Origin of the sequence: Cellulophaga geojensis KL-A, from assembly GCF_000568425.1 — a bacterium.
Classification (GTDB): domain Bacteria; phylum Bacteroidota; class Bacteroidia; order Flavobacteriales; family Flavobacteriaceae; genus Cellulophaga; species Cellulophaga lytica.
Window position 1 is genome coordinate 1 of the sequence record NZ_ARZX01000010.1, and the last position, 115,343, is coordinate 115,343.

The window sequence follows — 115,343 nt, forward strand, 5'->3', positions numbered from 1 at the left end:
AATCTGTATCGATTATTTAGGACTAGTCATAGTACTGGTTTATTCTTCAACCAGTACCCATTCACCTCTTGCTAATAAAGGCTCTGCTTGTTTAAACTTAACAACTTTAGATTCGCCATTCATTACATTTTTAATTGTAACTCTGTCATTTCTACCAATTTTTGGTCTTTCTCTAGTAATTGTTTCTGTTACTTGTGGTCTATTACCTTGTGTTTGACTTGCAGCTCTGTTTTGTGCAGCTAACTCATCACTGTTAGGTATTTCTTCTTTTGTAGTTTGTAAGTTTGCTTGTGGCCTTCTTACGGTTCTTGCTTCCTGTATGTCTGATGTGTCACCAGTTGGTAACTCTGCTTTAAACAAGAATGATACTACATCTTTATTTACTGTATCTACCATAGACTTAAAAAGTTCAAAAGCTTCAAACTTGTAAATTAATAGCGGATCTTTTTGTTCATGAACAGCTAATTGTACAGATTGTTTTAGCTCATCCATTTTACGTAAATGGGTTTTCCAAGCATCATCTACAATGGCAAGTGTAATGTTCTTTTCAAAATCGTTAACCAATTGTTTACCGTTACTTTCGTAAGCCTCTTTAAGGTTGGTAACTATTTTAAGTGCTTTAATACCGTCTGTAAAAGGAACCTCTATACGTTCAAAATTATTAGCAGCATCTTCATATACGTTCTTAATTACCGGAAATGCAGTAGCGGCGTTACGCTCCATTTTATTTTGGTAATGCTCGTATACTACTTTATAAGTTTTGCTAGCAATATCTTGAGTAGACATTTTTGCAAACTCATCTTCAGTAATAGGAGCTGTAACAGAGAAATACTTAATTAATTCAAACTCAAAGTTTTTATAATCGCTAGCAGCTTTATTACCTTCTGCAATAGACTCGCAGGTATCATAAATCATATTAGCAATATCTAATTTTAAACGCTCTCCTTGTAATGCATGACGTCTTCTTTTGTAAATTACCTCTCTTTGGGCATTCATAACATCATCATACTCTAATAAACGTTTACGTACTCCAAAGTTGTTTTCTTCAACTTTTTTCTGTGCACGTTCTATAGATTTTGTCATCATTGAGTGCTGAATAACTTCGCCTTCTTCTAAGCCCATTTTATCCATCATTTTAGCAACTCTATCCGAACCAAATAAACGCATAAGGTTATCTTCTAAAGAAACATAAAATTGAGAACTTCCTGGATCTCCTTGACGACCAGCTCTACCACGTAACTGCCTATCTACACGTCTAGAATCGTGACGCTCTGTACCAATAATTGCCAAACCACCAGCATTTTTAACGTCTGTAGATAATTTAATATCGGTACCACGACCTGCCATATTGGTTGCAATAGTTACAATACCAGCATTACCTGCTTGTGCAACTACATCTGCTTCTTTCTTATGTAACTTAGCGTTAAGTACATTGTGTGGTACTTTACGTATGGTTAACATTCTAGATAACAATTCTGATATTTCTACAGAAGTTGTACCAATAAGTACCGGTCTGCCAGAGTTAGATAGTTGTGTAACTTCCTCTATAATGGCATTGTATTTTTCTCTTTTTGTTTTATAAATTAAATCGTTTCTATCGTCACGAGCAATTGGTCTGTTAGTTGGTATTTCCATAACATCTAACTTGTAAATTTCCCAAAATTCACCAGCTTCTGTAATGGCTGTACCAGTCATACCAGCAAGCTTGTTGTACATTCTAAAGTAGTTTTGTAATGTAACTGTAGCAAATGTTTGCGTCATTGCTTCAATTTTTACATTCTCTTTAGCTTCTATAGATTGGTGTAGACCATCTGAGTAACGACGACCGTCCATAATACGACCAGTTTGCTCATCTACAATCATTACTTTATTATCCATTACTACATACTCTACATCTTTTTCAAAAAGAGTGTAAGCTTTAAGTAATTGGTTCATTGTATGTATACGCTCACTTTTAATAGAGAAGTCTTTAAATAACTCTTCTTTAAGTTCAGCTTCTTTTTCTATATCTAGATTTTGGTTTTCTATCTGTGCAATTTCATAACCAATATCTGGCATTACAAAGAAATTACTGTCTACATCTCCAGAGATGTGTTTAATTCCTTTGTCTGTTAGCTCTATCTGATTGTTTTTTTCATCAATTACAAATAACAACTCTTCATCTACCGTAGGCATTTCACGGTTGTTGTCTTGCATGTAAAAGTTTTCAGTTTTTTGTAATAATTGCTTAATACCTTCTTCACTTAAAAACTTAATAAGAGCTTTGTTTTTAGGTAATCCACGGTATACACGCAGTAATAAAAAACCGCCTTCTTTTGTGTCACCTTCTTTTATTAATTTTTTAGCTTCTGCTAAAACACCAGTTAAGTATTGTTTTTGTAATTGTACAATGTCTGCAACTTTTGGTTTTAACTCGTTAAACTCGTGTCTGTCTCCTTCGGGTACAGGACCAGAAATAATTAATGGTGTACGTGCATCATCAACCAACACAGAATCTACTTCATCTACAATAGCAAAATTATGCGGACGCTGTACTAGGTCTGTTGGTTTATGAGCCATATTATCACGCAAATAATCAAAACCAAATTCATTATTTGTACCATAGGTTATGTCTGCGTTGTATGCAGTTCTACGGGCATCAGAATTAGGTTGGTGATAATCTATACAATCTATAGTAAATCCGTGAAACTGAAATATTGGTGCCATCCACGCGCTATCTCTTTTTGCCAGATAATCGTTAACGGTTACAAGGTGTACACCATTACCAGTAAGTGCATTTAGGTATACTGGTAATGTAGCAACTAAGGTTTTACCCTCACCAGTTTGCATTTCTGCAATTTTACCTTGGTGTAGTGCAATACCACCAATTAGCTGTACATCATAATGTACCATATCCCAAGTTACTTGCTTACCTGCAGCATCCCAAGAATTTTGCCATACGGCTTTGTCACCTTCTAAGCTAACATAGTCTTTAATACCAGACAACTGCCTGTCATATTCTGTAGCAGTAACTGTAAGTGTAGTGTTATTTGTAAAACGTTTAGCAGTTTCTTTAACAACAGCAAAAGCTTCTGGTAAAAGATCTGAAAGTGATTTTTCTAACGTTTTATATACTTCTTCTTGTAAACGATCTATTTCTGAGTAAAGATCTTCGTTCTTATCTATATCTGTAGAAGACTCTACTTCAATTTTAAGAGCTTCTATTTGTTCATTTAACTCTTTTGTGTCTGCCTTTAATTTTTCTTTAAACTCTACTGTTTTTGCCCTTAGCTCATCTAGACTAATAGCTTCTAAACTTTGTTCAAAGGCTTTAATTTTATCAACTATTGGCTGTAATTGCTTAACGTCTTTTTTGGCTTTATCACCAACAAAGGCCTTTAGCACGGAATTAATGAAACTCATATGTATTATAATTTATAAAGTCTGTGGTTTACAAAGTAAACACATTCAACTATTTAGATTAATGTTCCGTAAAAAATGCGGAATGTAATTTGTTACGCAAAAGGTATTCCAGTTTTAAAAAAGCATAAAATAGCCAACTGCGTCTGCCAAAATTACATAAAAAAAAAGCCTCCAAGGAGACTTTTTTGTGTAATTCTTTATTTAATATTCATCCTCATTCCAGAGGTAATCTTCTTCTGTAGGATAGTCAGGCCATATCTCCTCAATAGACTCGTAGATTTCTCCACCTTCTTCTTCCATAGATTGTAAATTTTCTACAACTTCTAATGGTGCACCAGTTCTTATGGCGTAATCTATTAATTCATCTTTGGTCGCTGGCCAAGGCGCATCACTTAAATAAGATGCTAGTTCTAATGTCCAATACATGGTAATAGTTAATTTTAATTTTTTGCAAAAATAAATTTTTAAACAAGAAAAGCAAGTTTTTTTGTAGTTTTTTAATTTATTTTTTTAAAATTGTTGATATTCAATATGTTGATAACGTTAAAATAATGTAAATATTAGTCTTTCTTCTCAGGAATCCACTTTATTTCGTTTGCATCTAGGTCTTTGCTTAGTTTTCTAGAGAGTACAAATAAGTAGTCGGACAATCTATTGATAAATGACAAAACATTTGCTTCAAAAGGTTCGTTCTCGTTTAAATGAGATGCTAAACGTTCTGCTCTACGGCAAACAGTACGTGCAATATGACAGTATGACACGGTTGTGTGTCCGCCAGGTAAAATAAAATGTGTCATCTGTGGTAAAGATTCATTCATTTTATCCATTTCTTGCTCTAATAGTTCAATATCTGCGTTGCTAATTTTTTCAATATTTAGCCTTTCTTTTCCGTTTTTAAGTACCATTTTTTCTGGATCTGTAGCCAAAACAGCACCAACGGTAAATAATTTATCTTGTATTGTAGCTATAATATCTTTGTAGTGGTTATTAATTTTTTGGTCTCTTATAAGTCCCATCCAAGAGTTTAGTTCATCTACAGTACCGTAAGATTCTATACGTAAATGATGTTTGGGAACTCTAGTGCCGCCAAATAGGGCAGTAGTTCCTTTATCTCCTGTTTTTGTATATATTTTCATATGTTATTCTTCTTTGAATTTTGAGTCTATAGCTTTTTCTACTTTTAACACTAAAGTAATAATACTTGTAAGCAATAGCGCTATACTAATAACAACTGCAATTTCTTTTTTAGGTTGATATAGAATACTAAATAGAGATGATAATGCAAGTAAAAAACCAATTTTTATTAATTGTATTGATGAATATTTTTGCGCAAAATTCCACCTGTCTTGGTTTAACATAGCTTTGCTAGTTCTGTAACCATATAGGTTATTTATTTTTTTAGGAGGAAATTTAAACTGAAAAAGTCCAACGATTATAAATAAGCTGCCAGAGCCAAGAGGAATGTGAAATAATGGGTTGCTAAAATCCAAATTGCTTACTCTTTACGTTTGTAATTACTCATAAATTTACGAGATTTTCTTTCCTTGCTTTTCTTTTTATTTCTAAAATTAACCACAAGAAAAATAATTAATACAATTCCGCAAACAATAAAAGTAGTGTAGTCCATTTTCAATTTTTATAAATTTAAAAATACAGAATTATAATCTTATTTTAAAATGCTCTTTAGCTTGTTCTTTTCTAAAAAATACAGCAGCACCATAAAAAACATCTACTGTAACAGTTACTTTGTTTAGTAATTTTATTTGCTCCCAAACTTGCTCTGTTTGTTTGTTTTTATAAATATTATGTATAAAAACCATAGTATTATTATGGTAGTTAATGCTATTAAAAACAGCTAAATCTGGAGTGTTTAAATACCCAAAGTCTACATTAGTATTGGTATAATTTATGTTGTTTTTTACATGTTTTTTTAATTCTTTATTTGTTGTAAAAGCAGTTTTTACATTAAAATAAGAAATACTTTTTAGTATAACGTTAAAACCTTTATTACGGTGTAGCTTCTCTTTTTTATACAAACACTTAGTAACGTAATTGTATATAAAAGGTGAGTGTACACCGTGTTGGTTAGTTGCTTTTAATAAAAAGCGTAGATGCGCAAGTGTTTGAAACATAGTTAAGCAAAATTAACCTTCAACAATTGCAGAAAGCTCAAACCAGCGTTCTGTTTTTTTATCAATTTCATCTATAACAAGTTGTAGTTCTTTAGATAGCTTATCTATCTCATCACCACTAAGGCTAGCATCAGAAAATTTATTCTGTAGTGTAACCTTTTTTTCTTCTAACTTTTTTATTTTATTTTCTATGTTATTGTATTCTTTTTGCTCTTGAAAAGATAATTTATTTGTTTTGCCTTCTGTTTTCCAAGATTTTTTTTCTGTTTTAGCTTCTTTCTCTTTATTTTCTCTGCTTTCTAATACAGCACTGTCTTCATAAGACCTAAAATCTGAATAGTTTCCTGGGAAATCTTCAATAACAGCATTGCCTCTAAATACAAATAGGTGATCTACAATCTTATCCATAAAATACCTATCATGAGATACTACTAATAAACATCCTGGAAAATCCATTAAAAAACTTTCTAAAACATTTAAAGTAACAATGTCTAAGTCATTTGTAGGTTCATCTAGTATTAAAAAGTTAGGATTTTGTATTAATACAGTACATAAATATAACCTTTTGCGTTCACCACCACTTAGTTTTTCAACAAAGTCGTATTGTTTTTTTCTATCAAATAAAAAGCGTTCTAATAATTGCTGAGCAGATATTTGACGTCCTTTTTTAAGCGGAATATAATCTCCAAATTCTCTTATAACATCTATAACTTTTTGGCCTTCTTTTATTTTTATACCCTTTTGAGTATAATAACCAAATTTAATAGTTTCACCAACAATTACTTTTCCACTATCTGGTTGGTCTGTGCCTGTAATTATATTTAAAAAAGTAGATTTACCAGTACCATTTTTACCAATAATACCAATACGCTCACCTTTTAAAAAGTTATACTCAAACTTATCTAAAATAGGTTTGTTTGGGTAGGCTTTAGAGATTTTTACAAGCTCCATAACCTTACTACCCATACGCTCCATATTAATCTCTAGCTCTATTGTATGTTCTTTTCTACGTTGGTGAGCCTTAGCTTTAATGTCGTTAAAATCATCTATTCTAGATTTAGATTTGGTAGTACGTGCCTTAGGTTGTTTGCGCATCCAACCTAGTTCTTTTTTGTATAATAATTTAGATTTATGGTGTTCTACTGCTTCCTGTGTTAAACGGGCTTCTTTTTTTTCTAAATAGTAAGAGTAATTGCCTTTGTATGGGTATAGCGTATTGTTATCTAACTCAATAATTTCATTACATACACGCTCTAAAAAATACCTATCATGTGTAACCATAAATAAGGTAATATTTTCCTTAGCAAAATATTCCTCTAACCACTCAATCATTTCTAGATCTAAATGGTTGGTTGGTTCATCTAAAATTAATAAGTCTGGCCTGTTTATAAGCGCATCAGCCATTGCTAAACGCTTTTTTTGTCCGCCAGAAAGTAAACCAACTTTTAAAGAAACATCATCTAATTTAAGTTTAGATAATATTTGTTTGTATTGAGTTTCAAAATCCCAAGCTTCAAACCTATCCATAGCATCAAAAGCAAGCTGATATTTTTCTGCATCTTCTGGGTTTGCAAGTGCTTTTTCATAATTTGCTATAACTTTTAAAACTTCATTGTCTGATGCAAAAATGGTTTCTTCAATAGTTAGATCTGGATCCATATTAGGCTCTTGCTCTAAAAATGAAACACGAGTTCCTTTTCTGTAATTTACTTGTCCACTATCCGGAGAATCTAGTCCAGATAATATATTTAAAATAGAGGTTTTTCCGCTTCCGTTTTTAGCTATTAAAGCAATTTTTTGATATTTATTTACACCAAAAGAAATGTTTGAAAAGAGAGCGTGTTCTCCGTAAGATTTTGATATGTTTTCAACCGTAAGTAGGTTCATTTGTTTGTTTTAGTTATTTTGTTTTTTGCCATATAAATGCATATCTAATGGCAAGTGATAATAGTATTGGAATAAATGCTGGGTGAAATTTTTGAACACCTGTTAATTGTACAACTGGTACAACTAGTAATAATATAAGTGAAATTATGCTGTATATATGCAGTTTTGCTTTTTTATTTTGCTTGTTAAATAGCAAAAGTAACGCAACTAAATTTACAGGCATAGCCCAAAGCAAGTTAAAGTTGTTTGCGGTTGCAGTATGGTCTGTAGCAAACCACAATAAGGTTAAAATTAAACCTATTAAGCCAGTTACAAAAAATAAAAACGCATCTATCCATTTAGACCATAATTGATTTTTGTAATCTGTGTAAGTAATAAAAGCTACAAACGCTAAAAGTAAAAACGACCAGAACATAGGAGTTCCTAAAAAATTAATACTATTTACTTTTTTATGTTCTTTTAAAATGGTTCTGTTAGACAGTACTAACGGAGCGTTTTTTATAGTACTGTTGTTTAATTGAGACCATACATAGTCCGGTAAAAATGTATGTTGTAAAATAGTGGCTTGTTTATCTATTTTAGAGCCTAAAGCTAAATCTATACCAAAACTAGACCAAGTGTTTGTCTTTAATTTTTGATCTAATAACTCTCTAAATGTAAAGTTTTTTTCTAAATGATCTTCGTTAAAAGTAATGTCTTTGCCAATAGAAATGTTTAAAACTTCAATAATTTTAGTAGCGCAATTGTTGTATAAATAATCATACAAGTAATCTCTGTTTTCGGGCTTTACATTTTTTTCTAGGTAATTAAAAAGCTGTTGTTTTTGTTCGGTATTAAGGTTTAAAACTTGCTCTTTTACCCATCTTTTTTCATATTGATACTCATACAAAAATCTAGAAAAATCTTGCTTATTTACTTTAAAAAGCAATTTTCCTTTCACAAAATTTAAATAAAAGTTGGGAGCGTTAAAATCAAAAATACCGTAATTGTACACCTTATCAGTTCTTGTAACTGGGTCCCAAACCCTAATAGCGCTATGGCCAAAGGTAGAGTACAATTCATCTCCAGAGCCACATGTAAGTACACTAATTTGAGCATTGTTAGATATAGAACTGTTTTGTGAGTAAGCCAAGGATGCATTAGCTAATAACAGTATAAAAACGATAGCTTTAATGTAATTTTTCAAGTTCATTATTTTTTAGGAGTAACAAATATCGAACAAATTAGAAGAACTGCCGTATGCTTTTTAAAAAAGCAGCTTTTTAAATTGTTTTTTTTAAAGAAATGCTATTTTTACCAAAGCAACTAATATTACTGTATTTTTGAAGAATATAGCAATACACTAAACTTACTAAAAAAAATGAAAAAACAGATACCTAACTTAATTACGCTTTTAAATTTATTTTGTGGTTGTTTAGCGGTGCTTTTTGCTGTACACGGACTTTTTGAAATGGTTGCTTTATTTGTTTTCTTAGGTATATTTTTCGATTTTTTTGATGGTTTTGCTGCTCGTATGCTTAAAGTACAGAGCGAGCTTGGTTTACAGTTAGACTCATTAGCAGATATGGTAACAAGCGGAGTAGTGCCAGGTATAGTAATGTATAAATTATTATTAATGTCTACTACAGGCGGATGGAGCTCTGCAATGTTTGCAGGGGTAGAAAATAATTTTTATACCTCTGGGTTTCAAATTTCGTCTATAATTCCTTTTATAGGTTTTGTAATAACCTTAGCTTCTGGTTACAGGTTGGCTAAATTTAATATAGATGAAAACCAAACAGAATCTTTTATAGGATTACCAACACCAGCAAATGCTCTTTTAATAATTTCATTACCGTTAATATTAGCCTACCAAAATTTCCCTTTGTTAAGTGATGTAATATTAAACCAATGGTTTTTACTAGCAGTTACGGCTTTAAGCGCATATTTATTAAATGCTAATTTACCTTTGTTTGCTTTAAAATTTAAAACCTGGAATTTTAAGGATAATGCTATTCGCTACATTTTTTTAATACTATGCGTAGTATTACTAATAACGCTAAAATATTTAGCGGTACCAATTATAATAGTAACTTATATACTATTGTCTGTAGTAAGTAAATTAGGAACTAAATAAACTTAGTTTTAAAAATCTATTTTAGTTTTACGTAGCTCAAAGTTTTGGCCAAGGTAAACTTGCCTTACCATTTCATCGGCAGCTAGTTCTTCTGGTTCACCAGATTTTAAAATACCACCTTCAAACATTAAGTAAGACCTTTCTGTAATGGCAAGAGTTTCTTGTACGTTGTGGTCTGTAATTAAAATACCAATATTTTTGTTTTTTAATTGAGCTACAATACGCTGTATGTCTTCTACTGCAACCGGATCTACCCCAGCAAAAGGCTCATCTAATAATATAAATTTTGGATCTGTGGCTAAAGCGCGTGCAATTTCTGTACGCCTACGTTCACCACCAGAAAGTAAATCTCCTCTGTTTTTACGTATGTGTCCTAAACTAAACTCTTCAATAAGAGACTCCATTTTCATATGTTGCTCTTTTTTACTCAGTTTTGTAAGTTGTAGTACACTTAAAATATTTTTTTCAATGCTAAGCTTTCTAAAAACTGAAGCTTCTTGTGCCAAATAGCCAATTCCGTTTTGTGCTCTTTTGTACATAGGAAATTGTGTAATATTCATATCATTTAAATAAATATTACCACCATTAGGTTTTACGAGTCCAACAATCATATAAAAAGAAGTTGTTTTACCGGCACCATTTGGGCCCAACAAACCAACAATTTCTCCTTGGTTTACTTCCAAAGATATTCCCTTTACTACTTGTCGTCCTTTATAGGACTTCATTATATTGTCTGCTCTAAGCTTCATTTTTTCCATAGAATATCCAAATCTAAGTTATTCTTTTTGTAAACAGAGAAGATTTACCTTTTTTTTAACCTTCGTGGTTAGCTTCTATAGCCTCCCAATACTCGTGTGCACGCCTTAAATGCGGAATAACAATACTACCACCAACAAGGGTAGCAATACTAAGTGTTTCCATAATCTCATCTTTATTAGCACCTTCTCTGTGCGAACTTTCTAAATGGTATTTTACGCAATCATCGCAACGTAAAACCGCAGAAGCAACTAGTCCTAGTAGTTCTTTAGTTTTTACATCTAAGGCTCCTTTGCTGTATGCATTAGTATCAAGGTTAAAAATTCTATTAATAACCTTGTTTTTATCTGCTAATATTTTTTCGTTCATTTTAGAACGGTACTCGTTAAATTCTTTAACTGGATTTTGTGACATTCTTACCTAGTTTTTTAGCTTCATTTTTTAACACTCTTTTAGAAATATAAATACTAATTTGATATAGTATTAAAACGGGTATTGTTACTACAATTTGACTTGCAACATCTGGAGGAGTTATAACAGCAGCTACTATTAATACTACAACCAATGCTATTTTTCTATGCTTTTTAAGCACTTCTGGAGTAACTAAGCCTACTTTTGTTAAAAAGTATATTATTATAGGAAGCTCAAACATTATACCGCAAGCAATTACAGATGCTTTTACGGTAGATATAAAGGAGCTTAAATCAAATTCATTTAATACCTCTTTACTAACTTGGTATGTGCCTAAAAAGTTAATAGAGAAAGGAGTTACAATATAGTAACCAAAAAGCACACCAGAGAAAAATAAAAATGATGCGGCAAAAATAAAACCTTTAGAATTTTTACGTTCTTTTTCATACAAGCCTGGACTAATAAAACGCCACATTTCATATAAAATATAAGGAAAGCCAAGTATAAAACCAGCCCAAATAGAGGTCCATATATGAGCAGAAAACTGCCCTGCCATAGTTCTACTTTGTATGGTAAAAGGTAGGGTATCTGCACAAAAACTAGATTCCATTCCAAAATACGTAGCTATAGAACAAAAGAATTTATAGGTAGGGAAATCCATTTTTTTAGGTCCCAATAATACGGTATCAAAAATAAATTCTTTCATTGCAAATGCAACAATACCAATAATTACAACTGCTAGTGTAGATCTAATTAAGTGCCATCTAAGTTCTTCTAAATGGTCTAAAAAGGACATTTCGTCCGGGTTTTTTTTACTTTTTGCCATTATAAAATGCCTTCGTTTACTAAGTTATGTAAATGTAATAAACCAACGTATTTGGAATCTTTTACAGCAACCAATTGAGATATTTCTTGTTGTTGCATTAGTTCTAATGCATCAACTGCTAAAACATCTGTATTTACTGTCTTAGGATTTTTAGACATGATGTCTTTAGCGGTTAAGTTTCCAATATTATCATACGTATTAAGCATACGTCTAATATCTCCATCAGTAATAATACCAATAACTTTATCATTTTCTAAAACTGCTGTTGCGCCAAGCATTTTTTCAGAAATTTCTACAATAACCTCTTTAACAGGTGTATTTGTTTTAACTTCTGGTTTTTGGTTGTTATTTACAATGTCATTTACACGCAAGTACAGTTTTTTACCCAATGCACCACCTGGGTGGTACTTGGCAAAATCTTTACTTGTAAATCTTTTAAGTTCTAATAAAGAAACGGCAATTGCATCACCAATAACCAATTGTGCGGTTGTACTTGTGGTAGGTGCTAAATTATTAGGGCAAGCTTCTTTTTCTACATATGTATTTAATACATAGTTAGACTGTTGTGCTAAAAAAGAGTCTGTATTTCCTGTCATTCCTATTAATACGTTTCCACCTCTTTTAATTAATGGTACCAAAACTTTAATTTCTGGTGTGTTACCACTTTTAGAAATACAAATAACTACATCATCTTTTAAAACAGTACCAAGGTCGCCGTGTATGGCATCTGCAGCATGCATAAATATAGATGGTGTACCAGTAGAGTTTAAAGTAGCCACAATTTTTTGCGCTATAATGGCACTTTTACCTATACCAGATATTATTAATCTTCCTTTAGAGTTGTAAATAGTATTTACAGCATCTGTAAAATTGGTATCTAGTAGGTTAGATAAGTTTTTAATAGCATCAGCTTCATTAGAAATTGTACGCTTAGCAATATCTATAATTGTTTTGGAGTTGCTCAATGTAATCTTAAATTATGTGTTCTTTTAAAAAAGATGTATTATCTTTAAGAATACAAAATTACGTAAACTTATTTTTATGTGATACAGTAATTTGATTGAAATTAAATTTGCCTTAAATTTTGTACGGATTCCTAAAATTTGAGTATCTTGAATTTTATTTTATTTAAAACAGTAAACACAACCACTATACAATACTATGAGTAACTCTAACATTGATTTGCACGCTTCCTTAAAAAAACATTTTGGATTCACAAAATTTAAAGGATTACAAGAGAGTGTCATCAATAACTTGCTTAAGGGTAATAATACGTTTGTTATAATGCCAACTGGCGGAGGCAAATCGCTTTGCTATCAGTTACCAGCGTTAATGCAAGAAGGTACAGCTATTGTTGTTTCACCTCTAATAGCTTTGATGAAAAATCAGGTAGATGCCATACGTGGTATCTCTTCTGAACACGGAATTGCACACGTTTTAAATTCTTCTTTAACTAAAACTCAAGTAAAAGAGGTGAAAGAAGATATTGTAAACGGTGTAACTAAATTATTGTATGTAGCTCCTGAGTCTCTTATAAAAGAAGAGTATGTGGAGTTTTTAAGATCTGTAAAAATATCTTTTGTAGCGGTAGATGAAGCCCATTGTATATCTGAGTGGGGACATGATTTTAGACCAGAATATAGAAATTTAAAAACCATTGTTGGTAAGCTAGGAGACAATATACCTATGATAGGTTTAACGGCAACAGCTACACCAAAGGTGCAAGAAGATATTGTAAAAAATTTAGGGATTGCAGATGCTAAACTATTTAAAGCATCATTTAACAGGCCTAATTTATTTTATGAAGTACGACCAAAAACTCAGAATATAGAAGCAGATATAATACGTTTTGTAAAGCAAAACGTAGGTAAATCTGGAATTGTATACTGCTTAAGTCGTAAAAAAGTTGAGGAATTAGCACAGGTATTACAAGTTAATGGTATTAGTGCTGTGCCTTACCACGCTGGTTTTGATGCAAAAACAAGGTCTCGTTATCAAGATATGTTTTTAATGGAAGAGGTAGATGTTGTGGTTGCAACAATTGCCTTTGGTATGGGTATAGATAAGCCAGATGTGCGTTTTGTAATACATCATGATATACCTAAAAGTTTAGAAAGCTATTACCAAGAAACTGGTAGGGCAGGTAGAGATGGAGGAGAAGGACATTGTTTGGCTTTTTATTCTTATAAAGACATAGAAAAGCTAGAGAAATTTATGTCTGGGAAACCCGTTGCAGAACAAGAAATTGGAAATGCATTGCTGCAAGAAGTTGTTGCTTTTGCAGAAACATCTATGTCTCGTAGAAAATTTATTCTTCATTATTTTGGAGAGGAATTTGACGAGGTTAATGGAGAAGGAGCAGATATGGATGATAACACCCGTACTCCTAAAGAAAAAGTAGAAGCCAAAGAAAATGTAGTTAAGCTTATTAGTGTGGTACAAGGCACTAAAGAAAAATTTAAATCTAAGGAAATAGTAAATACCTTAATTGGTAAAAAAAATGCACTAATAACTTCGCATAAAACCAATGAAAAACCATTTTTTGGTATTGGTAAAGATAAAGATGCCGGTTATTGGATGGCTTTAATTCGCCAAACTTTAGTTGCTGGTTATTTACGTAAAGAAATAGAACAGTACGGAATTTTACGTGTTACACCAATGGGTGTTGATTATGCCAAGGAGCCAAAATCATTTTTAATGACAAAAGATCATGTGTATAGCCAAGCAAATGATGATGCTATTGTGAGTGCAGCAAAAAGTTCTGGTGGTGTAGCAGATAAAGAGCTTGCACAGTTGTTAAGGCAACTTAGAAAGTCTGAAGCTAAAAAGCACGGTGTACCTCCTTTTGTAGTTTTTCAAGATCCGTCTATAGATGACATGGCGCTTAAGTACCCAACCAGTATGGAAGATATGCTTAACATACATGGAGTAGGAGAAGGTAAAGCTAAAAAATACGGAAAACCATTTTTAGCACTTATAGCTAAGTATGTAGAGGATAATGATATTGTTAGACCAGATGATTTGGTGGTTAAAAGTACAGGAGCTAATTCTGCTTTAAAACTGTACATAATACAAAACGTAGATCGTAAATTACCATTAACAGATATTGCAGATGCTAAAGGTTTAGAGTTAGCAGAGTTGATAAAAGAAATGGAACAAATAGTATATAGTGGTACAAAGCTAAATATTACTTATTGGGTAGATGAAACTTTAGATGAAGACCAACAAGAAGAAATACACGATTACTTTTTAGAGGCAGAATCTGATAATATTGATGCTGCTGTAGAAGAGTTTGATGGTGACTATGAAGATGAAGAGCTACGTTTATATAGAATAAAATTTATTAGTGAAGTAGCAAACTAGTTTACAAATAAACTTAAAATAAAAAATCCCAATACATATGTATTGGGATTTTTTTGCTATCAATATATCTATTGTAGTTTAATATTGCATACCATCCATACTTCCTGTTGTAATGGCAGCTATTATAACTCCAAAGTATAGTATTATAAATACAAGATATAGGGCCGCTATAACTAATCCTATGATAGATAAAATCTTCGCGGTTTTTACATTTTCAATTCCTGTGTATTGGCCTGGATTTTGCTCATAAAGTAATCTTGCTTTTTTACCTTTAGATAAACTAATAAAACAAAAAATAGCTCCAAGAGGTCCGCAACATGCAACAGTTGCAATTAAGCCAATTATTCCCATTGTCATAGCGCTACTAGCACCAGGTAATTCTTCTTTCATAATTTATTGGTTATTGTCCAGCTTCCATTTGGTCCATAACGTCTTGCCATTGATTCATACCTTCTTCGAGGCCACCAGTTGCAATAACATAAACCCATCTAACTATCATTAATACGTTTAAAATAACAGCTATTAATGCTACAATTTTACCTGTTTTAATTTGGCTTGCATTGTCATATCCGTCAGGGTTTTCAGCATAAATTTTTTCGGCTTTAGTTGCCATAAAGTAAGCAATAGCAGAAGGTATAATACCTAGACCAGCTAAACAACAACAAAGGTAGCCTAGTACGCCTAATACTATAATCATTGTGCCATTTGGTAATTTTTCTTGTTCCATAATTTTAAAAGTAATTGGTTAAATAAATTTGTATATATAATTAGTCATTATTAATGCTACATTAATAATTGCTAAAGCGGTTATAATTTTACCAGCGTTTTTTATTTTGTAAAAATAGTTTACTGCTACAAACGCAAATAAAAATAGTAGTGAATAAATTGCTGGGTACATTTGAAAAGCACCACTAAAGTCTCCTTGTAATATTAATGCTATAGATCTTTGTATACCACAACCAGGACAGTCTACACCTAAAAGCTTCTTGTTCATACAAGGGAGCATATAGTCATTAATGTTAAATTCTAGTCTAGGTAATGGCATTTAGGTTTGTAATCTATTTTTGAACTGGAAAAATACTACTATTTTTGTGGAAAGAAAATAAACGTCTTATTATTTTTTAAAATTAAGAGGTAAAAGATGTAAGAATTAGGTATGAAGAATTTTAGCATTGGTGATAAAGTAGAGGTTTTAGATGATACTATTTCAGGTACTGTTACTGCCGTAGTTGGTGATAATATTACCATTGAAACTGATTTGGGTTTTGAAATATCTTATTTAGCTAAAGAGCTAATTAAAATTGCAAATGCAGATACAATAAGAGTATCTAATTATGAAGTGGCTAAAATTAAACAAGAAAAAGAGCAGCCAAAACGTAAAAATAAACCAGCAATAAAACCAAAAGAGCGAAATATTCCTAAAATGGAAGTAGATTTACACATTAATCAGCTTGTAAAGTCTAGCAAAGGAATGGGTAATTTTGATATGCTTAATTTACAGTTAGAAACAGCTAAACGTCAATTAAACTTTGCTATTCAAAAAAGAATACAAAAAGTTGTTTTTATACACGGAGTGGGTGAGGGAGTGCTTAAGGAAGAGTTGCAATACCTATTTAATAAATATGATAATTTAAAGTTTTATGACGCAGATTATCAAAAATACGGACTAGGAGCTACTGAAGTTTATATTTTTCAGAATTAAAATTATTGAGGAACTGTTGTTGTTATTACAGCAAAATCTTCAATATTTAAATCTGTTATACGTGTATCATCACTATTGTTTAGTGTAATATCTTTAAGTTTAATGGTATGTATAAAGGTGCCTTCTGTTTCTCCAGCAACTGTGTTTATAGTAATAGTTCCTTTTTCTGCGTTAATTTCTTCTAAAACTGTAGGTGTTGCAGGTGGTGGAGAATCACAAAAATAACTACTAGATACGGTGCCAGAAAATGTACGGTATGTTAGTTGAGAAGATTCTGGTATTGCACTTGTTATTTCAGCTTCAGAAACTTCATTTTTTAATAAACCAGAGGCTAATGTTAAAATCAAAGTTTCGTTATCATTTATCTTAAAAAATAATTCAGTATCAACACTAAGTGTACCACAGTTTTGAGCTGTTACAGTGCTAAAATCTAAAGTTTCTATCTGCAAGTCTCCATCACTACATGAAAGTAATGCAAAAAGAGCACTAAAAAGGAAATATTTCTTCATACTCCAAATGTAAAAGTTTTTCTTTTGATTAGATGTAGATTTTAACGTTTTTTAGAATTATTTAATTTTAAATCCCCTATTTTTGGGGGATTATAATTTTTGATAAATTCTGATGCAAAAAGTTTATTTAGATAGCGCAGCTACAACACAGGTAAGAGAAGAAGTTATTGCAAAAATGCAAGACGCTTTAGGAGAATGTTACGGGAACCCATCTTCTACACATAGTTTTGGTAGAACAGCTAAAACTGCAATAGAAAAAACACGCAAAACAATTGCGAAATACTTAAACGCACACCCAGCAGAAATTATTTTTACATCTGGTGGTACAGAGGCAGATAATATGATTTTGCGTGGAGCAGTAAGAGATTTAGATGTGCGTACTATTATTACTTCTAAAATAGAGCACCATGCTGTTTTACATACAGTAGAGGAATTAGAAAAAGAATACGGTATTGCATTGCATTACGTAAATTTAGATGCTAGCGGTAATCCAGATTTAATACATTTAAAAGAGTTATTGGCAAAAGATGATACTAAAAAAATAGTGAGTCTTATGCACGTTAATAATGAAATAGGCAACAAGTTAGATATTGATGCAGTTTGTACATTGTGTAAAGAGTATAATGCTTTATTTCATTCAGACACTGTACAGTCTGTTGGTCATTATGCTTGGGATGTACAACAAACTCCAGTAGATTTTTTAACTGCTGCTGCTCATAAATTTCACGGTCCAAAAGGTATTGGTTTTGCTTATATAAAAAAGGATAAAGGTATTAAGCCACTAATATTTGGAGGCTCTCAGGAACGTGGTTTTAGAGCGGGTACAGAACCATACCATAATATAGTTGGTTTGGAAGAGGCCTTTGTAATGTCTTATAATAATTTAGATGAAGAAAAGGCTTATGTTACAGAGCTTAAACAATACTTTATTGATAAAATAAAAACAGAAATTCCTGAGGTTAAATTTAACGGGTTGTCTGGTGATATAGATAAAAGTACATACACTTTGGTAAACGTAAATTTACCTGTAGACGAGAAAAAAGGTTTAATGCTTTTATTTCATTTAGATTTAAAAGGTATTGGGTGTTCTAAAGGTAGTGCTTGCCAATCTGGAAGCAGCTTAGGGTCTCACGTATTAACAGAGGTGTTGTCTAATGAAGATTTACAAAAACCGTCGGTACGCTTTTCTTTCTCTAAATACAATACCAAGCAAGAGTTAGATTATACTATACAAGTATTAAAAGAGTTTGTAGAGAGTTAATTTTTCTTATTCTTTTTAACTCTTTCTTTATCATAAGGAAATTTACGAGTAGCTTTCTTCATCATACCATCTATAAGGTCTATGGTGTTTTTGCCAGTCTTCTTGTTAATTTCCTTTTCGTATTTCCATAATAGTTTGCCAGAGTCTCCATCACTAACTTTTATGCCAATACGCCCATAATTTGCATTTCCATCAAAATAATCAAAGAAATTAAAAGATGTAGATACTCCGTTAGATAAAAGTACATTTAAATCTATATTGCCACTAATAATACCATCTACATTTAGTAGCTTGGCTAGTTCTTTAGTGGTGTGTATGTCTATATTTTTAAATGTAATATTGTTTTTAGCTAGTAAGGCATTAGTGTTTTTTATATTCTGAAATTCTACAGCGTACTTCTTCTTTTTTTTACCTCTTAAAAAATAAGTCTCTAGTGCATTTTGTACAGCGTAGCCTTCTTTTTCTTCTAACTCTTTTAGTTTTTCTTTTGTAATGTTATCTTTTAGCTCCAAATTGGCTAAAAACGGAATAATTGCCAGTACTTTATGGTCTTTGCTAATGGCATCAAAATGTTTGTTCTCGTATATATTTTTTTGCGCTTGTACTCCACAAAAAGATAGTAATATTATAAAAAGTAATGTTTTTTTCATTTTTTGTATTCTCTGTAATTACACTGCCGTATTAAAGTTTATGACACTTTATTTTTGCAAAAGTATATGAAATTACTAAACTTATAAGCTTTTAATCTTTTAAACTATTGTTATTTTAGGTGTGTATTTTATTAAATTAATTGTTTTAAGTTAACCTTTTACTTTTGCAGTGTTATTTTCTATAAAAAGTAGTTTCATATGTAGTACTGTTGCCTACATTATCTGTAACAATAACTTTTAAATTGCATTCTTTTTTATTAAGAATTTTATCATCAAAATTATAAGTTATTGTATTTGTTTTGTATTCATAACTCATTAAAACCCACTCTCCGTTTATATAGGCATTATAAGTGTCAATACCACTTAAATCATCAACAATTTTAAGGCTTAAATATTTGTAATTGTTTAGCCATTGTTTTGCTTTAAAGTTTTTAGGCGTAATAACAGGTGCAATAGTATCTTTAGCAAGGGTGTATGTGCCTAAATTTTTTGTTCTTGTAGTAAAGGTATTTCCTCTTTTATATGTAGTTGCGTGTATAGGTAAGTTTTTGCTATTCAGTCTAGCAATAAATAATTGTTTTTTCTCAGTATCAGAGTATTTACTAACATCAAAGGTTATTGTAAAATTGCGGTGTGCAGGTACTTCGTTATTATGAATTTTTACGGTATCCTTCCCTTTTTTTAAATCGATATAGAAATCGTTATAAAAAGTATTAGCAGGAAAATATACTTTTGCCCCTTCTAAATTGTAATTGTTTGGTTTTTTTGCTATTAAGTAATTATCTGTAGTAGCAACTTTTTTGGGTGATTTTAGCTCTTGTACTTTGCCTTCAATAGGAATAATTATTTTTGTAGTGTTGTTTTCCCAGTCTTTTAATAGCAACTCTACATTGTAGGTAAGTCCATTGTTTACAACAATTTTTCCATCGTTATGTAAATCAGAATAAATACTAAGTTTATTACTAGGGTCTTTAAAACACTTTACAATGCGCTGGCTATATTTACCGTAGTGTTGGTAGTCTATTAATGTGTTAATATATCTTGTTTCTGCAAACGAAAAAGAATCAAACTTAAATTTAGAGTATGTTTTACCATTTACCAACTGTTCTATAGCGTAAATACCATTTTTGTTTGCAGCCATATCTTGCCTGTCATAACCATTAAAGCCAATTCCTATAGTACCAGAGGCATAAACTTTATCTGCCAAATAAGATCCGTCTGCTTGCCTCTTAAATTTAATTTGAGTTTTATTTGCGCTACGGTTAATTTGTGCATCATTACTTAGTGGATAAGCGTATAAGTTTAAAATTGTTGGGTCTGTTGCGTCTCTAATATCGTAACCATATAAAAGCGGATTTGTAGGTTTGCTGGTAGTATTGCTTCTAATTTCAAAATGTAAATGCGGACCAGAAGAACCACCTGTATTGCCAGAGTAAGCTATAACTTCTCCCTTTTTAACTTTAAGCTCTCCAAAATCAGGAAAAGTCTCTACTTGATATGATTGCTTCTTATATTGTATTTTTTTGATGTACTCTTCAATTTTAGGAGAAAATTTTTGCAAATGCGCATACACAGAGGTGTAACCGCTAGGGTGAGTTATGTAAAGAGCTTTACCATATCCCCAGTGCGATATTTTAATACGCGTAACAGAAGCATCATCAATAGCATAAACAGCTAATCCTTCCCTTTGTTGGGTTTTTATATCTATACCAGAATGAAAATGGTTAGAGCGTAACTCGCCAAAATTACCAGCCAAAATTAAAGGGATATCTAATGGTGACTGAAATTTATTTTGAGGATATTTCTCTTGTCCGTATACAGAAGTAAGTAAAAATAATGCAGCTATAAATGCGTAAATTCTCATAAGTATTTTTAAAGTTGATACGAAAATAACCAATCCCGTTTAATTGAAAAAAACTAATATGCTTTAAAAATTCCAAAACACCTTATTACAGAGGGTTAAGTGCTAATATTTAATTCTTTACAAGAATAATTGAAAAAAGTATTGCGAACTAGTTTAATCTATGTTAACTTTGTGATAAATGCATCGATTTTTGTAAATGAGCGAATTAGTTGAAATTGTTGATTCTTTAGAAAACAAAGTTAGCAAGCTACTTCATAAGATGGAGTTGTTAAAGCAAGCAAATACTAGGTTGTATGAAGAGTTACTTTCGCTTAAAAAAGAGCAAGCAGCAACTTCTAATTTGGTTTTAGAATGGGAAGAAAAGTATAATGCTCTTAAACTTGCAAATTCTATGCTAGGCAGTAATAAAAATAAAACAGAAGCAAAGCTAAAAATAAATACATTAATTAGAGAGTTAGACCATTGTATTGCTCAACTAGCTGAATAATGTAATATTAATACTTATGGCAGAAAAGCTAAAAATTAAACTTTCTATTGCAGACAGGGTTTACCCGTTAACTATAGATCCTAGTCAGGAAGAAGGTTTACGTAAAGCTGCAAAAAATATAGAGCAGCTTGCAAAAAAGTTTGAGCAAAATTATGCCGTTAGAGATAAACAAGATGTATTGGCAATGTGTGCCTTACAATTTGCCTCTAAAATAGAGCAAAAAAGTATTGATAAACAAGAAGACACAACAGAAGTTACTAAGCGTTTAAAAGCATTAGAACACATTGTAGAATCTAAGCTGAGCTCTATATAATATAGAATACGTTCATTACATAACATTAAATTACTGCCCACATTGGTATTTTTTTGACAAACTCAACATTAATTTGTTTTTAAAGGGTGAGTTTAGTTTGTAAAAGCAGGCCTTACTAGTATAAGGATCCTTGATCATGCTGTTAGCCCTAATCCTGTTTTATAGGAGTTTGTACAAAACACCCCCAATGTGGGTTTTTTAATATATATAAACAACCATGGAGAATATTACATTTATAATTATAGGAACTATAGTAGGTTTGGCAATTGGTTTTATAATAGCCAAGTTTTTAGAGAAAGGCAAAGCCTCTAAAACAATTGCTAGTGCTAAGTTAGAAGCGGAATCAATACTAAGAAATGCTAAAACCGAAGGTGAAGGCATTAAAAAAGATAAAATACTACAGGCAAAAGAAAAGTTTTTAGAACTTAAAGCAGAACATGAAAAAGTTATTATTGCTAAGGATAAAAAAATGTCTGAAGCAGAAAAACGAACTAGAGATAAAGAATCTCAGGTTAGTAATGAGCTTGCAAAAAGTAAAAAGTTAAATGACCAACTACAGTCTAAGCTACAGTCTGTAGATCATAAGAACGAATATTTAGAGAAAAAACGATCTGAGTTAGATAAGTTGCATAAAAACCAGGTACAGCAGTTAGAGGTGATTTCTGGCTTGTCTGCTGATGAGGCTAAAGAGCAATTGGTAAATTCTTTAAAAGAAACAGCTAAGTCAGATGCTATGGCGTTTATGCAAACAGCTATGGAAGAGGCTAAACTTACTGCAGAACAAGATGCCAAGAAAATTATAATTAATACTATACAGCGTATAGGAACAGAGGAAGCAGTAGAAAACTGTGTATCTGTTTTTAACCTAGAGTCAGATGATGTTAAAGGGCGTATTATTGGTAGAGAAGGAAGAAACATTAGAGCTTTAGAGGCTGCAACTGGGGTAGAGATTATTGTAGATGATACTCCTGAAGCTATTATACTTTCTTGTTTTGATTCTGTACGTAGAGAGGTAGCACGTTTGTCTTTACATAAATTGGTGACAGATGGCCGTATACACCCTGCACGTATTGAAGAAGTGGTACGTAAAACAGAAAAACAAATTGAGCAAGAAATTGTAGAAGTTGGTAAGCGTACAATTATAGACTTGGGTATTCACGGTTTACACCCAGAGTTAATTAGAGCAATTGGGCGTATGAAATACCGTTCTTCTTATGGGCAAAACTTATTGCAACACTCAAGAGAAGTTGCTAAACTATGTGGTGTAATGGCAGCAGAGTTAGGTTTAAACCCAAAAACAGCTAAAAGGGCAGGTCTACTACATGATATTGGTAAAGTGCCAAACACAGAAGTAGAGGTAGAAACACCACACGCTATTTTAGGTATGCAATGGGCAGAAAAGTACGGAGAAAAGGCAGATGTTTGTAATGCTATTGGTGCCCACCATGATGAAATTGAAATGAAAACTCTAATAGCGCCAATTGTACAAGTTTGTGATGCTATTAGTGGTGCAAGACCAGGGGCAAGAAGACAAGTTTTAGATTCTTATATACAACGATTAAAAGATTTAGAAGAAGTTGCTTTTGGATTTGTAGGAGTACAAAAAGCATATGCAATACAAGCTGGTAGAGAGTTGCGTGTTATTGTAGAGAGCGAAAAAGTAAATGATGACAAGGCGGCAGAATTGTCATTTGAAATTTCTCAAAAAATACAAACTGATATGACGTATCCAGGTCAAGTTAAAGTTACTGTAATACGTGAAACAAGAGCAGTTAACGTAGCTAAATAGTAATTTATAGTTTTAGATATTAAAAAAAAGCCTCCAATTGGAGGCTTTTTTTAATATCTAAATGTAACAAGTAAGTTACTTTTTTCTCTTTCCAAAAATTGCTGTCATCATTAAGCGTAAACTGTAATAGAAAAGCCCTAAAGCAGCTAAAGACAAAATAAAACCAAGTATAAGTACAGGTAAATATAAAGGATGATTTTCGTTTTTAAAGGCCTCGTATATAGCTCCAGGGCCAGAAAACATAAGTAATACTGTTAGTCCAAAAAACTTAATGCTTTTGTAAAAAGAGTCAGACTGTGTTGTGGGCATATTTTAAAGTATTTTTTAATTTATAGTAATTTTGTACTCGTATGTTTCAGATAAATTAAAATATCCTAAAGCATAGTCATCTTCATTTGTGGTGTTAATTATGTTGCCTCTAATAGTAGCAGGTGTTGTTTGAAAAGGTCCTCCAGAGCTTTCTCCACTTTGTGCTAAAATTAAATCCATATAATTATAAAATTGTTCATCTACACCATTTAACTTTATAACAACTTCCTTGCCAGAAGATAAATCGTCATAAAAATAAGAGAACTTAAATGTTTCTCCTTGAAAAAACTCATCTGATGTGGTTAAAAATTCACCAAAATCTAAATCAAACAGATAAAAATCATCTCTATTGGCATTATCTGTAAAGGAAACAATTAGTTCTGTATCATCTTCATCAAAAAGTGTAGCATCTCCTTGTTCTACATTATCAATTGCTACACTAGGTATTAAAGTAGTTTCTGCAATGTATGTATTGTTGTTATACACTACATTTAATTGGTATGTTTTATTAAACTCTGGTGTAAAATTATTTGATGAAGCTTGGTAGTAGCCAGCATTTCCATTAGATGAGAATGGATAAACCGTTCCGGAGCTTAAATCTACAATAAAAACATCTGCTGTGGTTACTGGGTTATCTTCAGTATCAAAATAGTTTGTTGTTAAAGATAATTTTACAAAACCATCTGTTCTTACAGGAGACTCTGTTGTATATACATTAAAACTAGCATCTATAACTAATTTTGGTTCGGTACTAGGAACGTCTATATCTACAACATCTTCGCACCCAAAAAATAATAGTAGTGGTATAATGTATACTAACTTTTTCATTATTATTAAAATTTAAAATTATAAGTTACAGATGGTACTATACCAAAAATAGAGGTACGTAGTGCTTCATTGTTTCCGGTATCTTCATTTCTAGAAAAATTAATAGAAGCTGCATTTTTACGATTGTAAACGTTGTATATGCCAAAAACCCATTGAGCTTGCAATTTTCTGTTTTTATTTTTTTTAGGAGTTAATGTGGCAGATATATCTAACCTATTGTAGCTTGGTAAGCGTTGGTTGTTACGGTCTCCATAAATAGGAATGCTTAGGTCTTTGTACTCAAATTGACCAATTGGGTAGTTTGTTGGTTGCCCAGATTGGTATATTAAATTACTATTAAAGCTCCATTTGTCATTTAAGTTATAGCTAGCATTAATAGATAAATCGTGAGTCTTATCAAAAGACGTGGTGTACCATTTACCATTGTTAATTCCTGTTTCGTTAGTGCTTCTTGGAGGAGTTTGTTGTTCGGACTTAGATAAAGTGTAAGATAGCCAACCATTTAATTTTCCGTTGTTTTTCTTAAGCATAAGTTCTAAACCGTAAGATCTCATTTTACCATTTAAAATTACCTGTTCTATTGCATCATTAGCAATTAGGTTAGCACCATCTATATAGTCTATTCTGTTTTTAACATCTTTGTAATAAGCTTCTGTCTCTAAGGAGTAACTGTCATTATTAAAGTTTTTAAAATAGCCTATTGCATATTGATCTAATATTTGTGGTTTAATATATTTTCCGCTGGGAGACCAAACATCTAAAGGAGTAGGGGAGCTAGTGTTAGATAATAAATGCAGGTACTGAGCCATATGGTTGTAACTAGCTTTTATAGAGTTGTTATTGTTTAGTGCGTAAGACAATGCTACTCTTGGCTCTAAGTTGTTAAATGTGGTTATTTGTGCAGATCTTTTAAAGCGTTCTATTCCTATAGGTTCTGCACTTTCGTATATCTGAAAATCGGTATTAAAATTAACTGCTTGGTTGTTTTCATATATAAAAAGCTCATCTTGTCCTAGCCTGGTGAAATGGCTCCAGCGTACTCCGTACTGTAATGTAAGGTTGCTGCTAACTTTGTGTTCGGCATCTATATAGGCAGCAAATTCGTTAGCGTATTTGTCAGTTAATTTGTTTGGTAAAATACCAGAATCGCTTCGGTTTGGCTTTATTTCTCCAGGATTAAATCTGTAATATGTGTTGTTTAGTCCGTAATTTAATTTAAGGTTGTTGGAGATGTAATTTTTAAAATCGTACTTAAGATTAAAGTTTTGTATTCCAGAGTTCCATTTAAAACCAACAAAATCTAATTCTAATCCGTAAAAATAGTCAGAGTAAATTAATGATAAATTGCTAAACAGTTTATCAGAAAATAAGTGATTCCACCTTAAATTAATAACGGAGTTACCATATGTGTTTTCAAAACTATTGGCAATGCTAAAAACATCTCTACCAAAATAGCCAGATAAGTATAGGTTATTGTTTTTATTTATTTTGTAATTAAGTTTAGTATTTAAATCATAAAAATATGCCTTATTGTCATTATCTAATAAGGGTAAAAACAGATGAGCATAAGAGCTACGACCACCAATTAAAAAAGCGCCTTTGTCTTTTTTTAAAGGCCCTTCAAGCAATAATCTACTAGAAACAATGCCAATACCACCATTAGCTTTAAATTCTTTACTGTTTCCTTCTTTTTGGTAAATATCTAGTACAGATGAAATTCTACCTCCGTATTTTGCAGGTATGCCACCTTTGTATAGTTTTAAATCTTTTATGGCATCAGGATTAAAAACTGAAAAGAAACCAAATAAATGTGAAGAGTTGTAAATGGTAGCTTCATCTAGTAAAATTAAATTTTGATCTACAGAGCCACCACGCACATTAAATCCGGATGCACCTTCACCACCACTAGTAACTCCAGGAAGTAGTAAAATTGACTTTAGAACATCAGCCTCGCCTAATATTGCTGGTATTTTTTTTATACTGCTAGATGACAAAGAGTTTACACTCATTTGTGGTTTTCTGATGTTTACTTTTTCAATGTCTTCAGTAAGTATAACCTCATTTAACTCCTCAATAGCTTCATTAAGCTGAAGGTTTAGTGTGGTGTCTTTATTTAAATTTATTTCTTTTTTAATGTCATTAAAACCAATATAACTTACAATTATTTTGTAATTTCCTTTAGGCAGTGTTAATGAGTAAAACCCGTATTCATTGGTAATTACTCCTGTTTGTAGTTCTGGTACTGCTATAGAAACACCTATTAGTGTTTCGTTACTAGACGCTTCTGTGATGGTGCCAAATAATGTATATTTTTCCTGCGCCTTACTTGTTGTAAAAAAGAACAAAAGGATAAAAAGGCAGACAATTGGTCTGTGCATAGTTGGTATGGGTTTTTGTAAAAATAACCACTTTTAAAGCTAGATTATAATAGTTAACATTTATTTAAAATAAAAAAGCCTTTTCAAAAAATAATGAAAAGGCTTTAAGTATAAATGTTTAAGCATTAAATACTACTAATAATAGTATTTAAAGTGTTGCTAGGTCTCATAGCTTTAGCTAAAACCTCTTGGTTAGGTAAGTAGTAGCCCTCTATGTTTACACTAGAACCTTGAGCGTTAATTAACTCTTCGTTTATTTTGCTTTCATTATCTTTTAATGAAGCATAAACATCTTTAAATTTAGCTTGTAAAGCAGGACTCTTGGTTTGGTTAGCTAATGCTTCTGCCCAATATAATGTTAGGTAAAAGTGAGAACCTCTGTTGTCTATTTCGTTTACTTTTCTAGACGGAGATTTATCGTTTAATAAAAATTTCTCTGTAGCATCACCTAAAGCTTCAGCTAAAACAAGTGTATCAGTATTTCCAGATTTTTCTGCCTCGTGCTCTAAAGAGACTTCTAAGGCTAAAAATTCACCTAAAGAATCCCAACGTAAGTGTCCTTCTTCAGTAAATTGTTCAACGTGTTTAGGAGCAGATCCACCTGCACCAGTTTCAAACAAACCACCACCATTCATTAAAGGAACAATAGATAGCATTTTTGCGCTTGTACCAACTTCTAAAATTGGGAACAAATCTGTTAAGTAATCTCTAAGTACATTACCAGAAACAGAAATAGTGTCTTTGCCATCTTTAATTCTAGCAAGTGTGTATTCTGTAGCTTTCAAAGGCGATAGAATTAAAATTTCTAAACCAGACGTATCATGGTTAGGTAAATATGTGTTAACTTTTTTAATTAACTCTGCATCATGAGCTCTTTCTTCATTTAACCAAAAAACAGCAGGTGTGTTAGTAGCTCTTGCTCTAGAAACGGCTAACTTAACCCAGTCTTGTATAGGAGCATCTTTTACTTGGCACATTCTCCAGATATCACCAGCTTCTACGTTGTGCTCTATAAGTACAGTACCGGTAGCATCTATAACTTGTACTTTTCCGTTGTTTGCAATTTCAAAAGTTTTGTCGTGAGATCCGTATTCTTCAGCTTTTTGAGCCATTAAACCAACGTTAGGTACTGTACCCATTGTTGTAGGGTCAAAAGCACCGTGTTTTTTACAGAAATCTATAGTTGCAGAGTAAATTTCTGCATAACTACTATCTGGTATAACAGCCAAAGTATCTTGTGCTTTACCTTCTGCATTCCACATTTGTCCGGAGTTACGTATCATTGCTGGCATAGAAGCATCAATAATAACGTCACTAGGCACGTGTAAATTTGTTATTCCTTTGTCAGAATTAACCATTGCTAAATCTGGACCATTCTCTATAGTCTTTTCTATTTCAGCTTTAATTTCTGCGCCATTAGATATTTTATCTAATTTATTTAATAAGCTTTCTAAACCGTTGTTTGCGCTTATTCCGTTTTCTTCAAAAACTTTACCGTACTTTTTAAATACATCAGCAAAGAAAACTTCTACAGCGTGACCAAAAATAATTGGGTCGGAAACCTTCATCATAGTTGCTTTCATATGTAAAGAAAACAATATGCCAGCATCTTTAGCTTCTTTCATTTGCTTTTGTAAAAACGCTAAAAGAGCTTTGTTGCTCATTACAGTAGCATCTATAATTTCGCCATCTAGTAATGAAATTTTATCTTTTAAAACCTCTTTGGAGCCATCTTCTTTTACTAAAACAACACTAACATCTGTTGCTTTGTCTAAGGTGATAGACTTTTCGTTAGCTTTAAAATCTCCAGAAGACATAGTAGCTACTTGAGATTTAGAATCTGGGCTCCAAGCACCCATAGAGTGTGGATTTGCTTTTGCATAGTTTTTAACAGCTTTTGGAGCTCTACGGTCAGAGTTACCCTCGCGTAATACAGGGTTTACTGCACTACCTTTAATTTTATCATAACGTCTTTTAATTTCTTGCTCTTTTGCATCTTTAGGATCGTCTGGGTAGCTAGGTATAGCGTACCCTTTTTCTTGTAGTTCTGCAATGGCTTCTTTAAGTTGTGGTATAGAAGCACTAATATTAGGAAGTTTAATAATGTTAGCCTCAGGACTTTTTGCCAATTCTCCTAATTGTGCTAAAGCATCTTCAAACTGTTGCTCTTTTGATAGGTAATCTGGAAAAACAGCTAATATACGAGCTGCTAAAGAGATGTCTTTTGTTTCCATTTCTATACCTGTAGTTTTAGTAAAAGCTTGTACAATTGGTAAGAAAGATTGAGTTGCTAAAGCAGGAGCTTCATCAGTTTTTGTATATATTATTTTTGGCATATTATATTGATTTATTTTAAGCGAAACAAATATACAATTTTCAGTTATCTTATAGAATGAGATATTTTTAAAAAACTATTAAAAATTGTGATTATTATGCAATAAATCAATGAAAAACAAAAGCCATATCATTGTATTGTATACATTGATATGGCTTTTAGAAACAATTCTTAACTTTTGTTTGTTTTATACCTTCTATAAAACGGCAACCATTGATTGCAGTTAACTTTTGTTTCTACGTTTAAAACATAACAATACTTAATTTTAATTAAGTCAATCTATTATGTTTCTTCTTGTTGCTATTTTTAAGTTTAATTAAACATATAATTTAATAAATTAAAAATCTATAATCAAGTTTTATCAACCCATTATAGGTCTTCAATGTAAGGTTAATTTAAGATGTGCACTTAATTAACTTTATAAAGAGATCTTGCAACAATATAAAGAACGCAACTTTATAGTTATGTACTATACACTTACCTAATAATGATATTAATAGTAAATAACACTTAAATTTAATAAATATAAATTAATTAAGCAATAACTTTAACATATTATGGTTATTTTGCTTACTAAATAAAAATAACGTATATGCTTTAACAAAAAAAAGTCTACCGTTAGGTAGACTTTTTAGTATTGTATAAGAAGTGGTATTATTTACGAACTTCTTTAATTCTTGCTTTTTTACCAGTAAGACCTCTAAAGTAGAAGATACGAGCTCTACGTACTTTACCTTTCTTATTGATTTCAATTTTTTGTAATGCAGGTAAATTAACAGGGAAAATACGCTCAACACCAACAGTACCAGACATTTTACGGATTGTAAAAGTTTCTGTAGCACCGCTACCTCTTCTTTGGATAACTACACCTCTAAAGAACTGAGTACGAGTTTTTTCACCTTCCTTAATTTCGTAGTATACAGTAATTGTATCACCAGCAGAGAATTTTGGAAAATCTTTTTTTGGAACAAATTCGTCTTCAACAAATTTAATTAATGCTTCCATCTTGTTTCTTTTTTATATAAGTTTATTAAAATCAACAGTTCACGTTTTTCGCCAGAGGTTAATTTTAAATCGAGTGCAAAAATACATTATTAATTACATATAGCAAGTTTTGAACTGTATTTTTTGCTGTAAAATGGTTATTATGAATCTTTTTTTAATTTACTAACGGCTAAAATAAAGCCTGTCACAAAAATAATAGAGAAGAAACAACTTAAAATATTAACACTGTAGTTAGCTAACATTAGTTGTTCTGGTTCTAAATTAAGAGAGCTTGTTAATGCAGCTATTAATGGGTATGCTATTGAGCATAAAAAACTAACAACGCTGCCAATTATCATAAAAACACCTGCTATGCCTTTTTTTTTGGTAGTGTAAATTATGGCGCCAATTGTTGTGGCAATAGCTATTAAGGCGTAAATTATAGAGGTTATTCCGTATAATATTTCAAAATTATCAATCATTATCTAGTAAATCTGGTCTTAGTTGTTTGGTTCTTTCGTAGGCTTGGTCTTCTCTCCATTTTTCAATTTTAGGAAAGTTGCCATTCAGTAATATTTCAGGAACTTTTAATCCTTTGTATTCTGCAGGTCTAGTGTATACAGGCGGAGCTAACAAATTATCCTGAAAGGTGTCTGTTAAAGCAGATGTTTCGTTATTTAAAACACCCGGAATTAACCTTATAATAGTGTCACATAAAACAGCAGCACCAAGTTCTCCTCCAGATAAAACATAATCTCCAATAGATATTTCTTTTGTAATTAAGGTATCTCTTACTCTTTGGTCTACGCCTTTATAATGTCCGCAAAGAATAATTATATTTTTTGATAATGATAAGGTATTAGCCATTTTTTGGTTTAAAGTACTACCATCTGGTGTCATATATATAACATCATCATAAGTACGTTCTCCCTTTAGTTTGCTAATGCATTTGTCTATAGGTTCTATCATCATAACCATACCTGCGCCACCACCAAATTGATAATCATCTATTTGGTTGTAACTTTTATCTGTATAGTCTCTTAAGTTGTGAAAATGAACCTCTACTAGCCCTTTTTCTATAGATCTTTTTAGAATTGAAGCTTCAAAAGGACTCTTTAATAATTCTGGTAAAACCGTAATAATATCTATTCTCATACTAAAATATTGGTGGCAAATATACAATTTAGATTTTGCTATTTAGCAGTCCAAAAATAATGAAAAGACGCTGTATCTTTTTCCCAGTTTAGTTTTTCGTATAATTTTTGAGCTGGGTTGTTGGTTGCGGTTTCTAAAGCTAGCCCTTTGTGTTTATTATCTTTGCAAAATTGTTGAGCTTTTTTTAGTAATTCAGTTCCTATGTTGTTACCTCTGTATTGGGTATCTACGTATAGGTCATTTAAAATGAATAGTGGTTGTAATGCTACGGAAGAGTAGGAGGTGTACAATTGTGTAAAACCAACTGCTATGTTATTTTTAAAAGCAATAAATATGTGAGATTGATTTTTACTTAATCTTTCTATCAAAAAATTTTCAGCGGCTTTTAAGTTAGGCTCTTGCTTGTAAAAAATTCTGTAGTTGTTAAGTAAAGGAGCAACTATGCTACTATCTTCTTCTGTTGCTTTTTTTATTGTTACCATAGTTGTGAAAAATAAAAAAGCTCCTTAAAAAAGGAGCTTTGTGTTTTTATTTCTTGTGTTTGTTTAGCTCATCCATAAGCTGTCTGCTTATTTTCTGTTCTCGTTCTAAAGCTCTTCTTCTGTGGTCTTCAAACTCAGTTTCTAACTCTGCTAAGTTTGTTTTAGCTTCTTGCGTTAATACATTACTTTTTCTAAACTTGTAGATAAATAATAATAACAACGTAAGTAAACCACCAATAATAGACCACAATATAAGGTTGTATGTTACTTTAGATACCTGCATCCCTAAAAAAAACATACTATCTTTTTCCTGTGTAATTGCAGTAAGGTTTTTAGTAGTGGCGTCTAGTTTTTGGTTTAAGTTTTCAATTGTTCCTTCTTGCTCATTAATAGTACTTTTTAATGATGCTTTTGTTTTTCCATAAATAGTTAAAGAATCAAGTACATTTTCTCTAAGCTTAGTTAAATGAGTAATTTTAATTATTTCATATTTTACTCCTGCAGCTCCCCAATTACCACCTTTTTTAAATACATATTCAAATTGGTTATCAATTGTTCCGCCATCTAATGATAATTTATTCTCTTCATCTTCTGATTCGTTATCATCTTGAGCAAACTGTACGTTCCATACTAGTAAAGCAATAAATATTGGTAATAGCTTTAACCCTTTCATATAATGTAGTGTTTAAAAATTTTATGAGACGGCTAAAGTAATTTAATATTTTTAGATAAGAAAAAAACTCCGCTGAAACTTGGAAAATAAAATAGAAAAATGTCTATAAAATGCTCCAATTTATGAGTTACAACGAAGTTTTCCAACACATAATCGATTAATAGTAGGTAAATCTCCTTACTTTAGAGATGTACTTAGCTAATCTTATTACTTGATGAGAGTATCCATATTCATTATCATACCAGATGTATAAAATAATGTTTTTACCATCTTTAGAAACTATGGTAGCGGGGCTATCATAAATTGATGGGGCAGAGGTGCCAACTATATCAGATGATACTAACTCATTATTTAAAGAGTATTTAATTTGCTCTACAAGGTCACCTTCTAAAGCGTATTTTTTAAGAATAGTATTGATACCTTCTTTAGATGTTTTATTATTAACATCTAAGTTTAATATAGCTAAAGAACCGTTTGGTACAGGTACTCTAATTGCATTAGAACTTAATTTGCCTTCTAAACTAGGTAGTGCTAAACATACGGCTTTACCAGCGCCAGTTTCTGTAATTACCATATTTAGTGCTGCTGCTCTACCACGACGGTATTTGCTGTGCATATTATCTACTAAATTCTGGTCGTTAGTATAAGCGTGTATAGTTTCTAAATGCCCTTTTTTAACGCCTAAAGAATCTTCAATAATTTTTAAAATAGGAGTAATTGCATTTGTTGTGCAAGATGCAGCAGAAAATATTTTAGTAGTATCTGGGTTGTGCTCTAAATGGTTTACACCGTGCACAATGTTAGGGATACCTTTACCTGGTGCCGTTAATAATACTCTAGATGCACCTTTAGATTGCAAATGTCTGCTTAAAGCTTCTTTATCTCTAAAAGCACCCGTATTGTCTATAATTAAAGCGCTAATTATACCGTATTTAGTATAATCTATATCTTCTGGTTTTTGGGCAGAAATAATATGTACTGTAGTGCCATTAATAATTAAAGCACTGTTTTCTACATCTACATCAATAGTACCTGTAAAATGTCCGTGAACAGAATCGGTACGTAAAAGGCTAGCTCTTTTTTCTAAAACCTCTTGGTTAATTTTACCTCTGGTAACAATAGCTCTAAGTCTTAATTGGTTTCCTTTACCAGTTTTAGCCATAAGCTCTCTGGCAACTAACCTACCAATTCTACCAAAACCATAAAGAACAACATCTTTAGGTTTTATTGTTTTTGCGCCATTAGCATCTTTTAGTTTGTCTAAAACAAATGCTTTTACATTGCTGTAATTATTATCATCTGCGTGGTATTCATAAGTTAATTTACCTATATCTAATTTTGCAGGTGGTAATTTAATGTCGTTAATTGCTCTTAAGATTTCAACAGAATCAAAAATTGAAATTGGTTTTTGTACAAATTCACCTGCATACTCGTGTAGGTTAATAATGTCGCTAACATTTTTATCAATAATCTGATTTTTGAAAAGAACTACCTCAATAGACTTGTCATACCACAGGTTGCTCACAATTTTTATGAACTCTGTAGTTGCTTTTCTACGGTCTGCTTGAAAAGCTAATTCTTTCTCGTACGATTTACTGGCACTCATTAAATATGATTTAAAATAAATTTAATTTTGGGCAAAAGTACTATATTTCAAACGTTTTCGTAAAGTGTTTTTGTAAAAAAAAATGCAGACTTCGTTAAGTCTGCATTTTTAACCGTTAAAAAGGATTGTGTTTATTGGCTATTGAAAGATAAGACGTTCTCTTTCTCCTTTTTCATTAACCATAGTTATGCTTGTGTAGCCGTATCTGCCAATAGAGCTAAAAAGGTTTTTAGCATCATATACATTTTTAATTTCTTTTTTTCCTACAGCAATTAATACTTTGCCTTCTAAATTATACATTCTGTACAACTCAGGAACTCCTATAATTTTAACTCCGTTTTTGGTTTTAAATTTTTTGCGGTCTTTATCATTAAGATTTTTAACTTCTAAACCAAGACCTTCTATAATTATGGTTTGTCTTTCTTTTAAAATTACAGGTTTTATAATTTCTTCATCGTCTCTATTAATAGCTATTTGTATAGTATCTCCTGGTCTTTTAGAAGATAGGTAACCATTTAAATCTGCTAATTTGTGTATTTCTACTTCGTCAGTTTTTTTAATAATGTCTCCGCTTTGTAAACCGGCTTCAAAAGCACCAGAATCTTCAGTTACGTCTTCAATGTACACACCATCAATTTCATTTAAACCATTTTCTACGGCATATCTAGAGTTTACTTTTGGTGTAGAAATGCCTAAAATTCCGTCTAAAACATTTCCGTATTCAATAATGTCATCAACAACTTTTTTAGCAATATTACTAGGTACTGCAAAAGAATACCCAACATAAGATCCTGTTCTAGAGGTAATAGCTGTGTTAACGCCAATTAAGTCTCCGTTAGTATTTACCAAAGCACCACCACTGTTTCCTGGGTTTACAGCAGCATCAGTCTGTATAAAAGATTGTGATTTATTGCTCATATCTAAATTACGAGCCTTAGCACTTATAATACCTGCTGTTACTGTAGATGTTAGGTTAAATGGGTTACCAACTGCTAAAACCCATTCGCCAACTTTAACACTGTTACTATCTCCAAATGCTAAATATGGCAATTTCTTTTTTGCATCAATTTTTAAAAGAGCAATATCTGTATTAGGGTCTGTACCAACCAACTCAGCAACATATGTTTTGTTGTTGTTTAGTGTAACTTGTAGTTGTGTAGCGTTGTCTATAACATGGTTGTTTGTAACTATATACCCATCTTCAGATATTATAACACCAGATCCGGTACCAACTTGTGGTTTTGCAGAAACACTTTGTCCGTAAAAAAACTGTAGTACACGATTTTGTTCTTGGTCTATAGATACATTTTTAACGTGTACAACTGCATTAACCGTATTTTCTGCTGCAGAGGTAAAATCTACTTCATTAATACCAGCACCTCTAAAAGAAACAGGTGTGTTACTTGTTGTAAAAGTAGATGCATTAGAGTCTTCTGTTATAATGTGATAATTTTTCTCCTCCAAAAATAATTTATATGCTCCTAAAGTTATTGTGCCTGCAAGCACAGAAACGGCTAGTAAACTTGTTATTTTTTTCATAATCATTCAATATATTAACATTTTCAACTGTAAAATTATCAATTTTATATTTCAAAAAGTCTAATTTAACGTCTTTTTAACTGCTAAAAAAACCTTAACAAATTATATATTTGTGACTATGCAAATTACATTTTATAAATATCAAGGAACAGGGAACGATTTTGTTATGATAGATAACAGATCTTTAAGTTTTCCAAAGCAAGATACCAAGTTAATTAATACGTTATGTGACCGTAAATTTGGAGTGGGAGCAGACGGTTTAATTTTACTAGAGAATGATGAGGATTTAGACTTTAAAATGGTGTATTATAATGCAGATGGTAATGAAAGTACTATGTGCGGTAATGGAGGAAGGTGTCTTGTTGCCTTTGCTAATTTTTTAGGCGTGATAAAAGAAAAAACCACATTTAATGCTGTAGATGGGTTGCACAATGCTACTATTAAAGGTGATATTGTAAGTCTGCAAATGATTGATGTTGCTGAAGTAAAAGAAAAAGAAAATTACTCTTTTTTAGATACAGGTTCTCCGCACCATGTACAATTGGTAGATAACGTAAATGGTTTTGATGTTTTTACAGAAGGCAAAAAAATTAGATACGGCCTATATGGTGAAGCTGGTAGTAATGTAAATTTTGTAACTAAAAATGCTAAGGGTTACACCGTGCGTACTTATGAAAGGGGTGTAGAGGATGAGACTTTATCTTGCGGAACAGGTGTAACAGCAGTGGCGTTAGCTATGCATAAATCTGGTAATACAAATTTAACAACAATACCTATTAAAGTAATGGGTGGTGATTTAGAAATTAGTTTTACTGCTAAAGATGGGAGTTATAAAAATGTATACCTAACGGGTGAAGCTAAACAAGTTTTTAAAGGGGAAATAATATGTTAAGCTTAAAAGGAGAGCGTATATATTTGCGTGCAATAGAGCCTAATGATCTTGATTTTCTGTATCAATTAGAAAATGACACAAGTATTTGGGAAATTAGCGGTACAACTGCTCCTTATGCTAAGCATATTTTAGAATTGTATTTGCAAAATGCTTATAAAGATATTTATGAAGCAAAACAATTGCGTCTTTGTATATGTGATTTTGATGATACTGTTTTAGGTTTGGTGGATTTGTTTGATTTTGATCCTGCTAATAAAAAGGTGGGTTTGGGTATTATAGTATCAGAAAAAAAGAAAAGAAATAAAGGAGTTGGAGCAGAAGCCTTAGAGTTAGCTTGTAATTATGTTTTTAAAACATTGCAGTTGCACCAAATTTATGCAAATGTCCTGGTAGATAATGAGCCAAGTAAACATTTATTTAAAAAAATGGGTTTTAATGCTGTTGGTGTAAAAAAAGATTGGATTTTTACCAACGGTAAGTTTAAAGATGAAATATTATATCAAAAGATAAATAATTAATGTATATAAAAAGAATTTTAGTAGCAGTTTTACTAATAGGTTTAGTAGGTTGTAGTGTTTTTGCTTATATGGTGTACGGTGTTTTTTTTGTAAATAACACAAATTTTAATAATGATGCAGCTTACGTTTTTGTAAAATCTACAGATAAATTTAACGATGTTAAGCAGCAAGTTGCACCATTACTTAAAGATGTAGAAGATTTTGAAGCTGCAGCTAAACGTAAAGGCTACATATCTAATGTAAAAGCAGGTAAGTTTGAGATTAAAAAGGGGATGAATAATAATGAAATTATTAATTCGCTTCGTGGTCGTAATATACCAGTTAAGGTTTCTTTTAATAATCAAGAAACCTTAGAAGATTTAGCAGGAAGAGTAGCTACGCAAATAGAGGCAGATAGCTTGTCTTTAATACAGGCCTTTAATGAACCTCAGTTTTTAAAAGAGAATAATTTTACTCATGCTAATAAATTAGCAATGTATATTCCTAATAGTTATGAGTTTTATTGGAATAGCTCTGCAGAAACATTTAGATCAAAAATGCTTACAGAATATAAGCGCTTTTGGAATGAAGACAGAAAAGCTAAGGCAAAATCTTTAGGGTTAACAGAAAATGAAGTTGTTGCACTAGCATCTATAGTGCATAAAGAAACCGCTAAAGTAGATGAAAGACCAAGAGTTGCTGGTGTTTATTTAAATAGATTACGTAAAGGGATGCTATTACAAGCAGACCCAACTGTTATATATGCGTTAAAATTACATCAAAATAATTTTAAGCAAATAATCAAAAGAGTACTTTATAAAGACTTAAAGTTAGATTCTCCATACAACACATATATGTATGCTGGTTTGCCTCCAGGGCCAATTGCAATGCCAGATATTTCTGCTGTAAATGCTGTTTTAAATTCGGAAAAACATGATTACTATTACTTTGTTGCTAACGTAGAAAACTTTGGTTATCACAAGTTTGCGAAAACATTATCGCAACATAACCGAAATAAAGAGCAATATATCCGATGGATAAACAAGCAAAACATTAACAGATAAACACTTAATCCGTTAATTGGTGCCGAATATCCTAAAAATCTCATCTTTTATGCTTTTTTAACATTTTAAGAACAATATGAGGAGTAAATTTGCACCCGAGAAATTTAAGCTGACTTAATATTAATTTAATATTAGACCGTAAGTCTTAAGAAATGAAACTATATGAGAAAGTGGATTAGTAAGTTAATCCCCCTAATCATGATTTTTATTTTAACGAGTTTTAGTTACAATATTATTGCACCCAAAATAGGTACAGTAGCATTGCCAAAAACACTTAAAATAAGTAAACCTACAGAGGTTTTGTATCCCAAATACAAAACAGCTATTGAAAATGATGATGAAATGTTGAGTGTAAATCCGCCTTTTTTAGGAGATTCATACAACGCATTTAAAGAAGCTCTTGCATTTAAGGAGTCTCAGGGAGATTATTTTGTGACAAACACATTAGGGTACGTAGGAAAGTATCAGTTTGGAGCAGAAACACTGCAGTTATTAGGAGTTACAAATGTAACTGCCTTTTTAAGCAATCCTATTTTACAAGAAAAGGTATTTTATACCAATTTAAGTAGAAATAAATGGATTTTGCGTAGAGATATTAAACGATTTGCAGGTCGTAAAATAGCCGGATTGGAAATAACAGAATCTGGAATCTTGGCAGCAGCACATTTAGCAGGACCAGGAAATGTAAAAAAGTTTTTACGTTCTAGAGGTACGCACACAGTGCAAGATGCATATGGATCTAGTATTGTTTATTACATGAAAATTTTTGCAGGTTATGATGTATCTGCAGTAAAGGCTGTAAGAAACCCAAGAATTTAAAAATACTACACTATGAAAATGGAAAAAGCCTCAGCGTAATTGCGAGGCTTTTTTTATGCTTGAAAAATAAATATAGTTGGTCTTTTGTTTAAATCTACATTTATTTTTTTCCATTCTGCTATGGTGTTGGTTGCTATTTGTTCTGTTGGTAATGTAATATCTGTAGCAATACAAAGTAATGTGTGGTTTGCTAAGGTTTTTAAAAATTCAGCTAACAACTTGTCATTTCTGTATGGCGTCTCTATAAATATTTGCGATTGATTATTGTCTTTAGAAATACGCTCCATTTTTTTTATAACAGCTTTTCTCTCGCTACTATCAATAGGCAAGTAGCCATTAAATGCAAAGCTTTGTCCGTTTAAACCGCTAGCCATTAATGCCAAAAATATTGAAGATGGGCCAACTAAAGGAACTACTTGTAAGTTTTTTTGATGAGCAATTTTTACTACCTCGGCGCCAGGATCTGCTATTCCAGGGCAACCAGCTTCAGATATAATTCCTATGCTTTTTCCTTCAAAACAAGGGTCTAAAAAACTTGGTATTATTTGTGGATCTGTAAACTTGTTAATCAGTTCTATGTGTAAACTTGGCTGAGATTTACCAGAGCTTATTTTTTTTATAAAGCGCCTTGCAGTTTTTTCATTTTCTACAATGTAGTAATCTATTTGCTCTATAGTTCGTTTTATAGAGATTGGCAACACTTCCAAAGGTTCATTGTCACCTAAAGTGGTAGGGATTAAATATATTTTTCCTGTTTTGGTAGTGTTTTCCATAGGTTATTGGTTTTTTAGTGTTTTGGCAATATTTGTACAGGCTTGGTCTATTAAGTTGTAAACATTTTCAAAACCTTGGTCACCTCTGTAATATGGGTCTGGAACTTCAGTAATTTTTGTATCTGCAAAATGTAACAAGAGTTTTACTTTTTTCTTGTGTTCTGGAGTCTTGGCTAGTGCAATAACATTATTGTAGTTGCTATTGTCCATAACATAAATTGTGGTAAACTCGTCAAAATCTTTTACAGTAAATTTTCTACATACTTGCTTACTTATGTCTATACCGTATTTTTTTGCAACAGCAACAGACCTTGGGTCAGGAGCACTTCCTATGTGATAGCCAGCAGTGCCTGCAGAATCTACAGAAATTATGGTTGGGTCTACTTTGTTTTTAAGTATGCCCTCGGCCAATGGCGACCTACAAATATTTCCTAGGCAAACCATTAGTATTTTTGTCATCACCCTAAAGTTTAAGAGAATTTTTTAGTAAGATCTTCTATATATTTGCGAAACTGCTTATCGGTTTCAGCTAAATTATCTACTGTTTTACAAGCGTGTAAAACGGTTGCATGATCTCTTTTTCCTATTTGTGAGCCAATACTTGCTAATGATGCTTTTGTAAATCTTTTAGCAAAAAACATAGCCAATTGTCTAGCTTGTACAATATGTCTTTTTCTGGTTTTAGATTGTAATGTAGAAACATCCATTTCAAAATAATCAGAAACTACTTTTTGTATGTAATCTATAGAAACTTCTCTTTTGGTGTTTTTTACAAATTTCTCTACAATTTGTTGAGCAAGTTCTATTGTTATTTCTTTTTTATTGAAAGAAGATTGTGCTATTAATGATATTACAGCGCCTTCTAGTTCTCTAATGTTAGATTTTATGTTTTTAGCAACGTAATCTATAATTTCTTCTGGCATTTCTACACCATCTCTGTAGAGCTTGTTTTTAAGAATAGAAACTCTAGTTTCGTAATCTGGTGTTTGTAACTCAGCAGATAATCCCCATTTAAATCTAGATAGTAGGCGTTGTTCTATGTCTTGCATATCTACAGGAGCCTTGTCTGATGTTAAGATAACCTGTTTTCCATTTTGGTGTAAATGGTTAAAAATATGAAAGAAAACATCTTGCGTACCAGATTTTCCAGATAAAAACTGAACATCATCAATAATTAAAATATCTATTAATTGGTAAAAATGAATAAAATCATTTCTAGTATTCTTTTTAACAGACTCTATATATTGTTGTGTGAATTTTTCAGCAGAAATGTATAAAACAGTCCTTTCTGGGTATTTATCTTTTATCTCTACACCAATTGCGTGTGCAAGGTGAGTTTTGCCTAAACCAACACCACCAAAAATTAATAATGGGTTAAAAGATGTTCCTCCAGGTTTGTTAGCTACTGCCATACCAGCAGATCTTGCAAGCCTATTAGAGTCACCTTCTAAAAAGTTATCAAAATTATAGTTAGGGTTTAGTTGAGATTCTATTTTAATATTTCTAATACCAGGAATTACAAAAGGGTTTCTTAACTCAGGATTTTTAGATTTAATAGGTACATCTAATTCTTGAGGAGAAACTGTGGTTCTGTTAGAGCTTGGTATTTTCTCGGTAAACGGTTCTCTGTTGCCGTAAGTGTTTTCCATTCTAATGATGTAAACTAGCTTTGCATTTTCTCCTAATTCCTTTGTAAGAGAAACTTTTAGTAGTTTAACATAGTGTTCTTCAAGCCACTCGTAAAAGAATTTACTCGGTACCTGAACACTTAAAGAGTTATCTGATAGTTTAATTGGCTTTATAGGTTCAAACCAGGTTTTGAATGCTTGGGGTTGTATGTTATCCTTGATGAAAGATAAACAATTATTCCATACTGATTCTGCAGTAACACTCATTATTAGATAATCTTTTTTTTGGTTAGTATTGTGTTCTCACTGAAAGAAAATACGGGGATCTTAACTTCCTTATCAGGGGAGGCAAATATGTGAACAAAATTTCTAAAAAAAAAATCAATTACTATTGAATTTGAAGTTTTTTTTTTGCATGTTGTAAGCATAGAATTTCCCATCCTTTAAATATATAATTTTTGTTGATATAATATGCGAAAAAATAAAATTTCTTTTACTGTAAGATACGGAGAAACAGATCAAATGGGTGTGGTATATCACGGGAATTACGCGCAATACTTGGAGTTAGGGAGGTTAAGCTGGCTTAAAGATTTAGACGTTTCCTACAAAAAAATGGAAGAAACTGGAGTTATACTGCCAGTAATTTCTTTACAAATAAATTTTAAGAAATCTGCGCTCTATGATGACACTATAACGGTGGTTACTAAACTTAAAAAAAAGCCTTCTGTTAAGATAGAATTTGACTATGAAATTTATAATGAAAATGATGAATTATTAGTTACAGCAAATACCGTTTTGGCTTTTTTAAATAAAGAAACTAAAAGACCTATAAAATGTCCGGATTATGTTTTAAAAAAGATTGATGATTATTACGATTTTTAATCTTTGATTTTTATATACTGCATGGTATTAAAAATAGTAAAAATTTCATTGGCTTTTGTTTTTCTAACAGATATTACATAGGTGCAATTGGCTTCTAGTTTTTGAGAAACAATGTCTAGTTTTTTTTGTTTAATAACTCTCATTACGCTATTCATATCTTTATAGTCAAATGTAAGGGTGTATAGTTTTGTTATTATTTTCTTTTTAATTTCCGCTTCATCTAAAGCTATTTGTGCAGCAGTTTTATATGCGCTTATTAATCCTCCAACGCCTAACTTTGTACCTCCAAATATTCTGGCAACAGCAACAAGTACATTTGTAAGGTCATAAGCTTGTATTTGTCCGTATATAGGAAGTCCGGCAGAGTTGTTAGGTTCGCCGTCATCATTAGCTCGGTACCGTATGGTATCTGTTCCTAATTGCCAAGCATAACACACGTGGTTTGCTGTGTGGTGTTGTTTTTTTAATTTTTCAATAATTGGTTTAACATCGTCTTCGGTAGTTATAGGAAATACGTAACCAAAAAATTTACTTTTGCGGTCTTTGTATAGTATTTCTGGACTTGGTTTGTCTATTGTTAAATAAGTATCTTTTTCTTTATTCATACTTTAATGCCATTAATAGTATACTGCAAACAGCTAAACCTATACCTAGCCAGTTTTTAGTACTTAATTTTTCTTTAAAAAAGAATATACCAATAAGTGTTGTAAATAAAACTATAGCAACATTATTAATTGTAAAAATAGATGCACTTGTAAAATTAGATTCTCTTAATGCCTTTATAAGGTAATATATAGAGAAAAAGTTAGGAATACCAAGACAAATACCACCAAGAATATTTTTGAAATTTAATTTTATAGGGTGTTCTTTTGTTCTTATTAAAATAAATAACACTCCAAATATACCTGCTGCTATAAATATAAAAGAAGAAAATAAAGGGATTTTGGCTTCTTCAACATAAGCTTCTTCTAAATATTTAATAGTAATATCTATGGTTCCTGATCCTAAAAACACTAAAAAGGGTAGTAGTAATGCTTTTTTATTAAAGGTGCTGTTGTTTTTGGTAGATGCAAGGTAGACTGCAGATAGTGCTAGTAATATACCTATTGTTTTAATACTGGTAAGTGTTTCGTTATATAAAAAAATACCACCAAGTACAGGGATAACTAATGACATTTTAGTAGCTACAGAGGCAACAGAAACGCCAAGGTCTTGAGATGTTTTAGCCATAATGTAAAAAACGAGTATAAATAGAATGCCTAAAAATAAAGCGCCACCAAACCAAGGCTCAAGAGGTATTTTTGCAGGTGTAATATTATTTTTGTAAAAAAATAAACCAACTAAACAAGCTACAAAGTAATTTGTAATTATAGCATATAATGTTTGTACTTTAAAAGTATGAAAAAGCTTAAATACAATAAAAATTAAACTAGAAAATAAAATACTTAATAATAAATTTATCATTCCTATAATTTACTCTTTAGGTTGATGATGTCTTCATTGCCAACTTGCAAATTCCAGCTTTTAATTCCTAATTTTTCTGCAGCAATTGTATTTTCTTCTGTGTCATCAATAAAAAAAGTTTCTTTAGCATTTAAGTTGTTTTCTTTTAATACAAACTCGTAAATATTAGCATTAGGTTTTCTAAAATTAATTAAATGGGACAAGTAAAATTGCTCAAAACAAGCTTTAAATCTATCATATCTTTCAGTTCCCATATTTTTAATAACCTGCTCTATATGTAATTCATTTGTATTGCTAAGCAAAAATAAACGGTAATTTTTCTCTTTAGCTAATGTTTCTATAAATAGTAAACGTTCTTCAGGGAAATCTAAAATAATTTTATTCCAAGCATTTTTAAGTTCTTGTGGTGTGGCAGTAGGAAAAATTTTGTTTGTTTTATATATAAAATCATCAGAAGAAATTAACCCCTTTTCATAATTCTTCATTAATACGTCTAACTCAGGGGTAATTTTGGTAAAGCCAAATTTACTTAATTCTAATGCGGTAGCTGTTTTGTTTAGGTTAATAAAAATATCGCCAAAATCAAAAATTATATTCTTAATCATTATAGTAGGTCTTTAAGGTATCGGTTTTAATAGTGTTTGTGCTTTTTAGCTTTCCTGTAAATTTTGGTGCTGCAATACCTTTATTAAAGTTTGTTGTGCCAGTAAAAACACGTGCTTCATCCCAAAGGTTTTCGTTAATAAAGGTCTGTAGTGTTTTAGAGCCACCTTCAATAATTACGCTAAGTATATTGTGCTTATGTAGAATATTGCAAATTTGCATAGCTAAAGGTTTTTTAAAGTTTACACTTTCATAAATAATACCTTGTAGTTGTTCATTTTTATTAGACTCTTTTGTTATTACAATAGTTTTTACAGACGTATTTAATATGTTTTTGCTTGCATCAATCTTTAAATTTTGATCTATAATAATTCTAGTAGGAGACTTTCCGTGCCAATTTCTAACATCCAGTTTAGGGTTGTCTTCTATAATTGTATTTGTGCCAACTAAAATACCTTGTTCTTCACTTCTCCATTGGTGTACAAGTTGTCTGGCTGCTTTTGTAGTTATCCAAAAAGGTTCTGGTGTAGCGCTTCTTTTTTCTTGCAGTGGCGCAATAAAACCATCATTAGTTTCTGCCCATTTTAGAATAATATATGGTCTTTTTTTCTCGTAAAAACATAAAAATCTATTATGGTGCTCTCGGCATTCTTCTTCTAAAACACCAATAGTTACATTGCAACCAGCAGCTCTAAGTTTTTTAATTCCATTGCCAGCTACTTTTTCATGAGGATCCTTAAGACCAATAACTATATTAGGTATTTTGTGTTTTATAATTAAATCTGCACAAGGAGGAGTTTTTCCGTAATGGGAGCAAGGTTCTAGAGTAACGTAAATGGTAGACTCCTTTAAAACAGACTTGTCTTTAATGCTATTTATAGCGTTAACCTCTGCGTGGGAGCCACCGTAAGGAGAGGTGAAACCTTCTCCTATTATAGCGTTATTGTGTACTATTAATGCACCAACCATTGGGTTTGGAAAAGTAGATCCTAAACCGTTTTTGGCTATTTGTATACAGCGTAAAATGTATTTTTCATGTATCTTCACTTCGCAAAAATAGAATAATATTAAGATATAGTTTTTGTTTTATGGAGAATGTGGTAATAAGGCCTATTTTACAGAAAGATAATGAGGCTGTGGCAGAGGTAATTAGGCAAGTTTTGGTAGATCTCGGTGTGCCAAAAGTTGGTACTGCTTATGCAGATAAAGCATTAGATTGTATGTATGAAAACTACAATGTGCCCAAAGCAACTTATTTTGTAGCAGAAGTAAATGGTAAAATTTTAGGTTGCGCAGGAGTTGCTCAATTAGAAAACTATAACGGTAATGTTTGTGAACTTCAAAAAATGTATTTTTTAGAAGAGGCTAGAGGCAAAGGTTTGGGAAGTAAAATGATGAATGCTTGCATTGCTAAAGCTAAATATTATCGCTTTAATAAATGTTATTTAGAAACAATGCCATATATGAAAGATGCTCAAAAACTGTATAAAAAAACTGGTTTTGAGTATATAAATGAGCGTATGGGAGATACAGGTCATTATTCTTGCCCTGTTTTTATGCTGTTAAATTTATAGTTATATAAGTTGTTAGAATTTTTTTATTATTAATAGTAAAAAAGCAATTAAAAAACTTGTTTTAAATATGTTGTTAAAAGAGATAAAGAAAATTTATCATATAGAATTGGATGCTGTTTATCCTGTAGAAGAGGTAGATAGTTTTTTTTATATGGCAATTGAGCATTATTTAAAACTAGAACGTTTTGTGCTTGCGTTAGAGCCTAATTATGTAGTTACCAAAGACGAAGAGTCTACTTTGTTTTTGGTGGTAGATAAACTTAAAAAGCATATACCAATACAGTATATTTTAGGAGCGGCACATTTTATGGGGTTGGATTTTAATGTAAATACTAATGTTTTAATCCCTAGACCAGAAACAGAGGAGCTGGTAAGTTGGATTTTAAACGAAGTAAATGTTAGCCAAGAAATTACCATTTTAGATATAGGTACTGGTAGTGGTTGTATAGCAATAACACTAGCTAAAAACTTACCAAAAGCTAAGGTGTTTGCTTTAGATATTTCTAAAGAAGCTATTTTGGTAGCTAAAAGTAATGCAGAGGCTAATAATGTAACTGTAACTTTTTTGGAGCAAAACATTTTAGAAGAGCCTAGTTTAAAGCAAAAATTTAATATTATTGTTTCTAATCCTCCTTATGTTAGAGATTTAGAGAAAAAAGAGATGAGTGCAAATGTGTTAGAGCATGAGCCTAATTTAGCACTTTTTGTGTCGGATAATAATCCGTTAGTATTTTACAAGGCTATAACAAACTTTTCTGTAAATCATTTAAGAGAAAATGGTAAGTTGTTTTTTGAAATTAATCAGTATTTAGGAGAACAAACTAAGGAGCTTTTAGTAGGGCTAAACTATATAAATATCAAATTAAAAAAAGATATGTATGGTAATGATAGAATGTTAAAAGGGGAAATAAGTCGTTAAAAAAACATAAGCAAATACTAATTAACAATAGTAGTAAGCTGAATAAAATAAAAGTTAAAAATGTCTGTAAAAGAGCAAATTGAAGCGTTACGTGAAGAGTTGCGTAAGCACAACCATAATTACTATGTTTTAGATACTCCAACAATATCAGATTATGATTTTGATATAAAGTTAAAAGAGCTACAAGCATTAGAGGCTAAGCACCCAGAGTTTTATGATGCTAATTCGCCTACACTACGTGTGGGTGGTGAAATCACTAAAAACTTTAATACAGTTGTGCATGAGCACAGAATGTATTCTTTAGATAACTCGTACTCTAAAGAAGATCTTTTAGATTGGGAAAAAAGAGTAGAGAAAATATTAGGAGATTCTAATATAGAATTTACGTGCGAGTTAAAGTATGACGGAGCTTCAATAAGCTTAACTTATGAGGAGGGTAAATTAGTGCGTGCTGTTACTCGTGGAGATGGTTTTCAGGGAGATGACGTAACCACCAACATAAAAACAATTAAATCTGTTCCGTTACAGTTAAAAGGAGATTACCCTGCTAAGTTTGATATTAGAGGGGAAATTGTGTTGCCGTTTGAGGGTTTTTATAAAATGAACGAAGAGAGGATAGCCAATGGCGAGGATCCTTATATGAACCCCAGAAATACTGCATCTGGTAGTTTAAAATTGCAAGATAGTTCTTTAGTGGCGCAACGCCCGTTAGAGTGTTTGCTGTATAGTGTTGTTGGTGCTAATTTAAATTTAGAAACACAGTTTGAAGCGTTAGAAAAAACACGTTCATGGGGATTTAAAGTGCCAACTGTAGCTAAACTTTGTAAGAGTGTAGACGAGGTTATGGCTTTTGTTGAGTATTGGGATGTGCATAGGCATGAGCTACCATATGAAACAGATGGTGTTGTGGTTAAAGTTAATACGCTGCGTTACCAGGAGGAGTTAGGTTACACCTCTAAATCGCCACGTTGGGCTATGGCTTATAAGTTTAAAGCAGAGCAAGTTTCTACAGTTTTAAATGAAATAAGTTACCAAGTTGGTCGTACAGGAGCAATTACTCCAGTTGCAAATTTAGCGCCTGTTTTGTTGGCAGGTACAACGGTTAAAAGAGCATCTTTACACAATGCAGATCAAATAGAAAAGTTAGATGTTAGGGTAGGAGATGCTGTTTTTGTAGAAAAAGGAGGAGAAATAATACCTAAAATTGTTGGTGTAAATTTAGATTTGAGACCACAAAATTCTGAACCTACAAAATATATAGACCATTGCCCTGAGTGTAATACAGAGTTAATTAGAACCGAAGGAGATGCCAAACACTATTGTCCAAACGAGTATGGTTGTCCGCCGCAAATAACAGGTAAAATTCAGCATTTTATATCTAGAAAAGCAATGGATATTGATGGTTTAGGGAGCGAAACTGTTGAGCTATTGTTTAAAGAGGGGTTAATACAAAACTATGCAGACCTGTATGCTTTAACTGTAGACCAGTTGTTGCCTTTAGAGCGTATGGCAAAAAAATCTGCAGAAAATTTGGTAAAAGGTGTAGCTGCTTCAGTAGAAATACCTTTTGAGCGTGTGTTGTTTGCTTTAGGTATACGTTTTGTTGGTGAGACTGTTGCTAAAAAGTTAGCTAAAGCTTATAAAAACATAGATGCTTTAATGTATGCATCTGCATTAGAACTTGCTACTGTAGATGAAATAGGAGAGCGTATAGCATCTAGTGTAGTAGCATTTTTTCAGAACGAAATTAATTTAGATATTATAAACAGGTTAAAAGGGTATGGACTTCAATTTCAGGTGTCAGCAGAAAAACTTTTAAATCAAACTGAAAAATTAAAAGGAGAGACTTATGTTGTTTCTGGTGTCTTTGAAATGAGTAGAAACGACCTAAAAAAATTAATAGAAGACAACGGAGGTAAAGTTGGATCTTCTATTTCTTCTAAAACAACTTTTTTAGTTGCCGGAGATAAAATGGGCCCTAGTAAACGAACTAAGGCAGAAAGTTTAAATGTGCCTATTATCTCAGAGCAAGAATTTTTGGCTAAATTAAGTTAATTTTAAAAACAATGTAAATATCTAGTAATAAATTACTTATGTTTTTGTTTTTTGTTGAAGTTATCAACTGTTATATTTATAACAAAATGTTTTATTTAAAAAACAAAGTAGCTTTGTATCTTTGCATTAAATTGTGCTAGATAATAATTACATTTGTGTAAATGTAAAATTGCATGTTAAAAGGCATAAAAAATAAATTTAAGCGCAAGGCTGCTGTAAAGTTTTTAAACGAAAACAAAAACAAACGTGTTGCTTGTTCTAGAGTTAAAAAAGGAATAAGTAAAATAGGATGTATTGTAGATTTAGATAACGTGCCAGATGGTACAATATTTAATCAGTTTATTAAAGAGTTTTCATTACAGCCAAATGCACTAAAAATTATAGGATATAAGGCAGAACATGATAAAAATTCGCCTTACTCTACACCTGTTTTTTCTGAGGAAGATTTAGGTTGGGGAGCAAAAATAGAGAATAGTTATGCATTAGAATTTCTAGATAACGAGTACGATTTGCTTATTAGTTATTATACAGAAGATAATTTACTATTGCAATTAATGACTATGCAATCTAAAGCCAGGTTAAAAGTTGGTTTTGGTGAAGTAGATGAAAATTTAAATGATTTAATCTTAAATATATCTATTAAAGATTTTAACATTTTTAAAAAAGAGCTGGGAAAATATCTCTCGGTTTTTAATGAAATATAATAAGAACGTACTACGTATAGCAGCACGTTCTTAAATTTTGATTATTAAATTTATACGTGTGAAAGAATTAGTTGGTACTGGTGTTGCGCTAGTTACACCTTTTAAAGAAGATTTGTCTGTAGATGTTACAGCGTTACAAAATATTGTAGAATACAATATAGCTAATGGCGTTAATTATTTAGTGGTTTTAGGGACCACAGGAGAACCAGCAACGCTTACAGCAGAAGAAAAACAATTGGTGATAAATACCGTTGTTAAAGTTAATGCAGGAAGATTGCCGTTGGTTTTAGGTATAGGAGGTAATAATACAATGGCTGTGGTTGCAGAGCTAAAAGAAAGAGATCTTAGTAACTTTTCTGCTATACTATCCGTGTCTCCATATTACAATAAGCCAACTCAAGAAGGAATATACCAACATTTTAAAGCAATTGCATTAGCATCACCAAAACCAATAATTGTATATAATGTGCCTGGTAGAACAGGAAGTAATATGCTGCCTTCTACAACTGTTAGGTTAGCAAAGGATTTTGACAATATTGTAGCTATAAAAGAAGCTTGCGGAGATATGGTTCAAATTTTATCTATTATAAAGAATAAGCCAAAAGATTTTATGGTAATTTCTGGAGACGATTTTACGGCACTTTCTACAGTTTTAGCAGGAGGATCTGGGGTTATTTCAGTAATAGGGCAAGGGATTCCGGCAGAGTTCTCTAAAGTAATATCTCTTGGTTTAGAAAATAATGCAGCAGATGCGCATGCCTTATACAATACACTGCATGATGGTATAGATTTTATTTTTAGAGAGGGTAACCCAGCAGGTATTAAAGCTATTTTTGAAAATTTAAACTTGGCAACAGCAAAAGTTAGGCTTCCTTTGTTAGAGGCAACTCCAGAATTAAAGGCAACTATACAAACATTTATGAATAGTTTTAATAAGCAATTGGTATAAATTTTAGTGTGCAAATTAAAATTTAAGTTAAAACTTAGCCAAAAACTAAGGTAAACAATATTCACATTCCTATTTTAGCAGTATAAAAAATGTTTTTTATATCCGTATATATTAACTAATTTTGCAAAATGTTTTTAAGAATGAAGAAATTATTACCACTTTTATTGTTGGTGTTAATCTTGGGCTCTTGTAGCGAATACCAAAAAGTATTAAAAAACCAAGATGTTAAAGCTAAATATGAAATGGCCGAGAAGTTTTATGACGAAGGCGATTTTAAAAGAGCTAACCGTTTGTTAGAGCAAATAGCTTCTAAATATATAGGTAAACCACAGGGAGAGCGTGTAATGTTTTTCTTTGCAAATAGTTACTATCAAATAGGGCAGTATAATGACGCAGGGTATCAGTTTGAGCGTTTTGTAAAAGCGTATCCTAGAAGCGAAAAAATGCAAGAAGCATCTTTTTTAGGAGCTAAAAGTTATTCTTATTTATCTCGTAAATATTCTTTAGATCAGACAGATACCGATAAAGCATTGTTAAAAATACAAAACTTTATTAATACTTATCCAGACTCTGAATATTTGCCAGAAGCTAACGAAATAGCAGCTTCTTTAACAAGAAAAAAGGAGAAAAAAGCGTTAGAGATAGCAAAGCAATTTACTAAATTAGGAGAGTTTTACGATTTAGAGTACTCAATATCAGCAATAAAGGCATTAGAAAACTTTATGTTAGATAATCCAGGAACTATATATAAAGAAGAAGCATTATATTACAAAACACTTGCTGCTTACAATTTAGCAATAAATAGTCACCCTAATAAAAAGGAAGAACGTTTAAAAAATGCTAATGAAGCTTACGGTAAGTTAATTAAAACTTTTCCAGAAACAGAATTTGCTAAAAAAGCAAACAATATGAAGGAGAAAATAGACAAAGAATTACAAAATTATTCAAAATAAATATTAGGCTATGAATATGAACGACTTGAAAAATTCAAAAGCAGCTGTATCTACAACTACAATTAATAAAAATGAGTTTGATGCTGGTACAGGAAACATATATGAAGCAATTTCTATAGTTTCTAAAAGAGCAATACAGATAAACTCTGATATTAAAAAAGAACTTTTAGAGAAGTTGGAAGAGTTTGCTACGTATAATGATAGTTTAGATGAAATTTTTGAAAACAAAGAGCAGATAGAGGTTTCTAAGTTTTATGAAAAATTACCAAAACCACACGCTTTAGCGGTTACAGAGTGGTTAGAAGATAGAATTTACCATAGAAATACAGCGAAAGACTCATAGAAATGTTAGGTGGTAAAAATATCCTTTTAGGAATAACCGGAGGTATTGCCGCATATAAAACTACATTTCTTGTTCGCTTACTTATAAAAGCTGGCGCTAACGTTAAAGTTATTTTAACGGATAGTGCCAGCTCTTTTGTTTCTCCGTTAACCTTAGCTACGCTTTCTAAAAATGCTGTATTAACATCTTTTGTTAGTGAGGACAAGGAAGAAGGAGCATCTTGGAACAACCACGTAGAAATGGGTTTATGGGCAGATTTAATGGTTATTGCTCCGGCAACGGCAAACACTTTGTCTAAAATGTCTAATGGTGTTTGTGACAATTTGTTATTAGCAACCTATTTATCAGCTAAATGTCCTGTTTTTTTTGCTCCTGCTATGGATTTGGATATGTATAAACATCCGTCTACTGTAGCTTCATTTAGTAAGTTAGCTTCATTTGGTAATATTATGATTCCTGCTGGGAGTGGTGAGTTAGCAAGTGGCTTACACGGTGAGGGCAGAATGGCAGAACCAGAAGACATAGTACTACATTTAAAACAATTTTTAAACACAGGTTTACCGCTAAGTGGTAAAAAAGTGGTTATTACTGCTGGCCCTACATATGAAGCTATAGATCCTGTGCGTTTTATAGGAAATCATTCATCAGGGAAAATGGGGTTTGAGTTGGCTTTAGCAGCAGCAAATAAAGGGGCTAAAGTTATTTTGGTTTCAGGTCCATCACACTTAACTATTTCTCATGATAATGTTACATTGGTGCGTGTAAAATCTGCAGATGAAATGTATAGTGAAGTTCATAAGCATTATGCAAATGTAGATATAGCTATTTGCGCAGCTGCAGTAGCAGATTATAAGCCTAAAACTATAGCAGATCAAAAAATAAAAAAGAATGATGCTGAAATGCAGATAACTCTTGTAAAAAACAAGGATATCTTATTTTCTTTAGGAGAGCAAAAAAAGCATCAATTTTTGGTTGGCTTTGCATTAGAGACACAAAATGAGGTAGAAAATGCTACTAAAAAGTTAAAAAAGAAGAATTTAGATATTATAGTGCTTAATTCTTTAAATGATAAAGGTGCTGGTTTTGGAAAATCAACCAATAAAATAGCTATCATAGATAAGAAATTAAATATAAAAACGTTTGAACTAAAGACAAAGGCAGATGTTGCCTTAGATATTGTAAATGAAATTATTATAAAGACTAATGTATAAACTTGTAATTGCTTTTTTTTGTTTTGCTATTTTTTCTTCTGCTACAGCACAAGAGTTAAATTGTACAGTTACTATAAACTCAGAACAAGTAGGGCAAACCAACCAACAAGTTTTTAAAACATTAGAGCGTGCACTTAATGATTTTATGAATAAAACTAAGTGGACAAACCGTATTTATAAAGAACAAGAGCGTGTAAACTCTAGAATGTTTATTACTATAACAGAGTACTCATCAAGTAGTTTTAAAGCAAACATTCAAATACAATCTTCTAGGCCTGTTTTTAATACTTCTTATGAAACGCCTATATTTAACTATAAAGACAATCAATTTAATTTTAATTATATAGAATTTCAGCCTTTAGTTTACAACCAAAATACTTTTGATTCTAATTTAGTAGGTGTAATGTCTTATTACGCATATATAATTCTTGGTTTAGATGCAGATAGTTTTGCTTTAGAAGGTGGAACAGAGTATTTTAAAAAAGCACAAGGTATTGTAACACAGGCACAAGGTAGTAGTGCAGCAGGCTGGAGCCAATCTTCTAGTGAAAGAACTCGTTTTGAGCTAGTAGATAATATTTTGTCTAATGCTTACAGGGAGTATAGAGTTGCAATGTATAATTACCATAGAAAAGGTATGGATGTACTTGCAGATAATAACAGCACAGGAAAACAAGTAATTTCTGGTACATTACGTTTGCTATCTACTATAGCAAAGCGTAGAACAAATGCTTTTGTATTGCAGACTTTTTTTGATGCAAAATCAGATGAAATTGTAAGTATTTTTTCTGATGGGCCTAAAATGGATGTTGTAAAGCTTAAGGAAGTTTTAAATACTGCAGCACCTTTTTATTCTAGTACGTGGAATAAAATAAAATATTAACCCTCACTTTTTATATTATAATTATATTTGGTGTAATTTTTAATTACACAAATTGTTAGTATCACTTTCTATAAAAAATTACGCTTTAATAGACCATTTAAATGTGTCTTTTACCAACGGTTTTACAGTAATAACTGGTGAAACTGGTGCAGGAAAATCTATATTATTAGGTGGCTTAGCTTTAGTGTTGGGTAAACGAGCAGATCTATCATCATTAAGAGATAAAGAAAAAAAATGTGTTATAGAGGCAGAGTTTTCTATTAGCAAATACAATCTTAAATCTTTTTTTAATGAAAATGACGTAGATTATGAGGAAAACACCATTATTAGAAGAGAAATATTACCAAGTGGTAAGTCTAGAGCTTTTATTAATGATTCTCCTGTGAGATTAGCAACATTAACTGCTTTAGGAGATAGTTTAATAGATGTTCACTCGCAAAACCAAACACTACAATTAGGAGATAATGCTTATCAATTTAAAGTTATAGACGGTTTAGCTTCTAATACAGATCTTTTGGCTACTTATGAGAAAAACTTGCGTTTATTTAAAAAAGAGACCAAAGCCTTAGAGTTGTTACAGCAAGAAAAGCAAGAAGGAATAAAAGAACATGATTACAATACTTTTTTATTAAGTGAATTGGAAAATGCACCTTTAAAAGAAGGAATTTTAGAGGAGTTAGAGGAGCAATATGAGCAGCTTAATAATGTAGAAAACATTATGGAGCATTTGTCTAAAGGGCATCAATTAATATCTGATGAGCAAGTTGGTATTTTAACGTTGTTGGCAGAATTAAAACAAGCATCTAGTAAGTTGGCAGGTTTTGGGGCTCAGTTTACAAGCTTAAATGATCGTGTGCAATCTGTATTTATAGAGGTTGATGATATTTTTGAAGAGTTTGAAAGTTTAGAAAATAACGTAGAAGCTAACCCTAAATTGCTTGAGGAAGTAAATGCTAAATTGCAATTGTTGTATGATTTGCAAAAGAAACATGGTGTTTTAGAGGTAAAAGAGCTTTTGCAAATAAAAGAAGACTTAGCGCAAAAAGTAGATGCAACAGAGAATATAGATGCAACTATACAGGCAAAAGAAGCAGAAATTGCAGCTCAAGAAAAAGCATTAAATACAATTTGTACAAAAATTAGCAAACAGCGTAAAGCAATTATACCAGAATTAAAACAGCAGTTAGAGTCTATTTTAGCTTCTTTAGGTATGCCTAGTGCAGAATTTAAAATTGAAATAAATGAAGCACCAAGCTTTATGTATAATGGTAAAGATGAGCTAGTTTTTCAGTTTTCTGCAAATAAAGGATCTAGTTTTGGAGAATTAAAAAAGGTAGCGTCTGGAGGAGAGCTTTCTCGTATAATGTTAGCAATTAAAGCAGTGTTGGCTAAATATGAAGATTTACCAACGCTAATGTTTGATGAAATAGATACAGGTGTTTCTGGAGAAATATCAAATAGAATGGGGGTAATTATGCAAGAAATGAGCAGTAGTATGCAAATTTTTTCTATAACACATTTACCTCAGGTGGCGTCAAAAGGTAACCATCATTATAAAGTATATAAAGAAGATAAAAATAACGTAACGCACACACAAATGAAGCAACTTACTACAGAAGAAAGAGTAGTGGAGTTAGCAGAAATGTTGGGTGGTAAAGATTTATCAGATTCTGCAATAGCGCATGCTAGGCAGTTATTAAATTAGAAGCATTGCATTCTACTTTTTTTGAATATCTTTACGCGCACATAAAATTACCAAAATAAATAGCAAATGGCATACAATTTATTAAAAGGAAAAAGAGGTATTATATTTGGAGCATTAGATGAGAATTCTATAGCTTGGAAAACTGCAGAAAGAGTACACGAAGAAGGTGGTACTTTTGTGTTAACTAACGCACCAATAGCAATGCGTATGGGGCAAATTAAAGAGTTAGCAGAAAAAACAGGATCAGAAATTATACCTGCAGATGCAACTAGCGAGGAAGACTTAAATAATCTGGTAGCTAAGGCTACAGAAATTTTAGGTGGTAAGTTAGACTTTGTTTTACATTCTATTGGTATGTCTGTAAACGTAAGAAAAGGTCGTGCTTATACAGATGAGAAGTATGATTTTACTGCAAAAGGATGGGATGTTTCTGCATTATCTTTTCATAAAGTAATGCAAAGTTTATATAAAGCAGATGCAATGAACCAATGGGGTAGTATTGTAGCCTTAACTTATATGGCGGCACAACGTACTTTTCCAGATTATAATGATATGGCAGATAATAAAGCATATTTAGAGTCTGTTGCACGTAGTTTTGGTTATTTCTTTGGTAAAGAAAAGCAAGTACGTGTAAATACAATTTCACAGTCTCCAACGCCAACAACTGCTGGTCAGGGTGTTAAAGGTTTTGGTGGTTTTATTGCTTATGCAGACAAAATGTCTCCGTTAGGTAATGCTACTGCTCAAGATTGTGCAGACTATACTGTTTCTTTGTTCTCAGATTTAACAAAGAAAGTAACTATGCAAAACCTATTTCATGATGGTGGTTTTTCTAATACAGGAGTTAGCCAAGAGGTAATAGAGCATTTTACAGAAGAATAAGAATATTATAATATAGTAAAAGCCATCCTTTTTCTGGGGTGGCTTTTATGTTTACAGTGGTACTACATGAATTTAATGTTTTCTTTTATAGTTCCGGTTTATAACAGACCTAATGAAATTAGAGAGCTGTTGCAAAGCTTAGAGCAACAAACCTATAATAAGCCTTATGAGATTGTTATTGTAGAAGATGGCTCTACAATAAGCTCAGAAAAAGAGGTTTCTCTTTTTCATAATTTACCAATATCATACTATAAAAAAGAAAATTCAGGTCCTGGAGATTCTAGAAACTACGGAATGCGTAAAGCAAAGGGTAATTACTTTATTGTATTAGATTCAGATTGTATTTTACCACCACATTATTTAGAAACAGCAGAAACATCGTTACAAAACAATTATGTAGATTGTTACGGTGGGCCAGATGCTGCTCATGAGTCTTTTTCTACGGTGCAAAAAGCAATTAACTATGCAATGACCTCGTTTTTTACAACAGGTGGTATACGCGGAGGTAAAAAAGCAGTAGATAAGTTTCAGCCACGTAGTTTTAATATGGGAATTTCTAAGGTAGCTTTTGAAAAAACTGGTGGCTACGGAAATATTCATCCGGGTGAAGATCCAGATTTAACCATTAGAATTTGGAACAACGGTTTTACAACAAAATTAATTCCAGAGGCATATGTGTATCATAAACGTAGGATAGACTGGAATAAGTTTTACATTCAGGTAAATAAGTTTGGTATGGTTCGTCCAATATTAAATAAATGGCATCCAGAAACGGCTAAAATTACGTATTGGTTTCCGGCCTTATTTTGCTTTGGATTTTTAATGTCATTATTAGCTTCCTTTTTAGGATTACCTTGGTTTTTATACTGTTATAGCTTATATTTTGCAGTATTGTTTGTAGATTCGTTATTAAAAAATAATAGTATAGTAATAGCATTTTTATCTTTAGTTGCAGTTGTAATACAGTTTGTGGGGTATGGCTATGGCTTTTTAAAGTCTACATTAACATTAAACTCAAGTAAAAAAAGTGCGCAAGAGTTGTTTCCTAAATTATTTTTTAAATTATAAAGGTGTTAAGTAAAGTAAAAAACAGTTTAAATAAACGAAAAGTGAAAATTTTTTCACTCTTTCTACTATGTGCTACATTGGCTTGGTTTGTTAGTAATTTATCTGATTCTTACACCGCTAATACATACTTTAATTTAGAATACGTGAACGTGCCAGATAGCTTGTTTTTTGCTCAAAAACACAAAACAGAAGTACAGGTAAAAGTGCATGCAGGAGGTTTTCAACTATTACGTTTAAATATTTTTAGAAAAAACATAAAAATTGATTTATCTAACGTAGAGGAAAAAGAAGATAAATATTTTTTAAGGCAGTCGGTTTTTAGAAAGCAAATAGAGCAGCAGTTACCCAATTCTTTGTCGCTAACAGAAGTTGGTTATAGTGACACTTTGTATGTAGACCTTTATAAACTACACTCTAAAAAAGTGCCGGTTTTAGCAAATATAAAGGTAGATATGGCACAAAATTATGTGTTAGAAAAAGGTATAAAAATAACTCCAGACTCTATAAAAGTATCTGGACCTAAATCTGAAATAGACACTATTGTAAAAGTAACAGCAGAGGACTATAATTTTAGTGATGTATCATCAGATATTAGTAAAACATTACAGTTAATACTGCCTAAGGATTTAGCTAATACTAAGTTTTCAGACAAAGAAGTTGTTGTTTCTGGAAGTGTATTTCGTTTTTCGGAAAAATTAATTACAGTGCCAGTTACAGTTTTAAATTTGCCAAATGAAATAAGTATCAGAACTTTTCCTAGCGAGGTATCTATCTTATGTAAAGCAAATGTAGAGGTATTAAAAAAAGTTACGGCAACGGATTTTAGTTTAACAGCAGATTTTAATGATTATGTAGATGAAAATTCGCCAATATTAAAATTAAGTCTTACTAAAAAACCAGAAGGTGTTTATAGTGCAAAGTTAAAAGAAGAGTCTGTAGAATTTATTTTAAACAGAAAATGAAAATTGTTGGTTTAACAGGTGGTATAGGTAGTGGTAAAAGTACTGCAGCTAAAATGTTTGCAGACTTGGGTGTGCCTGTATATAATTCTGATACAGAGGCAAAAAAATTAATGCATACCTCTGCTAATGTAAAAGAGCAAATTATACAATTACTTGGTGCAGAAGCATATAAAAATGGATTTTTAAATAGAGAGTATATAGCCCAAAAAGTTTTTTCTAAAGCTAATTTATTAGAACAATTAAACGCTATTGTACACCCAGCAGTAAGAATACATTTTTTAGAATGGACTGAAAAACAAAACGCACCTTATGTTATACAAGAAAGTGCAATTATTTTTGAGAATAACAACCAAGATTTTTATGACTACATAATTTTGGTAACAGCACCCTTAGAAGTCAGAATAGACAGAATATTAAAAAGGGATAATACTACACGCGAAAAAATTCTTTCTAGAATGGACAATCAGTGGACAGATGAAAGGAAAGAAAAAATGTCTGATTTTATGTTAATAAATGAAGATATTGTAAAGTTAAAGTTAAAAATCAGAGAAATTCATTGTATATTAAGGGAGTTGTCTTAAAAACCGTTAAAGTTTAACTGTTAGTGTTAAGGTTAGGTTAAACCGGACAGACTATATATGTTAAAATCTTAATTTTGCCCAAATGAACAAGAAGTTATTGGTTATACTTATTGTGTTGATGACCTTGTCTTTGCTTGGAATTATATTTGTACAGGCATATTGGATTAAAAAATCTATAGAAGACAAAGAGGAGCAGTTTTATCAAACCGTATCACAGGTTTTAGATAATGTAGCAGGTAAGATAGAGACTAGAGAAATTAATGAGTACGGAAATAAGTTAATAGCACTTAAAGATAGTGTTGGTAAACCATCTGAATTTCAAATTAGAGATATCTTTTTTAAAGAGATAGATGAAGACTCTAGAGAAGTAACCATTTATAATCACGGAATATTAAAAGAGAATTATAATATTCCACCTTCGTTCTTTGACAATGATCTTTTTAATGATAGTACAACAACTATTACCAGTTACACCAGTAAAACTGTAGAAACAGTTTTTAAGGAAAATTTTGGTATGGATGGTAAAGGATACAGCTTTACGCCAATTAAAACAATAACAAAATTTGGAGATATATCTAGGTTTGAGCGACTGCAGTTTGAAGAAATGTTTAGAGATGCAGCAAACAGAAAACCTATGTATAAGAGGGTTTCTAAGGAAGAAATTAGATCTTCTTTAGAAGAAGAGTTTAAAAACAGAAAAATAGATATTGATTTTGAATTTGGTATTTATAGCAAAGGGTTGCCAACATCTGTAAAATCTAGAAAATTTAAGTTTGACCCCGAAACTGTTAACAGAACACCAATATTTAGAGATAGTGAAGGAAAAACAGATTTTTCATTATTGGTTTCGTTTCCAGAAAAAAAGGAATACTTAGTAGGTTCTATTTTAGGTATGGCTATTATTACCTTTTTATTTACCACAATTATACTTATTACCTATATAGGCGCTATTTACCAGTTAATTAGGCAGAAAAAAATATCAGAAATTAAAACTGACTTTATAAATAATATGACCCACGAATTTAAAACCCCAATTGCTACAATAAATTTGGCAGTAGAGGCTATTAGAAACCCGGGAACTATTGGAGATAAAGAAAAAGTTGGACGCTACCTGCAAATGATAAGAGATGAGAATAAGCGAATGCATGCGCAGGTTGAAAATGTATTACGTATTTCTAAATTGGAGAAAAACCAATTAGATATTAGTAAGGAAAGAGTAGATGTGCACGACATAATTGAAGACGCTATAACGCATGTAGAGCTTATTGTAGATGATAGAGGTGGTTATATAAACACACACTTAAATGCAAAGCGTACAGATGTTTTAGCTAATGAAATGCACTTTACAAATGTGTTGGTAAATGTTATGGATAATGCTATAAAGTACTCTCCAGAAGCGCCAAAAATAGATGTGTACACAGAGAGTACAAAAAACAGTATTCTAATAAAAATAAAAGATCAAGGTTCAGGGATGAGCAAAGCTGTTCTTAAAAAAGTTTTTGAAAAATTTTATAGAGAACACACAGGAGATATACATAATGTAAAAGGGCACGGTTTAGGACTGGCCTACGTAAAAAAAATAATAGATGATCACCAAGGTGAAGTATATGCAGAAAGCGAAAAAGGAAAAGGAAGCACTTTCTACATTAAATTACCTATAATTTAATAGATATGGAAACAGTAAACAAGAAAATACTTTTGGTAGAGGATGATCCAAATTTTGGAATTGTTCTTAAAGATTATTTAGGAATGAATAATTTTGACGTTGTTTTAGCTAAGAACGGAATGGAAGGTTTTGAAAAATTCAAAAAAGACATTTATGATGTTTGTATTTTGGATGTGATGATGCCTTACAAGGATGGATACACGCTAGCAAGAGAAATTAGAGAAAAAAATGAGAACGTGCCAATTGTTTTTCTTACTGCAAAAACAATGAAAGAAGATGTGCTTAAAGGGTACAAAGCTGGTGCAGATGATTATTTAAACAAGCCTTTTGATTCTGAAGTTCTTTTAATGAAACTTAAAGCTATTTTGCAAAGAAAGTCTTCTAATACAATGGCAGACAGTAAAAAGTTTGAGTTTACAATTGGTGATTTTAAATTAAATTCTAAACTTAGATTTTTAAAATATAAAGAAGAAGAAGCAGTTAAATTATCTCCTAAAGAAAATGATCTTTTACGTTTATTAGCTTTACATGAAAACGATTTAATGCCTAGAGAATTAGCATTAACTAAGATTTGGAGAGATGATAACTATTTTACATCTAGAAGTATGGATGTTTATATAGCTAAACTTAGAAAATATCTTAAAAAAGATGAGAATGTAGAAATTTTAAACATTCATGGTGAAGGTTTCCGTTTGGTTATTAAAACTGAAGAAGAGTCTTAATTAATAGATATTTATATATAAAAAAACCATCCAGTTTTGGATGGTTTTTTTATGCTTGTAATTTATCTTCAATTGTAGAAATAATGTTTTTAGGATTGTCGTTAAAATTTACCCAAAGCGTTTCTTTATTTTTATTAAACCAAGTTAATTGTCTTTTAGCAAATCTTCTGGTATTTTTTTTAATTTCAGAAATGGCAAAATCTAGCGTCCAATTATGGTTAAAAAACTGAAATAGCTCCTTGTAGCCAACAGTTTGTAGAGCATTAAGGTTTTGATGCTTTGTTAATGCTTTAGCTTCATCTAACAAGCCATTTTGCACCATAATATCTACCCTTTTGTTAATTCTTTCGTATATAATTTCTCTATCTGCCTTAATGCCAACAGTAATTGTGTTAAACGATCTTTTAGGCTTTTCTTGATTTAAAAAAGTAGAGTAGGGCTTGCCAGAACCAATGCATACCTCTAAAGCTCTAATTAACCTGTGTGGATTATCTTTGTCTACTTTGGTGTAATATTCTGGATCTAAAGCTTGTAGTTTAGTTTGTAAAGCAATAATACCTTTTTCTTCAAATAAAGTGTTTAAATCTGCTCTAACACTAGCATCTATTTTAGGAAAACTATCTAAACCTTTGGTTACAGCATCTACATACAAACCACTACCACCAACCAATATTACAATATCATTTTCTTTAAAAAGTTGTTCTAGTTTATAAAGAGCTTCTTTTTCATAATCGCCTACAGAATAGGATTCTAAAATACTTTTATGTTGAATAAAGTGATGTGGTGCAGCGGCAAGTTCGTTAGTATCTGGTACAGCGGTACCAATAGCCATTTCTTTAAAAAACTGACGAGAATCTGCAGAAATTATATGTGTATTAAAGTGTTGAGCAAGTGTAATTGCCAATTTTGTTTTGCCAATTGCAGTAGGTCCTACCACAGCTATTAGAGTTTTAGTAATCACTATACTTTTAGGGTTTTAATCGTCATCATCTTCTGTTAACTTATAACCACATTTGCGGCAATAGTCTGCATCAGATCTTTTAATTTCACAACTACAATTAGGACAAGATCTACCCTCATCCATTGTTTTATTTGGGTTTAAGTTAGATGCATACTCTGCTGATACAATACCTGTAGGCACTGCAATAACTCCGTAACCAATAATCATAATTAAAGTGGCTAAAAATTGTCCCATTGGTGTTTCTGGAGAAATATCTCCATAACCCACTGTGGTTAGTGTTACAATGGTCCAATATACACTGTGTGGTATACTGTTAAAACCGTGTTCTGGTCCTTCAATTAAATACATTAAAGTACCTAGTAGTACAGATATTATCAATACAAAAAATACAAATACAGATATTTTTGTTCTACTAGCTCTTAAAGCATTAATTAGCTTGTTAGATTCGCCAACAAAGCGCACTAATTTTAATATTCTAAATACGCGTAATAAGCGTAGAGCTCTAAAAGCAGTTAAGTATTGTGACCCAACAAAAAAGAAAGCAAGGTACTTGGGTATTGTGGATAAAAAATCAATAATACCAAAAAAACTAAAAACGTATTTTTTAGGTTTATTAATGCAAATAACCCTTAATATATATTCTATAGAGAATAAAATGGTTACTACCCATTCTGATATATTTAAAAAACGGTGATGTTTAGTGTCAAAACGAGGTACACTTTCTAGCATTACAATTATAACGCTATACACAATTAATACAAGCAATAAAATATCAAATAATTTACCGGCAGGTGTGTGTGTGCCATAAATTATTTCGTGAATTTTAGCTTTCCAATTTTTAGATGGTTTTTCGTTTTTCAATGGTTAGTGTAGTTGTATTTGTTGTACTCTTTTATTTTTTCTAAGATAGGTTAAAATTAGGTGAATGGTGTTTTGGGTACTTTTCATATTGGTAATAATAGATTCTAAGATATGAATATTATTTATTTGATGATTTAAATTGTAATATCCATAGCCTTTAAATTCTCCATTTTTAATTAAAATAGCAGAATATTCACCTATTTCTCTGCCTTTGTCTTTTATTAATATATTTTTTCCGGCTAGGCTATATGTTTCAATTACCTGTTTTACCCTAGCGTTGTAAACTTCTGTGGCTTCTTTTTTTATACAGGCACCATTACATGTACCATCTTCATAATTTCCACAGTTAGTTTTTGCTTCAGAAATATAATTTACCTTGTTGCAAAGTGTAAACTCTTTGCTGGTTTTATGAACAAAATTTTTAGCAGCAATGTAACTACTAAAAGTACCTATTGTTTGGTCTGTAGTTGTAGTTTTATCAATAAATAAAGACAAGTAGCCATCTTTATTTTCTTTTATAAAAACACCATAATTAAATAGCTTTTTACGTATGCTACTATTATATTTTGGTTTAACTCTGCGTAATTCTTCGTTTTCTTTTAGAGTAGCAATTAGGTCGTTTCCTGTTTTTTCAAATGTAACCTTACGTGTTTGCTTTTGTAGTTTTTTAGCAACATTAGAAACGCCTGTAAAGTGTTTGTTTACTTTTTTCTTAATATCTGTAGATCTCCCCAAAAAAATTAAATCACCATCTTTATCATACATATAATAAACTCCAGTATCATTAGGTAATTGTTCTACAAGATTTATTTGTCTGTCTGAAAGTTCTCCCATAGAACCTTCTTTTATAACAGTTTTAATAATGCTTTTGTTAGAGTCTTTAGCAAGCAATAGTTTAAACAATTGTAATGTAGCAAGTGCATCTCCATTAGCTCTGTGTCTGTCACTAACAGGTATGCCTAGTGAGCGTACCAATTTACCTAAGCTATATGATTCTTTATCTGGTATAAGTTCTTTAGATAGGTTAACGGTACACAAGGTTTTGCGTTCAAAATTATAGCCTAAACGCCTAAACTCGGTTCTAAGAATTCTGTAGTCAAACTGTGCATTATGTGCTACAAGAACTGCGTCTTCTGTAATTTCTACAATCCGCTTAGCTATCTCATAAAACTTAGGAGCGGTACGTAGCATTTTGTCATTAATGCCAGTAAGTTTTACTACAAAAGGCTGTATTTCTTTTTCTGGATTAACTAAACTAATAAATTTATCTACAACTTTATGGCCATCAAATCTATGAATAGCAATCTCTGTTATTCCTTCTTCATTAAATTTACCACCTGTGGTTTCAATATCTAAGATTACGTACATTAAATTTGTTTAGCCTGTTGTTATATATAATTTCTGCTACCAAAAATACTACTTCCTATACGTACCATTGTACTTCCTTGGTCTATAGCAATTTTATAATCGCCACTCATACCCATAGATAGTATTTTTACATCTAAGTTAGTAGATTTTGTGCTTTGTAAAGAAGAGAAAACCTCTTTTAACGTACCAAACTCTTTTTTTACTTGGTTTTGGTTGTCTGTAAAAGTAGCCATACCCATTAGGCCAACCACTTTTATGTTTTCTAATGTTTTAAAAACATCAGAAGATACAAGGCTATTTAGTTCTTCTAAATCTAGACCAAACTTTGTGCTTTCTTCTGCAATATGCATTTGTAATAAGCAATTAATTACTCTGTTATGCTTTTTTGCTTGCTTATTAATTTCTTTTAATAGTTTTAAACTGTCTACACCGTGTATTAAAGACACATATTCTGCCATATACTTTACCTTATTGGTTTGTACGTGACCAATCATATGCCACTGTATGTCTTTTGGCATCACTTCCCATTTCTGGGTCATTTCCTGAATTTTATTTTCGCCAAATATACGCTGTCCAGCAGCATAGGCTTCTTCTAAATCTGAAACAGGTTTTGTTTTAGATACAGCTACAAGTGTAACCGTTTCTGGTAAGCTATTTTTAATTTCTAGTAAAGACTGTTTAATTGACATAATTTTAATTAAAACTAAAATTCATAAATGGTAACACCGCTTCTTAATTTTGGTTCTATAAAAGTGCTTTTTGGAGGCATTTTTAAACCGTCATCTGCAATGCTTTTTAATTCTTCAATATTGGCAGGTATCATACCAAAACCAACTCTAAATTTACCACTATCTATTTTATTAACTAAACTTACAATTTCTTTTTTACCACTTAAGTAGTCTATTCTATTATTTTTACGAACATCTGTAATGCCAAGAATAGGTTTTAAAATGGTATTGTAAAGTAATTGCGCATCTAATTTATCTAAAGAATTTTTAAACGTATAAATAGATTTACGTAGGTGTAATGAATAAAATTCACCATCTAAATACATACTAAAATGATGTTTTTTATTTGGTTTGTATGGTATAGCACCTCTGTTTTCTATACGGTAAATAGCATCTAACTGTATTAAAAACTCTTCTTTAGTTAAACCATTAAGATCTTTAACCAACCTATTAAATTCGTGTATTTTAAGCTCAGACTCAGGAATAAAGTAACTCATAAAAAAATTATAATTCTCTGTACCATTATGGGCTTTGTTTTGTTCTTTACAGTCTAAACATAGTAATTCTGATGATGAAGATCTGTGGTGACCATCTGCAATATATAGTGTTGGTATATTTTTAAAAGCATTAACAATGGCGCTTATAGCTTCTTTTTCTGTAATAAGCCAAAGGTAATGCGTGTCTCTATACGTTGTGGTAAACTCATATTCTGCACGCTCTTCTTGTTTCTTTTTTATGATAGAAGAAACCTCTGTATTGTCTGGATAAGTAATAAGTACAGGCTCTGCATTAAAACCAACAGTTTTTAAATAGTCTTTAAAAACAACCTCTTTGCTAGCAATAGTATCTTCATGCTTTTTAATGATGTTATTTTTATAATCTTCTACGCTTGCGGCACCAACAATGCCATTAAACACTTGGTTATCTCTGTCTACAACTTTATAAATGTAAAAATAAGGAGAAGCATCTTGTGTAAAAACACCATCTTCTTTAAATTCTGAATACCTGTTTTTTACCAATTGATAACGCGCTACACCAGATATTTCTTTATCATACTTATAACCAGGATTTACAATATGTAAAAAAGAATACGGGTTATGGTCTAGCCTGGCTTCACGCTCTGCCTGAGTGTAACTTTGGTAAGAACGTGAAGCAACCAAACTAACCTTATCTCTGGTTGGGCGTACAGCTTTAAACGGTTTTATATTTGCCAATGCGTATTATTTTGCAAATTGAGAAGCTACTTTTTCTGCTTTTCTAGATTCTGAATAATCGTAAAAACCTTCTCCAGATTTTATACCTAATTTTTTAGCCATTACCATATTTACTAATAGTGGGCAAGGTGCGTATTTAGGATTTTTAAATCCGTCGTACATTACATTTAAAATGCTTAAGCAAACATCTAAACCAATAAAATCTGCTAATTGTAATGGTCCCATTGGGTGTGCCATACCTAATTTCATAACGGTATCAATTTCTTCTACACCAGCTACACCGTTGTAAAGAGTTTCTATAGCCTCATTAATCATTGGCATTAAAATTCTGTTAGCAACAAAACCAGGATAATCATTAACCTCTGTAGGTGTTTTTCCTAATTTAGTAGACAACTCCATAATAGTAGCAGTAACCTCATTAGACGTGTTGTAACCTCTAATAATCTCTACCAATTTCATAATAGGTACAGGGTTCATAAAGTGCATACCAATTACTTGTTCTGGTCTGTTGGTAACCGCAGCAATTTGTGTAATAGAGATTGATGATGTATTTGTGGCCAAAATAGTTTTAGCGTCACAAATAGCATCTAAATCTTTAAAAATCTTTAGTTTTAAGTCTACATTTTCAGTTGCAGCTTCAACAACTAAATCTACACCGTTAACACCATCTGCAAGTACAGTATGTAGTGTAATATTAGCTAAAGTATTGTTTTTATCTGCTTCAGATATTTTTTCCTTAGCAACCATTCTGTCTAAATTTTTAGTAATGGTAGCTAAGCCTTTATCTAAAGATGCTTGTGCAATGTCTATTAAGTTTACCTTGTAATTATTTTGTGCAAAAACGTGGGCAATACCGTTACCCATTGTACCTGCACCTATAACTGCTATATTTTTCATTTTATGTATATTAAAAAGATTCTATAATTTGTAAAGCTACTCGTAATGCATTTGTTCCTTGTTCTAGTGTAACAATAGGAGTAGTGTTGTTGTTTATGGCGTCTGCAAAAGTTTCAAGCTCGTCTAAAATAGCGTTGTTACCTGCAACCTCAGGATTTTCAAAATAAATTTGTTTCTTTTCTCCTTCAGCGTTTTGTAAAACCATATCAAAATCACCCGCTTGTTCTGGTGCATCTTTCATTTTTACAACTTCAACCTTTTTCTCTAAAAAGTCTACAGAAATATAGGCATCTTGCTGAAAAAACCTTGATTTACGCATATTTTTTAATGAAATTCTACTAGCGGTTAGGTTTGCAACACAACCATTTTTAAACTCAATACGTGCATTAGCAATATCTGGAGATTTACTAATTACAGATACGCCACTTGCGTTAATACTTTTAACCTCAGAATTTACTACACTTAAAATAGCATCTATATCATGTATCATTAAATCTAAAACCACAGGAACATCTGTACCACGCGGATTAAATTCTGCTAACCTATGTGTTTCTATAAACATTGGGTTTACAATACTATTTTTTACCGCTGAAAAAGCAGGGTTAAAACGCTCTACGTGTCCTACCTGGCCTTTAACATTGTGCTTGTTTTTTAGTTCAATAAGTTCTTCGGCCTCTGCCAACGTATTGGTAATTGGTTTTTCAATAAAAATGTGCTTTCCTTTCTCTATGGCTTTTTTAGCACAATCAAAATGAGATAGTGTAGGTGTAACAATATCTAAAACATCTACAGCATCCATTAGTTTATTTATGTTATCAAAATAAGTATAACCAAATTCGGCTTCAACTTTTTTACCATTAATAACATCTGGATCATAAAACCCTACTAAAGAATATTTTTCTGATTCGTTAAGCAAACGCAAATGGATTTTCCCCAAATGACCTGCTCCCAAAACTCCAACTTTAAGCATAAAAATCAATTTTCAACAAAAATAGGGATAATGTTTGTTCTATGGTTTATGTGTTTAAAAGTTTATGTAGGTAGAATTAAAAAAATGATAGAAAAGTGGTTTAAACGTGTAACTAATTTTTGGTAATAGTTACAGATTAGTATAATAATTGTAAATTTAGCAATCAAATTAAATACTCAAAAAGAATGAAAATGAACACTTTTAAAGCTGCATTTTGTGCAGTATTATCTTTAGGTACAATTACAGCCGTATCTGCGCAAGATAAACTAAAGGAAATGCCTGGTTATGAGCAGTACATAGAAATAGCACCGCAGATTAGAAGGTCTATAGTTACTTCTCCATCCTATGTGAAATGGAATGATGAAGGAACTGCTTTTCAATACAAAAAAGACGGTGAAACCAAAGAGTTTACTATAGGTAAAGGTGAAACTACTGCTACAACTAAGTTAAAAGATGATAGGTATGCAAAGTGGGCTAACAGGCCAGCTCGTGGCAGACAATATGCCTCTGCTGAGTCTCCAAACGGAAAATACAAAGCATTTACTAAAAACAGAAATATGTTTTATAGTAATGCAGACGGTTCTGATGTTGTTGCAATAACTACCGAAGGTAATGAAGAAAACCAATTAAAGTTTGGTATTGCTACTTGGGTTTATGGAGAAGAATTAAGTCAAAACACCGCAATGTGGTGGTCTCCAGATAGTAAAAAGGTTGCTTTTTACAAGTTTGACGAAAAAGAGTCTAAAAAATACTATGTGTTATACAACCAAACACAAATACAAGATTCTGTAGAGATTGAAGCATACCCTAAAGTAGGCGCTAAAAATTTACCTGTAGATTTACTGGTGTATGATTTAGAAACTAAAAAAATTACTGAATTAGATCTTAGAGACGGTAAACCTTATAACGATGGTGATTTAGGTACTTATATTTATGACATTAGCTGGACACCAGATGGTAAAGAACTATTGTACCACAGTACAAACCGTAAGCAAAATATTATGGAACTTAGAGCTGCTAATCCAAATACAGGAGCGTCTAGAACTGTAATTAGAGAAGAGTGGTTGCCAAGTTATACAGAAAACAGTCCTGAAATGCACGTTTTGGATAATGGAAAGCAATTTATTTGGGCATCTGAGCGATCTGGCTTTAATAATTACTATTTATATGATTTTAGCGGAAAATTAGTAAAGCAATTAACAAAGCACAATTTTGAGGTAGATGGTATTGTTAGCATAGACGAAGCTAAAAAAGTGATGTATTATACTGCGCGTAGTGGAGAAAACCATATGAAAATACAGTTGCATAGTGTAAAATTAAATGGTTCTGGAGATAAAAGATTAACAGACCCTTCTTTTCATCATACTGTATATATGGCGCCAAACCATAAGTATTTTGTAGATGTTGCAGAAACACACAATACTGCACCTGTAACTAACTTAAGAAGTATAAAAGGAAAAAAATTAGCAGAAATTGGTACATCAGACCTATCAGAATTTAATAAGCTAGGTTTAAAAAAGGTAGAAGCTTTTACTTTTACATCTGCAGACGGTAAAACGGAGCTTCACGGATTATTACACTTTCCTTCTAATTTTGATCCAAATAAAAAATACCCACTTCTTTTAAGTAATTACGGAGGACCTGCAACTAATGAGTTTACAGAACGTTTTACACCACCTAACGCATTAACAGAGTTTGGCTTTTTAGTAGCAGAAGTAGACGGAAGAAACGTTAAAGGTAGAGGTAAAAGGTTATTAGATAATTTATACCAAAACTTAGGTTTTACAGAGATGGATGATTTTGCTGCAGGTATAAAATCTTTATATAACAGACCTTATTTTAATAAAAACAAAGTAGGTGTTTATGGTACGTCATATGGTGGAACTACATCTGCAACCTTACTATTACGTTATCCAGATGTTTTTCATGCAGCAGTTGCAAACTCTGCTGTAACAGATTGGCGCAATTATGACAATGTGTATACAGAGCGTTATATGGGCTTGTTAGATGAAAATAAAAAAGGATATGAGGCAAGTAGCTTAATTACTATGGCTAAAGATTTAGAAGGAGAATTAATGATTTTCTTTGGTACTAGTGATAACAATGTACACCCAGCAAACTCATTACAATTTATAAAAGCATTGCAAGATGCTGGTAAGAGTTTTGAAGTGCAAATTGGTCCGGATAAAGGACATACAGCTATGGATACCAGAAGAATGATGGAATTTTTTATAGAGCATTTAGTTTTGGATAAAGAGTAAAAACACCCTCTTAATTTTTAAACTAAAAAAGGCTTCATTGTAAAATGAAGCCTTTTTTGTATCTTGTATACTGGTTTATACAGCATTTTTAATGGGGTAATTTATCTCTTACAATACCATATAAAAATGTACCTAACACGGCAAAAACTATTACAATTAAAATAGGAGCAAAACCAGCACCTACTAAAGTAAACATTGGGCCAGGACATGCGCCAGCTAAAGCCCAACCAAGTCCAAAAATAATTCCGCCAAAAAGGTATCTGCTAACGCTTTTGTTTTTAGGAATAAATTTTATTTCTTCTCCATAAGCAGATTTTATTTTAAAACGCTTAATAAGGTACGTAATTACAACACCAAGCCCAACAGCAGAGCCTATAATGCCATACATATGAAAAGATTGCATTTGAAACATTTCATAGATACGAAACCAAGAAGCTGCTTCAGACTTAAACATTGTTATACCAAACAATATTCCAATAAGTAAATATATAAATGTTCTCATAGCTTAAAATATTAAAGGGTATAAAACGTGAATCATAAATAAACCGCCAATAAAAAAGCCAATAACAGCTATTAAAGAAGGTAGTTGTAAGTTACTTAAACCAGATATTGCGTGCCCAGATGTGCAGCCACCAGCATACCTTGTTCCAAAACCAACTAGTAGCCCGCCTATGGCTAAAATTAAAATACTTTTTATATCTGTTAATGCTTCTAAACCATATAGTTCTGTTGGTAAATACGCATTTCCTGCGCTAGAAAAGCCCAATTCTTGTAATTGCTCTACAGTCTCAGGGTTTATGGCTACAGCTGTAGATTCTGTTAAAAAGTTTGCTCCTATAAAGCCACCAATAATGGCTCCAATCATTACAACTAAGTTCCATTTTTGACTTTTCCAATTAAACTTAAAAAAGTCCGATTTTTTATCAGCTCCACAAATCGTACAAAGAGTTCTTAAGTTGCTAGACATACCAAAGTTTTTACCCACAAAAAGTAGTAAAAACAGCACTAAAGCAATTAGCGGGCCAGACACATACCAAGGCCAAGGTTGTAAAATTAATTCCATTTTAAATTTTAATAATTATTTGATGCGTTGCAAAGAAACTTCATTTCAAAAAAATAGAAAGTAACTTAGGTTACCAAGAGTATAATATATTTAATGCAGCGCCTAAATGTAATAGTTATGCTTTACTTCTGCTTATAAATATACTTTATAATTTTAAAGATGTAGTTTTGTATAGCTATAATTTATATATGGATTCTTTAACGCAAATAGTATTAGGAGCAGCAGTAGGAGAGGCTGTTTTAGGAAAAAAAATAGGAAATAAGGCAATGCTTTATGGCGCAATTGCAGGTACAATACCAGATTTAGACACCTTTGCATCTTTCTATACAGATACTGTTACGGGCTTAGAAATACACCGTGGTTTTACACACTCTGTATTATTTTCTGTAGTATTTGCCCCAATTTTTGCGTGGTTAGTAACAAGGTATGAGAAGTATAAAGATTTTAGAGGTTGGTGTTGGCTTTTCTTTTTAGCATTTGTAACGCATCCAATTTTAGATGCACATACAACTTGGGGAACACAGTTGTTTTGGCCATTAAATAACCGACTAGCATTTAAAACTATTTTTGTTATAGACCCATTGTATACAGTTCCTTTTTTGGTGTTTGTAATTCTAACAATGTTTCAGAAAAAAGAAAGCTTAAAGCGCAAAAAATATAATAGATTAGGTTTAATAATAAGTAGTAGTTATTTACTATTAACCTTTGCTTTAAAGGGTGTTGCTTTTTATCAATTTAAAAAACAATTAGAAGAACAAAATATAGTATACTCACAAATAGAAACAAAACCATCTGCTTTAAATACTATTTTATGGACGGCAAATGTAGAGACTGAAGATGCATTTTACATTGGCCATTATTCTTTTTTTGACACCAAGCCTATTTTGTTTTCTAGGTATAATAAAAATCATTTTTTAGTAAACGATTTAAAAGATAACCCAAAAATGCAACGTATGATTGCCATTAGTAAAGGATGGTATACTATTGATACATACAAGGACTTTTTATATTATAACGATTTACGTTTTGGTACACTAGGTTTAGATTATAATGATCAAGATTTTGTGTTTAGGTATCAAATACATAAATATGGTAATGGAAGCATTTCTTTTAGTGAAATTCCAAAAAATAGAACTCAGGCTAAAAAATTACTAACTGATTTATGGGAGCGTATAAAGGGGAATTAGTAAATAAAAAAAGCTAAAACACTAATTAATTAGTGTTTTAGCTTTTGTGTTTTTATAAAGTAGATGGGCAAACGTAGTTGCTTATTGGTATTTTTGTTTCCTTTAAGGCAGCAATACCTCCGTTTACATTAATAAGGTTATGTATGCCTCTACTTTTTAATATAGAAGCGGCTACCATACTTCTGTAACCACTAGCACAGTGTATGTAAAAGTTGTTGTTAGCAGGGTACTTTTTAAGGTATTTATTAATAAAATCTAAAGGAGTATTAACTGCGTTAATTACGTGCTCAGACAAAAATTCGCTTTCCTTTCTAACATCGTAAATTTTTGTAGAATCATTTGCCTCGTTACTTAGCTTTTCTGCTGTTGTGCAGCTAACAGTATCATACTCTTTAGCAGCTTTTTTCCAAGCGTTAAATCCGCCTTTTAGGTATCCAAGCGTATTATCAAAACCAACTCTAGATAATCTAGTGACTGTTTCTTCTTCTTTACCCTCTGGAGCAATTAGTATTATAGGTTGCTCTACATCTGCAATTAGTGCACCTACCCAAGGAGCAAAACTACCATTTAAACCAATAAAAATAGATCTGGGAATATGGCCTTTGGCAAATTCATCTTGGTGTCTTACATCTAAAATTATGGCGCCAGTATTGTTAGCTAATGCCTCTACCATATCTGGGTCTAATTCTATTGTGCCACGTTTTATAATATTTGCTATATCATCATACCCTTCTTTGTTCATTTTTACATTTAAAGGAAAATACTCAGGAGGAGGTAGTAAACCATCTGTAACCTCTTTTATAAACTCTTCCTTAGTCATATTTTCACGTAAGGCATAATTTGTCTTTTTTTGGTTCCCTAAAGTGTCAACTGTGTCTTTACTTAAATTTTTTCCGCAGGCAGATCCAGCCCCGTGTGCAGGATATACTAAAATAGAATCTGCTAAAGGCATAATTTTGTTTCGTAAACTGTCGTATAAAAAGCCTGCCAAGTCTTCTTCTGTAATTTCGCCTGCTTTTTGTGCTAAATCTGGCCTACCTACATCACCTAAAAATAGAGTGTCACCACTAAAAATAGCGTGGTCGTTTCCGTTTTCATCCTTTAGAAGATACGTAGTACTTTCCATAGTATGGCCAGGCGTGTGTAAGGCTATAATGGTTATATCACCAACATTAAATTCCTGATTGTCTTTAGCAATAATAGCATCAAATGTAGGATCTGCTTTAGGTCCGTATACAATAGGAGCTCCAGTTTTTTGAGCTAATGTAACGTGTCCACTAACAAAATCTGCGTGAAAATGAGTTTCAAAAATGTATTTAATAGTAGCATTATTTTCTTCTGCTCTTTTAGTGTAAGGAGAAGTTTCTCTTAAAGGATCTATAATAGCCGCTTCACCATTACTCTCTATATAATATGCCCCTTGTGATAGGCAACCTGTGTATATTTGTTCTATAATCATAACATTGTAGTTTAATTTGGACTACAAACTTATGAGTTATTAATTTGTACAACAGTAACTTAGGTTACATTTAACTAATGTTTATAATTTTTATGTGATTTCTGTGTAATTCTATTTTTTCTAACTTTTCTAACTTCTTTAGTAATCTAGAAATCACCACTCTAGAACTATGTAGATCATACGCAATTTCCTGATGCGTATTTTTAATAATAGAACTATTAGTTACCCTTACCTTTTCTCTTAAGTAATTTAGTAAACGTTCATCCATTTTTAAAAAAGCAACACTATCTACGGTAAGTAGCAACTCATTAATACGGTTATGATAACTTTCAAAAACAAAATCTCTCCAAGATTTGTATTTAGATGTCCAAATTTCCATTTTTTCTATAGGAACCATAATTAACTTAGCATCTGTTTCTGCAATAGCTCTAATTTCACTCTTTTTTTGCCCCATACAACAAGCCATTGTCATAGTACAAGTTTCTCCTTTTTCTAGGTAGTAGAGTAGTAGCTCATCTCCTTCAGTATCTTCTCTAAGTATTTTTATGGCACCAGATACAAGTAAGGGCATAGACTTTACGTAGTCGCCAATTTCTATAAGTTTAAAACCCTCAGGAACTTCTTTATAAGTAGCCACTTCAAGAATTTCTTGTAGTAATTGGTCTTCAAATAAAGTGCCGTAGCTATTTTTTAATTCTTCAATCATAGTAACATCAAAGTTACTTAATAGCAAATAATGATAGTGTTAAAACCCTAAATTTTCACCTTTTTATTTTAATATCGATCTTAACTCCCTCTCTTTAAGTTTATTTAGAATTAATAAAAATAATTCTTGATTTGTAACTAATCCTGATTTAAGTTTGCAACACAAAATTATTTTAAATCAATCTAAATAAGAATAATGAAAAATTTAATGACCTTAGTAATGTTATTGGTAGCAACAATTGCAGCTACAGCACAAAACACTACACTAACAGGTAAAGTAACAGACGTAGATAATACCCCTTTAATGGGTGTAAATGTATTAGTAAAAGGAACAGCTTTAGGAGCACAAACTAATTTTGATGGTGCATTTAGTATAGCAAATTTAGAATCTGGCACTTACACGGTTCTTGTATCTTACTTAGGTTATAAAACTAAAGAACTGCAGGTTACAATTACTGCAAACACAGAAAATACATTAGAGATAGTACAACTATATGAAGGAAACGAAATTTTAAAAGAGGTAGTTGTTAATGGAGAACGTAGAAATAAGTTTTCTAGAAAAGAAACAGCCTATGTTGCAAAATTACCTTTAAAAGATTTAGAAAATACACAGGTTTACAGTACAATAACCTCAGATTTATTAGTGTCTCAAATAACAACAAAGTTTGATGATGCTCTAAAAAATGCAGTTGGTGTAGACAAGTTATGGAGCTCTACAGGCCGCGGAGGAGACGGATCTGGATACTACAGTATTCGTGGTTTTAGCGTGCAGCCACAATTGGTAAACGGTATGCCTGGCTTAACAAATGGAACAATAAATGCAGCAAATATAGAGCGTATAGAGGTTATAAAAGGACCATCTGCTACATTGTTTGGTAGTTCTGTAACATCTTACGGAGGTTTAATTAATACAGTTACTAAAAAGCCATACAAAGGTTATGGTGGTGAAGTATCTCTTACAGCAGGTTCTTACGGTTTAACAGTACTTTCTGCAGATTTTAATACTGCTTTAGATAAAAATAATGACATCTATTTTAGACTAAATACAGCTTACCACACAGAAGATAGCTTTCAGGATGCAGGTTTTAAAAAGTCGTTTTTTGTAGCACCATCTTTATCATACCGTGTAAATAATAAATTATCATTTTCATTGTATGCAGAAATTACAGAAGCAGAGCAAACAAATGCCACTTCGTTATTTTTAAACAGAGCAGCACCATCTGCATCTTCTAGTATTTCAGAATTGGGCTACAATAATAAATTATCATACACTTCTAATGATTTGTCTATAGAGAATCCTACATCTAACTACAGAGTAGAAATGGATTATAAATTGTCTGACACTTGGCAATCACAAACTATTTTGTCTAAAAGTAATACCTCTTCTAACGGATATTACTCTTATTTATATGAGTACGGAATTTTAGAGCCTAATACATTTTCTAGAATGATAAATAAAGAAAATGGAAAAACAAATACTACAGACATACAACAAAACTTTATTGGAGACTTTAAACTAGGAACATTACGTAACAGAGTTGTTGCAGGTTTAGATTATTACCAAGCAACAAACATAGACCAAAGTTCTGGTTTTTCTTTTTACGGTAACGTATTACCAAACGGAGATACAAACGGTGATAACCCTTTTACACCAGAAGTAGAAACAGATACTTACCCATTAACAGAAGCAGGAGTATTGTCTGTTTTAGCAGCACAAACAGCAAACAATATAAAATCTAAAACAAGTACCTATAGTGCTTACGTGTCTGATGTATTAAATATTACACCAGCTTTATCTGCAATGGCAAGCTTACGTGTAGATAGGTTTGATAATGAAGGTGATGTAACTACAGATGCAGATGACTATGCACAAACAGCTTTTTCTCCTAAGTTTGGTGTGTTGTACCAACCAATACTAGATAAATTATCGGTTTTTGCTAATTACCAAAACGGATTTACAAATATTGCGCCTAGTTTAGTAGGTGACCCAGCAGATGGCCCGCAAACGCTAAAATCTTTTGATCCAGAACAAGCAAACCAATTAGAGTTTGGTATAAAAACAAACCTATTTAACGGTAAATTAAATGCTACAGTTAGTTATTATGATATTACAGTGTCTGATAAAGTAATGACAGATCCAACATCTGCATTTAATAAAATACAAGACGGTGAAGTAGAAAGTACAGGTATAGAGATAGAAATTAATGCAAACCCAATTAATGGTTTAAATATAAAGGCCGGTTTTAGTAATAACGATAGTGAAATTACAAAGACTGATAATGCAATATTAGCAGGTACAAGACCTTTAGAATCTGGAGCAGAAACTCTTTATAACCTTTGGGTAAATTATGAGTTTCAGGTGGGAAGTTTAGAAGGTTTTGGACTAGGTTTTGGTTTAAACGGAGCCAGTGAAAGTTCTATTATTAATTATGGCCCAGGAGGTACTTTTGATTTGCCTAGCTACACTATATACAATTCATCAGTTTTTTACCAAGCAGATAAATACAGGGTAGGATTAAAACTTAATAATATGTTTAATGAAACATATTACAAAGGATGGACAACCATTACACCACAACAGCCAAGAGCATTATTAGCAAACTTCACATATAAGTTTTAAAAATAGTTTAAGTTGGATTTTTGCAGTAACATCTTAGTCTGGAGTTGTACCAGGCTAGGATGTTTACATTAAAAAAAAATAAAAAATGACCGTATTAATTTTAGTAACCACCCTTGCTTGTTTGTTGCATTATAGCACCTCTAAACGTGCTGTAATTACAAAAGAATTTAAACTATTATTTTGGTTACATAACAAACAAAAAAGTGTAAAAATAGCAGCAATTGTACTTTTTTTATTCGGTTTGTTTTTAGCTATTTATACATTTGGGTTGGGAGCAGGATTTATAATTTTTACAATTCTATTAATGCTAAGTTGGAGCTTAATAGTGCTATTAGCTCCTTTAAAAATTGTAAACTACAAATTACTAACACTACTTTTTTTAGTAGCCTTTTTATTAGAAAAATCATTATAAACTATGCCGGCAAATTCTAAATATTTAACAACAAATCCTTGGCAGCAATTTGCAAAAATATCTGTAGGTATTGTTGGTGGTTATATTGTAACATCATTAGTACATATAGCATTAGCATTATGGTTGCCAAACCCTAAAATAGTATTGGCAACGTCTATATATACCATATTTATAGTTTGGGGTGCATTAATGATTGTTCCTTTTTTATTTAAAAACGGATGGTTGGTTTGGCTAGTATATTTAGGTCTAAGTCTACTTTTAGCACTAGCAATTTATTTTGGAAAACTTAATTCCCCTTTAATATAATGAGTAAACGTAATTACAATGTTTTTTTTCATACACATACCGTTAGTGGTATTGTAATTAGTGTAGCCTTATATATTATATTTTTTGCAGGAGCCTTTGCGCTTATTAAGGATGAAATTACTGCTTGGGAAAAAGGAAACACAGCAGAAATTTTAGCTCCTGAAGATATAGATTTTAATAGGCTTATAAAAAGTATAGAGGCAGAAGGCCATACACTTTATGGTAGAGACATACGCATAATACCAGCAGATGCTAAAAAAGATATTTACGTACAGCTAACAGACTCCCAAGATACTACAGTAGTAAATATACCAGAAAAACCAACTTATTTTTATGCAGATCAAGAAACCTATAAAATAAGTGAGTATTATTCTTTTTATAGTGTAGGAGAGCTATTGTACAGGTTGCATTTTTTTCATCAATTACCAACAATAGGTATTTACATAGCAGGTTTTGTAGCATTGTTTTTTTTGTTTGCTATAGTAACAGGGGTTATTGTGCATTGGAAAAAAATGGTGTCTAACTTTTATGTTTTTAGACCCAAGGCAAAATTAAAAATGGTTTGGACAGATGCACACACGGCATTAGGCGTAATAGGTTTGCCTTTTCAGTTTGTATATGCAGTTACAAGTTGTTTTTTATGTATGCCTGTTTTTGTGTTGTTACCAGCAAATTATGTGTATAATAATAACCAAGATAAGCTTTTAGAGGATATACGTCCAATGATGAAAACTTATCCGTTAGAAGAAAAGTTAGATACTGTTTTAGACGTAAATTCTTTTATGGCTAAGGCCGATAAAAAATGGGAAAACTTTACAGCACAGCAAATTTATATTAAGAGCTACGGAGCAACAACTATGATGTTTCAGGTTGATGGTTTATTAGGCTCTAAAGAAAAGTTTTTAGGTAACGGAAGAGTCGTTTATAAAATGGCTACTAATACTATCGAATCTGAAAAAAGCCCTTATGTAAACAGCTATGTAGAAGATGTAGAACTTACCATACGCAAACTGCATTTTGGAGATTTTGGTGGTATGTACTTAAAAGTAATATACTTTATACTAGCATTAATCACTTGTTTTGTAATTATATCTGGTGTACTTATTTGGCTAGAGGCACGTAATAAAAAAAATATATCTGCAGCAAAGCAATTGTACAATAGGCGAGTAGGGCACGTGTATTTGGCCATATGTTTAAGTATGTTTCCTATAACAGCATTGTCTTTTATAGCATCTAAACTAATACCAAGAGAGTTAGATGCAAGTAGGCAAACCATTTTGTATCTCGTATTTTTTGTAGGCTGGTTGCTATTAACCATTTATTTTAAAAGTAAAAGAGACAATTACATTACCAACAAATACAGCTTGTTATGGGGCAGTATTTTAGGCTTTTTAATACCAATAGTTAATGGCTTGGTATCTGGCAATTGGTTTTGGAAAACCTTTGCAAACAATCAATTAGATGTTTTTACAATAGATGCCTTTTGGTTGGTGTTAGCTTCGGTGGCTTTGGCTATATATTTTAAGTTAGAGCGTAAAGTACCAAAGGTTAGTCACGCTAAACTAGTAGCAGAATACCAGAAAACAGTTTTAGAACAAAGAAAAGAACAAGAAAATCAATTAGAAACAGGAGAAGATCAATCTAAGAAAATAAAATTTATGAGAACAAAAATTTCAATATTCTGGCTATTAATAGTAGTAGGCTTTATTATACACCACGTTTACGGTTTATTTGGCGTGTATTATAATGAGAGTTTAATGATAGAAGGCGCTACAGGAGATGTACCAGTAGATCACCACTTGTACCGTATATTTTTTGAAGGCATTGCAATGCTTTTTTGCATAGCAACATTAGAAGTATCTAAACAATGGTTTAGATTAACCTCTATAATATGGGCAATTTTATTAGGTATTTTTAATGTATACCATTTTATAACAGCTATAGTTTATGAGGCTACAAACATATCAGAAATACTAATATTGGCATTAATGGGAGTTGTAAGTGTATTATTAGTAAAAACACTACTGCAATGGCGTAAAGAGGTAGTTTAGCTTATTATTACAATAAACAAAAAAGCATTTAGGTTATTCTAAATGCTTTTCTAATTCTTTAAACTTTCTGTGAATAAACATAATTTCTTTTAAAGTAAATTGCTTTTCATGAAACCAGTCATGGGCTTCAATTTTGGCATTCTCTACTTGTGCATCTCTAATGGCTTCTATAGTTACAATATGCCAATGTGCACCTTTGTTTTTAGAAACCGGATAGCCAACATCACTAATAATATAAGATTTACGAGGCTGATTTACCAATCTAACACCGTTTTTTAAAACAGCTAAGGTTTTGGTAAGAGAAACAACCTCAGAGAAAGAGTAACGTGCAAAGTCGTTAAAACCGTCTCGTTTTACATTAAAAAGCTTATCGCCAACTTCTAAATATCGCATAATTTATTTTACAAAGAGATCGCAAAAATAGAATGATTATCCCTTTTTTGCTTTACTACCAAGCACTACTTATTAACAATGGTAAGGGTTTTGTAGCTATTAAGCTGATACTGATAATTTTTAAGAGTTATTTTTTTATTTAATTATAGTAAATTAGTTTCTTCAGCTAGCGCAACTATTTTGCTTATTTGCCTACTCTTTAAGCCACGAGCGTGACGCTCGCGCTAGCGGGGCATCGAACTAAATTAAATCAGTTTCTTCTTTCTCAAAAATATGAAGAGTTCCACCTGCTGTTAATACAGTAATCATACTATCATTTACCTTAATTTTATCTATATGATACCAGTTATCTTCATTAGAAATTTTTTTGGGATCTTTTAAGAGTTCATAATAATCTATAATCTTATTTGTTTTAAGGTCTAAGACAGCCAATATACTGGCTATTAATGTTTCTCCTTGCTGTATAGCTAAGTATAATTTATTATTATGAACAACACTAGATTGGTGTTTAATACTCCAATTATTAGTAGGAAAAATATTGTTTAACGTTATTGTTTTGCACTCCTCTGTATCTAAATTAAAAATACTTAACGTTTGTATGTTATTAAAAATACCAGAAGTTGCAATAACTTCTTTGTTATTGTTAGTATATAAAAAGCCTTTAAGCCTAGGTACTTCTTTGTGTACTTTACCAGTATCTGTGTTTATTACAATACTTCCTACGGCGTTTAAACTGCTATTTGCAAAAGATAAAAACAACAAATTATCTATTATCAATAACTCGTTAGAAATTAAGTGATTGTTAATTTGTTTAGTATACTGTTGAAAGTTAAAACTCCACACTTCTTTTTCTGTATCTAAATAATAACAGTTTATATCTGTGTCATTTTTAGAAAGAAATTTATTGTTTTTTAAAATTTTCCAAATTCCGTTTAAACCGTAATTTATTGGATATTTTTCTCTAATTTTTAGTTTTTTGAAATCGAGTAAAGCCCAAAATTCTTCATTGTTTGATTCTAATTGAGTGAATACTAAATCAAATTCATTAAATATATCTTGTCTGAGATAAACAAAGTTTTCCAAGGTTTTTTTTTCTTCTCCTTTAATACTATATATGATTGTTTTTGCGTCGTCTTTATTATATACCCAAATACAATTATTAAATAAACCTATAAGTGAGCAATTAAGTTTACTAATATTTCCCCAACAAACATTTTTATTTTTTTGAAAAACTAAAGTGTTTAATAGTAGATACTTTGTAATGTTTTCAATTTTTGTAATATTTTTAGTCATCAATAAAAACTTTTTTAAAACTATTATTTGTAAAATCTATCACAGCATTTATCATTTTTTTTTTTTTTTGAAAGTTTGTGATATCATTCAAATCTCTGCGGTTTAAGAGAGAGTTTACTTTGTCTGCACCTAATTCCTCTATTGCTTTTCTTGCCCCGCTAGCGCAAGCATCTTGCTTGTGCCGTTAAACCAACTAAATTAAATCAGTTTCTTCTTTTTCAAAAATGTATAGCGTATAATCGTGATCGTGAATAAAAAGCTTGTCTTTATAAAACTGAAAAGAAAATATACCAGTTTTAATGCCTAAACTTTCTAAAGGAATAACTTTTTTAAAGTAAGCGGTTTCTTTATCAATACAAACTAAAGATAAGGTGCCAAATTTAGTATAAGCCCATAGCTCATTTTTAAATAAGGTTAAATCTTCTATCCCATAAAGAGTTATTAATTTTTCTAGCTGATATTCTTTTTGAAATCTTATCGCATACTCAACCTCACCAGATGCAATAGCTATTTTAGTAAGGCTTGTGTTAGATGCTGTGTATAAATATTCGCCAGAAATAACTCCCATTTGCTTAGCTATCTCACTATTAAGAGACCAAACTACTTTACCTGTTTCAATATTTAAGCATATAACAGATGTACCTTTTAAAATTAGTAAAAGTTGATCTCTAATAATAGTTTTTATTATAGTGGTATTTAAGTCTCCAATCTTAGTAATATCTATAGACCATAAAATTTTATCATCTATATAATTATATAAGCTTATTTCTTTTTTATGAAGTATAAAAAAATCTTTATAGGAATGAATAGGGTATCCTATCAAATATATCTCTTTTTGATTATTATATTCTGGTAAATCTGAAATGTAATAAGTTACTTGAAAATTAGAGTTCACTTTCTTTGTAATTACTACTTTATCATTATGAATTACATAATTTGGATTATTTAAAAATGAAATAGACTCATAAGATTTTTTATCAAAACCTTTTAAATTTAAATCTAAAATGTTATTACCTATTTCAACCATAATTTCCTCAGAAGAGTCCTCAATGGTTGTTATCTCCGATATTTTTGCTAAATCATAAATTACTTTTTCTTTATTAATTTTATTAAAAACTTGTAGTTTATAGTTTAATATCTGATAATTTTTACTGTTTTTGATTATTTTAATTTTTTTTAGCATAAAGTCTAATTTGAAATATCCCCGCTAGCCCAAGCATCTTGCTTGTGCCGTTAAACCAATTAAAATTATTTAATATCACTACAAAACTCCCCCGCTAACTCAAGCATTTTTCTTGTTTTCTTACTATTTACCGCACTAGCGTGACGCTCGCACTAGTGGGGAGTAGATCCATTTTCAAGAATCTCAGGGTAATGTTTTTCTAAAAATTTTATATCCCAAATCATACTTTCATAATAATACTCAAACGAGTATGGTGTTATGTTAATCAATTTCTTCTTTTCTATCTCTTTTTTAGACTCTTTTGAAAGAGGAGGGAATTTTTTCATAAATAATGAATCAACAGTTGTTGAATTATATTTTTCTTTCCCTTTTTCGAGTATATGAAATTCGTAAGCCTCTCTTTTTGATATAAAACAATAAATAATTATCCCTTTCTTTTTAAGACCAATATATGCACAGTCATTTGAATTATATTTAGAAAACTCATTAAAACCCTCAAAGCCATATTTCTGTTTTAAAATTTCAAAAACATCAAGAGCTGCTCTCTTAATTAAATATTGATTATGTAAATGATTCTCGCTTGTTATCATTAGTATTTTATAAATAGTTTATTAGATTCCCCGCTAGCGCAAGCATCTTGCTTGTGCCGTTAAACCAACTAAAATTATTTAATATCACTAAAAAAAAACTCTAATACTTAGCAGCTTTACCATTAGCAGCACTGTTTTTAATAAAAGCCCTTATGTCTTGGTTAGCAGATTTTAAATCTTCTTTACGCAAGTACATCATATGTCCGCTTCTGTAGCCCTTAAAAGTAAACCTGTCTTTTAGTTTTCCGCTTGGGTCTGTTTGCCACATACTATATTTAGAGGTAAAGTAGGTTGTAGCACCATCATAATATCCAGTTTGGTACAATACTTTTAGGTATGGGTTTTCTGCCATTGCTTTGCGTAAACCTTCTCTAACATTATTATTGCTATTGTCCCAAGGGTGTACACTACCAAACATATTGTACTTAAGGTCTGTTTTAAAGTTTAAGTGTTCTCTAAGGTAAAAGTTAATTGCAGGTGTAAAAGAGTGTAACCAAGAGGTAATTTCTGCATTATAATCGGGCTTTGTACCAGCAGCCATTTTGTCTATACCTAAATATCTAGAGTCTAAACGGCCAATAGTATGTCCGCTTTTATTGCGCAGTAAATCTTTCCAGAAAAAAGAAGTAGGTACCATTAAGTTATGGTCTAAAATTGCTTTTTTAGACATACCAGAGTAGTATGCCATTTTTTCTGCAACATCTTGCTTCTCGGCATCTGTTATAAAACCACCTCTTGCAATGGCAGGCATAAGCTTGTCTATAGTATATTGTTCTACTTCTGGTAATACCTCTAACAAGTCTTTTTGTTGTAAAGCGGTAGGTAACATTTTATGGTGCCAAGCAGCAGCAGTAAAATAAGGTAAGTTTATACCAGAAGATAAAGGTCCGTCTGCGTTGTATATTTTATAATCTGCTGGTGATACCATAATTACACCATTTAAATACATCCATTGAGACTCTTGCAGTTCTAATGCTAAACCAGACACGCGAGTACCGCCATAACTCTCACCAATAATATATTTAGGAGATTGCCATCTATTATTACGTGTAACAAATGTATTTACCCAAGCGGCCAAGTATTTAATATCTGCATTAATACCAAAAAACTGTTTGCGGTCTGGCATTTTCCCATCTTTTTGGGCAACCATTCTAGAGTAACCCGTATTAACAGGGTTTACGTAAACAATATCTGCTACGTCTAAAATAGAATACGGATTATCTTTAATACCATAGGGCTGCACAGGGTAACCCTCGTCATCAATATTTAAAATTTTAGGTCCAGTATATGCAATGTGCATCCAGACAGATGCAGATCCAGGACCACCATTAAAAGATATTACCAAGGGGCGTTCTTCTCCTTTACTAACATTTGTTCTTTTATAATAGGTATAAAACAAAGTTGCAACTACATTATCTTGTTTATCCCAAACAGGTTGTGTACCAGTAGTGGCCTTATAGGTAAGTTTAGTGTTGTTAATTGTAGCAGTGTGGTTTGTTACTACCGTAGTATCTACAGCAATTTTTAAATCTTGAGCTTTTGTTTGTGTAGTAAAACTAAATACCGCTAAAACGGTAACGACTTTTAGGTAAGCTAATTTTTTCATTTTTTGAGTTGTAGTTGAGTTCAGATCTAAAAGTATATAATTACTATAGAGAATAAAAATGTATTCTCTTTTTAACTTTTATAATAGTGATAAAAATGCTGTTAACCCTAGATAATCTGCACGTTTTTAGGATGAAATTTTTTGACTACTTTTTTTTAAAATGATTTAAATACACTTTTCTGTAGTTCACCGTTTAAAACTATCCGTTCAATTGAAAATTAGAAAAAAGGCTTAAAAGGCGTGGTAACTTTGTCCCAGATTTAACCTACAAATGTTTATTACCATGTCAAAATTTAAATTTTTACCATTAGGACTTTTAGCTTTATTTATAACAATGACTTCTTGTACTACAGAGAGCATTGAGCAAGAAGATGCAATTTATGCACAAGTAGATACGTCTAGTGAATTAGAGAAAGAAGTTATAGAATTGGTAAATGAGTACAGATCTTCTCAAGGTTTAAATACTTTAGAATATGGTAAAGTGGCATACGGTTATGCTGCACAGCATAATGATTATATGATTGAGGCTGGTAAAATTAGCCACGATAATTTTGATTTACGTGCATCTAATTTAGCAGTAGAGGCAAAAGCAGATTTTGTTTCAGAAAACTTAGCTAAAGATTTTAAAACAGCAAACGGTGTAGTTAAAGCTTGGATTAATAGTCCAACTCACAAAAAAGTAATGGAAGGAGATTTTACATACACAGCTATAAATATTAAAGCTGATGAAAATGGAAAATTATACTTTACACAGTTATATTATAAGTAAGATATTTTTAGGTTAAAATTATCTTTTTTAGATAACACTTTTAAGACAATTGAGATTGTTTTAAAAGTGTTTTTTTGTTACAATATTTTACAAATAGTTAATTTATAAGGAATTGAGTTATTTTTAAAGATTACTGCAAACGTTTGCATAATCTTCAATTTCTTAAAATTTTATGTATTTCATCGAAATGGGGTGTATTTCATCGAGTAAATACAATAAGTGGAGAATACATATACGCAAGGTTACGTTATAATTGTACCAAATTGAAACTTAACCAAAATTTTACTAAATGAAATTAATTTTACCCCAAAAAATTAGACTCATTTTTGTAACACTACTACTCGTTAGTATTACAAATCTTAAATCGCAAACAAAAAATTACGCTACAGCAGTTCCTATACAAGATAGGGTAGACAATGCAAATAACGCTGTAGATGGTAATTTATTAACCAAAGCAGACATAAATGCTAGTTCCGGAATACTTGTAGGTATTGGAGCGTACTCAGGGCATTTAGAGTTGCAGTATCCTACAGATTTACCTGCAAACACAACAAGCTACACTAAAATAGAAACTACTGATGATATATTACCTAGTTTGTTAGGTGGTAGCTTAGGAGGCCTATTGTCAGACATTGCAGGAGTTTTACTTTTAGGTAACCAACAGTTTACTGTTGCTGCAAAAAAAGATGCAGTTACTGTACTAGAAAAACAATCTACAGAAGCAAACGGATTCTCTACAGAAGATTTACGTGTTGTAGTAGATAAAGATAACAATTACTTTTTGGCTGTTACACCAGACCAAGAGTACAATAGAATACGAATTGAAAATAGTATAGGATCTCTAATAGGGTTAAACAATACCAGACAGTTAGGTGTGTATGAATCTTATTACACAACAGGAACAGGTGATTGTGGTTTACCAAGTTATACTTCTTTTAGCGGTAATGGTATTTCTTTAGACCTTTTAAATTTAGGAGGAGCAGGAGTAACAAATCCAAATTTTGCTATAGATGGTGATGTATCCACTTTTGCAGAGTTAGGTTTAGGAGTTTTAGATGTTGCAGCAAGCATACAGCAAACTATTTATTTTGACGCAGATTCTGGTACAGATGATGTAATATATGTGCGTTTGGCAGTAGATCCTTCTCTAGTTAGCTTAGGGTTACTAAATAATATTAATATTACAGCAAGCAATGGTGTACAAGAAGTATACTCATCTAACATATCTAGTTTATTATCTTTAGATTTATTAGGTCTATTGCAAAATGGTAATAGTACAGTAGTAGCGTTTAAGCCTAGTGCTTCTGTTAATAGAGTTACTATTAGTTTGGCTTCTTTGTTAAACGTTGCAGTTAGTCAGCAAATTAGACTTTATGATATTTATAGAGCACCAGAACAACCAGTATTTACAGACTCATCTACAGATATTAGTATATGTAGTGGCTCTACAGCAGAAATAACAGCAACAGCAAATGGCGCAGCTGTAGAATTACGTTGGTATGATGCAGAAACAGATGGTAATTTGTTAGCAACAACCAATTCTGGTGATACATTTACAACACCAGCTTTAAATACAAGTACCACTTATTATGTAGCTTCTGCATATGTAGGTTGTACAGAAGAATCTCCAAGAGTAGAGGTTCCTGTAACTGTAATGGAAATACCTACTGCAGCAGATATTACTGTAATTGGTAATGAAAACCCTATTTGCTCACAAAGTAGTGTGGTATTAGTACCTTCTAGTGCTATAGATGCAACATACAATTGGTTTTTAGACAGTGCAGAAACAATGCCAATTACTAACGGTATGGTTGTAAACGGAGCAACATACAATATAGATGAAAACGGAGTTTTAACCATTACAGGCTTAACAGACGTTAATAGTCCGTATACTTACTATGTAGGTAGTACAGATAATATTGCAGGTTGTAAAAATGTAGATGGCGATTTAAAACCTGTAGCTGTAACTATTGTAGATTCTTCTAATACAGCTGTAGACGTTACTCTAGACACCAACATTAGCTTAGCTAACTTAATTACTATTTTTCAGGTAAACCCAACCACAGACATTAATGGTTCTGTAACAGGAGACGTTAATGTAGGAGATGAAGTTACTGTAGCTATAAATGGTACAACTTATACAGGCATATTAGACGCTAACTTAGATTTTAGTATTGCAGTAGACGGTACAGATCTTTTATCTGATATAGATAATGTATTAGAAATTTTTATATCTGGCGGTTTGTGTAGCATTACAGATGATGTTACAGTAACAATACCAGAGTTTATACTAGATAATTTAAATCAGGTTTTTTGTGCATCAGATAATGCAACTTTATTAGATTTAGATGTAAATGGTAATAATGTTGTATTTTTTGATAGTCTTTTAGGTAGTGCTACAGTAGATGCTAATGCAGCTCTAACAGATGGTGGCACATACTATGTAGGACTTTTAGATGTTCCTTTATCTGTATTACCACGTGTACAAATAACGGTTTCAATTTTAGATACTCCTGCACCAACCACAACAAGCACTACACAAGTTTTTTGTGAAGCAAATAATCCGGTAGTTGGAGATATTCAGGTAAATGAAACCGCTGTTGTTTTTTATGATGCGGAAACAGGAGGCACAATGTTAGACCCTTCTACAGCTTTAGTAGATGGTGCAACATACTATGTTGCTAATACAGAAAACGGTTGTGAAAGTAGTGAAAGACTAGCTATTACAGTAACCTTTACGCAGCCTGCACCAACAACTAGTAGTACTGCACAAGAATTTTGTAGTACAAGTAATGCTACCTTGGCAGATATACAGATAAACGAAACCGCTGTTGTTTTTTATGATGCAGAAACAGGAGGTACAATGCTTTCATCTGATACGGCCATAGTAGATGGTACAACATATTATGTAGCAAATTTAACATCTGGTTGTGAGAGTGAAGATAGATTAGCAATTACAACAACAATAGAAGAAGCAGAGCAAGCTACACTTACAGGTATTTTTGAAGATGCTTGTTTAGAAGATAGTTACATGTATACCACAGAAACAGATAAGCAAAATTATGTGTGGACAGTTACTGGTGGTACAATTACAGATGGTGGTACAAGTACAGATAGTTTTGTAACGGTTACTTGGGACGATTTAAATAACACAGAAATTACAGTTACTTATGATAGTGCAAGTGGTTGCACCTCAGAAGAAGCTATATTAAGCGTAGGTGTTATTAGTTGTGGAGAGGTTTTAGGTGAAGAGTTTTGCTTGTTTGTTTACAACGAGTTTTCACCAAACAATGATGGGTATAACGATTTCTTTAAAGTACAGTGTTTAGAAGATTATAGTTCTAATACATTACAAGTATTTAACAGAAACGGAAACCAAGTTTTTGAAACAGTTAATTATAGCAATAACTGGGATGGTGTAGCAAATGTAAATGGTGTTTTACGTAAAGGAGATCATTTACCGTCTGGCACGTATTACTACATACTTACTATTCCAGAATTAAACAGAACCTTAAAAGGTTGGCTACAAATAGCAAGATAAAACAAAACCTACACAACAACCCCAAAAGAATATTACAATGAAATTAACCAAAAATATAAAATACCAATTACTGCTTGCGCTTGGCTTTTTAGGCATATGTGCTTCTAATGCACAGCAAGCACCACAGTATACACAATATATGCATAACACTATGGCGCTTAACTCTGGTTACACTGGTACAAGTGGCAAGTTAGAGGCTACCTTTTTACATCGTTCCCAATGGGTAGGTTTAGAAGGGGCACCAAGTAACCAGTCTTTTTCAATACAGGGTAAGTTTGGAGAAAAAGTTGGTTTAGGGTTAAGTGCAATTAATGATAAATTAGGAGCATCTAATAACATTACTGTAAATGGTAATTTTGCTTATGAACTGCCTTTAGGTTATGTAACTAAATTATCATTAGGTATAAACGCTGGTGTAGACATTTTAAACATAGATTGGTCTAAAGGATCTTATGAAGATAATATGGATCCTGTTTTTAATGAAAACAATAAAGATGTACGTCCCGTTTTAGGCATAGGAGCATTTATGTACGGTACAAAATGGTACGCAGGTGTATCTACCCAAAACCTTTTTAATTCATCTGTTTTAAAAGATAATGATGAGGTTGTTACAGATCGTAAAAGCCAGTACTACGTAATGGGTGGTTATGTGTTTGATTTGTCTGGTAATTTAAAATTTAAACCAACAATTTTAACAAAACACGTATCTGGAGCACCAATAACGGTAGATGTTTCTGGTAACTTTTTAATTAATGATAAATTTAGTATTGGAGCAGCATACCGTTATGATGATGCCGTTAGTGCATTAGCAGGCTTTAACATAACTAAAGAGTTATTTGTTGGTTATGCGTATGACTATACGTTAACAGATTTAGGAGATTACAATAATGGTTCTCATGAAGTTATTTTAAAGTACAGTGTTTTCAATTCTAAAAAGAGAGCATTATCACCAAGATTCTTTTAAAAATATAGATATGAAAAAAAGTTTATTCATTTTAAGTATACTTTTTGCTTCATTATCTGTAGCACAAAGTAAAGAAGATAGAGCAGATGTATATTTTGAAGATTTTAAGTTTAGTGAAGCTATAAAATTATATTCAAGTGTAGCATCAGAAAAAAGAAAACCATCGTTACACGTTATACAACGTTTGGCAGATAGTTATTTTAATATAAACGATTACCAAAATGCAAAAGATTGGTATAGTAAGTTATATAGCATAAAAGGAAAAGAAGTAGGAGAGAGTAACTTAATAAAATTGGTACAAAGTTTAAAAGCTAGTATGCATATAGATAGGGCAGATGAACTTTTAAAAGAGTATTACACCAATCCTACCAAATTAAAAATGATTTTATTACAAAAGGCGTATTTAGATAGTATTTCTAAGACAAAACCAAAATACACTATTAAAAATATGCCTTTTAATAGCTCAAAGTCAGATTTTGCACCTGCCATGTACTCAAGAGGATTGGTATTTGCATCTGCAAGAGACACTGCTAAGTCTAATAAACTTTACCCTTGGAACAAACAACCGTATTTAGATTTGTATTTTACAAACCCTAAACAAGAAGATTTTGTACCAGAAAAGTTTTTAGAAAATATGGAGTCTAGTTTTCATGACGCAACCATAGCAATTTCTAATAATGGAAGAACAGTATATTTTACCCGTAATTTTATTAAAAAAAATAAACTTAATGCCAATGCAGATGGGTTGTCTAATATGCAAATATTAAAGGGTACAATTGCAGATAATAAGTTGGTAAACGTTATGTCTTTAAGCTTTAATAGTAAAAACTATTCTTGTGGCCACCCAGCATTAAGCGCAGATGGGCAACGCCTTTACTTTACATCTAATATGGATGGCGGTTATGGTTCTAGTGATATTTATGTTGTAGAGCTATCTGCATCTGGAGACGTAGTTGGTAAACCTGTTAATTTAGGGCCAACTATAAATACAAGGGGTAGAGAAATGTTTCCTTTTGTAGATAAGGACGAATTGTATTTTTCATCAGACGGACATTATGGTTTAGGCGGCTTAGATATTTTTGCGTCTAAAATACTACCAAATAGTGAGTACTCATTACCATTAAATATGGGGAAACCTATAAACAGTAATATGGACGATTTTTCTTTTATTAGAGAAATGGCTTCAAACAGCGGCTACATAGCATCTAACCGTTATGGAGGTATGGGAGATGATGATATTTATCATTTTGAAGGAGCAAAACCTGTAAACTGTTTAGAGTATTCTGGTAATGTATATAATAAGCTTACAAAACAGCCATTAGAGCGAGTATCAGTTGCTATTTATGATGAAGATGACACGCTAATACAAAATAGTAAAACAGATGTTAATGGGTATTATAATTTTATTTTACCTTGTAACCAAACAAGTAAAATTGTATTTGCTAAGGATAAGTATTCTAAAAAAACAATAACAATAGCAACTCAAGAAAACCCAGAAGAACCATCATTAAATAATAAAGTATATTTAACACCTTTTGAGAGTTTAATTGTGAAAGAGGATAACGTAGAAAAAATTAATGTAGAACCTATTTATTTTGATTATGATAAATACGATATTACGCCAAGAGCAGAAATAGAACTACAAAAAGTGCTTTTTGTTTTAAAAGAGTTTCCAAAGACTAAAATAAAAATAGAATCGCATACAGACTCTAGGGGTAAAGATGCTTATAACTTAGAGTTGTCGGACAACAGAGCAAAATCTACCCGAAGATATTTAGTGTCTAAGGGAGTAGATATAGACCGAATAGAAAGTGCCAATGGTTTTGGCGAATTAAAACTTAAAAATAAATGTAGCAACGGTGTAAAATGTTCAGAGCAAGAGCACCTAGTTAACCGAAGATCTGACTTTATAATTGTTGCTAAATAATAATACGACTAGTTTTCCCCAAATCTTGAACACAAAGCACCGTTTTTACGGTGCTTTTGTTTTTGTTAAAGTATCTTTAAAATACTGGCTTAATATTACGTCATTGATTATTTTTAGGGTTAAAAATTAAGAAATATGAAAAAAGTTATAACATTAGTAATGAGTTTGTGTTTGGTTGTAGCGTTACACGCAAACACAACACCTTTAAATTCAGAGATTAAAGTAGGAACAGAACTTAAAATAGGTGCGGCATCTGCAGCTACCTATCAACATTTAGTTTTACCCAGAAAAAACTTTATTATTAAACGAGGTGGACTTGCAAATTACAAAAGCCTAAAAAACCTTACTGTTGTGGTTACGGCCGTAAATACTAAAAAAAATGGTGATGTTGAGGTTACATTAAAACGTAAAAACAGTAAAAAGTTTTTTAATAGTCACCCAACTATTAAAGCAGATTATACTAAAGCAATAGCAGAAAAAGAGCTAATTAAATAGTATAATATATAGGGCACTGCCTAAATTATTGGTAAATTTGCAGAGTTTTTTAATAATTATTAATAATTTAATTGTAGTGAATGAGGTATAGATATCTGTTATTTGTTTTTTATTTGTGTTTTGTAACCGCAACCGGACAAATATCAGATTTTGCTAGATTAGAATATAAGGTTTTACCCAGAGGAAACTCTAATTTTGGATACAGTAGAGCTCGTGCAGCTGTTAATTACCCAATAGAACTTAAAAATAGCAATTACCTTTTGTTAGGTTTAGATTATAGCAATATAGAAATGTCTTTTGATCCTGAAATTGCTAAGTTTAATACAGATATTATTCAGGACTTTCAGATGTTAGAGTTTAACCTAGCATACATTAAAAAATTAAAAAACGATTGGCGTTTGGGTGTACGTTTTACTCCCGGATTTAGCTCTAATTTAGGCAGTAAAATTACCTTTGAAGATGCTGTCTTTGCAGGTGATGTAGTTTTTATTAATGATAAACGTGATGATACTACTATTGACAAGCCTTACCGTTTAATAGTAGGAGTATCTTATTCGCAAAACAGAGGTATTTCTTTTCCATTACCTTTTATTAGTTACTACCGTAAATTTCATCCAAAATGGTCTTATAATTTAGGCGTTCCTAAGTCTAACTTACAATACCATATCTCTAAAAAATCTAGATTAAAACTGGTAACAGAATTAGACGGTTTTACAGCCAATATACAAGAAGGCTTACCTGTTAATAACGAAGAAGATTTAGCAAAAAAAATAAATGTATCTCTTATTTTAGGTGGGTTACGCTACGAGTTTAAAATAAAAGATCACCTAGAACTTTTTTGTAATTTTTCTGGCGTACTTATGGAAACCGCAGAGTTAAGAAATAAAGACAACGACAAGGTATCTACCGTAGATAAAAAAAATACCATTTACTTTGGTACGGGAATACGTATAAAAAAATAATTTTTTTTAATATCCCTATAAACCGTTACATATTTATTGTAGCGTAATATTACTTTTACTTCTATGATAAGAGAAACAATACCGTTAATAATTGTAGTGGTTGTGGTAACACTTTTGTATGTAAAACTTAAGCACATTTTATCTAACAAAAGTGCAGCTAAAAATTTAGAATTATTTTTAAAAAACAATTATGGTACAACTCTAAAATATAAGAATTTAGAGCGTTTTTTTAATACTGCTACAATGAACCCTAATTGCTTTACTGTTGTAATTTATGAAGCAAGGAACCCCAATGTAGAAATGCATTTAACTTTTGATGCAAGTAAAATAGTAGAACAAAAAGATGTTGCATCTGTATATCCAAATGAACTATCTTTTAATGAGACCTATATAGAAAAACAACAAGTTGTGGCTACACAAGCAGTAATTTCAGATAAAATGAAACCTCTTGGGGTTGACTTAAAGTGGAGTTATAATTTTATAGAGTTAATTTTTGATAAAAGTTATACAGAGAACGAAGTTCTAGAAAAAGAGCAATTTTTTTTAAATTTATTTGCTAAAGAAGACACAGATAAATTGGGGTATTACCACAGCTTTACGCTTCACTTGAGTTTTAAGGATAATGAATACCCTTTGCTAAAACATTTTGTAGAGCAAAAAAATGATAAATGGGAGTTAAAAGATATATCGTTAAATGAAGAAGATAAATCTTTTAAAGAGGTTAGTTTACTGGTTAACACTGTAAAAAATGAATATTTAGAAAGTAAACAACCCGCACTTAAATTAGCTAATTATTATGGTACATTAGTTAATAAAGTAGACTTTAGTAGAGTTATTTGGGTAACTTACACAGAGCATAAAAGAACAAAAAAAGAGCTAGAAGAGGCTAAAAAAGGAGTATATGTATCACCAATAAATGGTTATGTTGTTGTGTATTGGAATTTGTTTAAAAAACAAGCACAACACATTGCGTTTGTTTCTTTAGATGAGCATAAATCTATTGATGAAGTTTTAGAGTATGAAAAAGACAATTTACTATAGTTAACCGCTAATCTAGTTTGTTTTTTGTGCTAAAAAACATAGAATATTGTATATTGTAGCATACAATTTTATGATACTTTCCAAACCATTTATGTTGTCAAAAAAAATAGTTTTCTTTTTCCCTTTTTTATTGTGTTTTATTTCAAAAGCACAGGAGTTACCACCAATTAGTATTATTACTCCGCAACAATATGCAGCAGAAAACCAAAATTGGGATATTTCTCAAAACCAAAACAACTTAATTTATATAGCAAATAACGGTGGGTTATTAGAGTACAACGGTGCAGAATGGAAATTATATGCAGTGCCCAATAACTCTATTGTACGCTCTGTAAAAGCTATTGGAGACAAGGTTTTTACAGGTAGTTTTATGGACTTTGGTTACTGGCAAAAAAATGCTTTAGGTGTATTAGAGTACTATTCTTTAAGAGAAAGTTTAAATCTTCAACTAGTAGACGGTGAACAGTTTTGGAACATAGAAAATATAGATGGTTGGATAATTTTTCAATCACTATCAAGAATATATTTAATCAACCTAGAAAAAAAAGAAGTAAAACGTATAGATGCTAAAGCTACTATAGGTAAAATGATATATGTAGACAATACATTGTATTATCAAGAATTGGGTGTTGGTTTATTTAAAATTGAAAATGAAAAGAGAAAACCAGTAAGTAACAGTAGTTTTTTTAAAGAAAATAAAATAATTACCATACTAAAGCAAAATAACCAATTACTATACCTTACAGAAAATAATGGTTTTTATACCATTAAAAATGAAGAGCCTGTAAAATGGATTACCTCATTAAATACTGATAAAATTAGTGTTTACAATGCTATAAAACTTAAAGATAATGGTATAGTTGTAGGAACAATATCTAATGGTGTTTATTTTTTAAATGAAGACGGATCTTTAAAATATAAACTTAATAGACAAAAAGGAATAAGTAATAACACTGTACTTTCTTTGTTTGAAGACCGCTTTAAAAATGTTTGGTTAGGTTTGGATAATGGTATTAACTTTATAAATAACTCGTCTAGGTTTAACGTGTTTACAGATAATGATGGTAAGTTAGGAACTGTTTACACATCTATAGTACATAACGGTTATTTATACTTAGGTACCAACCAAGGTTTATTTTATAAAGAAATTAAAAAGCAAACAAATTTTAACTTTATTCCGGGTACAAAAGGACAAGTTTGGATATTAAAAAATATAGATAACACTCTTTTTTGTGGTCACGATAAGGGAACATTAATTATTGAAAATAATAAAATTAAAAACTTTATTAAAAATGCTCCAGGCACTTGGGATTTTAAACCTATTAATAAAGATAAAAGCCTTGTTTTACAAGGTAATTATAACGGCCTACACATACTTAAAAAACAAAACGGAAGTTGGGAGTATAAAAACCGGTTAGAAGGCTTAAATATGTCTAGTCGTTTTTTTGAAAATATAGGAAACACCATTTATGTTAATCATGAGTTAAAAGGGCTGTACAGACTTAAAGTAGATGCAGACTATAAAAAAGTACTTAACAAAGAGTATTTATCTGTGTCTAAAGAGGGCAGTGGTTCTAATATTATAAAGTTTAATGGTTCTTTACTTTATTCATCATCTCAAGGCATATTTACATTAAAAAATAATGAGTTTGTTAAAGACTCTATGTACTCAAATCTTTTTAAGGATTATAGTAGTTTAACAACATTAATGAAAATAAAGGAAGACAGTACAAAACTATGGCGTTACGCAAATGATAACATTTCTATTTTAAGTTTTGGTAGTATTAGTAGTGAGCCTAAACTCACAAACATACCTGTAGCACGTAATGTAGTAAATAGTGTAGCAGGTTTTGAAAATATGACTCAAGTAGGAGATATTGGTTATTTGGTAGGCACATCTAACGGTTATTTGGTTTTAAATAACTTAAATAAAGCAGATACAGAACAATTAAATATTAATATAAACTCTATTGAGGCTTACAAAAGGGATGATCCTAAATTTAAAGTAAATTTGTTTGAGAGTAGTACGCTAAAAAACAAAGAAAACAATATAGCTTTTCATTATAGTTTTCCTTTTTTTAATACAATTGTAAAAAATAAGTACCAGTATCAATTAAAAGGCTTGTCAAACAAATGGTCTAATTGGTCACAAAATACGTCTCAGCTTTTTGAAAACTTACCGTACGGTGAATATACATTTAACGTTAGGGGAAAATCTGGTAACAATACAACAAACACAGCCAGTTACACCTTTACTATAGAACGCCCTTTTTACCTATCTAACATAGCAATTGCAATATACATTTTTGCTTGTGTGTTACTTTTTAAACTAATAGATGTGTATTATAAAAACAAACAAAAAAGAGCGCTGTTAAAAACACAACAAAAGCTGTCTAGAAAAGAACTAGAAAATAAACAGCAATTAACCCAGTTAAATAACGAGAAGTTAAAGCTAGACATAGAAAATAAGAACAGAGAATTGGCAATTTCTACAATGAGTATTATAAAGAAAAATGAATTTTTAAATACCATTAAAAAAGAACTTATAAAAGCTAATTTGGGAAATAAGGTTTCTTCTGTAATTAAAATAATTGATAAAAATATTAACAATACAGATGATTGGAAACTATTTCAAGAAGCTTTTAATAATGCAGATAAAGACTTTTTAAATAAAATAAAAGCCAAGCACAGTACACTTACTCCAAACGATTTAAAACTGTGTGCATATTTGCGTTTAAATTTATCTTCTAAAGAAATTGCTCCTTTATTAAACATCTCACCTAGAAGTGTAGAGGTAAAGCGATATCGTTTGCGAAAAAAAATGAATTTACCGCATGAGACAAGTTTAACTAGCTATATTTTGGAATTATAGTACTACTACATTTTTTAATTTTACCAATACATTACCACAACATTAACTATTTTAATTAATTGTGAGTTTTAAATTTGTGTTATTTTCTTACTTATTGTAAAGCCAGTAAAACCAATGGTTTAATTATGATATTAGTATTTTAAGCTATATTTTTTTGTTGTGTATGTTTTTTGTTGTGTCTTAAATTAAGAATTTCTTAACAATACTTTTTAATTTTGAGAGTACAACAAAAACTTTTTTATGAAAACAAAACTTAGCTTATTATTTACAGTCTGTTTTTGTCTCGTATCCTTAGCACAACAAAATAATATTTCGGGTACAATTACAGAACAGGGAACAGGTTTTCCCATTCCTGGAGTAAGTATAATTATTAAAAATACTATTAAGGGAGTGGTATCAGACTTTGATGGAAATTACACCATTAATAATGTACCAGAAAATGCAATACTTCAGTTTAGTTACTTAGGGTATGTTACTCAAGAAATTAAAATTACAAATCAGCAAACATTAAACGTTATTTTAACTGAAGACGTTTCTAAGTTAGATGAAGTTGTTGTTATTGGTTATGGAGGTCAAAAAAAGAAAGACATCACTGGAGCCGTTTCTATTGTAAGTTCAGAAACAATTGAAGAGCTTAGACCTGTAGATGCAGCACAAGCATTACAAGGTACTTCTGCAGGTGTATCTGTAACGGCACCATCTGGTTCTCCTGGTGGGCAATTTAATATTACTATTAGAGGTGTAAACTCTAACGGAGATAACGGGCCTTTGGTAATTATAGATGGTTATAAAGGAGATTTAAACAGTATTAATCCAAGTGATATTGAGTCTTTTTCAATATTAAAAGATGCACAAGCTGCCATTTATGGTATAGAAGGTGCAAACGGAGTTGTACTTGTTACTACTAAAAGTGGTAGAAAAAACTCGGCATTAAAAATTAGTTACAACGGTTACACTGGTATACAGCAAACAACAAGACAATTACCGTATTTAAATGCAACAGAATATGCATTGTTATTAAATGAGAGCTATGCAGCAAATGGTCAAGATTTGCCATATACAGATGTTAGCAATTTAGGCACAGGTACAGATTGGCAAGATGAGTTGTTTGAGTCTGCACCAATTACCAACCATAATGTATCACTTACAGGTGGTGGAGAAAAAAGTACGTATTACTTTGGTGGTTCTATTTTAGAGCAAGATGGTATTATAGCTAGTGATAAATCTAATTTTACTAGAGCCAACGTTAAAGTTAAATTGGGTTTTGATGTTACAGATAAATTAAAATTTACCACATCTGCTAACTACTTTAATAATGTTAGAAAAACAATAGGAGAAAATGCATTAGGCTCTCCTTTATTTAATGCGCTTAATTACGCGCCAACATATACCTTAGATCAAGAAGATGCATCAGGCTTTTTAGGTAATGAGGTTATAAACCCTTTATCACAAATAGCAAATACCTACAACAAATACAACGGTAATTCTATAGAAGGTACTTTTCAGTTAGATTATGAACCTTTAGACGGATTAAAAATTACATCTCGTATAGGTTTAAAATCATATAATGATACGCAAAAATCATTTGCACCAATTGTAAACTATGGTTCTGGTAAAGTTTTTAATACAGACCGTAGTAGTGTTACACAAACAAAAAACACCAACAACTCATACACTTGGGATACTTTTATTACTTATAACAGGACTTTTGCAGAAAATCACAACGCTACAATTACTTTAGGTACAAGTGCACAAAGAGCTTGGGGAGATAATTTACAAGGTACTGGTTTTGATGTTCCTAACAACTCTTGGGAGTTTGCAGACATATCATTGGCAAATGGTTTAAGCGAAGCAAAATCTACAAGTTCTTATATTTATGATTCTAGATTATCATCATTCTTTACAAGGTTACAGTATGATTATAAAGGAAAATATTTACTTTCTGCAATGGTGCGTAGAGATGGTACATCAGACTTTTCACCAAGTAACAGAATAGACTATTTTTCTTCTGCTACAGCAGGTTGGATAATTTCAGATGAAGCTTTCTTAGAAGATTCAGACGTTATAAACTTTTTAAAGCTTAGAGCTAGTTATGGCTCTTTGGGTAACAATGTGGGAGTAGATCTTTATAGAGCATTACTTAGTGGTGAGGCTACTTACGTTTTAAACAATGGTTTGGTAACTGGTACAGCAAACGGAAGAATTCCTAACCCAGAAGCTACTTGGGAAACTGCAGATAAATTAGATATTGGTTTAGATTTAAACTTGTTTAACAATAAATTACAGTTTACTGCAGATTACTTTGTAGAAGATCGTAATGATTTATTAATAGCAAACTTTCCTGTATCTGGTATACTAGGTGCATCTGCTCCTGGTGCTGGTTTACCAACGGTTAACGCAGGTACTACACGCACAAAAGGTGTTGAGTTTTTTGTAAACTATAAAGAGAGTTTTTCAGATAACCTATCTGTAGATCTTAGTTATAATGTTACAAAAGTAGATGGTGAAGTAACATCTGTAAATAATAATATTGTATCAGAAGGTGGTTCATTTAGCGTAGGTCAGCCAGCAATTACGCGTATGGAAGTTGGCCAACCTATTGGTTATTTCTACGGACTTAAAACAGACGGTGTTTTTCAAAACCAGGCAGAGGTAAATGCAGCCCCATCACAAGAAGGTTTGGGATCTGCAGCAGCTCCTGGAGATTTAAAATATGTAGATACCAATAATGATGGTGAAATTACCATTGCAGACAGAACATATTTAGGAAAAGCACAGGCAGACTATATTATGGGACTAAATTTAAGAGTTAACTACAAAAACTTAGATTTTGGAACCTATATGTATGCAGAGTTAGGTAAAGAAATGGTTCGTAATTATGAAAGAGACCAACCTAACATTAACAGATCTAGTCTTTATTTAAATAGATGGACAGGAGAAGGCACTAGTAATACAGTGCCAAGAGCAACCATAGGAGCAACTACTAACAGGTTATTCTCAGACTTTTTTGTTGAAGATGCATCTTTTTTAAGAATACAAAATATACAATTAGGCTACACATTACCAGATGAGTTTTTACAAAAAATAGGTGTTAGCAAATTACGTATATACGGTTCTGTTAACAATGCATTTACGTTTACAAAGTACAATGGTTATGATCCTGCTGCGCAAGGCGTTAATCAAAACGGAAATTTAGATGTCTTTTCTAGCGGAATTGATTACGGTTTTTACCCAGTTTCAAGACAGTTTATTTTAGGTATAAATCTTTCTATATAAAACATAAAAAAATGAAAACATATATAAATAAAACCATCACTAGTTTGTTTGTTGCACTATGTGTTATAACAAACAATGCTTGTAGCGATTCTTATTTAGAAGAAGTAGATAGGTATAGTATAGATTCAGAAAATTATTTTAATTCTGAAGAAGATTATTACAATGCGTTAATTGGTGCTTATGACTTGTTACAGTCTACCTATGTAAACGTAATTTTAGGCGAAATAGCATCAGATAATACCTTAGCAGGAGGAGAAAGCGCTACAGACGTAGTTGGTTTTCAACAAATTGATGATATGATACATACGCCAGTAAATAGTAATTTAAGAGACATCTGGAACTGGATGTTTGCAGGCGTTAGTAGAACAAACTTTATACTAGAATTTCAAGATAAAACCGAGTTTGAAGGCAAAAATGTAATAATTGCAGAGGCTAGCTTCTTAAGGGCATATTACTACTTTGAGCTGGTAAAATGGTTTGGTCCTGTACCTGTTAAAGAAACTCGTTTTGAGCTAGGTGAAGAAACAACTTTACCAAGATCTTCTGTTGCAGAGGTGTATGCTTTAATAGAAAAAGACTTAAAATTTGCAATAGATAATTTAGAGTATACAGCACCAGAAGTTGGCAGGGTTACCAAAGGTGCAGCACAAGCTTTGTTAGGCAAAGCTTATTTGTATCAAGAAAAATTTTCTGAAGCAGCTATTGTTTTAGATAATTTAATACAAAACGGACCATATGATCTAGTAACAGATTACAATACCATTTTTGAAAATGACGGAGAAAACGGAGTTGAATCTGTTTTTGAGGTTCAATACTCTGATGCAGAAGGTGCAGGCTTTGGTTGTTTACAATGTAGTGAGGGTAATGTAGCTGTAGGTTTTAACGGAATTAGAAATTACTCAGGACCAGAGTTTGACTCTGGGTTTAGCTTTAATGTTCCAACACAAGAAGTTGTAGATGCTTTTGAAGACGGAGATTTACGTAAAGAAGTAGCCATTTTAGATATAAATGCATGGGCTGCACAAACAGGCGCCACATTTAGTACAGGTAATGAACATACAGGGTATTACAACAGAAAATACATTGCCAGAAAAGGAGATTTAAACACAGGAGATCAAAATCTTACAAACCCTAATAATTACAGAGCAATACGTTTTGCAGATGTTTTATTAATGGCGGCAGAGGCCTATAATAGAGGAGAAATTAGTGATACCAAAGCACAAACTTATTTAAACAGAGTTAGAGAAAGAGCTTTTGGAGCACCAAATGATGTTACAGCTACTGGTGTAGCGTTAACAGATGCAATTGCAAATGAAAGAAGAGTAGAGCTTGTAGGAGAAGGTCATCGTTTTTTTGATTTAGTTAGAACCGGTAAAGCAGCACAAGAAATTGATGGTTTTACAGCAGGTAAAAATGAAATCTTTCCAATTCCTATTGAAGAAATACAGTTTTCTAATGGTAATTGGCAGCAAAACCCTAATTATTAAAAACCATAACTATGAAGATATTTAAATATACATTGCTTCTTTTTAGCTTATTTTTTATAAGCTGTTCAGAAGATGATAATACAGATTACGTAAATAGTATTGCAGCCCCAACTAATGTGTCTGCAAAAGTGAGCGTAACACAAGACAATACAGGTGTTGTAAACATTACGCCTATTGCAGAAGGAGCTACAAGTTATACGGTAGATTTTGGAGATGGCTCAGAAGTTTCTGAAGCTATTAAACCAGGTAGTACTGTGGCACATACATATGCAGAAGGTAGTTATGAAGTTGCTATTACTGCTGTTGGGTTAAATGGTAAAAAAACAACTGTAACCCAAACTATAGAAGTTTCATTTAAGTCACCAGAAAATTTAGTTGTAACTATAGCAAATGATGAAGCAGTATCTAAACAAGTAAATGTAACTGCTAATGCAGATTTTGCATTGTCATATAAAGTATATTTTGGTGAAACAGAAGCAGAAGAACCTCTAGAAGCCGCTATAGGAGAATCAATTTCTTATACCTATCAAGAAGCAGGTACTTACACCATAAAAGTTGTTGCAATGAGTGCTGCAATAGCAACTACAGATTATGAAGAAGAGTTTGTGGTTACTGCAATTGTACAACCACTTAGTTCTGCTGATACACCACCAAGCAGAAACCCAGAGGATGTTATATCTATCTACAGTGCTGCTTATGATGATGTTGCTGGTACAAACTATTTTCCAGATTGGGGACAAGGTGGTCAAGGTAGCGGATGGACAGAGTTTGATCTTAACGGTGATACAATGTTACAGTACATTAATTTAAGTTACCAAGGTATTGCTTTAGCAGATGGTACTTCTATAGATGTTTCTCAAATGGAATATTTACATTTAGATGTTTGGACATCTGGTGATGCAACAAATTTAGAAATATCATTAATTAACAATGCGTCTGGTGTAGTTACAGAAGCTCCTGTAACATCTAGTTTATCTGCAGGTGAGTGGACAACTATAGATATTCCTTTGTCAGACTATACAAATCAAGGTTTAACAGTTTCAGAAATTTTTCAGTTAAAATTTGTAGGTACACCGTGGGCAGAAGGTACAGTGTTTATAGATAACATATACTTCTACAAAGCACCATCTAACATACCAACAGGTTTAGTAGGTACTTGGAGACTTGCAGAAGAGGCAGGTTCTTTAGGAGTTGGACCGTCTCCAGGAGATATTAGTTGGTTTAATTGTGATGCAGACTGTGTAGCTCTTAGAGCTTGTTATTATGATGATACGTATGTATTTGGATCTGATGGTTCTTTTACAAATAATTTAGGGTCTGAGTCTTGGATTGAAGGCTGGCAAGGCGGTTCTGATGCTTGTGGTGCTCCAGTAGCTCCGCATGATGGTTCTTCTACAGCAACATATACGTATAATGAAGCAGCAGGTACAGTTACCGTAAATGGTACAGGCGCCTATATTGGTTTAGCAAAAGCCAATAACCAAGGAGAATTACCAAACGTTGCGGTACCAAGTTCTATAACCTATAATGTTTCATTTTTAGATGCTAACACTATTTCTGTATACGTAGAAGCAGGTTCTGGCGTTTTTTGGCAGTATAAACTAGTAAGAGACGGTGCTGTTGTTTCTCCAATAGCAGGTACCTGGAAATTAGCAGAAGAGGCAGGTTCTTTAGGTGTTGGACCATCTCCTGGAGATATTAGTTGGTTTAATTGTGACGCAGACTGTGTAGGGTTAAGAGCTTGTTATTATGATGATACATATGTGTTTGGTACAGATGGTTCTTTTGCAAATAACCTAGGAGCTGAGACTTGGGTAGAAGGCTGGCAAGGTGGTTCTGATGCTTGTGGTACTCCAGTAGCTCCGCATGATGGTTCTGCAACTGCTACGTATAATTATGATGCAGCATTGGGCACTGTAACAATAAGTGGCACAGGTGCTTATATTGGTTTAGCAAAGGCTAATAACCAAGGAGAATTACCTAATGTAGCTGTGCCTAGTGAAATTACCTATACAGTTTCTTTTATAGACGCAAATACAATGTCTGTTTACGTAGAAGCTGGTTCTGGTGTTTTTTGGCAATATAAATTAGTAAGAATATAAAAAGATAAAAAAATGAAAACAATAAAATATAATATGATATTCTTTCTGTCGGTATTGCTATTATTTTCTTGTCAGGAAGATGATGTAACTATAGGGGGTATTATTGCTCCAACTAATGTAACATTAAAAGCTACTGTTGTAGGGGTAGACGAGGCTAACCCTAACGGAGATGGTAGCGGTTTTGTTACTTTAAAAGCAAATGCAACTAATGCTATTAGTTATAAGTTTGATTTTGGAGACGGAATTAGTGAAGTGTCTCCGTCTGGAGAAATTACACACAGGTTTAGTGTTGTTGGTGTAAATACATTTACAGTGGTTGTAAATGCTATTGGTACAGGAGGCTTGTCTTCTAGCACATCTGTAGATGTAGAAGTTTTTAGCTCTTTTGATGACCCTGAAGTAAAACAGTTTTTAACAGGAGGTTCTACTAGAACTTGGTATTTAGCAGCATCAGAAGTTGCACATTTAGGTGTTGGTGGTAATGCAGATATTGCTCCAGATGCTTTTTGGTTTCCTTCTTTTTTTGCTGCACAACCGTTTGAGAAATGTGGTATTGAAATTAGCAATTGTTTGTGTGATGATGAGCTAATATTTACCCTAACCGCAGACGGACAATTAACCTATCAGTTAAATAATAATAGTGGTACTTTTTTTAATGCTAGTCACCAAGATATAGTAGGGCAAAATGCTGGCGAAGACGCTTGTTTTGAGTTTGATACTTCTGGAACAAGTATTGTTTCATTAGCTCCAACAAGTATAGATTGGGAAACAGTTCCAGATCCAGATTTTAGACCAAGAGGTACGGTTATGAACTTTTCTAACAATGCTTTTATGGGGTATTATGTAAGCTCTTCTTCTTATGAAATTTTAGAGATATCAGATACAGAAATGTATGTAAGAACTCAAGATGGTTTAAGCCCAGAATTGTATTGGTATCATAAATTTCAAACTAGTCCAGCAGAAGACTCTTTTCAGTCGGTTTTTACAAACTTAGTTTGGTCTGATGAGTTTAACGATGATGGAGCACCAGATGCTACTAAGTGGGGTTATGACTTAGGTGCTGGTGGTTGGGGAAACCAAGAACTGCAAACTTATACTAATGACTCTAAAAATGTTATTGTAGAAGACGGGTTATTAAAAATTACCGCAATTGCAGAAAATGGAGGATATACTTCTGCTAGGTTAAAGTCTGAAAACTTAAGTGAGTTTACATATGGTAGAGTAGAAGTAAGAGCTAAATTACCTGCCGCACAAGGTACTTGGCCTGCAATTTGGATGTTAGGAGCTAATTTTGATGAAGTAGGCTGGCCTAATTGTGGAGAAATAGATATTATGGAACAAACTGGCCAGGATAAATCTAAAACTTCTGGAGCTCTACACCAGCCTGATGCTTTTGCTGGTAATGCGTTTACAAATGAAATAGCCAATGAAACATCTACAACAGAATTTCATAATTATAGTGTAGAGTGGACAACAGACGAAATAAAAATATTAGTAGATGATACTGTTTTTTTAACGTATGCAAACACAGATAGTACGCCGTTTAATTTAGACTTTTTTATGATTTTAAATGTAGCAATGGGTGGTACTTTAGGGGGAACGGTAGACCCTAGTTTTGTTCAGGATTCTATGGAAATAGATTATGTTAGAGTTTATCAATAAAAATAATATGAAAAGAGTAGTTATATATAGTATATCAATTGTTTTTGCAATTGGTATACTATCTTGTACTAATACAACGTCTAAAAGTGCTTCAGAAAGTTTAGGTATAGATAAAAAAGTAGATTCTATACTTGCTATAATGACTTTAGAAGAGAAAATTGGACAAATGAATCAATACAATGGTTTTTGGGACGTAACAGGCCCAACTCCAAAAGATGGTGATGCAGCTAAAAAGTACGAGCATTTACGTAAAGGTTATGTAGGTTCTATGCTAAACGTTACAGGAGTTAAAGATGTTAGAGCAGTACAAAAAATAGCAGTAGAGGAAACTAGACTGGGTATTCCTTTAATTATTGGTTTTGATGTTATACACGGATATAAAACACTAAGCCCAATACCTTTAGCAGAAGCAGCTAGTTGGGATTTAAATGCCATTAAAAAATCTGCAGAAATAGCTGCATTAGAATCTTCTGCAGCAGGTATAAATTGGACATTTGCCCCTATGGTAGATATCTCTAGAGATGCTCGTTGGGGACGTGTTATGGAAGGAGCAGGTGAAGATACATACTTAGGATCTAAAATTGCTGTAGCTCGTGTGCAGGGTTTTCAAGGTAGTAATTTAGCAGATAAGGCTACAATTGTGGCTTGTGCTAAGCATTTTGCTGGTTACGGATTTTCAGAATCTGGTAGAGATTACAATACGGTAGATGTAGGTACATCTACCTTAAATAATATAATTTTCCCTCCGTTTAAGGCAAGTGTAGATGCTGGTGTAAAAACATTTATGAATTCATTTAATGAGTTAAATGGAATACCTGCAACAGGAAATGCTTTTTTACAAAGAGAGGTTTTAAAAGATAAATGGAATTTTGATGGTTTTGTGGTTTCAGACTGGGGATCTATTAAAGAAATGATTGCTCACGGTTATGCAAAAGACTTAAATGCAGCAGCAGAGTTAGCAGCAAATGCTGGATCTGATATGGATATGGAATCTTATGCCTACGTAGAAGAATTGAGTAAGCTAGTAAAGGAAAACAAAGTTTCTGCAGATTTTATTGATGATGCTGTAAAGCGAATTTTAAAAGTAAAGTACGAGCTAGGACTTTTTGATGACCCTTACAAGTACTGTAATGAAGAAAGAGAAAAAGAGGTAACTGGCAACAAAGCAATTAATGAAGCAGTTTTAGATGTAGCTAAAAAATCTATTGTATTACTTAAAAACGAGAACAATTTATTGCCCTTAAAGAAAAACGGACAAAAAATTGCTTTAATTGGTGCCTTAGCAGCAGATAAAACTAGTCCTTTAGGAAGCTGGAGAATTGCAGCAGAAGACAGTACTGCAGTGTCTGTTTTAGAAGGAATGAAAAATTACCCAAACAATACACTTACCTATGCAAAAGGGGCAGATGTTGCTATTGGTAAAGCAGAATTTGCTTTTGAATTAAAAATAAATACTACAGATAAAAGTGAATTTTCTAAAGCTATAAATACAGCTAAAAATGCAGACGTAGTTGTTATGGTTTTGGGTGAGCACGGTTACCAAAGTGGTGAAGCTCGTAGCAGAACAAGTTTAGATTTGCCAGGGGTACAACAAGAACTTTTAGAAGCTGTTTACGCAGTTAATAAAAATATAGTTTTGGTTTTAAATAACGGAAGACCTTTAGCTATTACTTGGGCAGATGAACATATACCTGCAATAGTAGAAGCTTGGCATTTAGGCACACAAACTGGTAATGCTGTAGCACAGGTTTTGTATGGAGATTATAACCCTAGCGGTAAATTGCCAATGACTTTTCCTAGAAACGTTGGTCAAGTACCAATTTATTACAACTATAAAAATACAGGAAGACCATCTACAGACAATCCTGATATTGTTTTTTGGTCTCATTACATAGATGAAAGTAACAAGCCGTTATATCCATTTGGGCACGGTTTAAGCTATACAAAATTTACATATAAAAATTTAAAAGTGACCAAATTAACCAATGAAGAGGTAGAAGTTTCTGTAGCAGTTTCTAACGTAGGTGAGTACAAAGGTAAAGAGGTTGTACAATTATATATAAGAGATTTGTTTGCGAGTGTTACAAGACCGGTAAAAGAGTTAAAAGGTTTTAAAATGGTAGAGTTAGAGCCAAATACAACCAAAACCATTACATTAAAACTAACAAATAAAGAACTAGGCTTTTTTAACAATCAAGGAGAGTTTATAGTAGAGCCAGGTGAGTTTAAAGTTTTTGTGGGAGGAAGCTCTTATACAAGTTTAGAAGAAGATTTTACATTGTAAAGTTATAGTTTGTAATTATATTTTTATTGCTAAAAAGCCTCAATTATATGTAATTGAGGTTTTTTAAATTATAATAAAATGTAGTTTTATAGATATTAATTAAAAACAATAGCTGTTTTATTTTTTATACTATAATTAGCAGCTTCATAAAGTGTTAGCCATACTATTTTTTCTATCCAAAAATCACCTTGATTATCAATACTTTTATAGAGAGTTTCTTTGTTTTGTACTTCTAAATTTTCATTTAATTCTACACCTAACTTTTTTGCAACGCTTTTTAAATCTGTTAATAAACCATAAGAAGAACCAATCATAGCTCCAGGTACGTTTATTTCTTCAGTATCAAAAATAACGTCTTCTAAATCTATAGGAATGTAATACCCTGCGCAGTCTGAGTGTACTAAAAGGTGACTATAAAACATAGAAGATTCTTCTTCTACAATGGTATCTGCTGCAGGATCTAAATTTTCATCAAAAGGAATAGGAGTCCAATTTTCATCATTCATATGATATGCAAAAAAACGTCTTAAATAATGAAGAAAAGAATACGGAAAGCCACCAACGTGTAACGGATCTACACCTAATTCATTAGGTTCTAAATGTGGTTTGTAGCCATTTAATTCTAGTAACTTATTTACTTGGTCAAATTCAGCTTTGTAAGCCTCATAGCCCTCAGGCTCATTATTTATAAAGTCAGCTAAAATGCCGCTGGTAATACTTAATCCCATTTTATCTTTTTTTATAGCTTATTTTTAATCGCAAACTGTGTAAATTATAGACTTTTTATTTATTTTAAATTGCTTTTGTTGTTGTGTTACATCTTGTAACATTTCATATTTATTTACTTGTAAAAAGTTGTGATAATCACTTGTTTCTTCTTCGTAAGTACGCGGAACTTTTCCTTTGTATTTATAATTATTTAGCTTTTTATTGTATTTGTAACTTTTAGAGTTTATTTCTTCACTTTTAAACTCTTTATACCCAAAGTTATAATACATAGTTTTGGGAGTAAAGTTAATGGCAGACATTTCTTTTATGAATGAGTCATTTTCAGAGCCTGGTTTTGGTAAAGCAGATTTTTCTGTTATTTGCTTTTTTCCAAATACTAATTTGTTACCATCTATTAAAACTCTAATAGGCATTTTATTTTCTGCTCTTGTATACTCAAAAATAATAAAGTCATTAAAATTAGTAGTGTTTTTAAAACTGTATAGTGTTATTTTTTGATCTTCAGATTCTTCATAAGACTGGTTAAATGCTAACGATATTTGTTGGGGCACACTAGCTGTTTTATGTATGTAGGGAAAATCAAAACAATTGGCATCTTTGTTAAAAATAGGAGTTAAGTTTACAGGGGTTTTAGTAGTTTTATTGTATGTAATTAATGTTATATAACTAAATCTATCACCCAAAAAAGAGGTTTTAGTAGAATCTCCAATACTAGGGTTGTAACGACCGTATACACTAAAAGGATATTTAGTTTTATTAGGATTTAAATGTAAATATTTTTCTTTTACAACGCGCCAAGTGCCCGTTTGTACTTCTCCAAAAGAAACTATTACATAATTATTATTATGGTAAAGAAATAATGTTGGGCTACCCTCTGGAGATCTATTACCAAAAGATAATCCATAACTACCAAGTAAGCCTTCTTCTATGTTTTTATATTGTTTTTCTGTGTTGTATAAAGAGTCCATATTAGTAATTAAGTAACTTTCTCTAAGCTTTGTTAATTTAGTTTCTATAGCAGTGCAATTTTCAAATAATTTAGATTGTAAAAGATTATCATACTCGTTAAAAGTAGTTTGTTTAAGTACTCTAGTAGAATCTTTTGCACTAAGCGCAGCGCAAGACTTTAGTTTTAATTCAAAATCTGTTTGACTGTCTATATAATCTATATTCTCTATACAATTACAAGTTGCAGAAGCTTTATTGCTTATAAATTCTTCAATACTTTGTGCTTTACTAGCAAATACAGTTGTAAATAATAAGAGAATTAATAGTTTTATGTTTTTCATAGACATTTGGTTAGTTAAGTTACTATAAATGGTATTGTTTGCTAATCTTTTTTTCTGGATTAACACATAGTAGGTATAATGATATTAAAAAAATCCACTCCAAGGGTTTCATTAAAATATAGGTAATATTAGATCCTATTTTTGAGTTAATTTTTAAAGAAAGATTATAACCATACTTGTCATAATTTTTTCTGATAAAAGAGTGTAAACCTGGAGATATATCAGTAATCATTTCTTCAAAGGCATTGGCAATCTGTAACTGCCTGTTTACAATAATAATATTTTTATGCCTTTTTCCTAAACGAATAGGTTTTACAATTTTAGGATCTCCTTTAGCGGCTACAGTGCATAAATAATGACCTTTATGGTCTAGAATAGGAGGATGCATTTTTTGTGAAAAAGCCCAAGTTGTAGTTTCTGTAAAAACCTTAGTAATAGAATTTACATCTTGCCCAAATAACAATAATACTATTGTAATTAAAATAAAAACAGGAATAAAAAGTAGTAGAGCCCAAACGGACTCGCTAAACTTACTAGCTAAAAAGCTATTGCAATAATTAAGAAATTTATTTTTATAAACTTTGTCTTTAGCTTGTATTTTTTCTTCTCTAACTATTTTAAAAAGAAGTCCTATTGCAATAATTAAACTTAAAGCAGGTGTAAAAATAAAAAGAAATGTGCCTGTGTTTTCTGCATAAATGCCAAAGCTATCTAAGTTATGATGTGTTATTTGTATAAGTATAGCAGTATTAATAAATAATCCTATTACTAAAAAAACTAAGAATAATACAAGCGATAAAGGAGGCAGTTTACGGCCTTTAATCCAAATAAAACCAGCAGATATATTAAAGAAAATAAAATAAACAATAAGTGTTAGTATGTGTTTGCCGCCAAACGGTATATAGCATTCTGGGTCTATAGGGTCTATGGCTTCTGTATGCTGGTGTACGTGTGTAAGTATACCAAGACCAAATAAGAGAAAAGAAAGTAAATACAAAACAAATATAGCAACCTCTAAATTACTTATGCCTTTTTTGTTTTCCTTTAATGCTTTAACAGTAAAAAATATTAGCACAAAAAATAAAACGAGTAATAAAGGGATAATCATTGACATTAGCTTTTCTTTTTAATTAAACACAATACTTGTTTCTTAGTTCTTTAGCTTCTTTATCTGTTTTATAACCGTGTAATAGTAGCCCTTCTGTACAATTAATTTTTTTAGAGGTTATTTGCTTAATTACAAATGCTTTATAATCTTCGGTTTTGTTAAAATCTGAAGGTATTAATTTAATAAGTTTTTTGGCATCTTTGATACCTAATTTTTCACTTAAGACTAAATTAAAAATTGTTTTTTTTAGTTCTATTGTATGTATGGAGTGTTCTAATTTAAAGTTATATGTAAAAGATTTATCCCAAGTTGCAATAACTATTGTATTTTTTACACCTAAGCTCTTCTTTTCTATAGGATTTCTGTAATACTGGTCTATAGTTTGTCCGTAATAGGCATCTATATTAATTTTTAAGTCAGTAACATCTTCATAGTTAATTTTATTATTGTAATCAATAATAAATTCATTAGTACTAAACTCTATATGTCCTTCCTTTGTACAGTTAATTAATTCATAATCATAAAATTGATATATATGTGCTACACCAAAAAATAGAATAGAAATTATAAATATGGGAGCAATTATTGGCAGAATATTATCGGTTAATGGAAATTTAGTATTTAAAAGAAGTATTATGAATCCAAAAACAAAAAGAGCATAACTAGAATAAACTATTTGTTTTGTTATAGAAAGTTTTTCTTTAATAATTCTGTATTTATAAGCAGTAAATTTCAAATTACATTAGGTATTTATTTAAATTCTATCTTTGGTCTTTAATAATATCTGCTACAGCTTGTTTGTACTTAAATTGGTTACCAGCCTTTTTTATTGCTTTGTATGTTTTTTTTGGGTTGTTAGTTGCTAATGAAAAGAACTCCCAAAATCCTAACATTTTCATTTTTATTGGTGTTGGTCCAGACAATAATTCATCATACTGATGGTAAATAGTATCGTGAAATTCTTTAAAAATTTGCCATCTACCTTTAGGATATTCTGTTGAGTTGTTTTTTATCATACTTGGTAAAAACGGATCTGCAATTAATCCACGTCCAATCATAAAATGTTGTATGCTAGGAAACTGTTCTTTCATTTTTTTAAATTGAGCCACAGTAGTAATATCACCATTATAATACAATGTATGTTTGGCAACATCTACACATTTTTGAAAACCTTGTAAATCTACACCACCTTTATATAATTGTTTGCCTAACCTGGCGTGTATAGCAATACTTTTTAGAGGATATTTATCTAGTACAGAAAAAGACTCTAATATTTCATTACTATTCTCGTATCCTAGTCTCATTTTCATAGAAACGGTAACATCTGTTTCACTATGTGCACGGTCTAAAATATGGTCTATTTTCTCTGGATTACAAATAAGTCCAGATCCCATTCCGCTATTGGTTACCATAGGGTAGGGACAACCTAAATTCCAATTAAGTTCTTTATACCCTAAAGATTGTATGTATTTTATAGCAAATATAAATTGATCTGCATCTGCCGTCATTACTTGTGGTATAAGGTCTAAAGATGTATTTACCTCCGGATTTAAATCTCTTTGGTAAGAGCCCTTTATTACCATTTTTTTATTAAACCTAATGTAAGGCGCATAATAGGTATCTATACCACCAAAAAATTTTTGATGTGCATTTCTAAAGTTATAATCTGTAAAGCCTTGTAAAGGAGACGATAATAGTTTGTATGACATTAATTGGTTTTAAAGTAACAAAGATAAACCTTTGCTATCCTCTTTTTTAAATTTAAGTTGATTAGAAAATTTTAGTTATAAGTCTTCTCTGAAATTACTTTGTCATTTTTGTATTCAATTTCTTTAGAAATTTTACCATTTAATTTATAATATTTCCAAGCGCCTGTTTTTTCATCATTCTTATACAATCCTTCACTTTCTACTTTTGCTGCTTCATTATATGTTTTAGCAATTCCGTTTCTTCTTCCGTCTGCATATGTATAGGTTGTTTTTAGCATATCATCACTGTTGTAGTGTTTCCACTCGCCAGATTTGTATCCTATTTTAAAATGACCTTCTGTAACAAGATTTCCTGTTTTAGAATATTTTTGGTACAAACCATCTTTATAACCGTCTTTGGAGTTTACTACTTCTTTTTTATTCCCGTTATCATAAAAACTAGTTTCTGTAATAGGATAACTAGCAGCATATGTTCTTTCGCTTAATAAAAGTCCGGCAGAGCTATAATATGTACTAATCCCATCTTTTTTATTATTTACATATGTTTCTACAGAAGTTAGTTTGCCATTTGGGTAATATTCTTTTTTAATATAATTTCTAGGAGCGGTATATTCTTTTTCCCAAATTACACGGTTGTCTTCTGTTTTCTGAGACCATTTACCAGTTGCTTTATCAGCATTGTAAAAAGATGTTTCTACCAGTTTAGTACCCATATTTCCATCTTTTAAATAGGTAACCCATTTACCGTCTTTTAAGTCTTTTTTGTAATTTTCTAAACGTTGTACTTTCCCTTTTTTATCATAGGTTTTCCATTCACCATCTTTAAGTCCGTTCTTATAATTAAAATCTTCAAAAACATCACCATTTGTGTAGTATGATGTACTTTTGCCATTGGCTTTTCCGTTTTCATCAAAAACCATTTCTTGTTCCAAATTACCAGAAAAATCATAGTTTTTTTTAGTGCCAACCATTTTACCATTTGCAAAAGTTACCTCTGTATATGCACCACTGTTTTCTGCAATTTTGTAGCTTCCGTTTAAAACTTTATTATCAGTTTTAAATAATGTTTCTTTACCAAAACGTTGTGTATCTACGTTTTCCCACATTAAGTAATTTACTTGTGCATTTGTAGTTACAGCAAGCAAAAAGGTTAGTATTAGTACAATGTTTTTCATAATTAAAAAGGTTTTGTTTTATGGTAATGTTATTATCTTTTTTAAATGTACTTTATACTTGGCGTATCTAAATACCGCAATGTTTTTTGTTTAGATTATAATATATTTTCGTGAGTATTTGACATATATTCTGTTTTAGTTTTTAATGAAAAAAAGTAAAATAACGTGGTAATAGTAAAAACACATAGGCATTAAACAGGCAATATTACTTGTTTAAAAATAAAGGTTCTTATATGTGTTTTGGGCTACATTATAGTATTCTTCTAT

Annotated in this window: 106 protein-coding genes and 1 other RNA gene (1 of these 107 running past the window's edge); 48 read left to right on the forward strand and 59 right to left on the reverse strand. The window is 31.6% G+C overall.

From position 1 onward, the window contains the following. Window positions 1–39: 39 nt before the first annotated feature. The 8 genes from secA to KLA_RS08935 form a co-directional block, all read right to left on the reverse strand. Window positions 40–3,402: a preprotein translocase subunit SecA gene (secA, locus tag KLA_RS08905; protein ID WP_034645204.1), complete on the reverse strand. Its 3,363-nt coding sequence runs from the start codon at window positions 3,400–3,402 to the stop codon at window positions 40–42. Window positions 3,403–3,603: 201 nt separating this feature from the next. Continuing rightward, a complete protein-coding gene (locus KLA_RS08910) occupies window positions 3,604–3,828 on the reverse strand; it encodes a DUF2795 domain-containing protein (protein ID WP_013551418.1) in 225 nt (74 codons plus the stop codon). A 134-nt stretch (window positions 3,829–3,962) separates the two neighbouring features. Next, window positions 3,963–4,538 carry a cob(I)yrinic acid a,c-diamide adenosyltransferase gene (locus tag KLA_RS08915; RefSeq protein WP_034645205.1) on the reverse strand — a complete coding sequence of 192 codons (576 nt, stop codon included), beginning with the start codon at window positions 4,536–4,538 and terminating at the stop codon, window positions 3,963–3,965. Window positions 4,539–4,541: 3 nt separating this feature from the next. After that, window positions 4,542–4,892: an SdpI family protein gene (locus KLA_RS08920; RefSeq protein ID WP_034645207.1), complete on the reverse strand. Its 351-nt coding sequence runs from the start codon at window positions 4,890–4,892 to the stop codon at window positions 4,542–4,544. Window positions 4,893–4,897: 5 nt separating this feature from the next. Then, complete coding sequence (locus tag KLA_RS18485; RefSeq protein WP_013619623.1) at window positions 4,898–5,029, reverse strand: hypothetical protein; 132 nt, start codon at window positions 5,027–5,029, stop codon at window positions 4,898–4,900. A 31-nt stretch (window positions 5,030–5,060) separates the two neighbouring features. Further along, entirely contained in the window at window positions 5,061–5,534 is a 474-nt protein-coding gene (locus KLA_RS08925; protein ID WP_034645209.1) for a hypothetical protein, read from the reverse strand. Between the two features lie 12 nt (window positions 5,535–5,546). After that, entirely contained in the window at window positions 5,547–7,421 is a 1,875-nt protein-coding gene (locus KLA_RS08930) for an ABC-F family ATP-binding cassette domain-containing protein (protein WP_034645211.1), read from the reverse strand. Between the two features lie 13 nt (window positions 7,422–7,434). After that, the gene (locus KLA_RS08935) at window positions 7,435–8,613 is read right to left on the reverse strand and encodes a DUF4105 domain-containing protein (protein WP_051456074.1); all 1,179 of its coding nucleotides are present in this window, start codon (window positions 8,611–8,613) and stop codon (window positions 7,435–7,437) included. A 168-nt stretch (window positions 8,614–8,781) separates the two neighbouring features. Here KLA_RS08935 and KLA_RS08940 point away from each other — a divergent pair, with 168 nt between their 5' ends. Further along, window positions 8,782–9,537, forward strand: coding sequence for a CDP-alcohol phosphatidyltransferase family protein (locus KLA_RS08940; protein WP_034645212.1), 756 nt, complete (start codon window positions 8,782–8,784; stop codon window positions 9,535–9,537). 8 nt (window positions 9,538–9,545) lie between these two features. Here the strand turns inward: KLA_RS08940 and lptB are convergent, their stop codons facing one another. The 4 genes from lptB to KLA_RS08960 all read right to left on the reverse strand — a co-directional run bounded on the left by lptB (window position 9,546) and on the right by KLA_RS08960 (window position 12,495). Further along, window positions 9,546–10,286, reverse strand: a complete 741-nt coding sequence (gene lptB, locus KLA_RS08945; protein WP_034645320.1) for an LPS export ABC transporter ATP-binding protein — start codon at window positions 10,284–10,286, stop codon at window positions 9,546–9,548. A gap of 64 nt (window positions 10,287–10,350) precedes the next feature. Beyond that, a complete protein-coding gene (locus tag KLA_RS08950) occupies window positions 10,351–10,707 on the reverse strand; it encodes a carboxymuconolactone decarboxylase family protein (protein WP_013619617.1) in 357 nt (118 codons plus the stop codon). After that, a complete protein-coding gene (gene tatC, locus KLA_RS08955; RefSeq protein WP_034645214.1) occupies window positions 10,688–11,530 on the reverse strand; it encodes a twin-arginine translocase subunit TatC in 843 nt (280 codons plus the stop codon). The genes KLA_RS08950 and tatC overlap by 20 nt, the downstream gene beginning before the upstream one ends. After that, entirely contained in the window at window positions 11,530–12,495 is a 966-nt protein-coding gene (locus KLA_RS08960; RefSeq protein ID WP_013619615.1) for an SIS domain-containing protein, read from the reverse strand. The genes tatC and KLA_RS08960 overlap by 1 nt, the downstream gene beginning before the upstream one ends. Before the next feature lie 196 nt (window positions 12,496–12,691). Between KLA_RS08960 and recQ the strand changes: the two genes are divergently transcribed. Further along, window positions 12,692–14,893, forward strand: coding sequence for a DNA helicase RecQ (gene recQ, locus KLA_RS08965; protein WP_013619614.1), 2,202 nt, complete (start codon window positions 12,692–12,694; stop codon window positions 14,891–14,893). A 78-nt stretch (window positions 14,894–14,971) separates the two neighbouring features. Here the strand turns inward: recQ and KLA_RS08970 are convergent, their stop codons facing one another. The 3 genes from KLA_RS08970 to KLA_RS08980 are packed head-to-tail and all read right to left on the reverse strand — an operon-like array spanning window position 14,972 to window position 15,887. Then, the gene (locus KLA_RS08970; protein ID WP_013619613.1) at window positions 14,972–15,283 is read right to left on the reverse strand and encodes a CCC motif membrane protein; all 312 of its coding nucleotides are present in this window, start codon (window positions 15,281–15,283) and stop codon (window positions 14,972–14,974) included. A gap of 10 nt (window positions 15,284–15,293) precedes the next feature. Continuing rightward, window positions 15,294–15,620, reverse strand: coding sequence for a CCC motif membrane protein (locus KLA_RS08975; RefSeq protein WP_034645215.1), 327 nt, complete (start codon window positions 15,618–15,620; stop codon window positions 15,294–15,296). An 18-nt stretch (window positions 15,621–15,638) separates the two neighbouring features. Then, window positions 15,639–15,887, reverse strand: a complete 249-nt coding sequence (locus KLA_RS08980) for a DUF2752 domain-containing protein (RefSeq protein WP_232228769.1) — start codon at window positions 15,885–15,887, stop codon at window positions 15,639–15,641. A 162-nt stretch (window positions 15,888–16,049) separates the two neighbouring features. Here KLA_RS08980 and KLA_RS08985 point away from each other — a divergent pair, with 162 nt between their 5' ends. Further along, window positions 16,050–16,595 carry a Smr/MutS family protein gene (locus KLA_RS08985; RefSeq protein ID WP_013619610.1) on the forward strand — a complete coding sequence of 182 codons (546 nt, stop codon included), beginning with the start codon at window positions 16,050–16,052 and terminating at the stop codon, window positions 16,593–16,595. Window positions 16,596–16,597: 2 nt separating this feature from the next. On the opposite strand, the gene KLA_RS08990 is transcribed toward KLA_RS08985, so the two are convergent. Further along, window positions 16,598–17,104 carry a hypothetical protein gene (locus KLA_RS08990; protein WP_013619609.1) on the reverse strand — a complete coding sequence of 169 codons (507 nt, stop codon included), beginning with the start codon at window positions 17,102–17,104 and terminating at the stop codon, window positions 16,598–16,600. Between the two features lie 112 nt (window positions 17,105–17,216). On the opposite strand from KLA_RS08990, the gene KLA_RS08995 reads away from it, so the two are divergent. After that, window positions 17,217–18,365, forward strand: coding sequence for a cysteine desulfurase family protein (locus KLA_RS08995; protein ID WP_034645217.1), 1,149 nt, complete (start codon window positions 17,217–17,219; stop codon window positions 18,363–18,365). On the opposite strand, the gene KLA_RS09000 is transcribed toward KLA_RS08995, so the two are convergent. Continuing rightward, entirely contained in the window at window positions 18,362–19,015 is a 654-nt protein-coding gene (locus tag KLA_RS09000; RefSeq protein WP_013619607.1) for a hypothetical protein, read from the reverse strand. The genes KLA_RS08995 and KLA_RS09000 overlap by 4 nt on opposite strands. 172 nt (window positions 19,016–19,187) lie before the next feature. Further along, the gene (locus tag KLA_RS09005) at window positions 19,188–20,879 is read right to left on the reverse strand and encodes a M23 family metallopeptidase (RefSeq protein ID WP_013619606.1); all 1,692 of its coding nucleotides are present in this window, start codon (window positions 20,877–20,879) and stop codon (window positions 19,188–19,190) included. 196 nt (window positions 20,880–21,075) lie between these two features. Between KLA_RS09005 and KLA_RS09010 the strand changes: the two genes are divergently transcribed. The 4 genes from KLA_RS09010 (at window position 21,076) to rny (ending at window position 23,468) form a co-directional block, all read left to right on the forward strand. Further along, the gene (locus KLA_RS09010; RefSeq protein ID WP_013619605.1) at window positions 21,076–21,366 is read left to right on the forward strand and encodes a hypothetical protein; all 291 of its coding nucleotides are present in this window, start codon (window positions 21,076–21,078) and stop codon (window positions 21,364–21,366) included. Window positions 21,367–21,382: 16 nt separating this feature from the next. Next, entirely contained in the window at window positions 21,383–21,679 is a 297-nt protein-coding gene (locus KLA_RS09015) for a cell division protein ZapA (protein WP_013619604.1), read from the forward strand. Between the two features lie 60 nt (window positions 21,680–21,739). Beyond that, window positions 21,740–21,850: non-coding RNA, 6S RNA (ssrS, locus tag KLA_RS17830), on the forward strand. A 46-nt stretch (window positions 21,851–21,896) separates the two neighbouring features. After that, complete coding sequence (gene rny / locus KLA_RS09020; protein WP_013619603.1) at window positions 21,897–23,468, forward strand: ribonuclease Y; 1,572 nt, start codon at window positions 21,897–21,899, stop codon at window positions 23,466–23,468. Window positions 23,469–23,543: 75 nt separating this feature from the next. Here rny and KLA_RS09025 read toward each other — a convergent pair whose 3' ends face one another. From KLA_RS09025 to KLA_RS09075, 11 genes are all read right to left on the reverse strand, one after another. Further along, window positions 23,544–23,777: a DUF6095 family protein gene (locus tag KLA_RS09025; RefSeq protein ID WP_013619602.1), complete on the reverse strand. Its 234-nt coding sequence runs from the start codon at window positions 23,775–23,777 to the stop codon at window positions 23,544–23,546. Window positions 23,778–23,792: 15 nt separating this feature from the next. Next, window positions 23,793–24,605, reverse strand: coding sequence for a DUF4249 family protein (locus KLA_RS09030; protein WP_013619601.1), 813 nt, complete (start codon window positions 24,603–24,605; stop codon window positions 23,793–23,795). A 5-nt stretch (window positions 24,606–24,610) separates the two neighbouring features. Further along, on the reverse strand, window positions 24,611–26,983 hold the full coding sequence (locus tag KLA_RS09035) for a TonB-dependent receptor (protein WP_034645219.1): 2,373 nt from the start codon (window positions 26,981–26,983) through the stop codon (window positions 24,611–24,613). A 125-nt stretch (window positions 26,984–27,108) separates the two neighbouring features. Next, a complete protein-coding gene (locus KLA_RS09040) occupies window positions 27,109–29,319 on the reverse strand; it encodes an NADP-dependent isocitrate dehydrogenase (RefSeq protein ID WP_034645220.1) in 2,211 nt (736 codons plus the stop codon). A 653-nt stretch (window positions 29,320–29,972) separates the two neighbouring features. Then, window positions 29,973–30,323 (reverse strand): 50S ribosomal protein L19, encoded by a 351-nt coding sequence (gene rplS / locus KLA_RS09045; RefSeq protein WP_013619598.1) that lies wholly within the window; start codon window positions 30,321–30,323, stop codon window positions 29,973–29,975. Window positions 30,324–30,463: 140 nt separating this feature from the next. Continuing rightward, window positions 30,464–30,784: a hypothetical protein gene (locus KLA_RS09050; protein WP_013619597.1), complete on the reverse strand. Its 321-nt coding sequence runs from the start codon at window positions 30,782–30,784 to the stop codon at window positions 30,464–30,466. Continuing rightward, window positions 30,777–31,457, reverse strand: coding sequence for a tRNA (guanosine(37)-N1)-methyltransferase TrmD (gene trmD, locus KLA_RS09055; RefSeq protein WP_013619596.1), 681 nt, complete (start codon window positions 31,455–31,457; stop codon window positions 30,777–30,779). Before trmD ends, KLA_RS09050 begins: the two co-directional genes overlap by 8 nt. A 38-nt stretch (window positions 31,458–31,495) precedes the next feature. Next, the gene (locus KLA_RS09060; RefSeq protein WP_013619595.1) at window positions 31,496–31,939 is read right to left on the reverse strand and encodes a GNAT family N-acetyltransferase; all 444 of its coding nucleotides are present in this window, start codon (window positions 31,937–31,939) and stop codon (window positions 31,496–31,498) included. A 46-nt stretch (window positions 31,940–31,985) separates the two neighbouring features. After that, on the reverse strand, window positions 31,986–32,612 hold the full coding sequence (locus tag KLA_RS09065; protein ID WP_013619594.1) for a hypothetical protein: 627 nt from the start codon (window positions 32,610–32,612) through the stop codon (window positions 31,986–31,988). A 157-nt stretch (window positions 32,613–32,769) separates the two neighbouring features. Continuing rightward, window positions 32,770–34,218, reverse strand: coding sequence for a glyceraldehyde-3-phosphate dehydrogenase (locus tag KLA_RS09070; protein ID WP_034645222.1), 1,449 nt, complete (start codon window positions 34,216–34,218; stop codon window positions 32,770–32,772). 138 nt (window positions 34,219–34,356) lie between these two features. After that, window positions 34,357–35,757, reverse strand: a complete 1,401-nt coding sequence (locus KLA_RS09075) for a S1C family serine protease (protein WP_034645224.1) — start codon at window positions 35,755–35,757, stop codon at window positions 34,357–34,359. Window positions 35,758–35,875: 118 nt separating this feature from the next. On the opposite strand from KLA_RS09075, the gene dapF reads away from it, so the two are divergent. From dapF to KLA_RS09095, 4 genes are all read left to right on the forward strand, one after another. Then, window positions 35,876–36,649, forward strand: a complete 774-nt coding sequence (gene dapF / locus KLA_RS09080) for a diaminopimelate epimerase (RefSeq protein WP_013619591.1) — start codon at window positions 35,876–35,878, stop codon at window positions 36,647–36,649. Continuing rightward, window positions 36,643–37,167, forward strand: a complete 525-nt coding sequence (locus KLA_RS09085; RefSeq protein WP_034645225.1) for a GNAT family N-acetyltransferase — start codon at window positions 36,643–36,645, stop codon at window positions 37,165–37,167. The genes dapF and KLA_RS09085 overlap by 7 nt, the downstream gene beginning before the upstream one ends. Next, a complete protein-coding gene (gene mltG / locus KLA_RS09090; RefSeq protein ID WP_034645227.1) occupies window positions 37,167–38,210 on the forward strand; it encodes an endolytic transglycosylase MltG in 1,044 nt (347 codons plus the stop codon). The genes KLA_RS09085 and mltG overlap by 1 nt, the downstream gene beginning before the upstream one ends. Before the next feature lie 162 nt (window positions 38,211–38,372). Further along, a complete protein-coding gene (locus KLA_RS09095; protein WP_013619588.1) occupies window positions 38,373–39,029 on the forward strand; it encodes a hypothetical protein in 657 nt (218 codons plus the stop codon). A 53-nt stretch (window positions 39,030–39,082) separates the two neighbouring features. Here the strand turns inward: KLA_RS09095 and KLA_RS09100 are convergent, their stop codons facing one another. From KLA_RS09100 to dnaA, 3 genes are read right to left on the reverse strand one after another with little or no spacing between them, the layout of a single operon-like run. Continuing rightward, entirely contained in the window at window positions 39,083–39,802 is a 720-nt protein-coding gene (locus KLA_RS09100; protein WP_034645229.1) for an SAM-dependent methyltransferase, read from the reverse strand. Window positions 39,803–39,805: 3 nt separating this feature from the next. Beyond that, window positions 39,806–40,261, reverse strand: coding sequence for a low molecular weight protein-tyrosine-phosphatase (locus KLA_RS09105; protein ID WP_034645231.1), 456 nt, complete (start codon window positions 40,259–40,261; stop codon window positions 39,806–39,808). A gap of 11 nt (window positions 40,262–40,272) precedes the next feature. Beyond that, entirely contained in the window at window positions 40,273–41,697 is a 1,425-nt protein-coding gene (gene dnaA, locus KLA_RS09110) for a chromosomal replication initiator protein DnaA (protein ID WP_013619585.1), read from the reverse strand. A gap of 204 nt (window positions 41,698–41,901) precedes the next feature. Between dnaA and KLA_RS09115 the strand changes: the two genes are divergently transcribed. Further along, window positions 41,902–42,312 (forward strand): acyl-CoA thioesterase, encoded by a 411-nt coding sequence (locus tag KLA_RS09115; protein ID WP_013622862.1) that lies wholly within the window; start codon window positions 41,902–41,904, stop codon window positions 42,310–42,312. Here the strand turns inward: KLA_RS09115 and KLA_RS09120 are convergent. From KLA_RS09120 to ribD, 4 genes are read right to left on the reverse strand one after another with little or no spacing between them, the layout of a single operon-like run. After that, the gene (locus KLA_RS09120) at window positions 42,309–42,917 is read right to left on the reverse strand and encodes an IMPACT family protein (protein ID WP_034645234.1); all 609 of its coding nucleotides are present in this window, start codon (window positions 42,915–42,917) and stop codon (window positions 42,309–42,311) included. The two genes, KLA_RS09115 and KLA_RS09120, sit on opposite strands and share 4 nt — an antisense overlap. After that, complete coding sequence (locus KLA_RS09125; protein WP_034645236.1) at window positions 42,910–43,776, reverse strand: DMT family transporter; 867 nt, start codon at window positions 43,774–43,776, stop codon at window positions 42,910–42,912. Before KLA_RS09125 ends, KLA_RS09120 begins: the two co-directional genes overlap by 8 nt. 2 nt (window positions 43,777–43,778) lie before the next feature. Next, on the reverse strand, window positions 43,779–44,381 hold the full coding sequence (locus KLA_RS09130; RefSeq protein WP_034645238.1) for an HAD-IA family hydrolase: 603 nt from the start codon (window positions 44,379–44,381) through the stop codon (window positions 43,779–43,781). Continuing rightward, on the reverse strand, window positions 44,374–45,426 hold the full coding sequence (ribD, locus tag KLA_RS09135) for a bifunctional diaminohydroxyphosphoribosylaminopyrimidine deaminase/5-amino-6-(5-phosphoribosylamino)uracil reductase RibD (RefSeq protein WP_013622858.1): 1,053 nt from the start codon (window positions 45,424–45,426) through the stop codon (window positions 44,374–44,376). Before ribD ends, KLA_RS09130 begins: the two co-directional genes overlap by 8 nt. A gap of 41 nt (window positions 45,427–45,467) precedes the next feature. Here ribD and KLA_RS09140 point away from each other — a divergent pair, with 41 nt between their 5' ends. The 16 genes from KLA_RS09140 (at window position 45,468) to KLA_RS09215 (ending at window position 61,556) form a co-directional block, all read left to right on the forward strand. Continuing rightward, complete coding sequence (locus KLA_RS09140; RefSeq protein ID WP_034645240.1) at window positions 45,468–45,953, forward strand: GNAT family N-acetyltransferase; 486 nt, start codon at window positions 45,468–45,470, stop codon at window positions 45,951–45,953. Between the two features lie 67 nt (window positions 45,954–46,020). Then, window positions 46,021–46,872, forward strand: a complete 852-nt coding sequence (prmC, locus tag KLA_RS09145; RefSeq protein WP_034645242.1) for a peptide chain release factor N(5)-glutamine methyltransferase — start codon at window positions 46,021–46,023, stop codon at window positions 46,870–46,872. Window positions 46,873–46,932: 60 nt separating this feature from the next. Continuing rightward, window positions 46,933–48,927 (forward strand): NAD-dependent DNA ligase LigA, encoded by a 1,995-nt coding sequence (ligA, locus tag KLA_RS09150; protein WP_013622855.1) that lies wholly within the window; start codon window positions 46,933–46,935, stop codon window positions 48,925–48,927. Window positions 48,928–49,100: 173 nt separating this feature from the next. Beyond that, window positions 49,101–49,631 (forward strand): DUF6913 domain-containing protein, encoded by a 531-nt coding sequence (locus tag KLA_RS09155; RefSeq protein ID WP_034645247.1) that lies wholly within the window; start codon window positions 49,101–49,103, stop codon window positions 49,629–49,631. Between the two features lie 58 nt (window positions 49,632–49,689). Beyond that, complete coding sequence (gene dapA, locus KLA_RS09160; protein WP_013622853.1) at window positions 49,690–50,580, forward strand: 4-hydroxy-tetrahydrodipicolinate synthase; 891 nt, start codon at window positions 49,690–49,692, stop codon at window positions 50,578–50,580. 140 nt (window positions 50,581–50,720) lie between these two features. Further along, the gene (locus KLA_RS09165; protein WP_013622852.1) at window positions 50,721–51,533 is read left to right on the forward strand and encodes an outer membrane protein assembly factor BamD; all 813 of its coding nucleotides are present in this window, start codon (window positions 50,721–50,723) and stop codon (window positions 51,531–51,533) included. A gap of 10 nt (window positions 51,534–51,543) precedes the next feature. Beyond that, window positions 51,544–51,876, forward strand: a complete 333-nt coding sequence (locus tag KLA_RS09170; RefSeq protein WP_013622851.1) for a DNA-directed RNA polymerase subunit omega — start codon at window positions 51,544–51,546, stop codon at window positions 51,874–51,876. 2 nt (window positions 51,877–51,878) lie between these two features. Beyond that, on the forward strand, window positions 51,879–53,087 hold the full coding sequence (coaBC, locus tag KLA_RS09175; protein WP_034645251.1) for a bifunctional phosphopantothenoylcysteine decarboxylase/phosphopantothenate--cysteine ligase CoaBC: 1,209 nt from the start codon (window positions 51,879–51,881) through the stop codon (window positions 53,085–53,087). Beyond that, complete coding sequence (locus KLA_RS09180; protein ID WP_013622849.1) at window positions 53,080–53,970, forward strand: DUF4835 family protein; 891 nt, start codon at window positions 53,080–53,082, stop codon at window positions 53,968–53,970. Before coaBC ends, KLA_RS09180 begins: the two co-directional genes overlap by 8 nt. Window positions 53,971–54,022: 52 nt before the next feature. Then, window positions 54,023–55,675, forward strand: a complete 1,653-nt coding sequence (recN, locus tag KLA_RS09185) for a DNA repair protein RecN (protein WP_034645254.1) — start codon at window positions 54,023–54,025, stop codon at window positions 55,673–55,675. Between the two features lie 66 nt (window positions 55,676–55,741). Beyond that, entirely contained in the window at window positions 55,742–56,557 is an 816-nt protein-coding gene (locus tag KLA_RS09190; RefSeq protein ID WP_013622847.1) for an enoyl-ACP reductase, read from the forward strand. 66 nt (window positions 56,558–56,623) lie between these two features. Further along, window positions 56,624–57,625 (forward strand): glycosyltransferase, encoded by a 1,002-nt coding sequence (locus KLA_RS09195; RefSeq protein ID WP_013622846.1) that lies wholly within the window; start codon window positions 56,624–56,626, stop codon window positions 57,623–57,625. Window positions 57,626–57,666: 41 nt separating this feature from the next. Beyond that, a complete protein-coding gene (locus tag KLA_RS09200; protein ID WP_152536838.1) occupies window positions 57,667–58,587 on the forward strand; it encodes a YbbR-like domain-containing protein in 921 nt (306 codons plus the stop codon). Beyond that, a complete protein-coding gene (coaE, locus tag KLA_RS09205) occupies window positions 58,584–59,168 on the forward strand; it encodes a dephospho-CoA kinase (protein ID WP_034645259.1) in 585 nt (194 codons plus the stop codon). The genes KLA_RS09200 and coaE overlap by 4 nt, the downstream gene beginning before the upstream one ends. Before the next feature lie 82 nt (window positions 59,169–59,250). Beyond that, entirely contained in the window at window positions 59,251–60,834 is a 1,584-nt protein-coding gene (locus tag KLA_RS09210) for a sensor histidine kinase (RefSeq protein ID WP_013622843.1), read from the forward strand. Between the two features lie 5 nt (window positions 60,835–60,839). Continuing rightward, the gene (locus KLA_RS09215; protein ID WP_013622842.1) at window positions 60,840–61,556 is read left to right on the forward strand and encodes a response regulator transcription factor; all 717 of its coding nucleotides are present in this window, start codon (window positions 60,840–60,842) and stop codon (window positions 61,554–61,556) included. A 49-nt stretch (window positions 61,557–61,605) separates the two neighbouring features. Here KLA_RS09215 and miaA read toward each other — a convergent pair whose 3' ends face one another. The 7 genes from miaA to KLA_RS09250 are packed head-to-tail and all read right to left on the reverse strand — an operon-like array spanning window position 61,606 to window position 68,555. After that, the gene (gene miaA, locus KLA_RS09220; protein ID WP_034645322.1) at window positions 61,606–62,514 is read right to left on the reverse strand and encodes a tRNA (adenosine(37)-N6)-dimethylallyltransferase MiaA; all 909 of its coding nucleotides are present in this window, start codon (window positions 62,512–62,514) and stop codon (window positions 61,606–61,608) included. Window positions 62,515–62,532: 18 nt separating this feature from the next. Continuing rightward, window positions 62,533–63,378 carry an ion transporter gene (locus KLA_RS09225; RefSeq protein ID WP_013622840.1) on the reverse strand — a complete coding sequence of 282 codons (846 nt, stop codon included), beginning with the start codon at window positions 63,376–63,378 and terminating at the stop codon, window positions 62,533–62,535. A 3-nt stretch (window positions 63,379–63,381) separates the two neighbouring features. Then, complete coding sequence (locus tag KLA_RS09230) at window positions 63,382–64,746, reverse strand: exonuclease domain-containing protein (protein WP_013622839.1); 1,365 nt, start codon at window positions 64,744–64,746, stop codon at window positions 63,382–63,384. 20 nt (window positions 64,747–64,766) lie between these two features. After that, window positions 64,767–65,435 carry a YggS family pyridoxal phosphate-dependent enzyme gene (locus tag KLA_RS09235; RefSeq protein WP_034645261.1) on the reverse strand — a complete coding sequence of 223 codons (669 nt, stop codon included), beginning with the start codon at window positions 65,433–65,435 and terminating at the stop codon, window positions 64,767–64,769. Between the two features lie 14 nt (window positions 65,436–65,449). Next, window positions 65,450–66,688, reverse strand: a complete 1,239-nt coding sequence (locus KLA_RS09240) for a DUF1015 domain-containing protein (RefSeq protein ID WP_013622837.1) — start codon at window positions 66,686–66,688, stop codon at window positions 65,450–65,452. A 6-nt stretch (window positions 66,689–66,694) separates the two neighbouring features. After that, window positions 66,695–67,585 carry a 3-hydroxybutyryl-CoA dehydrogenase gene (locus KLA_RS09245; RefSeq protein WP_013622836.1) on the reverse strand — a complete coding sequence of 297 codons (891 nt, stop codon included), beginning with the start codon at window positions 67,583–67,585 and terminating at the stop codon, window positions 66,695–66,697. 10 nt (window positions 67,586–67,595) lie between these two features. Further along, window positions 67,596–68,555 (reverse strand): Gfo/Idh/MocA family protein, encoded by a 960-nt coding sequence (locus KLA_RS09250; protein ID WP_034645263.1) that lies wholly within the window; start codon window positions 68,553–68,555, stop codon window positions 67,596–67,598. 191 nt (window positions 68,556–68,746) lie between these two features. Here KLA_RS09250 and KLA_RS09255 point away from each other — a divergent pair, with 191 nt between their 5' ends. Next, window positions 68,747–70,816, forward strand: a complete 2,070-nt coding sequence (locus tag KLA_RS09255; RefSeq protein WP_034645325.1) for a S9 family peptidase — start codon at window positions 68,747–68,749, stop codon at window positions 70,814–70,816. 88 nt (window positions 70,817–70,904) lie between these two features. On the opposite strand, the gene KLA_RS09260 is transcribed toward KLA_RS09255, so the two are convergent. Together KLA_RS09260 and KLA_RS09265 are read right to left on the reverse strand one after the other, a co-directional pair. Then, window positions 70,905–71,318, reverse strand: coding sequence for a DUF6691 family protein (locus tag KLA_RS09260; protein ID WP_034645266.1), 414 nt, complete (start codon window positions 71,316–71,318; stop codon window positions 70,905–70,907). Between the two features lie 3 nt (window positions 71,319–71,321). Further along, window positions 71,322–71,879, reverse strand: a complete 558-nt coding sequence (locus KLA_RS09265) for a YeeE/YedE family protein (protein ID WP_034645268.1) — start codon at window positions 71,877–71,879, stop codon at window positions 71,322–71,324. Between the two features lie 188 nt (window positions 71,880–72,067). Between KLA_RS09265 and KLA_RS09270 the strand changes: the two genes are divergently transcribed. Continuing rightward, window positions 72,068–73,066 carry a metal-dependent hydrolase gene (locus KLA_RS09270; RefSeq protein WP_013622831.1) on the forward strand — a complete coding sequence of 333 codons (999 nt, stop codon included), beginning with the start codon at window positions 72,068–72,070 and terminating at the stop codon, window positions 73,064–73,066. A gap of 52 nt (window positions 73,067–73,118) precedes the next feature. Here KLA_RS09270 and KLA_RS09275 read toward each other — a convergent pair whose 3' ends face one another. Further along, complete coding sequence (locus tag KLA_RS09275; protein ID WP_034645270.1) at window positions 73,119–74,525, reverse strand: MBL fold metallo-hydrolase; 1,407 nt, start codon at window positions 74,523–74,525, stop codon at window positions 73,119–73,121. A gap of 70 nt (window positions 74,526–74,595) precedes the next feature. Then, the gene (locus KLA_RS09280; protein WP_013622829.1) at window positions 74,596–75,231 is read right to left on the reverse strand and encodes a Crp/Fnr family transcriptional regulator; all 636 of its coding nucleotides are present in this window, start codon (window positions 75,229–75,231) and stop codon (window positions 74,596–74,598) included. 195 nt (window positions 75,232–75,426) lie between these two features. On the opposite strand from KLA_RS09280, the gene KLA_RS09285 reads away from it, so the two are divergent. The 4 genes from KLA_RS09285 (at window position 75,427) to KLA_RS09300 (ending at window position 80,619) form a co-directional block, all read left to right on the forward strand. Further along, on the forward strand, window positions 75,427–77,850 hold the full coding sequence (locus tag KLA_RS09285; RefSeq protein ID WP_034645273.1) for a TonB-dependent receptor: 2,424 nt from the start codon (window positions 75,427–75,429) through the stop codon (window positions 77,848–77,850). 85 nt (window positions 77,851–77,935) lie between these two features. Beyond that, window positions 77,936–78,262, forward strand: a complete 327-nt coding sequence (locus KLA_RS09290; RefSeq protein WP_034645275.1) for a hypothetical protein — start codon at window positions 77,936–77,938, stop codon at window positions 78,260–78,262. A gap of 3 nt (window positions 78,263–78,265) precedes the next feature. Then, entirely contained in the window at window positions 78,266–78,568 is a 303-nt protein-coding gene (locus tag KLA_RS09295) for a hypothetical protein (protein WP_034645276.1), read from the forward strand. Then, window positions 78,568–80,619: a PepSY-associated TM helix domain-containing protein gene (locus KLA_RS09300; protein ID WP_034645278.1), complete on the forward strand. Its 2,052-nt coding sequence runs from the start codon at window positions 78,568–78,570 to the stop codon at window positions 80,617–80,619. The genes KLA_RS09295 and KLA_RS09300 overlap by 1 nt, the downstream gene beginning before the upstream one ends. A gap of 33 nt (window positions 80,620–80,652) precedes the next feature. On the opposite strand, the gene KLA_RS09305 is transcribed toward KLA_RS09300, so the two are convergent. The 5 genes from KLA_RS09305 to KLA_RS09325 form a co-directional block, all read right to left on the reverse strand. Next, entirely contained in the window at window positions 80,653–81,012 is a 360-nt protein-coding gene (locus KLA_RS09305) for a hypothetical protein (protein ID WP_013622824.1), read from the reverse strand. Window positions 81,013–81,252: 240 nt separating this feature from the next. Further along, window positions 81,253–82,305: a hypothetical protein gene (locus tag KLA_RS09310; RefSeq protein ID WP_034645281.1), complete on the reverse strand. Its 1,053-nt coding sequence runs from the start codon at window positions 82,303–82,305 to the stop codon at window positions 81,253–81,255. Window positions 82,306–82,498: 193 nt separating this feature from the next. Next, on the reverse strand, window positions 82,499–83,488 hold the full coding sequence (locus tag KLA_RS09315; protein ID WP_034645284.1) for a hypothetical protein: 990 nt from the start codon (window positions 83,486–83,488) through the stop codon (window positions 82,499–82,501). A 152-nt stretch (window positions 83,489–83,640) separates the two neighbouring features. Then, complete coding sequence (locus KLA_RS09320; protein WP_034645286.1) at window positions 83,641–84,078, reverse strand: hypothetical protein; 438 nt, start codon at window positions 84,076–84,078, stop codon at window positions 83,641–83,643. 100 nt (window positions 84,079–84,178) lie between these two features. After that, complete coding sequence (locus KLA_RS09325; protein ID WP_013622822.1) at window positions 84,179–85,684, reverse strand: S10 family peptidase; 1,506 nt, start codon at window positions 85,682–85,684, stop codon at window positions 84,179–84,181. Window positions 85,685–85,967: 283 nt separating this feature from the next. Here KLA_RS09325 and KLA_RS09330 point away from each other — a divergent pair, with 283 nt between their 5' ends. From KLA_RS09330 to bglX, 13 genes are all read left to right on the forward strand, one after another. Beyond that, window positions 85,968–86,453, forward strand: coding sequence for a CAP domain-containing protein (locus KLA_RS09330; RefSeq protein ID WP_013622821.1), 486 nt, complete (start codon window positions 85,968–85,970; stop codon window positions 86,451–86,453). Window positions 86,454–86,742: 289 nt separating this feature from the next. Next, complete coding sequence (locus KLA_RS09335) at window positions 86,743–89,994, forward strand: T9SS C-terminal target domain-containing protein (protein ID WP_034645288.1); 3,252 nt, start codon at window positions 86,743–86,745, stop codon at window positions 89,992–89,994. A 37-nt stretch (window positions 89,995–90,031) separates the two neighbouring features. Continuing rightward, window positions 90,032–90,958, forward strand: a complete 927-nt coding sequence (locus KLA_RS09340; RefSeq protein WP_013622819.1) for a type IX secretion system membrane protein PorP/SprF — start codon at window positions 90,032–90,034, stop codon at window positions 90,956–90,958. A gap of 10 nt (window positions 90,959–90,968) precedes the next feature. Continuing rightward, window positions 90,969–92,885: an OmpA family protein gene (locus tag KLA_RS09345; RefSeq protein WP_034645327.1), complete on the forward strand. Its 1,917-nt coding sequence runs from the start codon at window positions 90,969–90,971 to the stop codon at window positions 92,883–92,885. A 135-nt stretch (window positions 92,886–93,020) separates the two neighbouring features. Further along, window positions 93,021–93,380, forward strand: a complete 360-nt coding sequence (locus KLA_RS09350) for a hypothetical protein (protein WP_034645290.1) — start codon at window positions 93,021–93,023, stop codon at window positions 93,378–93,380. 80 nt (window positions 93,381–93,460) lie between these two features. Continuing rightward, window positions 93,461–94,342 carry a DUF6268 family outer membrane beta-barrel protein gene (locus KLA_RS09355; protein WP_051456075.1) on the forward strand — a complete coding sequence of 294 codons (882 nt, stop codon included), beginning with the start codon at window positions 93,461–93,463 and terminating at the stop codon, window positions 94,340–94,342. Window positions 94,343–94,405: 63 nt separating this feature from the next. After that, window positions 94,406–95,383, forward strand: a complete 978-nt coding sequence (locus tag KLA_RS09360; RefSeq protein ID WP_034645292.1) for a hypothetical protein — start codon at window positions 94,406–94,408, stop codon at window positions 95,381–95,383. 70 nt (window positions 95,384–95,453) lie between these two features. After that, window positions 95,454–98,255 carry a triple tyrosine motif-containing protein gene (locus tag KLA_RS09365; RefSeq protein ID WP_051456076.1) on the forward strand — a complete coding sequence of 934 codons (2,802 nt, stop codon included), beginning with the start codon at window positions 95,454–95,456 and terminating at the stop codon, window positions 98,253–98,255. A 240-nt stretch (window positions 98,256–98,495) separates the two neighbouring features. Continuing rightward, window positions 98,496–101,531 (forward strand): SusC/RagA family TonB-linked outer membrane protein, encoded by a 3,036-nt coding sequence (locus tag KLA_RS09370; protein WP_034645295.1) that lies wholly within the window; start codon window positions 98,496–98,498, stop codon window positions 101,529–101,531. A gap of 11 nt (window positions 101,532–101,542) precedes the next feature. Continuing rightward, a complete protein-coding gene (locus KLA_RS09375; RefSeq protein ID WP_034645297.1) occupies window positions 101,543–103,018 on the forward strand; it encodes a RagB/SusD family nutrient uptake outer membrane protein in 1,476 nt (491 codons plus the stop codon). An 11-nt stretch (window positions 103,019–103,029) separates the two neighbouring features. Then, window positions 103,030–105,120, forward strand: coding sequence for a PKD domain-containing protein (locus tag KLA_RS17570; RefSeq protein WP_051456077.1), 2,091 nt, complete (start codon window positions 103,030–103,032; stop codon window positions 105,118–105,120). A 12-nt stretch (window positions 105,121–105,132) separates the two neighbouring features. Further along, window positions 105,133–106,782 (forward strand): family 16 glycosylhydrolase, encoded by a 1,650-nt coding sequence (locus KLA_RS09390; RefSeq protein ID WP_034645300.1) that lies wholly within the window; start codon window positions 105,133–105,135, stop codon window positions 106,780–106,782. A gap of 7 nt (window positions 106,783–106,789) precedes the next feature. After that, window positions 106,790–109,066 (forward strand): beta-glucosidase BglX, encoded by a 2,277-nt coding sequence (bglX, locus tag KLA_RS09395; RefSeq protein ID WP_034645340.1) that lies wholly within the window; start codon window positions 106,790–106,792, stop codon window positions 109,064–109,066. 95 nt (window positions 109,067–109,161) lie between these two features. Here bglX and KLA_RS09400 read toward each other — a convergent pair whose 3' ends face one another. The 7 genes from KLA_RS09400 to KLA_RS09430 form a co-directional block, all read right to left on the reverse strand. Next, window positions 109,162–109,794: a hypothetical protein gene (locus tag KLA_RS09400; RefSeq protein WP_034645303.1), complete on the reverse strand. Its 633-nt coding sequence runs from the start codon at window positions 109,792–109,794 to the stop codon at window positions 109,162–109,164. A 24-nt stretch (window positions 109,795–109,818) separates the two neighbouring features. Next, window positions 109,819–111,084: a hypothetical protein gene (locus KLA_RS09405; RefSeq protein WP_034645306.1), complete on the reverse strand. Its 1,266-nt coding sequence runs from the start codon at window positions 111,082–111,084 to the stop codon at window positions 109,819–109,821. A 22-nt stretch (window positions 111,085–111,106) separates the two neighbouring features. Beyond that, the gene (locus KLA_RS09410; RefSeq protein ID WP_034645309.1) at window positions 111,107–112,198 is read right to left on the reverse strand and encodes a DUF6688 family protein; all 1,092 of its coding nucleotides are present in this window, start codon (window positions 112,196–112,198) and stop codon (window positions 111,107–111,109) included. Window positions 112,199–112,214: 16 nt separating this feature from the next. Next, window positions 112,215–112,928 carry a hypothetical protein gene (locus tag KLA_RS09415; protein WP_034645311.1) on the reverse strand — a complete coding sequence of 238 codons (714 nt, stop codon included), beginning with the start codon at window positions 112,926–112,928 and terminating at the stop codon, window positions 112,215–112,217. A gap of 25 nt (window positions 112,929–112,953) precedes the next feature. Continuing rightward, complete coding sequence (locus KLA_RS09420) at window positions 112,954–113,901, reverse strand: tRNA dihydrouridine synthase (RefSeq protein ID WP_013622804.1); 948 nt, start codon at window positions 113,899–113,901, stop codon at window positions 112,954–112,956. A 71-nt stretch (window positions 113,902–113,972) separates the two neighbouring features. Further along, window positions 113,973–115,076 carry a toxin-antitoxin system YwqK family antitoxin gene (locus KLA_RS09425; RefSeq protein ID WP_034645314.1) on the reverse strand — a complete coding sequence of 368 codons (1,104 nt, stop codon included), beginning with the start codon at window positions 115,074–115,076 and terminating at the stop codon, window positions 113,973–113,975. Window positions 115,077–115,326: 250 nt separating this feature from the next. Further along, window positions 115,327–115,343, reverse strand: partial view of a hypothetical protein gene (locus KLA_RS09430; protein WP_034645315.1) — the final stretch only. Its footprint extends 517 nt past the window's final position; only the last 17 of its 534 coding nucleotides appear in the window; its start codon lies off the right edge, out of view; the stop codon is at window positions 115,327–115,329.

Excerpts from the sequence above, each read along its gene's own strand:
- secA (WP_034645204.1), bottom strand. The coding sequence starts at position 3,402 with ATGAGTTTCATTAATTCCGTGCTAAAGGCCTTTGTTGGTGATAAAGCC.
- KLA_RS08910 (WP_013551418.1), bottom strand. The coding sequence starts at position 3,828 with ATGTATTGGACATTAGAACTAGCATCTTATTTAAGTGATGCGCCTTGG.
- KLA_RS08915 (WP_034645205.1), bottom strand. The coding sequence starts at position 4,538 with ATGAAAATATATACAAAAACAGGAGATAAAGGAACTACTGCCCTATTT.
- KLA_RS18485 (WP_013619623.1), bottom strand. The coding sequence starts at position 5,029 with ATGGACTACACTACTTTTATTGTTTGCGGAATTGTATTAATTATTTTT.
- KLA_RS08925 (WP_034645209.1), bottom strand. The coding sequence starts at position 5,534 with ATGTTTCAAACACTTGCGCATCTACGCTTTTTATTAAAAGCAACTAAC.
- KLA_RS08930 (WP_034645211.1), bottom strand. The coding sequence starts at position 7,421 with ATGAACCTACTTACGGTTGAAAACATATCAAAATCTTACGGAGAACAC.
- KLA_RS08935 (WP_051456074.1), bottom strand. The coding sequence starts at position 8,613 with ATGAACTTGAAAAATTACATTAAAGCTATCGTTTTTATACTGTTATTA.
- KLA_RS08940 (WP_034645212.1), top strand. The coding sequence starts at position 8,782 with ATGAAAAAACAGATACCTAACTTAATTACGCTTTTAAATTTATTTTGT.
- lptB (WP_034645320.1), bottom strand. The coding sequence starts at position 10,286 with ATGAAGCTTAGAGCAGACAATATAATGAAGTCCTATAAAGGACGACAA.
- KLA_RS08950 (WP_013619617.1), bottom strand. The coding sequence starts at position 10,707 with ATGTCACAAAATCCAGTTAAAGAATTTAACGAGTACCGTTCTAAAATG.
- tatC (WP_034645214.1), bottom strand. The coding sequence starts at position 11,530 with ATGGCAAAAAGTAAAAAAAACCCGGACGAAATGTCCTTTTTAGACCAT.
- recQ (WP_013619614.1), top strand. The coding sequence starts at position 12,692 with ATGAGTAACTCTAACATTGATTTGCACGCTTCCTTAAAAAAACATTTT.
- KLA_RS08970 (WP_013619613.1), bottom strand. The coding sequence starts at position 15,283 with ATGAAAGAAGAATTACCTGGTGCTAGTAGCGCTATGACAATGGGAATA.
- KLA_RS08975 (WP_034645215.1), bottom strand. The coding sequence starts at position 15,620 with ATGGAACAAGAAAAATTACCAAATGGCACAATGATTATAGTATTAGGC.
- KLA_RS08980 (WP_232228769.1), bottom strand. The coding sequence starts at position 15,887 with ATGAACAAGAAGCTTTTAGGTGTAGACTGTCCTGGTTGTGGTATACAA.
- KLA_RS08985 (WP_013619610.1), top strand. The coding sequence starts at position 16,050 with ATGAAGAATTTTAGCATTGGTGATAAAGTAGAGGTTTTAGATGATACT.
- KLA_RS08990 (WP_013619609.1), bottom strand. The coding sequence starts at position 17,104 with ATGAAGAAATATTTCCTTTTTAGTGCTCTTTTTGCATTACTTTCATGT.
- KLA_RS08995 (WP_034645217.1), top strand. The coding sequence starts at position 17,217 with ATGCAAAAAGTTTATTTAGATAGCGCAGCTACAACACAGGTAAGAGAA.
- KLA_RS09000 (WP_013619607.1), bottom strand. The coding sequence starts at position 19,015 with ATGAAAAAAACATTACTTTTTATAATATTACTATCTTTTTGTGGAGTA.
- KLA_RS09005 (WP_013619606.1), bottom strand. The coding sequence starts at position 20,879 with ATGAGAATTTACGCATTTATAGCTGCATTATTTTTACTTACTTCTGTA.
- KLA_RS09010 (WP_013619605.1), top strand. The coding sequence starts at position 21,076 with ATGAGCGAATTAGTTGAAATTGTTGATTCTTTAGAAAACAAAGTTAGC.
- KLA_RS09015 (WP_013619604.1), top strand. The coding sequence starts at position 21,383 with ATGGCAGAAAAGCTAAAAATTAAACTTTCTATTGCAGACAGGGTTTAC.
- rny (WP_013619603.1), top strand. The coding sequence starts at position 21,897 with ATGGAGAATATTACATTTATAATTATAGGAACTATAGTAGGTTTGGCA.
- KLA_RS09025 (WP_013619602.1), bottom strand. The coding sequence starts at position 23,777 with ATGCCCACAACACAGTCTGACTCTTTTTACAAAAGCATTAAGTTTTTT.
- KLA_RS09030 (WP_013619601.1), bottom strand. The coding sequence starts at position 24,605 with ATGAAAAAGTTAGTATACATTATACCACTACTATTATTTTTTGGGTGC.
- KLA_RS09035 (WP_034645219.1), bottom strand. The coding sequence starts at position 26,983 with ATGCACAGACCAATTGTCTGCCTTTTTATCCTTTTGTTCTTTTTTACA.
- KLA_RS09040 (WP_034645220.1), bottom strand. The coding sequence starts at position 29,319 with ATGCCAAAAATAATATATACAAAAACTGATGAAGCTCCTGCTTTAGCA.
- rplS (WP_013619598.1), bottom strand. The coding sequence starts at position 30,323 with ATGGAAGCATTAATTAAATTTGTTGAAGACGAATTTGTTCCAAAAAAA.
- KLA_RS09050 (WP_013619597.1), bottom strand. The coding sequence starts at position 30,784 with ATGATTGATAATTTTGAAATATTATACGGAATAACCTCTATAATTTAC.
- trmD (WP_013619596.1), bottom strand. The coding sequence starts at position 31,457 with ATGAGAATAGATATTATTACGGTTTTACCAGAATTATTAAAGAGTCCT.
- KLA_RS09060 (WP_013619595.1), bottom strand. The coding sequence starts at position 31,939 with ATGGTAACAATAAAAAAAGCAACAGAAGAAGATAGTAGCATAGTTGCT.
- KLA_RS09065 (WP_013619594.1), bottom strand. The coding sequence starts at position 32,612 with ATGAAAGGGTTAAAGCTATTACCAATATTTATTGCTTTACTAGTATGG.
- KLA_RS09070 (WP_034645222.1), bottom strand. The coding sequence starts at position 34,218 with ATGAGTGCCAGTAAATCGTACGAGAAAGAATTAGCTTTTCAAGCAGAC.
- KLA_RS09075 (WP_034645224.1), bottom strand. The coding sequence starts at position 35,757 with ATGAAAAAAATAACAAGTTTACTAGCCGTTTCTGTGCTTGCAGGCACA.
- dapF (WP_013619591.1), top strand. The coding sequence starts at position 35,876 with ATGCAAATTACATTTTATAAATATCAAGGAACAGGGAACGATTTTGTT.
- KLA_RS09085 (WP_034645225.1), top strand. The coding sequence starts at position 36,643 with ATGTTAAGCTTAAAAGGAGAGCGTATATATTTGCGTGCAATAGAGCCT.
- mltG (WP_034645227.1), top strand. The coding sequence starts at position 37,167 with ATGTATATAAAAAGAATTTTAGTAGCAGTTTTACTAATAGGTTTAGTA.
- KLA_RS09095 (WP_013619588.1), top strand. The coding sequence starts at position 38,373 with ATGAGAAAGTGGATTAGTAAGTTAATCCCCCTAATCATGATTTTTATT.
- KLA_RS09100 (WP_034645229.1), bottom strand. The coding sequence starts at position 39,802 with ATGGAAAACACTACCAAAACAGGAAAAATATATTTAATCCCTACCACT.
- KLA_RS09105 (WP_034645231.1), bottom strand. The coding sequence starts at position 40,261 with ATGACAAAAATACTAATGGTTTGCCTAGGAAATATTTGTAGGTCGCCA.
- dnaA (WP_013619585.1), bottom strand. The coding sequence starts at position 41,697 with ATGAGTGTTACTGCAGAATCAGTATGGAATAATTGTTTATCTTTCATC.
- KLA_RS09115 (WP_013622862.1), top strand. The coding sequence starts at position 41,902 with ATGCGAAAAAATAAAATTTCTTTTACTGTAAGATACGGAGAAACAGAT.
- KLA_RS09120 (WP_034645234.1), bottom strand. The coding sequence starts at position 42,917 with ATGAATAAAGAAAAAGATACTTATTTAACAATAGACAAACCAAGTCCA.
- KLA_RS09125 (WP_034645236.1), bottom strand. The coding sequence starts at position 43,776 with ATGATAAATTTATTATTAAGTATTTTATTTTCTAGTTTAATTTTTATT.
- KLA_RS09130 (WP_034645238.1), bottom strand. The coding sequence starts at position 44,381 with ATGATTAAGAATATAATTTTTGATTTTGGCGATATTTTTATTAACCTA.
- KLA_RS09140 (WP_034645240.1), top strand. The coding sequence starts at position 45,468 with ATGGAGAATGTGGTAATAAGGCCTATTTTACAGAAAGATAATGAGGCT.
- prmC (WP_034645242.1), top strand. The coding sequence starts at position 46,021 with ATGTTGTTAAAAGAGATAAAGAAAATTTATCATATAGAATTGGATGCT.
- ligA (WP_013622855.1), top strand. The coding sequence starts at position 46,933 with ATGTCTGTAAAAGAGCAAATTGAAGCGTTACGTGAAGAGTTGCGTAAG.
- KLA_RS09155 (WP_034645247.1), top strand. The coding sequence starts at position 49,101 with ATGTTAAAAGGCATAAAAAATAAATTTAAGCGCAAGGCTGCTGTAAAG.
- KLA_RS09165 (WP_013622852.1), top strand. The coding sequence starts at position 50,721 with ATGAAGAAATTATTACCACTTTTATTGTTGGTGTTAATCTTGGGCTCT.
- KLA_RS09170 (WP_013622851.1), top strand. The coding sequence starts at position 51,544 with ATGAATATGAACGACTTGAAAAATTCAAAAGCAGCTGTATCTACAACT.
- coaBC (WP_034645251.1), top strand. The coding sequence starts at position 51,879 with ATGTTAGGTGGTAAAAATATCCTTTTAGGAATAACCGGAGGTATTGCC.
- KLA_RS09180 (WP_013622849.1), top strand. The coding sequence starts at position 53,080 with ATGTATAAACTTGTAATTGCTTTTTTTTGTTTTGCTATTTTTTCTTCT.
- KLA_RS09190 (WP_013622847.1), top strand. The coding sequence starts at position 55,742 with ATGGCATACAATTTATTAAAAGGAAAAAGAGGTATTATATTTGGAGCA.
- KLA_RS09195 (WP_013622846.1), top strand. The coding sequence starts at position 56,624 with ATGAATTTAATGTTTTCTTTTATAGTTCCGGTTTATAACAGACCTAAT.
- coaE (WP_034645259.1), top strand. The coding sequence starts at position 58,584 with ATGAAAATTGTTGGTTTAACAGGTGGTATAGGTAGTGGTAAAAGTACT.
- KLA_RS09210 (WP_013622843.1), top strand. The coding sequence starts at position 59,251 with ATGAACAAGAAGTTATTGGTTATACTTATTGTGTTGATGACCTTGTCT.
- KLA_RS09215 (WP_013622842.1), top strand. The coding sequence starts at position 60,840 with ATGGAAACAGTAAACAAGAAAATACTTTTGGTAGAGGATGATCCAAAT.
- KLA_RS09230 (WP_013622839.1), bottom strand. The coding sequence starts at position 64,746 with ATGTACGTAATCTTAGATATTGAAACCACAGGTGGTAAATTTAATGAA.
- KLA_RS09235 (WP_034645261.1), bottom strand. The coding sequence starts at position 65,435 with ATGTCAATTAAACAGTCTTTACTAGAAATTAAAAATAGCTTACCAGAA.
- KLA_RS09245 (WP_013622836.1), bottom strand. The coding sequence starts at position 67,585 with ATGAAAAATATAGCAGTTATAGGTGCAGGTACAATGGGTAACGGTATT.
- KLA_RS09250 (WP_034645263.1), bottom strand. The coding sequence starts at position 68,555 with ATGCTTAAAGTTGGAGTTTTGGGAGCAGGTCATTTGGGGAAAATCCAT.
- KLA_RS09255 (WP_034645325.1), top strand. The coding sequence starts at position 68,747 with ATGAACACTTTTAAAGCTGCATTTTGTGCAGTATTATCTTTAGGTACA.
- KLA_RS09260 (WP_034645266.1), bottom strand. The coding sequence starts at position 71,318 with ATGAGAACATTTATATATTTACTTATTGGAATATTGTTTGGTATAACA.
- KLA_RS09265 (WP_034645268.1), bottom strand. The coding sequence starts at position 71,879 with ATGGAATTAATTTTACAACCTTGGCCTTGGTATGTGTCTGGCCCGCTA.
- KLA_RS09270 (WP_013622831.1), top strand. The coding sequence starts at position 72,068 with ATGGATTCTTTAACGCAAATAGTATTAGGAGCAGCAGTAGGAGAGGCT.
- KLA_RS09275 (WP_034645270.1), bottom strand. The coding sequence starts at position 74,525 with ATGATTATAGAACAAATATACACAGGTTGCCTATCACAAGGGGCATAT.
- KLA_RS09280 (WP_013622829.1), bottom strand. The coding sequence starts at position 75,231 with ATGATTGAAGAATTAAAAAATAGCTACGGCACTTTATTTGAAGACCAA.
- KLA_RS09285 (WP_034645273.1), top strand. The coding sequence starts at position 75,427 with ATGAAAAATTTAATGACCTTAGTAATGTTATTGGTAGCAACAATTGCA.
- KLA_RS09290 (WP_034645275.1), top strand. The coding sequence starts at position 77,936 with ATGACCGTATTAATTTTAGTAACCACCCTTGCTTGTTTGTTGCATTAT.
- KLA_RS09295 (WP_034645276.1), top strand. The coding sequence starts at position 78,266 with ATGCCGGCAAATTCTAAATATTTAACAACAAATCCTTGGCAGCAATTT.
- KLA_RS09300 (WP_034645278.1), top strand. The coding sequence starts at position 78,568 with ATGAGTAAACGTAATTACAATGTTTTTTTTCATACACATACCGTTAGT.
- KLA_RS09305 (WP_013622824.1), bottom strand. The coding sequence starts at position 81,012 with ATGCGATATTTAGAAGTTGGCGATAAGCTTTTTAATGTAAAACGAGAC.
- KLA_RS09310 (WP_034645281.1), bottom strand. The coding sequence starts at position 82,305 with ATGACTAAAAATATTACAAAAATTGAAAACATTACAAAGTATCTACTA.
- KLA_RS09315 (WP_034645284.1), bottom strand. The coding sequence starts at position 83,488 with ATGCTAAAAAAAATTAAAATAATCAAAAACAGTAAAAATTATCAGATA.
- KLA_RS09320 (WP_034645286.1), bottom strand. The coding sequence starts at position 84,078 with ATGATAACAAGCGAGAATCATTTACATAATCAATATTTAATTAAGAGA.
- KLA_RS09325 (WP_013622822.1), bottom strand. The coding sequence starts at position 85,684 with ATGAAAAAATTAGCTTACCTAAAAGTCGTTACCGTTTTAGCGGTATTT.
- KLA_RS09330 (WP_013622821.1), top strand. The coding sequence starts at position 85,968 with ATGTCAAAATTTAAATTTTTACCATTAGGACTTTTAGCTTTATTTATA.
- KLA_RS09335 (WP_034645288.1), top strand. The coding sequence starts at position 86,743 with ATGAAATTAATTTTACCCCAAAAAATTAGACTCATTTTTGTAACACTA.
- KLA_RS09340 (WP_013622819.1), top strand. The coding sequence starts at position 90,032 with ATGAAATTAACCAAAAATATAAAATACCAATTACTGCTTGCGCTTGGC.
- KLA_RS09345 (WP_034645327.1), top strand. The coding sequence starts at position 90,969 with ATGAAAAAAAGTTTATTCATTTTAAGTATACTTTTTGCTTCATTATCT.
- KLA_RS09350 (WP_034645290.1), top strand. The coding sequence starts at position 93,021 with ATGAAAAAAGTTATAACATTAGTAATGAGTTTGTGTTTGGTTGTAGCG.
- KLA_RS09355 (WP_051456075.1), top strand. The coding sequence starts at position 93,461 with ATGAGGTATAGATATCTGTTATTTGTTTTTTATTTGTGTTTTGTAACC.
- KLA_RS09360 (WP_034645292.1), top strand. The coding sequence starts at position 94,406 with ATGATAAGAGAAACAATACCGTTAATAATTGTAGTGGTTGTGGTAACA.
- KLA_RS09365 (WP_051456076.1), top strand. The coding sequence starts at position 95,454 with ATGATACTTTCCAAACCATTTATGTTGTCAAAAAAAATAGTTTTCTTT.
- KLA_RS09370 (WP_034645295.1), top strand. The coding sequence starts at position 98,496 with ATGAAAACAAAACTTAGCTTATTATTTACAGTCTGTTTTTGTCTCGTA.
- KLA_RS09375 (WP_034645297.1), top strand. The coding sequence starts at position 101,543 with ATGAAAACATATATAAATAAAACCATCACTAGTTTGTTTGTTGCACTA.
- KLA_RS17570 (WP_051456077.1), top strand. The coding sequence starts at position 103,030 with ATGAAGATATTTAAATATACATTGCTTCTTTTTAGCTTATTTTTTATA.
- KLA_RS09390 (WP_034645300.1), top strand. The coding sequence starts at position 105,133 with ATGAAAACAATAAAATATAATATGATATTCTTTCTGTCGGTATTGCTA.
- bglX (WP_034645340.1), top strand. The coding sequence starts at position 106,790 with ATGAAAAGAGTAGTTATATATAGTATATCAATTGTTTTTGCAATTGGT.
- KLA_RS09400 (WP_034645303.1), bottom strand. The coding sequence starts at position 109,794 with ATGGGATTAAGTATTACCAGCGGCATTTTAGCTGACTTTATAAATAAT.
- KLA_RS09405 (WP_034645306.1), bottom strand. The coding sequence starts at position 111,084 with ATGAAAAACATAAAACTATTAATTCTCTTATTATTTACAACTGTATTT.
- KLA_RS09410 (WP_034645309.1), bottom strand. The coding sequence starts at position 112,198 with ATGTCAATGATTATCCCTTTATTACTCGTTTTATTTTTTGTGCTAATA.
- KLA_RS09420 (WP_013622804.1), bottom strand. The coding sequence starts at position 113,901 with ATGTCATACAAACTATTATCGTCTCCTTTACAAGGCTTTACAGATTAT.
- KLA_RS09425 (WP_034645314.1), bottom strand. The coding sequence starts at position 115,076 with ATGAAAAACATTGTACTAATACTAACCTTTTTGCTTGCTGTAACTACA.